Consider the following 113279-nt stretch of genomic DNA (forward strand, 5'->3'; position numbering starts at 1 on the left):
GCGGGCCGCCGCCGACCCGCTGGTCCGTGCGGTGGTGGGGCTGGCGCCGTGGTGCCCGCCGGGTGAACCGGTGATGCACCTGGGGGACACGGCCGTGGTGCTCCTGCACGACGAGGCCGATCGCGTCACCGACGCGCGGGGTTCGTGGGACTACGTACGGCGGGCCCGCGCCCGGGGCGCCCGGGCCGCCGGCATCTCGATGCCGTACGGAGGTCACACGATGCTCCGCCGGGCCCCGGACTGGCACCGGGCCGCGAGGGACACGACGCTTGGCCTCCTCGGCCTGGCCCCGCTCCCGGAAGCCCTGTTCACGGACCGGGTGCCGACCGCGCCGGGCCCGTCCCCGCGGCTTCCGGCGCGGGGCGGGTCGGCGGCCCGGTGACGCGGTGGCCGCGAGCGGACGGCGCTGCGGCCCTTCGCGCCGCCGTCCCCGGGGGCGCGAACGCGAGGAGGCCCACGCCCGGCCGGACCTCGGGGAACGCCCCGGCCCGCCCCCTCGGGGGGCGGGCCGGGTGCCATGGGGAGGACCCCCGTGGGGACTACTCGACCACCAGCGTGACCGGGATGTTGCCGCGAGTGGCCTTGGAGTAGGGGCAGACCTCGTGGGCCTGCTTGACCAGCAGCTCGCCCGTCTCGCCGGCGAGGGACTCGGGCAGCTCGACACGGAGGGTGACGGCCAGGCCGAAGCCCGTGTCGTCCTTGCCGATCGAGGTCTCCGCGGTGACCGACACCTCGCCGGTGTCGACCTTCGCCTGCCGTCCGACCAGGCCGAGGGCGCTGGCGAAGCAGGCGGCGTAGCCGGCGGCGAAGAGCTGCTCGGGGTTGGTGCCCTGGCCGTTGCCACCGAGCGCCGGGGGCATGGCGAGCGCGAGGTCGATCTGGCCGTCGGAGCTGACGGTGCGGCCTTCGCGGCCGTTGGCGGTGGCGACAGCGGTGTACAGCGCGTCCATCGGGGGTTCCTCTCACGGTGGTGACCGTCCAGCCGGTGTTCGGCTGACCTCCAGAAGTAGAGCACACAATTCAGTTGTGCACAACTAAATGACTCGCAAGCCTTGCCCGGGTACACTCGGGTCCATGAGCGAGCAGCCCGCCCCCACCCTCCGCGAAGAGGACTTCCTCCGTCTGGACGGCCAGATCTGCTTCGCGCTCAACTCGGCGAGCAGGGCTTTCAACGGCCTCTACCGCGTCGTCCTCAAGGACCTCGGCCTGACCTACCCCCAGTACCTGGTGATGCTGGTGCTGTGGGAGCACGGCACCACGCCCGTCAAGGAGATCGGAACCCACCTCCGCCTCGACTCGGGCACGCTGTCGCCGCTGATCAAGCGCCTCGAGGTGGCCGGGCTGGTCCACCGGGAGCGCAGCGCCGAGGACGAGCGCTCGGTCCACGTCGGCCTCACCGATGCCGGTACGGCGCTGCGCGCCCGCGCCGTGGAGGTGCCGCGCCGGATCGCGGCCGCGACGGGCTTCGAGCTCGCCGAGATCCGGGACCTCCAGACCCGCCTGCACCGCCTCACCACGGCCCTCGACGCCGCGGTGCCGCAGGCCTGACCGGTCCCCGACCCGCCATCCTGGCGGAAGCGGGCGAAACGCTTCCGGGAGGACGGCGAGCCTCCCGCCCTCGTCCGCGAGGGAGGGGCGGCTGCGGCATGGAGGACATCGCGACCGCCGCGGCCGCCTCCTCATCGGGGCGACGGCGACCGATGCCCGGGGGCAGGCCCGGGCGGGCGCCGGACGGCCACACCCGCGCCACCGCCCAGGACACCCCTAGGGGGTGTCTTGGCGAGCCCGGCGTGATCGGCAAGACACCCCCTAGGCTCGGGACCATGGTGCACGTACTCGGCAGCCGCGTCCTGCTCACCCCCGCCGACCCGGAACGCTCGCGCGCCTTCTACGGCGGCACCCTGGGGCTGGCCGTACACCGGGAGTTCGGCACCGGGCCGGACCGGGGCACGGTCTACTTCCTGGGCGGCGGCTTCCTCGAGGTCTCGGGACGCGCCGAGGCCCCGCCCGCCCCCGGGCTCCGGCTGTGGCTCCAAGTCGCCGACGCGCAGGCGGCGTACGAGGAGCTGCTGGCCCGGGGTGCCGAGGTGCTGCGGCCGCCCGTGCGGGAGCCCTGGGGGCTGATCGAGATGTGGATCGCCGATCCGGACGGGGTGCGGATCGCCCTCGTGGAGGTCCCTGCGGACCACCCGCTGAGGTTCCGCCCCGGGACCGACTGAACCCCGCTCCCCCTTCCGGCCGGACCCGCATGTCCGGTACGCCGTACGGGTTGTTCACCATCCGCGGGCGCCGAGCCCGTCCACCCATCGGGGGGACATCGGGCGCACCCCCTGGACACCGCGTCAACCCCGACCGGCCGCGCGGCCGGTACGGGAGCGGGCACGCAGTACGCGCATAGCAGAGATGAATATGCCGTGGAGGCTTTTTGTAAAGATCAACTCAGTGTGCTGGATTGATCACCGACAGTGCTCCCGGCTGCGCGGAAGGACACCGAATGCGCACGGTTCGCGAATCAATCCTGGACGTTCTACGAGCACGTGGTGTCACCACGGTCTTCGGCAACCCCGGCTCGACCGAGCTGCCGATGCTCAAGCGGTTCCCCGAGGACTTCCGGTACGTGCTCGGCCTCCAGGAGGCGGTCGTCGTCGGCATGGCCGACGGCTTCGCCCTCGCCTCCAGAACCACCTCCCTGGTCAACCTGCACACCGGGCCCGGCACGGGCAACGCGATGGGCGCCATCCTGAACGCCCGCGCGAACCGCACCCCGATGGTCGTCACCGCGGGCCAGCAGGTGCGCGCCATGCTCACCATGGAGGCCCTGCTCTCCAACCCGCAGGCCACACTGCTCCCCCAGCCCGCCGTCAAGTGGGCGTACGAGCCCCCGCGCCCCGCCGATGTCCCGGCGGCGCTGGCCCGCGCCGTGCAGATCGCCGAAACCCCGCCGCACGGGCCGGTGTTCCTCTCCCTCCCGATGGACGACTTCGACGCGGAGCTCACCGAGCAGGAGGATCGGGCCGGCCAGGCCGCCGCCGCCCGCCGGATCACGCACGCCGCCGCACCCGACGCCGCCACGGTCGCGGCGCTCGCCGACCGGATCTCCCGCGCCCGCTCCGCCGTCCTCGTCGTCGGGGACGACGTCGACGCCTCCGGCGCCTGGGACGCCGTCCTCGCACTCGCCGAGCGCACCGGACTGCCCGTCTGGGCCGCGCCCGTCTCCGCCCGCGTGTCCTTCCCGCGCAGCCACCCGCAGTTCCGCGGGGATCTCGCCCCGGCGATCGGGCCTCTCGGCCGACAGCTCGAGGGACACGACCTCGTCGTCGTGGTCGGCGCGCCCGTGTTCCGCTACTACCCCTACGTCCCCGGGGCCCACCTGCCCGAGGGCACCGAGCTCGTGCTCCTGACCCGGGACGCCGAGGAGGCCGCCCGGGCCCCCGTCGGGGACGCGGTCGTCGCGGATCCGGCCCTGGCCGTACGGGCCCTCACGGAGCTGCTCCCGGCCGCCGGTGCGCCCGCAGCGGCGGCGCACGAGCAGGTGCGCTTCCCCGAGGCGGCCGAGGGGACCCTCACTCCGCTCGCCGCCCTGACGGCCATCGCGCAGGGCGCCCCCGAGAACACCCTCTGGGTCAACGAATCACCCTCCAACGTGCCGCAGTTCCACGAGGCCACCCGCATCAGCACCCCCGACTCCTACCTGTTCTCCGCGGGCGGCGGACTCGGCTTCGGGGCCGCCGCGGCCGTCGGCGCGCAGCTCGGCGCGCCCCACCGCCCCGTGATCTGCGTGATCGGCGACGGCTCCGTCCACTACGCCGTGCAGGCCCTGTGGACCGCGGCCGCGTACAAGGTCCCGGTCACGTTCGTCGTCCTCAGCAACGCGAAGTACGCGATCCTCCACTGGTTCGCGCAGCTCGAGCACGCCCAGGGCGCCCCCGGCCTGGACATCCCCGGCATCGACGTCACGGCCGTCGCCGACGGCTACGGGGTGCGCACCCACCGGGCCCAGGGCGCGGGCGAACTCACCAAGCTCGTACGGGACGCGGCCGCCCAGCAGGACGGGCCGGTGCTGATCGACGTGCCCGTGACCACCGAGCTCCCCTCCCTCTGAAGCCCGGCCGCCGCGCCGCCCGGACACCAGCCTCCCCCCACCACTGTCAGAAGGCCCTCATGTCCCCCGAAACCCCACTCCTGTCGCGCCTGCGCACCCTCCTCACCGACCACGCCGACGTCCTGCACACCGACCCGGAGACCCTCGCCGCGCACGCCCGCGACGCCGCGCCGTTCTCCGAGGCCGGCACCCCGGCCGTCGTCGCCTTCCCGCGCACGGCCGAGCAGGTCCGGCACATCATGCGCACCGCGTACGAACTCGGCGTCCCGGTCGTCCCGCAGGGTGCCCGCACCGGCCTCGCGGGCGCCGCGAACGCGATCGACGGCTGCGTCGTCCTGAGCACCGCCCGGATGGACCGCATCCTGGAGATCGACCCCGCCAACCGGCTCGTGCGCTGCGAGCCCGGTGTGGTCACCAAGCGGCTGAACGACGCCGTCGCCGAGCACGGCCTCTCCTACCCGCCCGACCCCGCCTCCTGGGAGCACTGCACCATCGGCGGGAACATCGCGACCGGCGCGGGCGGCATCTGCTGCGTCAAGTACGGGGTCACCGCCGACTACGTCCGCGGGCTGGACCTCGTCCTCGCCGACGGCCGCCGGATGCGCACCGGCCGGGACACGGCGAAGGGGGTCGCCGGCTACGACCTGACACGGCTGCTCGTCGGCTCCGAGGGCACCCTGGCCGTCATCGTCGGCGCCACGCTCGGGCTGTGCCCCGTACGGCCGCCCGCGCTGGCCATGCTGGCGCAGTTCCCGACCCTGACCGCGGCCGGGGACGCAGTCGCCGCGATCACCGCGGCCGGCCACGTCCCGTCCGCACTCGAACTCCTCGACCGGGCCACCTCCCAGGCCGTCGCCGACCACGGGCACCCGATGTTGGCCCCGGGGGCCGCGGCCACGCTCATCATCGAGAGCGACACGGCCGAGCCCGCCCGCGACCTGGCGTCGATGGCCCTCCTGTGCAAGGAGGCGGGGTCCCGGAACGTGGTGACCGCCTCCGGCTCCGAGGAGTCCCGGCAGGTCATCGAGGCACGGCGGCTGGTCACCCCGGCCCTGGGCGCGTTCGCCGCGACCCTCGGCGGCCGGCCGACGGCCTTCATCGAGGACGTGGCCGTGCCCCGCTCCGAACTGGCCAAGTTCATGGGCACGATCGAGGAGATCGCCGCACGGAACCGGCTGCGGATCTTCACCCTCGGCCATGCGGGGGACGGCAATCTGCACCCGACCGTCGTCTTCGACGAATCGGACGCGGACGAGTTCCGCCGCGCCCGGACCGCGTACGACGACATCATGGCCGCGGGCCTGGCCCTCGGCGGCACCAGCACCGGGGAGCACGGCATCGGCACCCTCAAGCGCGAGTGGCTGACCCGCGAGCTCGACCCGGTGAGCCTGGAACTCCAGCGCGGGCTCAAGCGCCTCTTCGACCCGAAGAACCTGCTCAACCCCGGCAAGGTCGTGGAGGCATGACCGAGGCCACGGCCCGCTCCGGGCCCGCCGACGAGAGCGCCGCCGAGACCGCCCGGGCCGCGGACCGGACCGCGGACGCGGCCCCGCTCCCCGTACCCCGGCCCGCCCGGGCCGGGCGCGCCGAGACCGTCCGCTTCGCCGCCACCCACACGCTGCCCGCGTTCGTCCGCGGGGCCTTCCACCTGCGGCCCCGGGTGGTGGCGGCGTACGCGGCCCTCGGCCAGCAGGGCTGGTCGGCCGCGACGCTGCGGGCCATGCGCGCCCGGCACGGCGGGGCGCCGGTGGAGGTGCGCGGCCTGTCCGGGCCGCTGCTGGTCCTGCTCGACCACGCGGACGTACGGCGGTTCTACGAACTGCCCGTGCGCACCCTCGCCATGGACGCGCCCGACAAGTACAAGGGGCTGTCGCTGCTGGAGCCCACGGGCGTCATCTGCTCCCACGGCGACACGCGCGAGGAACGCCGCCGCGTCAACGACGAGGTGCTCGCGGCCGACCGGCCCGTCCACCCCTCGTGCGAAGAGTTCCGGGCCCTCGTCGCACAGGAGGCGACCGCCCTGGTCCAGGGCTCCGAGCTGGACTTCCCGCTGCTGCGGCGCACGGTGGCCCGGCTCGGGCGCCGGATGGTCCTCGGCGACGCGGCCGCGGACGACGAGGAGCTCGCCCGGTGGCTGCTCGTGATCCGCGAGGAGGCCAACTGGATGCGGATGCGCAAGGGCCGGGCCGCGGCCGCCGAGGCGCTCTACCGCAAGGCCGCCGCCCGCGTCGAGGAGTACGCCGCCCGGGCCGAGCCGTACACCCTGGCCGCGCTCGCCCACGGCCATCCGGCCGCCGCGGGACCGGACGCCGCCGCGCTGGACGCGGTGGGCCAGGCCCACCACTGGCTGCTCGCCCTCGACACCGTCGGCCCGACCGTCGCCCGCACCCTGCTGCTGCTCGGCGCGCATCCGGCCGAGCAGGAGGCGCTGCGGGGCGAGGTGGAGGGCGGGGGTGCGGAGCTGCCCCGGCTGCGGGCCTGCGTGGAGGAGACCCTGCGGCTGTTCCCGATCGTGCCGGACCTCGTACGGGTCACCCGGGCCGAGACCGAGTGGCGCGGGGTGCACTACCCGGCGGGGACGGCGGTGCTGGTGCCCGCCCTGTTCCATCAGCGGGATCCGCAACACGTGCCGGCGGCCCACCAGTTCGTGCCCGCCCGGTGGCTGCGGCCCGGGGCGGCGCAGGACATCCGGATGGCTCCGTTCAGCCACGGCGGCGGGCGCTGCCCGGGTGAGCACCTGGGCGTGCTGACGGCCTCGCTGCTGACCGCGGCGGTGCTGCGGGGCCACCGGGTCACCGGCGGCGGGCCCGCGGTGGACCCGTGCCGTCCGCTGCCCGGCCTCCTCGCCTCGGCCGGCATCCGGCTCACCCTCGCCCCGCGCTGAGCACGTGCGGCGGCGCGGGGCCGGCCGGCCGCCGGGCCCGCGCCGCACGTCCGTCCGGTCGACCGGCCGCACATCCGGCCGGCCACCCACCCCACCACGCCCCGGAGGGCACCTGCATGACCGATGCCACCAGCGCCGTCGCCGGGCACGAACCGGAGATCGGCTCCCTGCACCACCTGTGCCGCGTCCTCGCGGAGGCCGCCGAAGCCGTGGGAGAGGCCTCCCGGTACGCCTCCGAACTGGCCCTCGGCACCCGGCTCCCGCGCGCCGGCGGCGGCGCCGCCTGGCGCACCCTGCTGCGGACGATCACCGACCCCGAGGGACTGGGCTGGGCGCCGCGCGGCCGCGGCCTGGCCCGGGTCGGCCGGCTCGCCGGGGTGTTCACCAGCCGGGAGAGCCTCGCGGTCAGTCTGGCGGTGACGGGCCTGAAGGCCCGCATCCGGGCCGCCGCCGTCACCCACCCCGAACTGCTCGCCGACCCGGACACCGCACGCGTGCTGCGGGCCGTCCGGGAGGACCGGCAGCGGGAGGCGGTCCGCGTCTTCCGCTCGATCCTCGCCGCCCGGGGCGCCGAGCGGACCTTCGCCCTGCTGGCCCCCGCGTTCGCCGACGTCCTGGCCTGGAACGCCCTCACCGACGAGAACCCGCTCAACGACGGGGCGGGCTGGGAGATCGCCACCGGCCGCACCCTGACCGGCACCGAGCCGATCCTCGGCGTCAGCGCCCGGGTCTGGGCCTTCCTCGACCGCGGACCGGGCCGGGCCGAACCGCTCGTCCCGTCCCCCGCGCTCGCCGGGCGCCTCGACACCTCGGGCACCATCGCCGGGTACGTCCGCAACATCGGCGCCGTGGGCACCGACGGAACGCTGCTGGTCCAGCAGGTCGTGGGACCCGACGGAGTGCAGCGGTACGTGGTCCACCTGGCCGGCATGTCCGGGGTCAGCGACAAGAGCCCCCAGGACCTGCTGGGCGCCGTCCACGCCGTCGCGCGGCCGGCCACCCCGTACTCCAGGGCCGTCGCCAAGGCGCTGCGCGTGCTGATCCCCTCGGGCTGCGAACTGGCCCTGGTGGGCCACAGCCTGGGCGGGATCACCGCCATGAACCTGGCCGCGGACCGGGACTTCTGCGGGATCCACCAGGTCACGCACGTCGTCGCGATCGGCTCCCCCGTCGACGGCAAACGCCCGGCCGATCCCCGGACGCGGGTGTACTCGCTGGTCAACGAGCACGACGTGGTGCCCGGCCTGGAGGGCCGCTCCTCGGTCTCCGCGTACGCGCTGCCCGAACAGTTCACCGAGTTCACCTGGACCGACGACACGCACGCCTTTCCGCTGTGCCACGCGGCGGAGCGGTACGCGCACAACCTCGAACACGAGGTGCCCGAGGCGAGCGCACACGTCGACGCCGCCCTCGCGCCCTTCCGGGGCCGGGTGACCGACGCGCGCTTCTTCCGTCTGTACGACCGCTGACCGCGGACCGCCGCCCTCCCGCCCCTTCCCCCTGTTCCGCCGACCGCTGAGGAACGCCATGACCGACACCGCCTCCACCGAGCCGAGCACCGCCGCGAACGAAGGGACCCGGGCGGCCCCGGCCCTCCCCGCGCAGGCCGACCACCCCGGCCAGGCCCCCTCGTACGGCCCGCCCGGGCTCCTCGAACGCCTCGGCTCGGCCGCCTTCGCCCGCGTCAACCGCACGCGCGAATGGCACGAACTGCCGCTCCCCCTCGGGCTGCTGAACCTCCGGGTGCTCCGCGACGACCTGCGCCGCAAGAACCTGTACGACACGTACGGCGCGGGCGGCGAGCGCCTGCGGCGTCCCACCCGCGTCCTCGCGCCCTTCCGCTCGTACGACGGCTCGGGCTACGACCCGTACGACGAGGACATGGGCCGGGTCGGCACCCGGCTCGACCGCAACGCCCCGCTGCACCTGGTCTTCCCGGACTCCGAAGAGGAGCTGATGTCGCCGAGCCCGCGCGAGATCAGCAGGCAGCTGCTGGCCCGCAAGGGGTTCGTGCCCGCGCCCACCCTCAACCTGCTGGCCGCCGCCTGGATCCAGTTCGAGAACCACGGCTGGGCCAATCACGGCGACAACGAAGAAGCCGAGCCGTTCACCGTCCCGCTCGCCGAGGACGACGACTGGGCCGAGCGGGGCGGCAGCTGCCCGATGCGCGTGAACCGCACCCGCCCCGACCCGGTCGCGCACACCGCGGCGGACGTGCCCCCCACGTACGAGAACACCGTCACGCACTGGTGGGACGGTTCGCAGATCTACGGGTCCGACGAGGCCCGCTGCCGGGCGCTGCGCACGGGCGAGCACGGGCGGCTGATCGTCGAGGACGGACGGCTTCCGGCCGACCCGCGGCCCGGGAGGTCCTGCCTGGACTGGACGGGCATGAACAGCGACTACTGGGCCGGCCTGTCGCTGCTGCACACGCTCTTCGCCAAGGAGCACAACGCGATCTGCGACTACCTGCGCGCCCACTACCCGACCTGGGGCGACGAGCGGCTCTTCCACACCGCGCGGCTGGTCAACACCGCGCTGATGGCGAAGATCCACACGGTGGAGTGGACGCCGGGCATCCTCGACACCCCGGTGCTGCGCCGCGCGATGGACGCCAACTGGTACGGGGTGCTGCCGCGCTGGGTCAGCCGGACGTACGGGCGCGTCGGCAGGGGCGAGATGCTCAGCGGGATCCTCGGTTCCCCGACGGACCACCACGCCGCGCCGTTCTCGATGACGGAGGAGTTCGTCTCCGCGTACCGGCTGCACCCCCTGATCCCCGACGAGCTGGCCGTGCGGGACCACCGCGGGGGCGCCGTGCGCGCGCGGATCGGCTTCGAGGACATGCAGGGCGCGACCACCCGTACGGCGGTGGACGCGTACGGCATGAGCGACCTCTTCTACAGCTTCGGCACGGCCCATCCCGGGGCCCTCGTGCTGCACAACCACCCGGACGCGCTGCGCAATCTGGCCCGGCTCACCGGCGAGCACACCGACCTGGGGACGGTCGACGTCCTGCGCGACCGCGAGCGCGGGGTCCCCCGCTACAACGCCTACCGGCAGATGCTGCGCAAGCGCCCGGTCAGCTCCTTCGAGGAACTGACCGGCGGGCACCCGGGTGACACTCCGCTGCTGAAGGAGCTGTACGAGGGGCGCCTCGACCGGGTGGACACGCTGGTCGGCAATCTCGCCGAGCCGCGGCCGGCCGGGTTCGGCTTCAGCGACTCGCTGTTCCGGATCTTCATCCTGATGGCGAGCAGGCGGCTGAAGAGCGACCGGTTCTTCACCACCGACTACCGGCCGGAGGTGTACACGGCCGAGGGCCTGGAGTGGGTTGACCGGGGCGGCATGGTCTCCGTCCTGCTGCGCCACCACCCCGAACTGGCCCCGGCCCTGGACGGCGTGACCAATGCCTTCGCCCCGTGGCGGGCGCTGTGACGGCCGTTCCCGCGCCGCGTACGGGGCGGCAGGTGCGGCGGTACGAGCCCGCGGAGGGGCTGCGGGCGCACTCCGCGGCGCTGCTGCGGCAGGCGGAACTGCTGCGGGCGGGAGCCGCGGCGCTGGACTGGAGGGGGCCGCAGGCCGAGGCCTTCCGGTGGCGGGTCGAGGCCCTGGCCGACCGCTGCGCGAAGGCGGCGGACGGCCTGGCCCGCTGCGCGGCGCAGCTGGACGCGGCCGTGCGCCCGCGCTGACGGCGGGGCCCGGATCCGCCCGCGGGCCGGGCCCTCGTGCTCCTCACCGCTCGCGCGCCTCGTCCACCACCCGGCGCACTGCGTCCGCGACCAGCCGGGGCCGCTCGACGGCGATGCCGTGGCCGCTGCCGGTGTCGGTCACGTGCCGGGCGTGGAGGGCGCGCGCGAGGTCGTCCTGGGCGGCGAGCCAGGCCGGCCAGGTCGATCCGCTGTCGCCGACCGCGAGGTCCCACGGTTCGTCGGAGGTCAGCACGGCGGCGGGCAGGGGGTGCGGCATCGGGGGCGCGCCGCGGATCTCCGCCACGGAGGCCTCGTAGTCGGGCACTTCGAGGCCCTTGCCGCGGTCCGTCGTCTCGATCTTGCGCATCCAGTCCGACCACTGGGCCGGTGTCAGGGTGTCGCGCAGGTACGGGGACGCGCCGTCGACGGTGACGAGCCCGGACACCCGGTGGAAGTCGGTGCGCGCGAAGAGCTCGGCGATCATCGCCCCCCAGGAGGCGCCGACGAGTACGAACGGCCCGCGCTCGCCGGCGGCGGACAGCGCCGCCCGCAGGTCCCGCACCCCCTCCCGCGCCGTGGTGGGCTGGGACACCGGGGTCGAGGAGGCCGGCGTTCCGTCGGCCCGGGTGGTCCCCGGGCGGTCGTAGGCGCAGACCCGCGTGAAGGAGGCGACCGTCGGAAGCACCGCCTCCGGACTGGTTTTCAAGCCGGTCGCGGGGGCGGCGGGGTCCACGACATGGGTCCATTCGTCCCCGGCCCCGCCCGCCCCGGAGACGAGCACGACGGTCGGCGACCCCGTTCCCCGGCACTCCAGCCGGATGTGGCGGCCGCCGCCCACGGGCACCGGGCGGGAGGGATCCGGGGAGGCGCCTCCCTGGGCCACGGTCGCCACTTCAGCGGCCGCCGGCGCGGCCGTGGCAGTGGTCGCGGCCGGGCCGCCGCCCGCGGCGAGCACGAGGGCCGCCGCGACGGTGACCGCACCGGCCGGGAACCGGCCTCCTCCGGACACCCGCCCAGTGTCACACCCCGCCGTGACCGGGGCGATCGGGCCCGGCCGCGGAGATCGCCTCGGCGACGAGGCGCCGCAGGTGGTCGTCTGCCAGGGCGTAGACCACGCGGCGGCCCTCCTTGCGGGTGGTCACCAGTCCCGACATCCGCAGCCGGGCGAGGTGCTGGCTGACGGCCGGCCGGGCGGCTCCGACCGCCGCGACCAGGGTGGCGACATCGGCTTCTTCCGAGGCCAGGGCGTGCAGGAGGGCGAGGCGGGTGCGGTCGGCCAGCAGGCCCAGGATCGCGGCCGCGGCCTCGAAGGCCTGGGGGCCGGGCTCTTGCGGGTGCGAACCCTGCGCAGGTGATAGGTGCATGCGTGCGCTCATACGCACACAATAGGCAGGTGGACGCTCGCGTCCACCCCTCCCCTGTCGTCCTCGTCGAAAGCGGGCACGCTGTGAGCCACCACCACGAGCACCACGACGGGCACGACGACGGGCACGACGACGGGCTGCTCCGGGGGCGGCTGCGACCCCGGCTTCCGCAGCGGCTCGGCCGTGTGGCGCACGCCTTCACCCCGCACGGCCACGAGCCGGCGGCCAAGGTCGACCCGGCGATGGAGACCTCCCGGCAGGGCATGCGCACGCTGTGGATGTCCCTGGGCGTCCTGGGCCTCACCACGGCGGTCCAGGCCGGCGTCGTCGCGCTCTCCGGGTCGGTGGCCCTGCTCGGCGACACCGTCCACAACGCCGCCGACGCGCTGACCGCCGTCCCCCTCGGCATCGCGTTCCTCCTCGGGCGGCGCGCGGCCGACAGCCGCTACACGTACGGCTACGGCCGCGCCGAGGACCTGGCCGGCATCGTGGTCGTGCTGACCATCGCGGCCTCCTGCGCCCTCGCCGCGTACCAGGCCGTGGACCGGCTCCTGCACCCCCGCGAGATCGGCCAGCTCTGGGCGGTCGCGGGCGCCGCGGTGGTCGGCTTCCTCGGCAACGAGTGGGTGGCCCGGCAGCGGATCCGCACCGGCCGCCGCATCGGCTCCGCGGCGCTCGTCGCCGACGGACTGCACGCCCGCACGGACGGGTTCACCTCCCTCGCCGTCCTCCTGGGCGCGGGCGGCGCCGCGCTCGGCTGGAAGAGCGCCGACCCGATCGTCGGCCTGCTCATCACCGCGGCCATCCTCGTGGTGGTGCGCGACGCCGCCCGCGAGGTCTGCCGGCGGCTCATGGACTCGGTCGACCCGGCCCTGGTCGACGCCGCACGCGGAGCGCTGCTCGGCGTGCCCGGCGTACGGGCCACCGGACAGGTCCGCATGCGGTGGATCGGGCACGCTCTGCGGGCCGAAGCGGACATCGTCGTCGACGCGCACCTCACGGTGGTGCAGGCGCACGCCCTGGCCGTCGAGGCCGAACACGCCCTGATCCACGCCGTCCCCCGGCTGACCGCGGCCACCGTGCACATCGACCACACCGCCGGCCACGAGGACCCGCACGCCGCCCTGGCCCACCACGCCGGCCGGCCGGGCTGACGGCGGGCGGGAGGCGGACCGACGGCGGGCCGACGGCGGGCCGACGGCGGGCCGGCGGCGGCCGGAGACGGAATCCTGGCGGGCCCTTGATGCCGGAGCCGGAAGCGCGTCAACGGCGTGTATGGAGTGGGCCGTTTCCCGTCAAGGTGGCGTCAGGGACCGGCGCGGGAAGGCCGCGCACGGGGATAGCTTCGCAGTCGCGCCCCGCACTGCCTCCCCGCATTCGGGGCGCCACCAGTCGCCTCTTGCGGTTCCTCAGGGAGGGCCCCATGTGTCTGTTCCGGTACGAAGACGATCCCGAGCCCGAGGAACGGGTCCCGGCCGGACTCCTGTACGTGCCCGTCCGGCCGGGAAGGGGCGCGGAGACGGTGATCCGCCTGTTCCGCACTCCGCTGGGCGCCCGTACGGCCGTCGGCTTCACGCGCACGGACCTGCTGGCCGCCACCCTCGGTGAGGGCCAGCCCTGCATCCGCCTGTCGGAGTCCGTGCTGCGGGAGCTGTGCGCGCCGCTCGGCGCGGATCTGATCACCGTCGACCCGACGCTGTCGGCTCCGGCGGCGGCTCCGGCCCCTCCTGCCGCCGCGGCGGCTCCGTACCGACCGGGCCGGCTCCCGGCCCAGGCCGCCTGAGGGGAGGAGTCCCATGACCACCGTCACCCTGTCCGAGATCGCCGCGGACTCCGCGGACGAGCTGTCCGTCTGGCCCGCCTCGACCACCCGGCTGCCGCACGGGGGCCTCGCCGTCGGCGGGGTCCCGCTGACCGAGATCGCCGACCGCTTCGACACCCCGGCGTACGTGCTGGACGAGGGCGAGGTACGAGCGCGCTGCCGCACCTACCGCGACGCCTTCCCCGACGCCGAAGTGCTCTACGCCGCCAAGGCGTTCCTCTCCCGTGCCATGGTCCACTGGGTCGCCGAGGAGGGCCTCGGGCTCGACGTCTGCTCGGCGGGCGAACTCGAACTCGCCGTCACCGCCGGATTCCCGCCGGAGCGGATCCTCCTGCACGGGAACGCCAAGTCGCCCCGCGACATCGAGACCGCCCTGCGGCTCGGCGTGGGCCGGATCGTCATCGACAGCCCGTCCGAGATCGCCCGCCTCGCCGCGGCCGTCGGCCCGGGCGGACACCAGAAGGTCCTGGTCCGCGTCGTCCCCGGCATCTCGGCCGGCGGCCACGAGAAGATCCGTACCGGTACCGACGGCCAGAAGTTCGGACTGTCCCTCACGGACGGCTCCGCGCAGCACGCCGTCACCCGTCTGCTCGGCCAGCCGCAGCTCGAACTCGTGGGCCTGCACTGCCACATCGGCTCCCAGATCACGGACGTGAAGCCGTACCTGACGGCGGTGCGCCGCGTGGTCGGCCTGATGGCCCGTATCCGCGACGCGCACGGCGTCACGCTCCCCGAGCTCGACATGGGCGGCGGCCACGGCATCGCGTACTGCCCGGGCGAACCCGCGCTCGACCTCACGGCCCTGGCCGGCCGGCTGCGCGCCGAGCTCGTGGAGAGCTGCGCCGGGGCGGGGCTGCCCGTGCCCCGGCTCGCCATCGAGCCGGGCCGGGCGATCGCCGGTCCGGCGGGCGTGGCCCTGTACCGGGTGCTCGCCGTGAAGCGCACCGGAGAGCGGGTGTTCGTGGCCGTGGACGGCGGGATGAGCGACAACCCCCGGCCCGCGCTGTACGGGGTGCGGTACGCGCCCCGCCTGATCGGCCGCCATTCCACCGCCGGGTCCTGTACGGCCACGGTCGTCGGCCGGCACTGCGAGGCCGGGGACGTCCTCGCCGCCGACGTCGAACTCCCCGGCGACGTCCATCCCGGAGACCTCCTGGCCGTGCCGGTGGCGGGCGCCTACCAGCTGTCCATGGCCTCCGGCTACAACATGGTCGGCCGCCCCCCGGTCGTCGCCGTGGACCACGGCGCGGCCCGGCTCCTCGTGCGCCGCGAGACCCTGGACGACTTCCGCCGCCGCGACATCGGCGACTGAGGTCCGCCGGGGGTACCGACCGGCCCGCCGGCCGGCCGGTGCCCCCGGCCCTCGCGGCCCTCGCGCCCCCTTCACCGGCCCGATCGCCGGGAGCGGGCGTCCGGGCCACCATGGGGGGGGAGGTCCGTACCCACGGGGAGCCCGCCCGGGAGGCGCCGATGGTGCACAGCGATGGAGCGGCCGCGGACGTCCTGGTGGCGGGTGCCGGCCCGGTCGGTCTGACGGCCGCCGCCGAGCTGCGGCGGCGCGGGATCTCCTGCCGGATCGTCGACCGGCTCCCGGCGCGGCTGCCGTACGCCAAGGCCGTGGGGATCCAGCCGCGGACCCTGGAGATCTGGGACCACATGGGCTTCGTCCGGGCCGCGCTGGAGGCGGCCGTCCCGATGCGCGGCCAGCTGACGTACGTGAACGGCGTGGAGCAGCCCCGGCTGGACCTGGTGCTGCCGCCCGAGGTGCCGTACCGCTTCGCCGCGCTGCCGCAGTACGAGACCGAGCGGATCATCGAGGAGTTCCTGGAGGGGTTCGGGACGCGCATCGAGCGGGGCACCGAGCTGGTGTCCTTCGTCCAGGACGCCGAGGGGGTGACCAGCCGGCTCACGACTCCCGCCGGGGAGGAGGAAGTCCGCACCCGGTTCCTGGTGGGCTGCGACGGCGCGCACAGCATCGTCCGCAAGGGGCTCGGCCTGGCCTTCGGGGGAGGCGCCTTCCCCGAGGAGTACATGCTCGCCGACGTGGAGGTCGACTGGGACCTGCCGTACGCGTACGGGGTGCGGGCGATGCACCACGACGCCCGGGGCGCCGTCGACGACGTGCTGGTGTGCATCCCTTTGCCGGGCGACCGCCGCTACCGGGTGTCGATGATGGTGCCGCCCGAGCTCTCCGCCGCTCCCCCGCCGGGCGGTGACACCGTCCTGCACGGCCTGGAGGGCGGCCGGGCACCCGAACTCGGGCACGTCCAGGCGGTGCTGGACCGCCTTGCCCCGCAGCCCACGACGGCGTCGGCCATGCGCTGGTCCTCGGTGTTCCGGATCAGCCACCGGCTGGTGGACCGGTACGGGGAGGGGCGCGTCTTCGTGGCCGGGGACGCGGCGCACATCCACCCGCCGACCGGGGCGCAGGGCATGAACACCGGGATCCAGGACGCCTGGAACCTGGCCTGGAAGCTGGCGCTGGCCGTGCGGGGCGCCGGGGCTCCCGGGCTGCTCGCGAGCTACGACGCCGAGCGCCGGCCGGTGGGCGAGGAGGTCGTGGGCCGTACGGTCCGACAGGCCGCCGAGGGCGTCCAGGCCGATCCGGAGGACGCGGACACGCTGATGATGCGCCAGGCCCAGCTGCTGGTCGGCTACCGCGGCAGCCCCCTCGTACGGGCGGCGGGGCCCGAGGACTCCGACGGGCCCGGGCCGCTGCCCGGGGACCGGGCGCCCGACTGCGGCGGGCTCTCCGGGCACATCGCGGCGTATCCGATGCGGCTGTACGACCTGCTGCGCGGCCGCGAGCACATGCTGCTGCTGTACGGGCCCGGCCCGGCGCTGGACGGCCTCGCCGAGCTCACCTCCGCGGTACGGGGCTCCGCGACGGGCCGGGTCGGGGTGTGCGCGATCCTCGCCGAGGCCGAGCCCGGGGCGGCGGCCGACCGGGGTTCGGGGCTGCCCGTGTACCGGGACGGCCGGGGCGAGTTCGCCCGGACGTACGGGGTGCGGGAACCGGCGGCCTTCGTGGTCCGGCCGGACGGCTACCTCGGCGCCAGGCTGTGCCCGCCGACCGTCTCGGGGCTGGCGGCCCACTTCTCGCAGGTGTTCGGGAGCTGAGCGGGCTTCCCGGATCCCCCGGCCGCCGCCTCGGCCACCGTTCCCCCGGCGACCGTTCCCTCGGCCGCCGCCTCACCGGCCGCCGTCTCACCGGCTCCCGTGAACCCCTTGGCGAGCAGCCGGATCGCCAGACCCACCTCCCAGGCGAACACCGGGAGCGCGGCGAGCGTTCCGGCGTCCGAGACCTGCTCGTACAGGCCGAACAGGACGGCGGTCGCCGAGGCGCAGATCAGCGCGCCGCCGACGAGCCCGAGCGCGGCGAGGGGCCGCGGGACGAGCCGTGAGCGGTACATCAGGCAGGCCAGCACGAGGGTGTTCGCGCCGAGGACGAAGTTGGGCCCGAGGAGGAACGTCCGGTCGTGGATGGCCACGAGGGCGTCGGCGGCCGTGACGAGCGAGGCGGCGTCGCCGCCCGGCGCTCCCGCGGATTCCCGGCGCAGCGTCACCACCGACAGCACGCTGATGATGCCCACGACGATGACGGCGGCTTCCAGCAGCCGCCCGCAGACGTAGCCGAGCGCGGCGCCCTCGTTCTGCCTCTTCACCACCGGGTACAGGGCGACGCCGGTGCCGATGACGGCCAGCGCGAGGACGAGCTCGCACAGTGCCCCGAGGAACACCCGGGTGTCGGCGCCGGGGCCCAGGACGTAGCCGGCGTCGTGCAGTACGGGGCCGTACAGCACGAGTCCGCCGATCGCGGCGACCTCGGTGACGAGGAACAACACCCCTGTGACGACCGCGGTCTTTCGGGTCGAACCCATGCGGAACCACTCCCTCTTGAGAGGTGTACGGCGTACACCTGGGCCATACGGTAGGTGTACGCCGTACACTCGTCAAGCCGCGAAACCCACGACGAGGGAGCCGACCGAGATGACCCCCCGACCGGAGGCTGCGCCCAGGGCGCCGCTGAGCAGGGACCGGGTGCTGCGCGCCGCCGTGGAGCTGGCCGACGGCATCGGGATCGACGCGCTGAGCATGCGCCGGCTCGCCCAGGAGCTGGGCGTCGTGCCGATGGCGCTCTACAAGCACGTGGCCAACAAGGAACAGCTCCTGGACGGCATGGTGGAGGCCGTCGTGGGCGAGATCGATCCCCCGGCCCGCGGATCCGACTGGCAGGGCGCGGTCCGCCGCCGGATCCTGTCGGCGCGCGCGGCCCTGCTCGGACACCCCTGGGCGGCCCAGGTGATCCGTTCGCGCAGCGGGCCGACCCCGGCGGTGCTCGCGTACCTGGACTCGGTGATCGGCATGTTCCGCGCCGGGGGCCTCTCCGTCGACCTCACCCACCACGCGATGCACGCGCTCGGGGGCCGGGTCCTCGGCTTCACCCAGGAGGTGTTCGACGCCGCTCCGGAGCCGGATCCCGCGGGGCCGCAGGCGATGCCCGCGGAGGCCGCCGCGGCCTACCCCCACGTCGCGGAACTGGCGATGGCCGCGGTCCACGACGGGGACTCCGTCGTGGGCGGCGGCTGTGACGACCAGTTCGAGTTCGAGTTCGCGCTGGACCTGCTCCTCGACGGCTTCGAACGCCTCAGGCGGCAGGGCTGGTCGTCAGGTGCCCGGCGAGCCGGGGGTGGCCCGATCGCGTAGGCTCGGCCAATGGCCAAGTACTTCGACGTGCACCCCGAGAACCCCCAGCAGCGCACCATCGGCAGTGTCGCTGACAGCATCCGCTCCGGCGCGCTCGTCGCGTACCCGACGGACTCCTGCTACGCGCTGGGCTGCCAGCTCGGCAACCGTGACGGCCTCGCCCGGATCCGGTCCATCCGCAACCTCGACGACCGCCACCACTTCACCCTGGTGTGCCAGGACTTCGCCCAGCTGGGCCAGCTCGTGCAGATCGACAACGACGTGTTCCGCGCGATCAAGGCCTCCACGCCCGGCAGTTACACCTTCATCCTCCCCGCCACGAAGGAAGTGCCGCGCCAGCTGCTGCACCCCAAGAAGAAGACGGTCGGCGTGCGCATCCCCGACCACGCGGTGACGCAGGCCCTGCTCGCCGAGCTGGGCGAGCCGCTGCTGTCCAGCACCCTGCTCCTGCCCGACGAGCCGGAGCCGCTGACGCAGGGCTGGGAGATCAAGGAGCGGCTCGACTACCTGGTGGACATCGTGGTCGACTCGGGCGAGTGCGGGACGGAGCCGACCACCGTCATCGACTTCTCCGGCGGCGAGGCCGAGATCGTCCGGCGCGGGGCGGGCGACGTCACACGGTTCGAGTGACGGGTACCGCCCGCCGCCCGGCCGCCGCGTGACCCGGACCCGGATCCCGGTCAGGCGGCGGGCGGATCGGCCGGCCGGGGCTCGCCCCCGCGGCGCACCAGACCGTACGCCCAGCGCTCGTTCAGGCCGGCGAGGAAGCCGACGCCGCCCCAGAAGAACCAGGCCTTGATCAGGGCCTGGTGGCCGGCCGCGGAGAGCGGGACCGGCCCGCACATGTCCTCGGGGGCGGCCGGCGGGGTGAGCAGGGTCAGGATGCCGCCGTTGATGAGCAGGAAGAGCGAGCTGGCCAGGAACCAGCCGACCACGACCCGGTACCAGCCCTCCTGACGCATCATCCGGGCGAGCTGCACCGGATCCGCGGGGATGTCGGCGGGCTCCGTGCTGCCGGGATCCGGCCGGATCAGCTGGTAGGCGTCGCGCAGCCGGATGATCACGCTGAAGACCGCGCCCATCGCCCCGCCCGCGAAGCAGACCAGGGAGTCCATCAGGATCAGCTCTTCGGGGCAGCCGATGGCCGCGTGGAACAGCGGCGGCAGGAACCGGCCGGCGAGCAGGGCCAGTACGAGCACCACGGGGCTGAGGACGATGCCGAAGGCGAGGCCCGTGTTGAGTCCGCGCCCGCCCGCGAGCGCCGCGTCGGCCGCGAGCCGCCGGGCGGCTCCGTCGGCCTCGGCCCGCAGACGCCCGGTTCCGGCTCCCGGCGCCGCTGCCGTTCCGGATCCCGCTCCGGGCGGACGCCCGGCGGGGCCTGGCGAGGTCTCGCGGATGCCCGCCCGCACGGCCGCCTCCAGGGCGCGGCACACGGCCTCACCCGTACGCCGCTCGAAGGCGCGCTGCGCGGCCGCGTGGAGTCGTTCGACCCGCTCCAGCTGCAGCGGATCCGCCTCCCTCAGACGCTGGAGGCCGGGGGCCTCCTCGGCGAGGCCGAGGGCCTCGGCCGGCGTCCTCGGCTCGACGGGACCCGCGGCGCCGAACAGCCAGGCCCCGATCGCGCCGGTCCGGCCCTTTCGGCCTTCACCCATCAACATCCCCCTTGATCCCAGGGGAAGTTGTACCGTCCCACCCGTCCGGGCGGAACCCCCGGCCCGTGGCCTCGCACGGACCGGGAGCCGCCGGACGGTGTGCGGACGGGCGGATCAGCAGCCGAAGTCGACCTTGCGGAACGAGGCGTAGTGGTCGGAGGTGTAGTAGTCCTCCTCCCACTGCTGTCCGGTGATGATCCGGCGCGCCCCGCGCGTCGGCGAGCCCGGGGTGATGACGGTGTACTCGTGGTAGTAGCCGCTGCCGTGGATCGGCAGCAGCCGCTCGCGGTTCTGGAAGACGACGCCGTCCTGGGAATAGGGGAACGGGCCGCCCTGGTCGATGAGATCGAGGGTGTCGTGCGCCTGCGACGGCAGCGCCGAGTAGCAGATGCGGCCGACCGAGGCCACGGCGGAGACGGAGACGGGGGCGGAGGCGGGAACCGGAGCCGCCGAAGCGGCCGGTCCGGTGAGGAGGGCGCCGGCGACCGCCGCGGCGCCGACGAGGGTCACGAAGCGTGGGGGGATTCTCATGCGGCCCATGATGACGCGCGTAGAGCAGCCGCCGTCAACGCCAACTGCCTTCTGTTTCACACCTGTTCACCGGCCGTGGACAGCCCTTGGCGCGGACGTCGGCGGCTCGTAAGACGGACGCAACCCGGGGGCGGCGGGACGCCGGTGGCAAGATGATCACCAGTCGACCGAGAGAGGTGCCGCACCATGGCCGTCGTCCACCAGACCACGATGACCCCGGACAAGCTGGAGCTGCTCGCTTCCTGGCTTCCCACCCAGCCCTGGTACCTGGACCCCGGCGCGGGGCGCGCCCCGCAGCCGGCCAGGGCCGGAGGCTTCCGGCTCGACGACCCGCAGGGCGAGGTGGGGATCGAGTTCATGGCCGTACGTGACGATGCGGGAGACCGGCCGGTCACCTACCACGTGCCCCTCACCTATCGCGGCGCGCCGCTGGACGGGGCGGAACACGCCCTCGTCGGCACCTCCGAGCACGGCGTGCTGGGGCGCCGCTGGATCTACGACGGGGCCCACGACCCCGTCCTGGTCGAGCGGTTGTACGCGCTCGTGCGCGGCGAGGCGGAGCCGCAGGCGCAGCGCGAGAGCAATACGCCCGACCCGTCCGTCACGGGCTGGTACGGGGGGACCGGCGAGCCGGGCCCGGCGACGGTCCTCGGCGTGTCCGCCGGACCGGAGACGACCGACGTGCTCGTGCAGACCCCGGCCGGGAAGCAGAACCTCCGCGTCCGGCGGATCCTGCGGCCCGCACCGGCAGGGGAGGACACCGCCGAGCAGCCGCTGGGGCACGTCACGGCGGCGTGGACGCTGCCGGACGCCACCTCGGTGCGCGGCCGGTACGCCGTCGTCCGCGCGTAGGCCCCGCCGGGGCCGGGCCGTTCCCGGGCCGGGGCGCGCGGGCGGCGCGCACCGACCGCTGCGCGCATCATGGGAGGTGGGAAAGGCCCCTTTCGTCCGGCAGAGGAGGGCGCGGATGAGTTCCGAGCGCTACGAGCTGGTGTTTTCCGAGGGACCGGACGAGAGCGAGGACGTCGTCGTGGTGACGGCGACCGGCCAGGCCGGGCCCGGCGGCCACCCGGTCTACGCGGACGCGACCGGCATCGTCCGTGCGGAGATCAGCGACCAGGAAGAGGTCCGCATCCTCGCCTCGGGCGGCGGCCAGGACCCGGCCCGCGTGGTCCGGGTCCGCTCCCTGCCCTGAACGCGCCCCGGAACCCGCACCGGGCGGCACCCGCAAGTGCCCGCCCGGCCGCTTCCGTTGCTCCGTCCGAGTTCTCTTGCGTGCCCGTTCGGTCGCACCGCCCGAGCGCATGATCATCATTTAGCCGCGCAATCGTTTTGATGCTCCCAACGGGCCGTGGGCGAGCTGGGAAGGCTGCGTGGCGATGTCATCGACGCACCGGGCACAAAAGGAACAACGGGTACGACGGGCCCTGGGGGCGCCGGGGAGCGTGACGTGGAGCGTGGTGGCCGCCGTCACCGGCGCCGCCCTCGTCGTCGCGGCGGCCCCGGGCCGGGCGCCCGGACAGGAGGCCGCGGGCCGGCCGGCCGGCGGCCCCGACGCCGCGGTGACCCTCCTCGTGGGCCGGGCCCTGGACGTGGGCGACGGCGGCATCGCCGCCCGGTGCGCGCTGGAGGCCTTCCGGGACGGCCTGTGCACCGGCTGGCGGCAGCAGCGGGTGCGGGCCACCTCCCGGGGAGCCGGGTCGGTCCTGCGGGGGCCCGCGTCGCGCGAGGCCGCCGGGGCGGCCCGTACGGTCGTCCTCCCCACCAACTCCGGCGGTCCGCTCGAGATCGCGCTCGCCGAGGCGGGCCGGCTCACCGATGTCACCGTCCACGACGGGCACGGCCGCTACGTGGGCGGCGAACTCGCCCCCAGGAGCCGCCACTGGACCAACACCGAGCCGCTGCGGGCCGGCGAGGTCTACACCGTGCAGGTCGGCGCCCAGGACGCGGCGGGAACACCGGTGGGCGTCACCATGGCCTTCCGGACCTCGCCTCCGCCGGACGAGGGCCGGCTCACCGTGGAGTTCGGGCCGCGGCCGGGCACGTACGGCGCGGGGCAGATCGTGACGGCCGCCCTGAGCCGGCCGGTTCCCGCCGCCGACCGGACCGCCCGGGCCCGCGTGGAGCGGGCGCTCCAGGTCACCTCGGAGCCGGCCGTCGAGGGCGGCTGGCACTGGGTGGACGAGTCGACGCTGCACTACCGGCCGCGGACGTACTGGCCGGCGCACGCCGAGGTGCACGTGACGAGCGGTCTCGACGGGGTCGAGGTCGGCGACCACGACTACGGCGGCCCCTCGGACTCCACCGGATTCACCATCGGGGACCGGATCGAGGCGGTCACCGACGCCGAGGCGCACGAGATGACCGTACGGCGCAACGGCAAGGTCATCCGGACGATCCCGGTCACCACCGGCAAGGCCGGGTTCCGGACCCGCAGCGGCATCAAGGTCGTGCTGCGCAAGGAGTACCAGGTGCGGATGCGCGGGGACTCCGTCGGCATCAAGCGCGGTACGAGCGAGTTCTACGACCTGCCGGTCTTCTACGCGACGCGGGTGACGTGGAGCGGCGAGTACGTGCACGCCGCCCCCTGGTCGGTCGCCTCGCAGGGCGAGGAGAACGTGAGCCACGGCTGTACGGGCATGAGCACGGCGGAAGCCGCCTGGTTCTTCCAGACGGTGCGGGAGGGGGACATCGTGCAGGTGGTCAACAGCGAGGGCGAGCCGATGGCTCCGTTCGAGAACGGCTTCGGAGACTGGAACCTGGACTGGCGGGCCTGGCAGGCGGGCAGCGCCCTCGCCTCCGATGCCCCCGTCCCGGCCGCCGCCCTCCCGGCGGTGTCCCGCCACACCGCGTCCCGGCTGCGCCCGCTGACCTGAGCGGCGCGGCGCGGCCGAGCGCCGTACCCGGCGGATCCGCCGGGTACGGCGCTGGGCGTCGGTCGGTGGCGGGGCGGGCTACTTCGGCCCGGGGCAGACCTGCCAGGCGAGGTGGTAGAGGGTGCTCACGCTCGCGTCCGTGGAGTCCATGGCCATGAAACTCGTCGCGGTCTGCGGATTGGACGTGCCCGCATTCACCCGCAGTTCCGTATTGATGTTGAAGTTGCGTTTCTCCCCGCACGGGGCCCAGACCAGATCGGCATATTCGGTCTTGTCGCTCGCCTGCCAGTTGTCGTTGTGCGGCCCGTTGAACTGATGCGTGCGCTGGGTCGTCTGGGGCATTCCCTGGAAGTAGTAGTTCGCCCGTTCCTGACCCCACGCACCGGGCTGGAGGAATGCGAATCCGCGGTAATCCGCCTGGACGATCGCATAGGTGAATCCCGAGGGAACGTGGACCCGGAGATTGAGCTGGCAGTTCTTCCGGAATGCCGTGGGCGGCGCCCCGGGCCCCACCTGCGCCAGGTAGTCACTGTAGGTGACGGTGAAGGCGGTGTTGTCGGGTGCGACGGCCACCTCGGCGGTGCCCTCGCGGCAGCCGGAGCCGTTCACGGTGGCCAGTTCGATCACGATCTTGTCGGGCGGAGCGGTGATCTGCGGGGTGTGGCCGGCCGCCCCGGCGGAGGTCGCCGCCGTGGCGATCAGCACGGCGGCCGCGCCACCGGTGAGCAGGGTACGAGACAGGGAATGAGACATCGTTGTCACTCCTGATCATCGATCGGTTTGCCTGCGCTCACGCCGCGTCAGGCCGCCGCCGGACATTCCTTCCACTCGAAGTGGTAGACCGTGCTCACGCTGCCGTCCGTCGAGTCCATGCTCATGAAGCTCAGGGCCTGCGGGTTCGAGGTCCCCGCGTAGACCCGCAGTTCGCTGTTGACGTTCAGGTTGCGCTCCTCGCCACAGGGCGCGAAGACCAGGTCCTGGTAGTCGGTCTGGTCGCTCGCCTGCCAGTTGTCGGAGTACGGGCCGCCGAACTGGTGGTTCGTGCGGGCCGTCTGCGGCATGCCCTGGAAGTAGTAGTTCGCGCGCTGCTGGCCGTAGGCCCCGCGCTGGAGGTGCGCGAAGCCGCGGTAGTCGGCGCGGGCGATGGCGTACGTGAACCCCTGCGGTACGTGGACCTGGAGGGCGAGCTGGCAGTTCTTGCGGAACTCGGTGCCGCCCGAGCCGGCGCCCGCCTGGGCCAGGTAGTTGCTGTACGTGACGCTGAACGAGGTGTTGTCGGAGGCGGTGGTGACCCCCGCGGTCCCCTGCGGGCACCCCGAACCGTTGACGCCGACCACGTCGACGGTGATTCTGCCGGGCGGTGTGGACGGGGTGTCGGCCTGTGCGGGAACGGCCAGGGCGCACAACGCCGCGACCGCCGCGCCGACGGTGAATCTGCGGAGCAACATCTTTGTTTCTCCATTCTCCGGTCACCGGAAATCGGTTTCGAATTTGGGCATGCACATGTCACCACAGGGAATCCGCGGTGGGAAGGACGCGAAACGGCCAACCCCTCCGGCCCGCGCCGCCCTGGCCGAATTCGGCACCCACGGAACCGGATGGCCCAAGCACACGAAGGGTGTGCGCGTCAAGATGCGAGGCACGGGAAGCTCGGCCGCGATAGGCTCGTACGAGGCGCAGGAGAGGGATGATGCGGATGTGTCGCTGGCTCGCCTACTCCGGTTCGCCGATGCTGCTCGACGCGGTGCTCTACCAGCCGGAACACTCTCTGATCGATCAGAGCCTCCACGCCAAGATGGGCGTCGAGTCGACGAACGGCGACGGTTTCGGCATCGGCTGGTACAGCGCCGACGGCGGCGGCACTCCGGCGATCTTCCGGGACATCGGACCGGCCTGGAACAACCGCAACCTGCGGGAACTGGCCGCCCACGTCCGCTCGACGCTGTTCTTCGCCCATGTCCGCGCCTCCACCGGTTCGGCCATCCAGCAGACGAACTGCCATCCGTTCCGGCACGGCCGGTGGATGTGGATGCACAACGGCGCGATCACGGACTTCCACCGCCTCCAGCGCGATCTGTGCATGGCCGTGGACCCCGCCCTGTTCCCCTGCATCGAAGGCTCGACCGACTCCGAGGTGATGTTCTACCTGGCCGTCACCTACGGCCTCGACCAGGACCCCCCGGGCGCGGTCGCCCGGATGGCGGGCCTGGTGGAGCGCCTCGGCAAGGAGCACGGCGTCCCCGACCCGATGCAGATGACGGTCGCGGTCAGCGACGGCGAGCGGGTCTGGGCCTTCCGCTACTCCAGCGCGGGCAAGTCGCGTTCGCTCTTCTACAGCAGCAAGGCCGAAACGGTCCGGCACCTGCACCCGGAGCTGCCGTTCCTGCGGGAGGTCTCGGACGCGACGCGGCTGGTCGTCTCCGAACCCCTCGGCGACCTCCCGGGCGTGTGGAACGAACTCCCCGAGGCGAGCTACGCGGTTCTGCCCTCGGCGACCGCGGAGGACTACTTCCCGTTCATCCCCGAACTGCCCTGAGAGCTCCGGAGCCCCGGCGCGCGCCGCCGCGGGCGGGACGGCGGCCCGCTCACGACGGCACGCGGCCGGGGCCCGGCCTCAGCAGATGCGGGGCAGCTGCTCCCCGATCGGCAGGTCGACGACGCGGGTCCCGCCGAGGCCCGTGCGGGCCACCACCAGGCCGGGATGGGCTTCGACCGCCTCGCCGATCACGGTCGCGTGCCGGCCCAGCGGGTGCGCGCGCATCGCGTCGAGGACGGCGTCGGCGTGCTCTCGCGGTACGAACGCGACCAGCTTGCCCTCGTTGGCCACGTAGAAGGGGTCGAGGCCGAGGATCGCGCAGGCGTTGCCGACGGCCTGCGGGACCGGCACCCGGCCCTCGTGGATGACGACCCCGGCACCCGAGGCCGCCGCGATCTCGTTGAGGGCGGCCGCCAGCCCGCCGCGCGTGGGGTCGCGCAGGACGTGCAGGTCGGGGGTGACCGCAAGCATGGCCTGGACGAGCCCGCCCAGCGGCGCGCAGTCGCTCTCGACGTCCACCCCGAATTCGAGGCCCTCTCGGACGCTCATGACGGCCACGCCGTGCAGGCCGATCTCCCCGCTGACGATGACCACGTCACCCGGCACGACGCGCTCCGGGCGCAGGTCCACCCCGTCGGGGATGAGCCCGATGCCGGCGGTGTTGAGGTAGATGCCGTCGCCGTGGCCGGACTCGACCACCTTGGTGTCCCCGGTGGCCACCTCGACACCCGCGGCCCTCGCGGCCGCGCCGAGGTCCTCGGAGACCCTGGCCACCACGGAGAGCTCGACGCCCTCCTCGAGGATGAACCCGCAGGAGAGGTAGGCCGCCCGGGCCCCGCTCATGGCCAGGTCGTTGACCGTGCCGTTGACCGCGAGGTCCCCGATGCTGCCGCCGGGGAAGAACAGCGGCCGCACCACGTACGAGTCGGTCGAGAAGGCGAGGCGCGCCCCGCCCAGGGTGACCGCTGCCGAGTCGCCGAGCCGGGCGAGCACCTCGCCGCCGAAGGCGGGTGCGAAGACGTGCTGGACGAGCTCGGCGGAGAGCGCTCCGCCGCCTCCGTGGCCCATCACCACGCGGGGGCGGTCCCGCAGCGGGGCCGGACACGTCCAGCCGGTGACGTCGAGTACGGCGTCGGACAGGGCTTCAGACAACGGGGCTCGCCTCCAGTGGTGCGTTCCGGGCGGCCGGCGCGAGGTCGAGGCGCCGGTAGAGGTAGTACGCGGCGCACGCGCCCTCGCTGGAGACCATCGTGGCGCCGAGCGGGGTGCGCGGGGTGCAGGTGGTGCCGAACGCCTCGCACTCGTGCGGCTTGATCAGCCCCTGGAGGACCTCGCCGCTGCGGCACTCGGCGGGCTCCTGCGTGGCGATGTCCGTCACCGAGAAGCGGTGCTCGGCGTCGTAGTCCCGGTAACGGGAGGACAGCCGCCAGCCGCTGCGGGGGATGACGCCGATGCCGCGCCAGGCGCGGTCGGTGACCTCGAAGACGTCCTCCAGCATGGCGAGGGCGGCCGGGTTCCCCTCCGGACGGACGGCGCGCGCGTAGGCGTTGTCGACGGCGTGCTCGCCGCGCTCGAGCTGCCGCACGGCCCGGCGTACGCCCTCGAGGATGTCCAGCGGCTCGAAGCCGGTGACCACGATGGGGACCCGGTGGCGCGCGGCCAGCTCCGGGTACTCCCCCATGCCCATCACGCTGCACACGTGCCCGGCGGCGAGGAAGCCCTGGACCCGGCAGCTCGGGGAGGTCATGATCGCCTCGATGGCCGGGGGGACCCGGACGTGGGAGACGAGCAGGCTGAAGTTGGGGATGCCGAGCTTCTTGGCCTGATACACCGTCATGGCGTTGGGCGGCGCGGTGGTCTCGAAGCCGATGCCGAAGAACACCACTTCGCGCGCCGGGTTCTGCCGGGCGATCCGCAGCGCGTCGAGCGGGGAGTACACCACCCGTACGTCTCCGCCCTCGCTGCGGACCTGGAACAGGTCGCGGCCGGATCCGGGGACGCGGAGCATGTCGCCGAACGAGCAGAAGATGACGTCCGGGCGGGAGGCGATCTCCAGAGCCTTGTCGATGACCTCCAGCGGGGTCACGCACACCGGACAGCCCGGGCCGTGGATCAACTCGACCTGTTCGGGCAGGAGCTGGTCGATCCCGTGCCGGATGATGGTGTGGGTCTGCCCCCCGCACACCTCCATCAGCGCCCAGGGGCGGGTGACGGTGGCGTGGATGTCGTCGAGCAGGCGGCGGGCCAGCTCGGGGTCCTGGAATTCCTCGATGTACTTCACTGCTGCCCAGCCTCCTGTACGGCTCCCTCGGCGTCCCCGGCGTGCCCGGCGTGCCGCGGCTGCTCCGCGATGTCGTCGGCGAAGGGCCAGTCCTCCACGCCCGCCTCGGCCGCCGCCCGCTCCCAGGGGTCGCCGAACTCCTCCTGGAGCATGCCGAGCTGCGCGAAGAGTTCGAGGGTCTGGCGGGCCGACTCCTCGTCGAGCCGCTGGAGGGCGAAGCCGACGTGGACGATGGCGTACTCGCCGACCTGGAGGTCCGGGAGGTACTCCAGGCACACCTCCTTGACCACGCCGCCGAAGTCGACGGTCGCCATGCGGGTGCCGTCCTTCTCCCCGATGTCAAGCACTCTGCCGGGTACCGCCAGGCACATGGCCCTCTCCTTGCTGTGGGTGTCGCGGGGCACTGGCCGCCACCATGAGCTGGCCGAGGGCCAGCCCCCCGTCGTTCGGCGGGACGCGGTGGTGGCGCAGAACGGTGAAACCGCGCTCGCGCAGCAGGCGGGCGCAGGCGCTGGAGAGCACGGTGTTGGCGAAGACCCCGCCGCTGAGGGCGACGGTGTCCAGCCCGTGCCGCTCGCGCGCGAGGACGGCCAGCGTGCCCACGAGATCGGCGACGGCCGCGTGGAAGCGGGCGGCGATCAGCGACGTGGGCCCGCCCGCCCGCACGTCGGCCACCACGGCCGCCAGTACGGGGGCCGGGTCGGCCGTGACGGGGGTCTCGCCGCCCGGTCCTCGCGGGCGCAGCGCGAAGGCGTAGCCGCCTTCCGCCGCCGTCCCGCACCCCGCGAGGGCCGCGGATTCCAGCTCGACGGCGGCCTGGGCCTCGTACCCGGCGTGGTGGCAGACACCGGCCAGGGAGGAGACGGCGTCGAAGAGGCGGCCCATGCTGGACGTCGGCACGCAGTGCAGGTTCCGCTCCAACTGCCTTTGCAGCAAGCGTAGTTCCTCGGGCGGGCAGGCTGCCGTGCAGGGCAGGTCCGGGTCCCAGTCGAGCCCGGCGGCGCGCAGATGGGACAGGGCCATCCGGTACGGCCGGTGCACGGCGGCATCGCCGCCCGGCAGCGGGACGTAGGCGAGGTGTGCGAACCGGGTGTACCCCGCGTAGTCCGCGAGCAGCACCTCCCCGCCCCACACCGCCCCGTCGTCGCCGTATCCGGTGCCGTCGAACGCGAAGCCGATCACCCTGCCCGCGCCGTCCCGGCCGTGTTCGGCCATCGCGGACGCGATGTGCGCGTGGTGGTGCTGGACTCCGAGGACCGGGCGACCCGCGGCGCGGGCGCGGACCAGGCGGCCTGAGCGGTAGCCGGGGTGCCGGTCCACGGCGAGCAGCCCGGGCGCGACTCCGGTGATGGACTCCAGCTGCTGCTCCGCGCGTTCGAAGGCGTACTGGGTGGCCAGGTCGTCCATGTCCCCGATGTGCGCCGACAGCCAGGCCTTGCGGCCCTCGCCGAGGCAGAAGGCGTTCTTGAGGTCGCCCCCGGCCGCCAGCGTGGCGGGTACGGACAGCGGGAGCGGGAGGGGCAGCGGCGCGTGGCCGCGGGAGCGGCGCAGGGTCAGCGCTTCGCCGTCGCAGACGCGCACGACGGAGTCGTCGCAGGGGACGTGGATGGGCCGGTCGTGGGTGAGCCAGGCGTCGGCGAGCCGCCCGAGCCGGTCCATGGCCTCGGTGTCGTCGGTGACGATGGGCTCGCCCGACAGGTTGCCGCTGGTCATGACGAGCAGCCGGGGACCGGGCGGGTCGCCGGGCAGGCCGAGCAGCAGGTGGTGCACGGGTGTGTACGGGAGCATCACGCCCAGGTCGGGGCTGCCCGGGGCGACGCCGTCGGCGACGCGCTCCTGCCCGGTGGCTCCCGGGCGGCGGCGCAGCAGGACGATGGGGCGGTCCGGACCGGTGAGCAGGTCCCTTTCGGCCGGGCCGAGCCGGACGAGGTGCTCGATGTCGGCGGGTTCGCGGGCCATCAGGGCGAAGGGCTTGTCCCCGCGTGCCTTGCGGCGCCGCAGCTCGGCCACGGCCCCGGCGTGCGCGGCGTCGCAGGCGAGGTGGTAGCCGCCCAGGCCCTTGACCGCGAGGATCGCCCCGCCGGCCAGCAGCCGGCGGGCCTCGGCCACCGGGTCGGTGCCGGCCGTCTCGCGCGGCGGCGTACCGGCGAGCAGGCGCAGCCGGGGCCCGCAGGCGGGGCAGGCCACCGGCTGGGCGTGGAAGCGCCGGTCGGCGGGATCGGCGTACTCGCGGGCGCAGTCCGGGCACATCGGGAAGCGGGCCATGGTGGTGTGCGCCCGGTCGTACGGCACCCCGGTGACGATGGTGAAGCGGGGACCGCAGTGCGTGCAGGTGATGAAGGGGTGCCGGTGGCGCCGGTCGGCCGGATCGGCCAGCTCCGCCAGGCAGTCGGCGCAGGTGGCCGCGTCCGGGGAGACGAGGGTGCGGGCGGGACCGCCGGAGCGGGAGGCGACGATGGTGAAGCCCGCGCCGCCGGAGACGGGCACCTCGTGGTGGTCGACGGTGTCGACGACCGCCAGGGGCGGGGCCTCGGCCGCGAGCCGCTCGCAGAAGGCCGATACGGCCGCCGGGGCGCCTTCCACCTCGGCGACGACCCCCTCGGGGGTGTTGGTGACGTGTCCGGCGAGGCCGAGTCCGGTCGCGCGGGTGTACACGTACGGCCGGAAGCCCACGCCCTGCACCACTCCGCGCACGACGACCCGGCGGCGCTCCACGGCTTCCATCAGCGGGTCGGCACCACGCCGGAGTGCGGGTGCACGGCCCGTGTGACGGAGCCGGGCCCGTGGTGGCCGGGACCGGTTCCGGGACCCGTACCGCGGTCGTGGCCGGGACCGTGCTCATGGCCGGGGCCGTGGCCGGCGCCGTGGGCGTGGTGGTGCCCGGGTCCGTGGTCGTGGTCGGGCCCGTGGTCGTGGTCGGGCCCGTGGTCGTGACCGGGCCCGTGGTCGTGACCGGGCCCGTGGTCGTGACCGGGCCCGTGGTCGTGGTCGGGGGCTTCCGTGTGGTGATGGTGGTGCGTGGCGGGCTGCCGTGCCATGACGGGCGCGTGCACCGCGCCTCCGGCGCCGACCGCCAGCGCCCGGTCGAGCAGGACGCCCTCGCCCTCGCCCCGGCGGGCCGAGGTCAGCACCACCTCCACCCCCGGGTTGACCTGCTGGACGTGCGCGCGGAAGGCCGCCTCGTCGAACTCCACGGCCTGTGCGATGTCCGTCTTCGTCACGACGACGAGCTGGGCCAGTCCGAACGCGGTCGGGTACTTGAGCGGCTTGTCCTCCCCCTCCGTCACCGAGGCGAGGACGACGCGCAGCGATTCGCCGAGGTCGTACGAGGCGGGGCAGACGAGGTTGCCGACGTTCTCCACGAAGAGCAACCGGGTGTCCTCGGGCAGCCAGCCGTCGAGGTGGCGTCCGAGCATCGCGGCTTCGAGGTGGCAGAGCCCGTCGGTGAGCACCTGCTTGACGGGAACGCCCGACCGGGCCAGCCGCAGCGCGTCGTTCTCGGTGGCGAGGTCGGCGGTGAGGGCCGCGACCGGTACGCCGCGCTCGCGCGCGAGGCCGAGTTCGCGCTCCAGCAGGGCGGTCTTGCCGCTGCCCGGGCTGGACAGCAGGTTGACCACCGTGGTGCCGCGGGCGGTGAGTTCGGTGCGCAGGGCGTGCGCGGCCGAGTCGTTCTTGGCGAGGACCGCCTGCTTCAGGTCGACCACACGGCACATGGTTCAGTGCTCCTCGGAGATCGGTTCGCGGGTGGGGGCCGGGGGCCGGACGCGGTCGGGGCCGTCCTCCCAGTGCACGCTGAGGATCTGCAGCTCGCGCCCGGTGAGGAGTTCGACGTCGGCGGCCTGCCCGCAGCCGGGGCAGACGAGCCGGGGCGGCATACCGACCGCCCAGTCGCCCGTGCAGGAACGGCAGTGGGCGCGGGCGGGGACCGGCTCGGTCACGAGCTCGGCGCCCTCCAGGAGCGTCCCCGCGCAGGCGAGTTCGAAGCAGAAGGCGAGCGCGTCGGGCACCACCCCGGCCAGCTCTCCGACCTGGAGCCGGACCGAGGTGACGGCGGTCGCGCCGCCCGCCGCGGCGGCTTCCTCCACCTGGCCCACCACGGCCATGGCGATCGACATCTCGTGCATGGGACTCCGTCCTGCCGGGCCTCATTAGACCGGCCTGCGCCGTACGGGGCGCTCGGGCACGCCGACGCGGCGACGCCCCGTACGCCATTCGGGCGCCGGGGCGGTCGCACGTCGGGGATCACACGGATCGCGGGTGGCGGGTCGCGGGGCAGGGGCACGGGTCACGGGACACGGGACACGGGTCACATGCGGCGGATCTTCAGATAGCGCTGGATGTCGGGGAGCACCACGCTCAGCGCGCAGGCGAGGACGGCGACGGCCGCGCCGCCGATGATGGCCTTCTTCATGGGTTCTCCTCAGGTGGCGGTGGCGTTGCGCTCTGGGTCGAGCAGTTCCCCGTCCGGGCTCAGGACCAGGTCCAGGACCATCCGTACGGCCTCCGGTACCGCTGCGGCCACCGGGGCGCTCAGGCCGATGCCCTCCTCCAGGGAGCCGGGTTCGCAGCCGACGACCCAGATCCGGCGGGGCGGCGTGCTGCCCGTTCCGGCGCACAGGGTCTCCAGCAGGGCGAGCACCGCGTCGGGGGACATCTGGTGCCCGTCGAGCACCGGGCCCTGCGGGGCGAGGGAGCCGGGCTCGGCGGCCTCGATCAGGTACAGGGTTCCGGGGGCTGCGCCCCGGGCGGTGGCGTCCACCAGGACGAGCGTGTCGTAGCCGTCGAGGAGCTGGTAGGCGAGGTGGACGCCGCGTACGCCGATGTCCACCACCTCGACGTGCCCGGGCAGCCCGTGGCCGGGGTCGGCCAGCCTCCTGGCGGTCTCGACGCCGAAACCGTCGTCGCCGAGGAAGACGTTGCCGATGCCGGCGATCAGGATGCGGCCGCTCACGCGCCCTCCAGGGGGGCGACCTCGTCGGGCTGGAAGTAGAGGAACCGGCCCTGCTCGCGCCGGATGTCGGCGCCCGGGTCCCCTTCGACGGTCACGGCGAGGTGCACCCCGCCGTCCACGTCGTGGAGGACTGCCTCGACCCGGGCGGCGGCGCCCTGCAGGAACAGGTCCTGGGCGTCGGTGCGCCGCAGCCCCGGGCGCAGGATCACGCGGCTGCCGGGGCCCACCGAGGTCCCGTCGATCAGGATCCGGTCGCGGGCCGGGTCGGCGGGGTCGGCGTGGGCCGGGTCCCACCAGGGGGTGTCCGGCTTGAACACGGCGTCCTCGTCGAAGAGTTCGGCGAACGACTCGGGGGTGACCGCGCCGGGGCCGGTGATCTCGCGGAGCGCCCGGACGGCCCCGTGCAGGCGTTCCAGCACCTCGGGCGGCATGGTCTCGGCAAGGTCGATGACGGCGGCCGCGCGGGGGTCGGTGCCGCGGGCCTCGCGCTTCTCCTGGTCGGTCAGGGCCGCCGTGCGCAGGGCGAGGATCTCGTCGATCTCGGTGGCGTCGTACATGGCCCCGATGCTCTCGGGGGCGATGCCGGGGTGGTCCTCCAGGATGATCGGTGAGGAGAGCACCACGTCGCTGCTGCCCGGTTCGCCGGCGAGGACGGGCCAGGTGTGCCGGTTGGCGCAGGTGGAGACGGAGGCCTTGGCCCACTCGGGCGGGTCGGTCATCGAGAGGAAGGACCCGGCGCTGAGACCGAGCAGCAGGTGGGCCGCCACCAGTGAGCGCGGCAGGGCGGCGTCGCGGTCCGCTCCCGCGGTCGCCTCGGGTCCCCCGGCCGCGTCCGCGGACGTGTCCGCCACCGGGGTCCATTCGCTCGTGTTCTCGACCACGGCCGTGAGCTTGAACGCCCGGTAGGGGACGTCCAGTTGCTCGGCTCGCAGCCGCAGCAGCCCGTCGGCCCGCTCGGTGCGCCGGACCAGCCGGCCCACCTCCCGGCCGTCGGCGCCGAGCACGGGCTCGGTCTCCTCGCGCGCGGGCCGGACGAAGGGCAGGCAGACCTCGCCCTCCTCCAGCTCCGCCACGGGAACGGTCATTTCGACCCGCTCCTCGGTTCCCTCGTCCCAGGGGACCAGGACCCGGTCGGGCAGGTGCAGTTCGGGCACGGCCGCGAACGAACCGTCCGCACGCGCCTCTTCGACCGTACGCCGCTGCGCGTGCAGGAAGCGCAGCTCGACGGCGAGGGCGGCCGCGCCCCGGGGTTCCATGACCACCTCGGTGCGCTGGAAGGAGTGCTCTCCGTGCGCGGGTCCCCACGCGGGCGGGACCAGCACGCCGAACTGCCAGCGCAGCCGGTTCTTCGCCGCCGAGGCCCGGTACGGGTAGAGGACGTAGCCCTCGAAGAGGACGGCGTCGGCCACCTGCCGGGCGACGGCGAAGCGTGATGCGGGCAGGGCCGTCGTGGTCATGGCGCGGTCCTCTCGGCGGCCCGCGGCAGTACGGCGCCGGCCCAGGCGGGGTCCGGGGGCGGCGGCTCGGCCGTCGACGCCGCGTCGAGCAGGCTCCGTACGGTCGCCTCCCAGGAGGCGAGCGCGTGGCGGGAGCGGTAGGCGAGCAGGTCCGCCATGGTGTCGCGGGGCAGTCGCAGCCAGCCGCAGCCGGGGAAGTGCTGCTCGATCATCTCGTGCCACACCTCGGCGGGCATCCGGAACGGTGCTTCGCGGTCCCAGGGGACGGGTTCGACCTGGAAGCCCCCGGCGCCGGTGAAGGCCGTGCCGGAGAACAGCATCAGCAGCGGTGCCTCGCCCTCCTCCAGGGCGCTGAGGTAGCGGCCCGAGGCGATGTCCATGTCGTACGAGCACGGCACGACGACATCGGTCTCGGTCTCACCGGTGAAGCTGGGGACCATCACGGAGACCTGGGCGAACTGGAGGGGCTGGAGGGTGTTCCCCCAGCGGGCCCGCTCGCCGAACAGGTCGTGCAGCGCGGCCGCTTCACCCGTGCCGTAGCCGCGCCGGGCCGGCTCGATGCGGATCTGGCAGCGCAGCGCCAGGGCGTGGACGCGTTTGTCCGGGGCGGTGGTGATGCGCAGCCGGAAGACGAGGGTCGGGCCGGCCGCGTACGGGTCGGCGCGCACCCCGGTGCAGGAGAAGCCGAAGTCGGTCACGACCGCGCCTCCCCCGCTCCCGCCGGGACCTTGGCCCGGCGCTCCACCTGGGCGAAGAAGGCGTTCAGCGCGGCGCGGGCCTCGGCCCCGCCGTCGAAGCCCTGCCACAGCAGCCGCATCCGCCCCACCAGCTCGTAGCAGATGTCGATGGGCACGAGGTAGCACTCGGTGCGGCCCTCGGTCCGGCGCAGCAGCAGCGCCTCCACGTCGGGTTCGAGCAGCGCGGCGAGCGCACCGCCGCCGAGCACGTCCTGCCAGGTGGCCGGGTCCAGCTCGCTTTCGGTGGCACCGGCCGGGCTCGGGTAGAGCGCGACCAGCCGGTCGAGGGCGGCGTTGCGGAAGAAGAAGGCGACGCCGACCGGGATCTGGAGCTGCTCCCAGGCGCCGTCGCCGAGCCGGTGGTCCGGGTCCGTGAGGTAGCGGTCGGGGACGGCGCGGAAGCGCCCGGTGGCGGCGCCGGGCCGGTCGAACAGCAGGGCGCATGCGGTGCAGGCGCAGACCAGCGCCCGCCTCTCGACCTCCACGAGGTGGCGGTGGCCGTCCTCGGGGACCGCCACCGCGCACAGCTCGCAGCGCTCGGCGCGGGGCGGCCGGGGCCCGGTGAACCGGCGCAGGCCGCGCGGGCCGCGCAGCCCGGCGGAGCCGGTGCCCGGCTCCGCCGTCTCCCAGGGGTGCGTCGCGCTCACCGGGTCCGCGCCGGGGCCTGCGGGCGGGTGCCGATCTGGAGCAGCGGCAGGGCCGGTTCGGCCGCTTCGAGCTCCACCGAGGTCACCTCGGGCGCGAAGCAGGCCAGGGCGTCCTCGACGCTCCGCGGCACGGTGTCCCCGCCGGAACCGCAGCCGCAGCCGCCGCCCGGCTCGGAGCGCAGGCGCAGCGTGCCGGTGGCCGGGTCGTACCCGACGAGCGATACGGGGTCGGCGACGGAGTCCAGGGCCCGGGCGATCCGGGTGTGCACGTCCTCCGGGTGCAGGTCGTGCAGGGCCAGCAGGCTGGCGACGAGCTCGTCGTCCAGCAGTCCGCCGAGGCGCTCCACGCCGAGCCGCTCAACGATCCGGGCGAGCCCGGCCCCGTAGAAGTCCATGAGCACGCGCACCAGTTCCTCGGCCGCGGCGCAGGCCTCGCGGTCGCCGGAGGCGGCCAGCCGGTCCAGGACCTCGTCCACGCGCCGGCCCGCCTCGCGGGCGTCGGTCGCCTGCGCGCTCATCCGCCGAGTCCGCTCAGGCCGGTGGGCACGTGCATCTGCTTGACCGTCTTGCCGCCGCCGACGTACATGTGCACGCCGCAGGGCAGGCAGGGGTCGAAGCTGCGCACGGCGCGCATGATGTCGATGCCCTTGAAGTTCTCCGGGGAGTTCTCCTCGAAGATCGGGGTGTTCTGGACCGCGTCCTCGTACGGTCCGGGGGTGCCGAAGGTGTCGCGGGTGCTGGCGTTCCACGGGGTCGGCGGGTACGGGTGGTAGTTGGCGATCTTGCCGTCGCGGATCACCATGTGGTGCGAGAGGACACCGCGCACGGCCTCGGTGAAACCGACTCCGATGGACTCGTCCGGGACCTCGAACTTCTCCCAGGTCTGGGTGCGTCCGGCGCGGACCTCGGCCAGGCCCTTCTCGGCGCAGTGCAGCGCGATGGCGGCCGCGTACGCCTGGAAGTACGTGCGGGCGCGGTTGCGCTCCAGCGCGTTGCTCCACTGCGGGATCTTCCACTCGAAGCGCGTCTCGGGCTTGGTCATGGTGCGGGGCAGCGTGATGACCACGCTGTGACCGGTGGCCTGGACGTAGTCGGTGTGCACGAGCCCGGACAGCGCGGTCGACCACAGGCGGGCGATGGGGCCGCCGCCGGTGTCGAGGGCCAGGTGGTCCTTGCCGTCGAACCAGCGCGGGGACATCACCCAGCTGTACTTGTCGTCGAAGTTCCGCTTCTGCGGGGCCGGGATGGTGTGCTGGTTCCACGGGTGGCGGGCGTCGACCGGGTTGCCGAGCGGGTCGTGGGTGACGAACTTCTCCTGGCCCTGCCAGTCGTCGTAGTACGAGCTGCCGAGCAGGATGCGGATGCCGAGGTTGATCTCGGTGAGGTCGTTGGTGACCAGCTTCCCGTCCACCACCACGCCCGGGGTGACGAACATCTTCCGTCCCCAGTCGGTCATGTTGGCGTACGTGAAGTCGCAGTACTCGGGGTCGTTGAGCGCGCCCCAGCAGCCCAGCAGGACGCGCCGGCGGCCGACCTCCTCGTAACCGGGCAGGGCCTCGTAGAAGAAGTCGAACAGGTCGTCGTGGAGCGGGACGACCTTCTTCATGAACTCGCAGTACCGCATGAGGCGGCTCATGTAGTCCGTGAAGAGCTGGACGGAGGCGATGGTGCCGACGCCGCCCGGGTAGAGGGTGGAGGGGTGCACGTGGCGGCCCTCCATCAGGCAGAACATCTCGCGCGTGTACCGGCTGACCTGGAGGGCCTCGCGGTAGAACTCGCCCTCGATGGGGTTGAGCGAGCGCATGATGTCAGCGATGGTGCGGTAGCCGTGGTCGCCGGCGTGCGGGGCCTCGGTGCGCTCGGCGAGTTCGAGGACGCCGGGGTTGGTCTCGCGGACCATCTTCTCGCAGTAGTCGACCCCGACCAGGTTCTCCTGGAAGATGTTGTGGTCGAACATGTACTCCGCCGACTCGCCCAGGTTGATGATCCACTCGGCGAGGTGGGGCGGCTTCACGCCGTACGCCATGTTCTGGGCGTAGACGGAGCAGGTGGCGTGGTTGTCGCCGCAGATCCCGCAGATGCGGCTGGTGATGAAGTGCGCGTCGCGGGGGTCCTTGCCGCGCATGAAGACGCTGTAGCCGCGGAAGACGGACGAGGTGCTGTAACACTCCGCGACGCGCTTCTGCTTGAAGTCGATCTTCGTGTGGATGCCGAGACTGCCCACGATCCGGGTGATCGGATCCCAGGCCATCTCCACCAGGCCGCTGCCGTCACCGGCCGCCTTCGTCTTCGGTGTCATCTTGTCTGCCGTGACCCTTCTTGGAGACGGGAGCTGGGGGTTTGGGGAGGCGCAGCGGTGGGGCGCGGTCCCGGTGGGCCCGCGCCCCACCGGGACCGCGCCGGACGCGGGGACGCGGGCGGCCCGGTCACCAGGGCTTGCGGTAGCCGGTGGTCAACTGCCGTCCGGGATGGCGCCACTTGGGCTCCTGGTCCACCGTGTGCTCGGTGATCGACCTGAGCTTGCGGATGAGGGTGCCGTAGACCCCGCTGGCGGTGGCGGAGACCTTCGCCCCCGGAGGCTCGTCCATGAACGGCATGAACTTGTCGGGGAAGCCCGGCATGGTGCAGGCGATGCAGATGCCGCCGACGTTGGGGCAGCCGCCGATGCCGTTCATCCAGCCGCGCTTGGGCACGTTGCACTTGACGACCGGGCCCCAGCAGCCGAGTTTGACCAGGCACTTGGGCGAGTCGTAGGTCTGCGCGAACTCGCCCTGCTCGTAGTAGCCGGCCCGGTCGCAGCCCTCGTGCACGGTGTTGCCGAACAGCCAGGTGGGGCGCAGCTTGTCGTCCAGCGGGATCATCGGCGCGGAGCCGGCCGCCTGGTAGAGCAGGTAGGTGAGCGTCTCGGAGAAGTTGTCCGGCTGGATCGGGCAGCCGGGGACGCACACGATCGGGATGCCGGCCTTCGAGGTCCAGTCCCAGCCGAGGTAGTCGGGCACGCCCATGGCGCCGGTGGGGTTGCCCTCCATGGCGTGGATGCCGCCGTACGTGGCGCAGGTGCCGATCGCGACCACGGCGAGGGCCTTGGGCGCGAGGCGGTCGATCCACTCGCTGGTGGTGATGGGCTGGCCGGTCTCCGGATCGTCGCCGAATCCGCACCAGTAGCCCTCGGGCTTGATCTTCTCGTTCGGGATCGAGCCTTCGACGACGAGCACGAAGGGGTCGATCTCCCCGCGCTCCCCCTTGAAGAACCATTCGATGAAGGTGTCGGCGCCGCCGACCGGTCCGCACTCGAAGTCGATCAGCGGCCAGTGCACGGCGATCTTGGGCAGTCCCGGGAGGACGCCCATGACGATCTCCTCGATGCTGGGCTGCATCGCTGCCGTCAGGGACACCGAGTCGCCGTCGCAGCTCAGTCCGGCGTTGATCCAGAGGATGTGGATCGGGGGGTCCTCTACCGCCGTGCTCGGCGTTGCTGCATCCATGAGGATCGCTCCTTGGGAGGGGATGCGGGGAGGGTGGGTGGGGCGGGAACGGGGGCGGCTGACGGGCAGGTGCTCCGCGCCGGCCTCACCCTTCTTGCTAGCAGCCGGCGGGGCCCGGCGCCCTGTCTTGTACGGCCGGTCCAGTGACCGGGGGCCGCCGCGAGGGCAGCGGCGCGGTGCGCCGTCCCGGCACGGTCCGCTCCAGGTGGGCCGGGGTGCGGTCCGAGGGCTCCTTGCGCACGAAGGCGCGGCGCAGGGCGTGGTACGGGGCCTGCGGGTCGAAGAAGGTCTCCCGCATCCGCGCCAGCTCCGCCTCCCGGTAGGCGGCGAGCGGCCGGACGCTCTCGTCGGCGTCGCGCCGGGCCTTCTTGCCGGCGATCCGGGACAGGACGGCGGGCGAGTCCGCCAGGCGGACGGCGAGCCGGGACGTCTCGTCCGCGAACTCCTGCGGGGCGCAGTCGATCGTGCGGTCGACCAGTCCGAGCCTGCGGGCGGCTTCGGCGCTGATCGGCAGGGCGTCGGCGGTGAGGCGGTCCGCGACGCCGGTTCCGGTCCGGCGGGGCAGCGTGTAGGTCCAGTACTCGGATCCGTACAGGCCCATGAGCCGGTAGTGCGGGTTGAGGACCACGCCGCCACGGCACCAGACCTCGTCGGCGGCGAGGGCGAGCATGGCCCCGCCGGCGGCCGCGTTGCCGCCCAGGGCGGCCACGACGAACCGGTCGGTGGTGGTCAGCACGGCCTCCACCAGGTCGTCCATGGCGTTGATGTTGGCCCAGGACTCCTCGGCCGGGTCGGCGGCCGCCTCGATGACCCCGAGGTGGATGCCGTTGGAGAAGAAGTCGCGGCCGCCGCCGAGGACGAGGACGGAGACGGGCCGCGTGCAGGCCTCGCGGTAGGCGGCGAGCAGGCGCCGGCACTGCGTGGTGCTCATCGCGCCGCCGGGGAAGGAGAACGTGAGGAAGCCGGCCCCGCCCTGCTCCCGGTAGGTGATGTCGGACCAGGTCCGCGCGTTGCCGTCGGCTTCCGCCTCGGCGTACGGCGGTGCGGGGATCTCGGGGAGCGGTGGCAGCCGGTCGCCGAGGGCGAGGGTGGCGGGGAGCTTGACGGGGGCCGGCCCGCCCGGTTCGCCGGGCAGGCGCCGGGCGCGGAGCTCGGGGATCCACACGGCCCCGTCGGCGGTCGCCCGGCAGATCGCGCCCGCTCGGGTGGCGAGCAGCTCGCCGGGGCGGCCGCGCAGCCGGTCCTCGGGGTGTCCGCCGTGCAGGAACCACTGGCCGCCGAGCAGTTCGTCGAGTACGCCCGGCTGGGAATCGGCGGCGCGCAGCGCGCGGACGACGCTCTGCGTGGAGTCGTTGGCCCAGTCGATGCGGCGCAGCTCCTGGCGCAGGTACGGCCGGGCGCGGCCCGCACCCTGCCGTTCGGGTACGTACGTGCCGCCGGCGTAGCGGTCGACGGCCGTCAGCACCGCGGTCAGGGCGGCGTCGGCGATCTCGCCGCGGTAGGCGTCGCTCTTGCCGACGGGGGGCAGCGGGCAGTCCGCGGTGGCCCAGACGTCGCCCGCGTCCATCTCCTCGCAGGCCTGGAGGACGGTGACGCCCCAGCTGGTCTCGTCCTGCGCGATGGCCCAGTCGAGCGAGGAGGGCCCCCGGTCGCCTACGGGCCCCGGGTGGACGATCAGGCAGGTGTGGGCGGACCAGACCTCGCGCGGAACGGGGGTCTTCAGCATCGGTGCGAGCACGAGGTCCGGCCGGTGACGGTCGACGGCCTCGGCGAGGCAGACGCCGGGCAGGGCGAGCTCGACCGCCACGCTGTGCCCGCGGTCCCTCAGCTCCGCGTGGACGCGCTGGGTGAGACTGTTGAACGCGCTGGCGGCGAGCAGGATGTGCACGTGATCTCCCAAGCGTCCGGCCCCCGGCCATCTGCGGCCGCGGCAGGTACGGCCGCTGGCGATCGTCGGCCACGGGCGCCCGCGGGCCCGTGAGGCCTACGGGGGTGTCACCCGGAAGTGGCCACCCGCAGCCGCCACCTGGTGGAGGCCGTGGCCGTGTGACGGCACCCGCCGCCCGTCGCCGTGTGACGGCACCCGCCGCCCGTCGCCTCCCGATCTTCGGCGGATATTCTTGATCCGCGCCGCGGGCAGCCGCGGCGCCCGGAAGCAGACGAGATGGAGCCCCCGATGGACGTGCAGCACTTCGAGCGGATCACCGCATTCATCGAGGCGCGGCTGACCCCGCTGTTCGACGAGGCCACCGGCAGCGAGCGCGGTTTCGCGATGGACGACACCTCGCGGGCCCTGCGCGCGCTGCGCAACGCCGTGCTGGAGGCCTCGGCGGTCAAGGGGCTCGTCGAGAAGCGGGCCACGGCCGAGCCGGCGCTGCGCCGGGTCATCGACCAGTCGGTGGAGCACCACTGGGACGTGCTGCGCGGCATCGCCCGCCAGTGGGAGGACCACGGCGACTTCCTGCGCGAGTTCAAGCGGCACGCCTGGGAGCTCGACGAGGTCCTGTCCGCTCCGGCCGCGACGGAGGACTGATCCCCGCGCCACCCGCGGCTCCGGCACGGGTCCGCCGTGCCGGAGCGACAATGGGGTGAGACCCACTGCCGCGCCGGCAGGAGACGAAGATGAACGGCTCGGTCCCCATCGGACGTGTCGTCGGCGTGCCGCTGCGGATGCACTGGAGCGTGCCGCTGCTCGTGGTGCTGTTCGCGTACGGGCTCGGGCGCCAGACCCTCCCCGTGTGGACTCCCGGGCGATCGAACGCCGTGTACACCCTCGCCAGCGTGGTGGGGGCCCTGCTGCTGATGGCCAGCCTGCTCCTGCACGAGACCGCGCACGCCGCGACGGCCCGCCGCAGCAAGATCTCCGTCGAGGACGTCACCCTGTGGGCGCTGGGCGGGATGACCCGGATGGGCCGGCCGCAGAGCGCCGGGGCCGCCTTCGCCGTGGCGGTGAGCGGTCCGCTGACCAGCCTGGTCATCGGCGGCGCCGCGGTCGGCGCGGGGATCGCGGTGGACTCCCTGCTCGGCTGGGCGGTGCCCGCCGCCGTCCTGGTCTGGCTGGGCTGGGCGAACCTCTTCCTCGGCGTGTTCAACCTGCTGCCGGCCTCGCCGCTCGACGGCGGACGGGTGCTCCAGGCGCTGCTGTGGTGGCGCACGGGCGACCGGGACCGGGCGGACCGGGCGGCCTCGCGCAGCGGGCAGGTCATGGGCGTACTGCTGGCGGCGCTGGGCTGGGTCTCCTTCCTGCGCGGGTCCTCGGGCGGGCTGTGGCTCGTCGTCATCGGCCTCTTCATCACGTTCGTCGCGGGCGCGGAGCGCCAGCGGGCCGTCCTGCAGACGGGGCTGCGGGGCGTGCGCGTGGCCGAGGCCATGTCGAGCCCGGTGGCGGCCGGCGCCGACTGGCTGAGCGTGCGGCGGTTCATCGAGGAGGTCGCCGTCGCATCCCGGCATTCCGCCCTGCCGCTGCTCGATTTCGACGGCCGCCCGAGCGGGGTGGTGCGCGTACGCGGGCTGGCCCGGATCCCGGACGCTCAGCGGGACGCGCTGCGCGTACGGGACGCGGCGACCCCGCTGGAGCGGTGCGCGGTGGCGGCCCCCGGTGATCTGCTGGGCGAGGCCCTGGACGCGCTGAGGCCGGGTGTCGGGCTGCCGCTGCTGGTGGTGGACGCGGACCGGCTGGTGGGGATCGTCACCGCCAAGGACGTCACCCGGCTCGTGGAGCGTCGGGCGCTGGGCGGGGGCGGGGAGTCCGGATGAGCGGGGCGCGGGAGGGCGCGCGGCGGGACAATGGGGGTGCGATGCCGTACGTAGCCGTGAGCGCCCTGAGCCATGCCGGGCTGGTACGCGACCACAACGAGGACAGCCTCGTCGTCGGTCCGTGGACGCTGTGCGCCGGTGTGACCCGCAACCCGCAGACGTTCGTGTTCCCGCTCGGTGCGCCGCTGGTCGTCGCGGTCGCCGACGGGATCGGCGGACAGCCGGCCGGTGAGGTGGCCAGTGCGCTGGTGGTGCGGCAGCTGGCGGTGCTCGGGCCCTCCCTGGAGGGCGAGGAGTCCGTCCGCGAGGCGCTCGACCTGTGCAACCGGGCGGTGTTCGCGGCGGGTGACAGCGATCCGGAACTGGCCACCATGGGCACGACCGTGGCGGGTGCGGTCGTGCTGGAGGACTCGCTGATCTCGTTCAACGTCGGTGACAGCCGGGTGCTCGACGCCACGGGGCAGGAGCTCCGGCAGGTGAGCGTCGACGACAATCCGCCGCTGGAGCCGGGGCAGCGCACCACGTCCCTGCTGACCCAGGCGCTCGGCGGTGCCCGCCGGTACGGCGGGATCACCCCGCACGTCTCCACGCAGCCGCTGCCGGCCGGAGCCCGCTACCTGGTCTGCTCGGACGGACTGACCGACCCGGTGCCGCCCGGGCGGCTCGACGAGCTGCTGCGGGTGCACGACGACGGCAAGGCGGCCTTCGAGCTGTGGAGGGCCGCCGTCGAGGCGGGCGGCCCGGACAACATCACGCTCGCCCTGGTCAGGATCGGCGACTAGAGACCCTCCGCCGGGTCACCGAGCGTGACCGTACGGGCGCGGGCCCGGAGCGCTACGGCCGTCGGCGCGGCTTTCCGGCCTTGCTGCTCTTGCCGCCCTTGGCGCCGCCCTTCGCCGCGCCCTTCGGCGCGCCCGAGCCGCCGCGCGGGTTCTTGGCGCCCGTCTTCCCGGCCGCGGGCTTGCGCCCGGTGCCCGCCGCGTCGGAGCGCCCCCGCTGCTTCGGCTGCGGCGGGGTCGGGCCTCCGCGGCCGCGGGTGCTGTTGACCGTCCGGCCGCGCACGATCCCGATGAACTCCTCGACCAGGTCGGTGGGTTCGCCGTCGAGCTCGAGGAACGACAGGGCGACCCGGGACTGGGGCGCGTCCGTCACCGTCCGGTACGTGAGGTCCTTGCGGTGGTGCAGGCGGGCCAGGGACTGCGGGACGAGGAGGACGCCGATCCCGGCCGCCACCAGCTCGATCGCGTCCGCGGTGGTCGCGGGGCGTTCGAACGCGGGCTTGCCGGGCAGGTCCTCCCAGTCCAGGGTGTCGTCCAGCGGATGCAGCACGATCTCGTCCGCGAGGTCCCCGGTGGAGACCTCTTCCACGGCCGCCACGAGGTGGTCCTTGGGGACCACGACGACCGTGGTCTCGGTGTAGAGGGGGATCGCGGCCAGGCCCGTACGGTCGATGGGCAGCCGTACGAAGGCGGCGTCGGCCTCGCCGCCCCGCAGGGCGCCGGGGGCTTCGGCGGCGGACACCTGCAGGAGGGTCAGCGGGACGTCCGCCAGGCGCTCGTTCCAGATCCGCACCCACTTGCCGGGCGTCACTCCGGGGACGTACGCGAGCCGGAACGACGCGGACGCCGAGGGAGATGCCGTGGGAGATGCTTCCGAGCCTGTCACCCGGCCAGGTTACCGGCCGTGGTCAGAAGTAGCGCACACGCTCGATACCCTTGACCCCATGACGTCGCACAAGACCACCCAGACCATGAAGCCCGCCACCGCGGCGAAGAAGCTGGGTGTGTACCTCGAAGCCACCCCCGCTGAGTTCCAGGAGGGTGTCGTGACCCGCAGCGAGCTGAACGCGCTGCAGGCCGAGCCGCCCCAGTGGCTGCAGGAACTGCGACGCAACGGCCCGCACCCCCGGCCCGTGGTCGCTTCCAAGCTCGGCGTCTCGATCGCCGGCCTCGCGCGCGGCGGGGTCACCGAGGCCCTCACCACGGAGCAGATCGACACGCTGAAGCAGGAGAACCCGGAGTGGCTCCAGAAGGAGCGGGCCACCCAGGCCGAGGTCCGCAAGGAAGCGGTCCGCATCAAGGAGAAGCACGCCGAGCAGGCGGAGCGCCTTCAGCAGTCCGGCTCCTGACCGGCGCGCGCCGCGGGGCGCGCGGGCGGCGCCCCTGACGGCGAAGTGCCCCAAAGCACCCGTCCCGTCCGCATTTCACCAAAGATCACCGGAATACGGACGGCGCGCCCTGGGCAGACCTGCGGCGTGATCTCGCAACTCCTCGCCCCGTTCAGGCGCGCCCGCACCACCCTCGTCTTCTCCGCCGACTTCGGCTCGACCTCCCGCTGGGTCGCCGGCCGGACCTCGGCCTTCCCGGACAACGGCCCGGTCAATCCGGGCGACAACAAGCTGGACCACCTGGTCGACGACCCCTCCTACAGCCGCGGCGGGACCTTCCGCGCCACCCGGCGGCACGACGGCGACTGGGACTCCGGCCTGCTGACCACCGAAGGAAGCGAAGAGGGCTTCCTGCTGCGCGCGGAGGACGTACTGGAGGCCCGGGTCCGGCTGCCGGAGGCAGTCGGCGCCTGGCCCGCGATCTGGACCTGGCGGGACGGCGGCCAGGAGGTCGACGTCTTCGAGTACCACCCGGACAACCCGGACCTGCTCGAACTCTCCAACCACGTCCGGGGCGGGGGCTCGCACTACTACCACGACCCGGCCATCCGCCCCGGCGCATGGGTCGACCTCAAGGTCAAGTTCGGTACGAGCTCGGTCGTCTGGTGGATCAACGGCGCCCGCGCGTACGCCGATCACAGCGGGGTGGGCCGGCGCTGGCGGGCGTACCTCATCGTGAACCTCTCCGTGTGCGCCGGCCGCTACCACCCGGCTCCCGACCACTCCCTCTCGGAGATGTCGTACGAGGTCTCGGACCTGCGGGTGTACCGCAGTCAGGCCGGGATCACCGCTCGGTGACCTCCGCACCGACGATGACCCCGCCGGACACGGTGTACGTGCCCTCGTACACCCTCGGCGTGCCGTCCGTCTGGACCGCACGGATCAGGACGCGGACCCGGCCGGCGTCCACCGCGTCCGCCGACCCGAGCGAGATGCTCGCCGTCGTGTCGTAGCCCGCCACCCACTTCGCGTAGGAGGTGTGGGCGATGTTCCTGCCGCCGAGTTCCCAGGCGGCCTCGAAGTCCCGGTTCACGAGGTCCTGGTAGTACTCCTCCACCACGTCGCCCGGATCGTCCGGACGGGGCGGGCTCGCCTCCGGCGGAGGCTGGACGGGAGGGGTGTACGCCACGGACGGGGTGACGGCCGGGGTGGGCCGGGCCGCACCGGGGGTGGAGGGCGGGACGACGGCAGACGGCGTGGCGGAACCGCCGTCCGCTCCCGGCGCCAGACCGCTCGTGGCCGCGTCGGCCGTCCGCCCCGCAGGCTCGGGAGCGACGGCGATGAGGACTCCCGCGGTCCCCCCGCCGACGGCCACGAGAACGGCCACCAGCCACGGCAGCCACCGGGGAAGCACCGTGGGGCCCACGCGGACGTAGCCGGGCCCGGCGGGCCGGGAGGGCGGCATGGTCATCTCCTTCGAACCCCCCTCGCTCACAGACCGCGGATGGCCTCTTCGATCGGCTCCGCGAGGGAGACCAGGGCGGTGAACCCCGCCACGGCGCTCAGGAGCGCCCTGGCGAGCATCCTCAGCTTTCCCATCCGCGGGTTCTCGCGGGCGAGCTCCTCACGCGCGTCCTGCGCCGTCTCGATCAGATCGGCGCGGTCGGGGTGATCGGAGCGGCCGAGCGCCTCTATCAGCAGGGAGACCAGGTCCCGGATCTCCCCGGGCGATCGCTGCCGTCCGTCTCCGACGTGTGTCGGACCACTGCTGCGGATCTCGACCTGTGCGTTCCTGCCGCTCGCCACCGCGGAGGAGACGACATTCGAGCCGCCGGTGGCGATGATCCCGTCGTTGTTCCGCATTCGTCTTCCTGCCCCTCATCCCGGTCAGTCCAATTTCACGCGCGGCAGTTTGCCGAGGATCTTCGACGAGATGCCCGAGTTCTCACCCGAGGCGACGGAACTGGCGTGGACGCTCGCTCCGTGGCTCGCGATGATCCCGTGATTGATGATCAGTTCCTGGCGCTGCACCAGCTCGTCCGTATGGATTCCGTGGGCCTCCGCGAACTCGACGATCGCGTTCAGCACCCTCTTCTCGATGGCCTTGAGGACCATGCCGCTGTCCGCTTCCTGGAAGTAGCGCTGGTGGCTCCGGTCGGCGACGTTGCGGCGCACCGCCTGCCGGGCCCCGTAGTCGAAGCGCCGCAGCTGTGTGATCAGCTTGTCCTGGCCCCGGACCCGGAAGTACATCCAGAAATCGGGCGCGAATCCCGCGATCGCGCGCCAGGGCGAGGCCAGCAGCTCGAACACGGTGGGGACCAGGGTTCCCGCCGCGAGTCCGAGCACCTCGAACAGGGGCGGGCTGGGCATGAGGGTGTCGACGACCCGGTAGCCGTCGCGCAGGGGGAAGAGCACGGTCGGGGACGCCTCGACGACGAGACTCGAGTCCGAGCGGACGAAGCGGATGAAGAGGGACGTCACCAGCTCGCCGCCCCAGCCCGTGGAGTGCACCCCGAGGTAGGGCCGGGCCTTCTCCTCGGGCGAGCGCTTGAGCGCGTCCATGGCACCGGGCGTGATGGCGGTGACGGGCCGGCTGAGCGGATCGGAGAGGAAGCGCCTGTCCTCCCGGACCGCCGAGCCGTCGACGAAGAGCCGCTCCTCGATCTCCAGACAGGGCAGGCCCAGCGTGGCGAGCCGTCCGGCGACGTGGGCGTAGAGGTCCACGACGTCGAAGTCCCGCGGCTCGGCCCCCGGCCGGCTCGGGGAGGTGACGTCGAAGGCCAGTGACCACGAGTCGCGCTCGGAGCCGTACCCCGCGAACGGCGAATAGCCGCTGTAGGTGGTGACGTTCCCCTCTGCGTACTCGCCGATCTCGCGCAAGCGCACGGCGACGCCCAGGCTGATCGGCTCGGGAGCGGCCGCGGGGTCGAAGCTGTCCGGGCGCAGGCTCTGCATCGACCGGCCGTACTTGGTGGAGAGCTCGAACGAGAACACCGTCACCCAGGCGAGGAACAGCGTCAGCAGGGCGATCCAGGGCATCCCCACCCACAGCTGGAAGACGAGGAGGAACAGCAGCAGGAAGGCGAGCAGGATGTCCCGGCCGTGTCTGCGGGCGTTCGCGCGGTACGCGTGCCTGAGCACGACCGGCAGATCGCACGCCGGGGCCGCGGCCACACCCAGGTGCGGCTCGGCCGCCACGTCCTTGACCAGGGACCTCGCGTACGCGCGCTCCAGGTACGCGGCCGCGCACAGGTACCTCGTCACGTCCCGGCCGCCACCCCATGCCGGAACCGCGGTGCGGCGCGCGGCGACCGGACCTGTCATGACGCCCCCCGATTTCAAGCCATTCCGCCTTCACGCGCGCACCACGATCCTTGCCAAGCGTGGTCGGGGGCGCTGCAATGCCGATGAAATTTCGATGATGCGCGCGAAACGAGGATGCGAGTGGACGGGGAATCTCCGCAGCGGCTCCGGATCGAGCTGCTCGGTCCGGTCCGGGTCTGGCGAGGAACGACGCCGCTGGACCTGGGACCCGTCCGGCGACAGGCCGTGCTGGCCGCGATGGTCCTGCGGGCGGGCAGCACCATCAGCCACGAGGACCTCCTCGACGGGGTGTGGGGCGCGGCGCCGCCGGGATCCGGCCACCGGGTCCTGCCGAGCTACGTCTACGCGCTGCGCAAGGCCCTCGACCCGCAGGACACGGGGTACGAGGATTCGGTGATCCGCAGCAGCCAGGGCCGGTACGGCATGGCCATGGACCGGATCCGTGTCGACGTGGCCGAGATGGCGGGACGGCTCCGGGACGCGCGGCGCGCGAAGGAGTCCGGTGACCTGGCCGGCGCGATGGCCGGATTCGCCGAGGCGCTCGCGCTGTACCGGGGAGAGCCCCTGGCGGGGCTGCCGGGGCCGCTCGCGCAGGCCGAGCGGCGGCGGCTGGCGGACCGGCGGCGCGCGCTCGAGTCGGAGCGGCTCGAGTGCCTCGTCCTGTCGGGCCGGGCCGGCGAGGCCCTGGACGGCCTGGCCGCGCTGTCCGCCGCCGAGCCGTACGACGAGGCGGTCCTGGCCCTGCACATGCGGGCCCTGTACGCCAACGAGCGCCAGGCCGAAGCGCTGAACGCCTACCAGGGCATGCGCGAGCGGCTGCGCGACGAGCTCGGGGTCAGCCCCGGCGACGCTCTGGGCCAGGTGTACGAAGCGGTGCTGCGCCGCGACGACGAGCTGCTCCTCGGCCCGGAGGCGGCCCGACCCGCCGCCCACTCCCCCGGCGGCCCGGCCGCCGCCCCCGTACCGCCCCGCCCCCGCCTCCCCGTCAACGAATTGCCGGGGGTCACCGGTGTCCTCGTCGGGCGGGAGCGCGAACGGGCGCTGCTGGCCGCTCCCTTCCCGCCCGGCTCCGTGGGGGTCGCGACCGTCGACGGCATCGCCGGGATCGGCAAGACCGCCCTCGTCGTCCGCGCGGCCCGGGAACTGCGCGCCCACTATCCCGACGGGTGCCTCTTCGTCGACCTGCGCGCCCACAGCCCGGGACGGCAGAAGCTCTCGCCACAGCGGGTGCTGCGGCGACTGCTGCGCTCGATCGGCGCGGCCGACAGCGAGGTTCCGGCCGATCTCGACGAACTCACCACCGCCTGGCGTGCGGTGACCGGATCGCTGAGGCTGCTCCTCGTACTGGACGACGCCGTGGGGAGCGCGCAGATCCGGCCGTTGCTCCCCGCCGGGCCGGGCAGCATGGTGATCGTGGCCAGTCGCCAGAGGCTGGCAGGCTTGGACGCCGACCGGCGCATCACGCTGGAGCCCCTGGAGACGGGCGAGGCGCGGGCCCTGCTCGGGCAGCTCGTCGGGGAGGAGCGCACGGCCGGGGAGGAGACGGCCGCGCGCGAGCTGGCAAGGCTGTGCGGAGGGCTGCCGCTGGCGCTGCGCATCGCCGGGACACGGCTGCAGACCCGCCCCGTCTGGACCCTCGCCCACCTGGTGGACCGCATGGCGGACGACGATCACCGGCTCGGTGAGCTCCGTGCGGGGGACCGCAGCCTGGAGGCCGCCTTCCGGCTGTCGTACGACCAGCTCGCCCCCGCTCAGCAGCGGGCGTTCCGCGCCCTGGGCCTGACGCCGACGAGCGAGTTCGACGCCCTCACCCCGGCGGCCATGCTGGGCCTGCCGGCCCGCGACGCCGGGCAGATCCTGGAGGGCCTGGTCGACACGAGCCTGGTGCAGCAGCCCCGGCCGGGCCGCTACCGGCTGCACGACCTGGTACGGGTCCACGCCCGGCGGCTGGCGGAGGCAGCCCCGGCCGAAGCGGGGGCGGCGCGCACCGCCGTGCTCCGCCTCTACGTGGACGCGGGCCGGACCGCCAGCGACTGGGGCTCCGGCGGCTTCCCCACCGGGCCGGCGGGGACGGGAGCCTTCGCGGACCGGGCCGACGCGAGTGCCTGGCTGAACGCCGCCGACGCGGAACTCGCCGACGTCGTCGGCCATGCGGCGGGCCTCGGCGAGGCCGACCACGCCTGCTGGATCGCCGAGGCCCTGACCGACCACTTCATCCGCCGGGGCCGCTACCACGAAGGGCGCACGGCGTTGGAGACCGCCCTCCCCCAGGCGGAGCGGGCCACCGACCGGCGGATGGTGCCCGCTCTGCGCAACTGCCTGGGGATCATCGACATCTACCGGGGCGAGGCCGAACAGGCGCGCGAAACCTTCGCCGAAGCCCTGCGCCTGAGCCGCCAGGGCGGGGACCGGCACGAGGAGGCCCGGGCCCTGAGCGGGATCGGGACGGCGGAGCTGAACGCGGGCCGGCCCGAGCGGGCCATCGCCCCCCTCACCGCGGGGGTCGACCTGGCCCGGCTGCTCGAGGACGACTGGATCGCGGCGATGGCCCTGTGCGTGCTCGGGACCGTCCACCACGTGCGGGGGCGGACCCGAGAGGCGCTCCGCTGCTTCGCCGAGTCCGCCGTCCACGCCGAGGCGAACGGGCGGCCCGCCATGATCAGCAGGGTCCTGAGCTGCGCCGCCGAAGTCCACCTCGGCCTGGGCGAGTTCACCGAGGCCAAAGAGCTCCTGAGCCGGGCGGCGCTCCTCGTCCAGCGGGCCGGCGACATCCCCCTGACCGCGATCACGCTGAGCATGCTGGGCACGGCGGAGATGGGGGCGGGAAACCTGGAGGCGGCCCTGGCCCTCCACCACGACGCCCTCTCCCGGCTCCAGTCGCTGTCCCCGCTGAACGAGCCCCACCAGACCCGTATGGAGATGGCGATCCGCAGCAGGCTGGGCCGCGCCTACTCGGCCGCGGGCCGGGTCCGCGAGGCGGGGCAGCAGTTCCGGACGGTCCTCGCCTTCCCCGGCGCCGGCGCGTACCCCGCGGAGCGCGCGCTCGCGGTCGCCGGTCTCAGGGACTGCGAGGCCACCTAGGGGGTGTCTTGTCGATCACGCCGGGCTCGCGGCGGCGGGCACCGCGCCTCGCCGCGTTGTCCTCGCTCGCCGACACACCACGTCGCCTCCTCCCCCTGCCTTCGGCGGGGGGACCCCCACGTCCGCCTTGCGATCCACGGCACCCACCACCGCTCCCTGACCCGGCCCGATCGACAAGACACCCCCTAGCCGTGGCCCACCGCCGCCTCCAGGCGCTGTTCCAGGCGGCGGAAGTTGCGCTCGCCCACCGCGTGCCACAGCACCCGGGGCGGCAGCGGCAGGTGGCCCATGATCAGGATCTGTTCGCCCGGGTCCGCGTCCTTGAGGAGCATCCCGAGGACGGTGAACAGCCTGCTCTTGGGCACGGCGGCGCTCGCCGCGTCGCCGATCTCGTCCCACTCCGCCTGTGACACCACCCCCGGGACGAGCGGCAGCGCCTCGCGCTCCTCCTGGTCGAAGTGGTCCCCGGCGGCCTTGGCCAGTCGGTCGAACGTGTCGGCCAGCTCCTCCCGGTGGGTGATTCCCCCGGCGGCCGCCCACGCCCCGAGCAGGTCCTTCGCCCGTGCGAGCAGGGCCGACAGCTCGGCGTGCTGGCCCCGCAGCCGCTTCCACAACCCGCCCTGTCCGGGGAGACGTTCGGCCAGCTTCGGCCACAGCAGCCGGTCCTCGCCCTCGTGGTGGTCGTGCAGGGTGTCCAGCAGCAGCTCCAGCCGGTCCGCGACCAGCCTGACCTGGGCGCGGCTGCCGTGGCGCACTCCGCGCACCCGGCCCGCCGCCTCCCCGAACTCGCGCCGGAACATCCGGTGGACCACCACCATGTCGTGCGTGGTGATCGGTTTTCCCTGGTTCTGCATCGAAGTGGACATCGACCGCGACCCCCGCCCTGGTGGGTGTACCGGGCTCCAGCGTGGCGGGCGGCCGGCCGTCCGCGACAGGGGCGCACGGCGGCGCTCCAGCGCCCCCGGGGAGCCCGGTCCCGCGGCCCGGCCTATGCCAGGGTGCGCACCCTCGGGTCGCGGAGCCCGTAGCGGGCGGCGACGATCGCCAGCCTGCCGTCGGATATGCGCCGGGCGAAGTCGGGTTCGGCCGCGAGCAGGTCGCGGGTGCGCCGGGCGTGCGCGTCGATGGTGGCGTCGATCCGGGCCTCGCCCTGCCGGGTGTGGTCGACGGAGGGCCGGATCCGGTCGGCCAGGTACCGGAGGTGCGCGGGCAGCGGCTCACCGCTCCCGTCGGCGTGGACGGCGGCGCCGACCGCCTCGCAGGACTGGTGGCCGAGCACCAGCACCAGCGGGACCTCCAGTTCCAGTACGCCGAACGCGACGCTGCCGAGGACGGCCTCGTCGAGCACCTCGCCGGCCGAGCGCACGGTCAGGAGGTCGCCGAGCCCCTGGTCGAAGACGAGTTCGGGAGGCACGCGGGAGTCGACGCAGCCGAGGACGACCGCGAAGGGCTGCTGGGTCCTGGTCAGACGGAGCCTCAGGAAGGCCGACTCGTGCGGGTGCTCCTGCGCGTACGTCCGCCAGCGCCGGTTGCCCGCGGTCAGCCGGCGCAGCGCCTCCTGCGGGGAGACCGGGCCCGCGGCGGCCTCCGTCTCGGCGGGCGGCGCCGGGGCCGGGGCGGACGAGGCCGGGAAGCCGGCGGTGAGGGGGAGGACGGACCCGACGGCCGCCGAGCCCGTCGCGGCGGCGCGGAGTAGTCGGCGGCCGGGCGACGGGGTGTCCAGTGTCTGCGTGTTCGAATCCATCGCGGGACGGTAACCCCGCCTCCGGGCCCCCTGCCCGGGTGCGGGGCTCAATATCGGAAGTCCGGCCGGGCGGGGCCGGCCCCGCCCCTCGCGCCCGGGGCCGGCCGGCTCGGCCCTCCCGTGCCGGGTCAGCCCGCCCCGCCCTTGCCGTCCAGGGTCGTCCGGCCGAACTGCTCGTCCAGTACGGACAGCCGGCGCCAGTACTCGTCCTCGTCGATCTCGCCGGTCGCGAACCGGCGGCCCAGGATGGCGATCGGAGAGTTCTCGCCGTACGAGCCCCGCATCGCCCACGGTCCGCGCGGGCCGCGTCCGCCGCGCCACACCGTGCGGCGCAGGGCGGTGACGACGCCGAAGACGACGAACGCCCAGATCAGCGGGGCGAAGAGGATCCACGGGCCGGGCCCGTCGTACGCAAGGGTGTTCATCTCGGTTCAGCTCCTCGGAAGGGGTGCGGTTTCCTTGTCGCTTCCGAGACTCGCCCCGGGAGGGTGCCCGGGTCGTCGTACGGCCGGCGGCACCGTGCGTACCGCCACGGGAGTAGCTGCCCGCAGGAGCGGTCTCAGCCCAGCCAGCCGGGCCTGACCAGCCCCGATTCGTAGGCGAGGACCACCAGCTGGGCCCGGTCCCGGGCACCGAGCTTGATCATGGCCCGGCTGACGTGCGTCTTGGCGGTCAGCGGACTGACCACCAGCCTGCGGGCGATCTCCTCGTTCGACAGGCCGAGGCCGACCAGGGCCATCACCTCGCGTTCCCGCTCGGTCAGCCGGTCCAGCCCGGCCGCCGCCTCCGGGGCCTTGGACCGGGCCGCGAACTCCGCGATCAGCCGGCGCGTCACCCCGGGTGAGAGCAGCGCGTCGCCGGCGACCACCGCCCGTACGGCGCGCAGCAGCTCCTCCGGTTCGGTGTCCTTGACCAGGAACCCGCAGGCGCCGGAACGCAGGGCCTCGAAGACGTACTCGTCGAGCTCGAAGGTGGTGAGCATGACCACCTTCACCGCGGCCAGCCCCGGGTCCGAGGTGATCGCGCGGGTGGCGGCGAGGCCGTCGAGCCCCGGCATCCGGATGTCCATCAGGGCCACGTCCGGGCGCAGTTCGCGCGCCAGTCGCACGGCTTCGGCCCCGTCGGCGGCCTCGCCCGACACCTCGATGTCCGGCTGCGCGTCGAGCAGCGCGCGGAAGCCCGCCCGTACCAGCGCCTGGTCGTCGGCGAGCAGTACGCGGATCACGAGTCCTCCTCGGTGTCGAGCGGGATCCGGGCCAGTACCCGGAAGCCGCCGTCCGGCCGGGGGCCGGCCTCGATGGTGCCGCCCTGCGCGGCGGCCCGCTCGCGCATCCCGATCAGGCCGCTGCCGCTGCCGCCGGCGTCGTCGCCGGTGGCGGGTCCGTCGTCGTCAACCTGCAGTTCCAGCGCGCCGAGCGGGCGGCTGATGCGGATCCGGGCGGTCCGCGAGCCCGAGTGGCGCACCACGTTGGTGAGCGCCTCCTGGAGGATCCGGAACGCGGCGAGGTCCGTGGCCGGAGACACTCCCCGGGCCTGGGCCTGCCCCGTCACGGAGACGGTGAGCCCGGCCGCGGCCGCCTGCGCGACCAGTTCCGGGAGCCGGTCGAGCCCGGGGGCGGGGGCGCGCGGGGCCTCGCCGGGGGCGCGCAGGGTGTTCAGCACCTGCCGGACCTCCCCGAGCGCCTCCTTGCTGGCCGCCTTGATGGTGGTGAGCGCCGTACGCGCCTGTTCGGGGTCCGTGTCGAGCAGGGCCAGGCCGACGCCCGCCTGCACGTTGATGACGGAGATGCTGTGGGCCAGTACGTCGTGCAGCTCGCGCGCGATCCGCAGCCGTTCCTCGTCCACCCGGCGCCGCTCGGCGGCCTTGCGCTCGGCCCGGTCGCGGGCCCACTGCTCCCGGCGTACGCGGACCACCTCGGACGCGGCGAGGACGGCGATCGCCCAGGCGGTGATCCCGCCCTCCGTCCCCCAGGGGGCGGGGCCGTCGCCGGGCGGCGGCAGCCAGCGGTACAGCCAGTGGGCGATGAGCAGGTGGCCGGCCCACAGGGCGCCCACCGCGCCCCAGGCGGCATGGCGGTGGCCGGAGACGACGGCGGCGAGGCAGGCCAGGGCGACGCTGATGAAGACGGGGCCGTACGGGAATCCGGCGGCGAGGTAGCCGAGCGTCACGGCGCAGACCCCGTAGAGGACGGGCACCGGGTAGCGGTGGCGCAGCAGGAGCAGGGCGGGCCCGAGGAGCAGCAGGATCCGGCCGGGCACGCCGATGGGCTCGCGGCCCGGCTGCACCTGCTGCGCCCACCCGGTGGCCGCCTGCGTGAACACGGCGACGAGGAGCGAGGACCGCCACGGCAGCCGCCCGCCGCCGGTGCGCTCCGCCCAGTACTCCCACCGCCGCTCCGCCATGCGGCCACGCTAGACGCCCGGGCCCGCCGTCGTCGTCCGCCGGGCGGGGCGATCGGGCGTACTCCCCGCGGAGTACGCGGGCACGCCGCCCCGGTCCCGCGGGGCTACTTCGCGCGCAGGGCGTCGACGGCGATGCGGGCGGTGGTGCCGATCACGGCGTCGGCCGCGGGGAGGGTGGCCGCGGGGTTGGCGGCGCGGGTGAAGACGGCCACGGCGTAGCGGCCGCCGTCGGGGTACTCGATGACGCCGACCTCGTTGCGCACGGTCGGCAGGCTGCCGGTCTTTCCGGCCACGTGGACGTCGTCGAAGGGGAATCCGGCGGCCATCCGGTGCGGCCACACCTGGAGTCCGAGCAGGCGGCGGATGGCGGCCCCGTGTTCGGGGGTGCAGGCCTCGTCGCGCCAGACGGCGGCGAGCAGCCGGGTCATGTCCCGGGGGGTGCTGCGGTTGCTGCGGGCCGGGTCGAGTGCGCGGAGCCGGGCGAGGACCTGCGGGTCGGCCAGGGCCGGGGCGCCGGCCGGGCCGGCGTCCTCCCGGACGCCGGCGAAGAGCGAGCGGAAGGTGTGGACGGCGCGGGTACGGGTCAGGCCGAGCCGGGCCGTGGCCTCGTTGACGCCGTCGAGGCCTATCCGCGCGAGGAGCAGGTCCGCGGCGGCGTTGTCGCTGACGGCCGTCATCAGGTACGCGGCGTCGCGCAGGGACATGCGTACGGGGTCCAGCATGGCGGCGAGTCCGGTGGGGCCGGCCGTGCGGTCGTCCGGCGGGCACTCGACCTGTTCGGTCAGGTCCAGGCGGCCGTCCGCGGCCTGCTGGTGGAGGGCGACGAGCAGGCAGAGCTTGTGCACGCTGGCGGTGACGACCGGGTGGTCCGCGCCGGCGTCGATCTCCGTACCGGAATCGATGTCCACGGCGTGCATCCGGCCGCTGACGCCGGCTTCGGCGAAGGCTGCGCAGATGCGGCGCAGGGGGTGGTTCACAGCCAGTACTCCGCTGCCGGGCGCAGGTGGAGCGGCCGCGCGGGTACGTCGGCGGTCACCGCCGCAGTGTTCCACAGGGTCCGCGTGGTCGCTTCGGCGAAGGCCCCGACGGCGGCGTCGCCGCGGCCCCGGGGCCAGGCGACGCTGTGGCGCCAGGCCAGGGGGGCGCCCGCGAGGGGGCGCCACACGATGTCGGCGTGCGGGCCCGGGGCCTCGGCCGGCCCGCTGTCGCGGGGGGCGAAGGCCACGGCGTTCGCGGAGAGGACGAGCACGCGGACGAAGCCGGGCCCGCTGCCCTGCCGGACGGCGGCGGGGGTGTAGCCGCCGCGGGCGCAGGTGTTCAGTACGTCGTCGTGCAGGGCGGGGGCCTCGGCGCGCGGGAAGAGGACGAGGCCGTATCCGGTGAGGGCGGCGAGCGGCACCTCCTCCAGGGAGGCGGCCGGGGCCTCGCGGGGCAGCAGCACGCCGAGTTCGCGGCGCAGGACCGGCCCGAGTTCCAGGCCCGCGATGTCGCAGGGGTGCCGGACGAGCCCGACGTCGAGCTCGCGGGAGGTGAACCGGGCCAGCTGCTCGGCGGTGGACAGTTCGTGGAGCTCCAGCTCCACACCGGGGTGGTGCTGCCGGAAGGCGGCCAGGATCGCTGCGATCGCCTCGCCGGCGAGATCGGGCGGCAGGGCGGCGCGCAGGAGTCCGCTCTCGCCGTCGCGGATGCGGCGGGCGGTGGCGGCGAGGGCGTCCGCCCGGGCGAGCAGCAGGCGGGCGTCCTCCAGCAGCATCGTGCCGGCCGCGGTGATCGTCACCTGGCGGCTGGTGCGTTCGAAGAGCCGGACGCCGAGCTCGCGCTCCAGGCGCTGGATGCGCTGGGACAGGGGTGGCTGGGCCATGCCGAGCAGCTCGGCGGCACGGCCGAAATGTCTTTCTTCTGCAACAGCGACGAAGCACTGCAGATGCCGGATCAGGTCCACGACCGGCAACGATATCCGAGTTTGATCGATCCGAGATCCATATCGATCTTGGACGGAGGGTGGGCGTCGGTGTTGTGCTCACGGCATGTCCTCGAACCGCTTCTCCCCGTCCCCGCGCCGCACGGCCGCCCGGCGCGCCCCGTACGCCGCCGCCCTGGCCCTCGGCCTCTCGCTGACCGCCGCCGCGCTCACCGGCTGCTCGACGGCCTCAAAGCCGCCCGCCGCGGCCGGGCCCGCCGTGAGCACGAGCGCCTCCGCCGCCCCCGGCGTCGACAGCCGGGAGCGGCTGACCGTGGGCGGCGGCACCCGGGAGTACCTGATGCACCGCCCGGCCGCGGAGGGCGGCGGACCGCGGCCGCTCCTCGTCGCCTTCCACGGGCGCGGAGCCGACGCCGAACAACTGCGCAGGCAGAGCGCCCTGGACAAGGCCGCCGAGGCCCGCGGCATGCTCCTCGTGTACCCGGAGGCGCTGGGCAAGGGCTGGGGCGCCGGCACCGCCGCCACCGCGCAGCGCCCGGATCCGGACGCGGATGTCCGGTTCGCCGAGGCGCTGATCGCCGAACTCGTGCGCACCGGCCGGGCCGATCCGCACCGGGTCTACGTCGCCGGGTTCTCCAACGGCGGCTCCATGGCCCTGCGGATGGCCGCGCAGCGCCCGGACCTGGTCGCGGGCGCGGCTTCGGTCTCCGGTGAACTCCCCACCGGCGCCGCCGCCGTGAAGCCCACCGGCCCGGTGCCCGTCTTGATCGTCTACGGGGCCGAGGACCCCGTACGGCCCCTGGCCGGCCTGCCCACCCCCGGACCGGCCGCCCCCGGGGAGGAGCCCATCACCGCGACCGTGTCCGCGCGGGCCAGTGCGGAGGCGTTCGCCGCCGCGGGCGGGGCCGGCGGACCCGCCGAGGAGGGCAAGCCCGGCTACGACCGCGTCACCTGGCCGGCCGGCCCCGCGGGGGCGGAGGTGCGGCTGCTCGTCATGCACGGGGCCGGCCACACCTGGCCCGGCTCGACCATGCCCCCGCCCGCGGGCTTCGGCCCCGTCAGCACCGCGCTGGACGCGAGCAGCACCCTGCTCGACTTCCTCACCGCGCACAAGCGCTGACGCCGACCCGGCACCACGCCACCGCGCCGGCTCCGCCGCCCGGCATCGCGCATGGCTCCGCGCACCACACCCCGGCTCCCGAGTGTGGTGCGCGGGGCCATGGGCGCGCCCGTCCGCCCTCCCTAGGGTTCAGCCATGACGAGCCAAGTTCCTTTCCTGCAGGAGCGCGTCGCGCTGGTGACCGGCGGCGGCAGCGGCATCGGCCGGGCCTGCGCCATCGCCCTGGCCGAGGCGGGCGCCACCGTGCACGTGGCCGACATCGCCGAGGAGTCGGCCAGGTCCGTCGCCGCACTCGTCGGCGGGCGGGCGCACGTCGTCGACCTCGCCGACCCGGCCGCCATCGAGCGGCTGCCGAGGGCGGTGGACATCCTGGTCAACAGCGCGGGCCTGCAACACGTCGCCCCCATCACGGAGTTCCCGGCCGAGCGGTTCGCCCTGATCCAGCAGGTGATGGTCACCGCGCCGTTCCTGCTGCTGCGGCACGTGCTGCCGCACATGTACGCGGCCGGCTGGGGGCGGGTGGTCAACATCTCCAGCGCCCACGGGCTGCGGGCCAGCGCGTACAAGTCCGCGTACGTGGCGGCCAAGCACGGGCTGGAGGGGCTGAACAAGGTGACCGCGGTCGAGAGCGCCCCGTACGGGGTGACGAGCAACTGCATCAGTCCCGGCTACGTGCGGACGCCCCTGGTCGAGGCGCAGATCGGGCAGCAGGCCGCCGCACACGGCATCGGCCCCGCCGACGTCCTGTCCGAGGTGCTGCTCACCCGGTCCGCGATCAAGCGGCTGATCGAGCCGGAGGAGGTCGCGGCGGCCGCGGTGTGGCTGTGCGGCCCCCACACCGGCTACCTCACCGGAACCTCGCTCCCCCTCGATGGTGGTTGGACGGCCACCTGAATTTAACTACCGACCAGTAGACAGGGGGTTCGATCTTACGGATTCTGGATCCGTACATGTCAATCCAGCCACTGAGGAGCGCCCCCACATGCGCAGCACCCGCGCCCGCGTCCGCCTGCTCGGCACCGCCACCGGCACGGCCGCGGCCACCGTCGTCCTGATGCTGGCCCCCACCGCCGCCCGGGCCGCGTCCGCTCCGGTCCCCGCCCCGGCGGCCGCCCCGGCCTCTGCCACCGCCTCCGCGCCCGGCGGGAACGCGCTGATCCGCGGGGTCGACTACGGCACGTGGAAGCGCGACGTGGCCGCCGTCATGGCCACGGCACGCCCGTACGTCGAGCAGCGCATCGGCCGGTCGCCCGCCGGCGAGAAGCCGGCGATCGTCCTGGACATCGACAACTCCTCGCTGGAGACGGACTTCCACTGGTTCTGGACCTTCCCGACCCCGGCGATCTCCGAGGTCCGCGACCTGACCCGGTACGCCGACGACCACGGTGTGGCCGTCTTCTTCGTCACCGCCCGCCCGGGGATCATCCAGTCCCTCACCGAGCACAACCTCAAGGCGGTCGGCTACCCCGTCACGGGCCTGTACGTCCGGGACCTGCCCGACCTCTTCGACGAGGTCAGCGCGTACAAGACGGGGAAGCGCGCCGAAATCGAGGGCCGCGGCTACACGATCATCGCCAACATCGGCAACAACAACAGCGACCTCGTCGGCGGCCACGCGGAGCGCACCTTCAAGCTGCCGGACTACGACGGCAAGCTCTCCTAGAAGCCTCCGGTGCCGACCGGGCGACCGCGCACGGGCGACCGCGCACGGGCGGGCGGTCGGCACCGGCGCTCCGGCCTCCCGGGGCCGGGCGCCGGCTGCCCCGCCTCAGGACGGACGGACCCCGTCGCACGTGATCCGCAGGTGGCGCGGACCGCGCAGGACCGCGTTCTGCCGGTAGGGCGGCGGGTCCTCGACCAGGCGCGGGTTCTCCAGGCGGCGGGCCAGCTCGGTCAGCGCGAGCTGCGCCTCCAGCCGGGCCAGCGGGGCTCCGAAGCAGCTGTGGATGCCGCTGCCGAGGCCGAGGTGCTGGACGTCCTTGCGGTAGGGGTCGAAGCGGTCCGGGTCCTCGAAGCGGTCCGGGTCCCGGTTGCCGGCGGCGAGGACCAGCCACATCGACGAACCCTTGGGGATCGTGACCCCGCCGACCTCGATGTCCACCAGCGGGGTGCGCTGCGGCAGCAGCTGCACCGGGGGCTCGAACCGCAGCAGTTCCTCCACCAGCGGCACGGCGAGGCCGGGCGTCTCCCGCAGTTGCCGCAGGACGTCCGGGTTGCGCAGCAGGGTCAGCATCCCGTTGGTGATGAGGTTGACCGTCGTCTCGTGGCCCGCGATGAGCAGCAGGGCCGCGGTGCTGAGCAGTTCCATCGTGCTCATGGTCTCGTCCTGGCCGTGTCCGACAGCCAGTTGGGAGAGCATGTCCTCGCCGGGGTTCTTGCGGCGCTCCTCGATGAGCCCGGCCAGGTACATGCCGAGTTCCATCCGGGCGTCGTGGGTCGTCTTCTCCCGTTCCTTCGGGTCCGCGCCCGGGTCGGGGTCCAGGCTCGCGGCCAGGGTGTCGGCCCAGACGTGGAAGCGGGCCTCGTCCTCACGCGGTACGCCGAGCAGCCGGCAGATCATCGTGACGGGGAACGGGTAGGCGAACTGGTCGACCAGGTCGATCCGTTCCGGGTCGCCGAGGTTGTCGATGAGTCCGGTCACGGTGGTCTGCAGGAATCCGCGCATGTCGTCGACGCGGTGCGGGGAGTGCGGCGGCCCGAAGGGGCGGTTGGTCATCCGGCGCAGCCGGTCGTGCTCCGGGGGGTCCAGCTTGAGGAAGCTCGGCGGCAGGGCCGAGGCTCCCTCCTCCTCCGCCCCGGCCAGCGGGTCCCCGGCAGTGGCGGCCAGGTTGCGCGCGTCGGAGCTGAGCCGCGGGTCGTGCAGCAGGCTCTGGATGTGGTGGTACGTGCTGATGACGTACGGGCCGTCCCCGTCGTGGAAGACCGGGGTCTTGCGCAGCTCCGCGTACAGCGGGTACGGGTTCGCGCGGTTCGAGTAGTCGAGGATGTCGCTCAGGATGCCTTGCTTCATGCCGGGTCCTCCGGAGGGCGGGCGGGTCAGTGCCCGGCGGGGGTGAACGTGAGGCGCCGGTCGGCCGGCGAGTATCCGCTGAGGGTGACGGTGGGCCCGTGCGTGGGCACGGAGGGGTCCGGGAAGTCCGCGGGGAGGGGCTTTTGTCCCTCGGTGCGCCGGTCGACCGTGGGGAACGGGGGCGGGAAGGGCGCGGTGGCCTCGATCTGCTGCTGGTAGAACTGCAGCCAGCGCGAGTTGTCGAAGGTGACCGCCCCGATGACGCGGCCCTGGTAGCCGTAGACGCCGGTGAAGCGGCGCTCGGCGCGCGAGCCCTGGGTGATCATGATCTCGGTGCCCATCGAGGGCACTCCGACCGATTTGATGCTCACCCCGAACTGGGAGGACCAGAAGGCCGGCACCCAGATGTGCGGGCGGCGCTCGGTGCTCTCGCTGAGCATGTTGTGGGCCGCGGTCTCCGCCTGCGAGACGGCGTTGCCCCAGTGCTCCAGGGACAGGAACTGGTAGCCGAACAGCGGGTGCGGGGAGCGGGCGACGTCGCCCGCCACGAAGATGTCGTCGGTGACGATGCCGCGGATGTCGAAGGCCCGGCAGCCGGCGTCGCAGGCGATGCCGCGGGGGCCCGCGCCGAGTCCGGAGCCGGTCAGCCAGTCGGTGTTGCGCTGGGCTCCGAGCGAGACGACCACGACGTCGCACTCCAGCGACGTGCCGTCGGAGAAGTGCGCGGCGCGGACCCGTCCGGTGGAGTCACCCTCCAGGGCCGTGACCATGATTCCGGTGCGCAGGTCGACGCCGTTCTCCCGGTGGAGTTCGGCGGCGACCGCGCCGATGACCCCGCCGAGGGCTCCGACCAGGGGCGCGTCGGCACGCTCGGCGACGGTGACCTCGATGCCGCGCTCGCGGCAGGCGGAGGCGATCTCGGAGCCGGTGAACCCGGCGCCGATGACCAGGACCCGGCGCGGGCCGGCGTCGAGCCGCCGGGCCAGGGCCACTCCGTCGTCGCGGGTCCGGAGCACGAACACGCCGTCGAGTTCGCCCTCGGCCTGGTTCGGCCAGGGCCGGGCCCGGACACCGGTGGCGATCAGCAGCCGGTCGTACGGGACCTCGTCCCCGTCGGCGAGTTTGACCCGCCGGGCCGCCATGTCGAGGCCGCTGGCCGCCACCCCGAGGCGCCATTCGGCTTCGATGTCGCGGCGGCGGGGCAGCGCGGTGCCCTCGGCCGTCCCCATGCCCAGCAGCGCCTGCTTGGACAGGGGCGGGCGGTCGTACGGCTCGTGGGGCTCGTCGCCGATCATGGTCAGCGAGCCCTTGAAGCCCTTCTCGCGCATGGTCTCGGCGCCGCGCAGCCCGGCGAGCGAGGCGCCCACGACGACGATCCGGCCGTTCGCTTTGAGCTCGTCCAGGGCGGTGTCAGCCATCGGATGCCTCCTCCCCGGCGGCACCCGGGGCGCCGGGCGCGGTCGCGGCCATGTCCAGCTCGTCCACGAGGATCGCCTGCACGGGGCAGGCGGCGACCGCCTGGGCCATGCGCTCACGGTGGGCGTCCTGCGCCTGCGGGTCGTAGAGCAGGCCTTCGTCTCCGTGCATCGCGAAGACGTCGGGTGCGAGGAACGCGCACTGCGCGTATCCCTGGCACCGGTTGAGATCGACGACAAGCCTCAGCAAGGTCCAGTCCTTTCGTTGGCCCCTCCGGCTTCCCGGCCAGCGTGCGGCCGGGAGAGCGGGACGGCCCGTCCGGCAAGGCCATCGGGGTGACGGCGGGGTGGAGGTGACGCGGCGCGGCCCGGAGGTGATCAGGCGGAGCGGCGTGCGGTGCGCAGGATGTACAGGCTGATGAGCAGCGCCCAGGCCGGGAAGACGAGCTCGCAGTACGGCACGCTGGAGCCCACCACCAGCAGGAGCAGACCGGTCACGGTCCCGATCGCGACCAGGGGTCTGGGCAGGACCCTCAGTTTGCGGCCGAGCGTCGACGTCGCGAGGACGAAGACGGCGGCCATCCGCATCCCGTACGTGGTGAGCAGCGTGTACGCGAAATGGCGGCCGAAGCCGGTGGGGTCCTCGGCGTCGAGGACGGTCCCGGCGGCGGCGACGGCGCCGAAGAGGCAGGCGACGAAGACCAGTCCGCTGCCCAGGAACACGGTCGCGATGAACCGGTCCTCGGCCTCGCCGGTGTGCTCGCGCAGCGCGCCCATGAACCACAGGAAGGCGATGCCCGCGAACGGGACCAGCTCGGTCGCCGTCTGCAGCGCCCCCCGCTCGCCCTGGGCGACCTTCAGGTCTTCGCCGCCGCCCCCTTCGGGCAGGGCGATCCGGGCGAGCACCATCGCCGTCGCGAGCAGGACGGCGAAGACCACCCCCGCCAGCCCCGCGGCCTTGGGTGTGCTCAGGGCTTGTTGCCGGGTCCGCCCCGGTGCCTGTGTCATTCCTCCAGCAAGCCGCCCGCCGGGCCCTCGTGCCAGCGGGAGCGCGCGGTCGGGTGACGCCCGGGGCGGTGCGCGGGAGGACCGCCCCGGGGCGCGAACACCCCCTAGGTGGCCGTGATGAGGATGCTGCCCGGCTCTCCCGCCACCTCCTCCCGCTCGGTGGCCGTGCGGGAGGCGCCCGGGCCGGTGCCGGCCACGATCAGTGAGAGCAGCACCGCCGCGGCCTCGCTCTGCAGGATCCTGGCGGCCTGCACGAGGCGGGTCGGGTCCGGGGCCGGGATGGACAGGGCCAGGCATTCGGCGTTGGGGCCCGAGGTGATGGGGACGGCCGCGCAGACCGTGCCCACGGCGTACTCCTGGAGGTCCAGCAGGGGGGAGCCGGGCCGGCGGCCGTCGAGCTGGCGGAAGAGCTCGTCCTGCCGGGTGATGGTGTGGGCCGTGAACCGCGCCGCCCGGTGCCGGGACAGGTGGTCCTTGCGGCCCTCGGAACCGAGCTGTGCCAGCAGGGCCTTGCCGACCGCCGAGGCGTGGGCGGCTGCCCGGAAGTCGACCCACTCGTCCACGAGCGGGGTGGCCGGACCGTCGGCGTACTGGGTGATGCACACCTCGCCGTCGGTGTAGCGGGCCACGTAGACGGCGGCGCCGACCGCGTCCCGGACCCAGGCGAGGGTCTCCTGCAGGTGTCCGCGGCCGTCGCCTGACGCCGCCTCGGTCAGTAAGAGCGCCCGGCCCGCGATGTACGCGCCGGGGGCGGCCGCGGCCGCCAGGTTCGCCCGTACGAGCTGCTCCATGACCCGGGCCAGCACCAGCTGCGGCAGACGCGTCTCGCGGGCGATCTGGGCGAGACTCACCCCGCCGGAGTACCGGTTGACGATCTCCAGGACGCGCAGCGCCCGGTGGACGGCCTCCATCGCGACCGGAGCCGGCCGCCCTTCGCAGGCTCCGCGTCCGGCGTGTTCCGGCTGCGGCTGCCGGAGCGCTTCGAGTGCCCAGGCGTTCGCCTCGTCCGTCAGGTGCAGGAGGTTCAGCCGTGCGTGCTGGGCGACGGCCACCGCCACGTGCGGTCCGAGGAGGAACACCTCCCCCTGGTCCTGGTCGTCGTTCCAGCTCAGGGCCGTCACGGCTCTCCGCAGCCGGGCGGGCAGCCGGTAGGGGGGCCGCCCGCCGTGCCCTCTCACCGCCGTGAGGGCGGTCAGGTCCTGCGTGCTGATCGGCGGCGAGGTCCAGATGACCGAGGCGCCGAGGGTCTCCTCGAGGTTCCCCGGGACCTCCGGCAGGTGCGGCAGTCCCTCGTCCGGGGGCAGCGCCTCGGCCAGCGCCTTCCAGTGCCGGGCGGTGTCCACCTCGGCGCGTGCCAGGTGGTGGAGGTGCAGGAGGCTCGCGGCGGTCCGCGATCCGGCTCCGGCCGCGTACTGGAACCAGAACTGCGCGCCCTCCATCCGGTCGGCCAGGTGCAGGAGACAGCCGAACAGCAGGGCCGGCTCCGATCCGTGCGGCCAGGTCCCCGCGGCCAGGGCCAGCTCGGCGAAGGGCCGGCTCTCGGCGAGCGACCAGGCCAGGTCGTCCAGCGCCCGCGCGGCCCGTACGTGGCAGGCGGCGTCGAGTACGAGGTCGTCCGCCGGGGTGGGCACGAGCGCGGGCAGCTGCCGGCGGCCGGTGAGGGAGGCCGGTGCCGGGAACCCGCCTCGGCCGGCGGCGCCGGTCGCCGAGCGGGCCCGGTCCGCCGCGATGCGCCGGGCGATGCGCCGACGGGCGGCGTCCTCGTCGTAGCCGGCGTACTCCTCCACCAGCACCTCGGCGTCCTCCAGTGCCGCCGCCAGCCTCTCCCCCGGCTCGGTGTCGTGGTCGGCCGTCATGTCGCTCACTGGCCCTTCTCCTCTCCAGGCGCCCAGTCCGCCCCGAGTTTGTGGGACAGGATTCGGCTCGCGCCTCGAATGTGCGAACGGACCGCCGCGGGGGAGATCCCCATCATCCGGCCGACGGTGCCGTTGTCGTACCCCAGCAGGAAGGCCAGCAACACCACGTCGTAGTGCCGTTCGGGCAGGCACGCGATCGCCGCGTACAGGCCCAGCTTGGCCTCCAGCAGTTCCATCCGGTGCCGGGACGCACGGCGCAGGGCGGCGAACCAGGCGGTCTCGACCATGGCGGCCGGCCGGCCGAGGAGCGCCAGCCTGCGTGCGACGTGTTCGCGCAGCACCGCCCAGGCGAAGCCGTGCAGGCTCGCCTCCTTCAGCGCCTGGCGCCACACCTTCAGCAGGAAGGTGAACACGTCGTCGACGACGTCCTCGGCGTCCTGGCGGGAGCCCAGCTGCAGGTGTGCGTAGCGCAGGTAGGCGCGGTGGTGCTGGGAGTGGAACGCGCTGAACTCCACCGGCAGGACGCCGGCCAGCTCGCTGGAGACCGCCCGGTCCCCGGACGGGTCGAACTCGCCCTCACTCATGCGCTCCTCCAGGGATGCCGGTCGTCGCCGGCACGAGCGGTCGCCGCCCGGGTCCTCGCACCCGGCAGGCGTGGGTGTCTCCTGACGGCGTCGAAAGCGACGAAAGCGACGAGTATCAGCACGGGAGTGAAGGTCTGGAAACGGTTCACGTCGGCGGGAAGCCTTCCGGTGAAGAGAACGGAACGGACATGCCTGTCCCCCACATCCAGCGGCCGGTCGGACCGGCCGCTCCCCCAACACCACCCCATCGGAAAACACGCCCGAATGTGCACGGCTGTCGACGGAAATCTTTCGGGAAATGGCGCATCTGATCCGCTGCGCGCCCCCTTGGCCGCCGCGTACGCCCCTAAAAGGGTCCGGGGGTTCGGGGCCCCGCCCGGCCCCGGACCCCCGGACCGCCTACTCCACCACCAGGTCGGCCCGGCTCCGGCCGGGGGCGATCAGGCGGGCGTTCGCCTCGTCCGAGCGCGCCACCCACTCCTCGGCGTGGGCCGGCTCCTTGCCGTGGCGCACGTGGCGGTCGACCAGCCGCCTGACCCGCAGGGCGTCGTCGGGCGCGAGGAACCAGACCTCGTCGAGGAGCGCCCGCACCGCCGCCCACTCCCCCGCCTCGTGCAGCAGGTAGTTGCCCTCGGTGATCACCAGGCGTACGGCCGGGCCGACGGGGATGCTCCCGGCGACGGGCTCCTCCAACGACCGGTCGAAGGCCGGGGCGTAGACCGCGGCGGCCGCGGGCGTGCGCAGCCGGGTCAACAGCGCCGCGTACCCGGCGGCGTCGAAGGTGTCCGGGGCGCCCTTGCGGTCGGCCCGTCCCAGCCGCTCCAGTTCGGCCTGGGCCAGGTGGAACCCGTCCATCGGTACGACGACGGCCCGTTCGGGCCCGAGGGCCCGCGCGAGGCGGGCGGCGAGGGTGGACTTGCCGGCTCCGGGCGGCCCGGTGATGCCGAGGATCCGGCGCGCGCCCGAGGCCGCGAGCGCGCGGGCCCGCTCCTCCAGTTCGGTGAACTCCATCCCGCCATCCTCCACGAGGGGGTGTCCCGCGGACCGGGCGCGCCCCCGCCTCAGGGAGGCGGCGGCGTGTGCGGGTCGGTGCCCACCCGGGCGACGATCAGGGCGATGTCGTCGTCCGCGGACGCCGGGACCAGTTGCGCGATCAGCGAGTCGCACAAGTGGTCCAGCGAGCGCGGGGGTTCGGTGAGCAGCCGGGTCAGTTCCGCCAGGCGCTCGTCGATGTCGCTGCCCCGGGCCTCGACGAGGCCGTCGGTGTACATGACGAGGAGGCTGCCCGGGGGCAGGGTCAGCTCGGTGGAGGAGTAGATGGTCCCGCCGACCCCCAGCGGAGTTCCGGGCGGCAGGTCGAGAAGGCGGACCGTGCCGTCGGGGGTGACGGTCGCGGGTGGCGGGTGCCCCGCGCGGGTGATGCGGCAGCGGCCGGTCTCCGGGTCGATCACGGCGTACAGGAAGGTGGCGATCATCGGTTCGGCGAGGTCGTCGAGCGTCGCTTCCAGCTGGTGCATCAGGGCCTCGGGGGCGAGGTCGAGCCGGGCGAGGGCGCGCACGCTGGCGGAGAGGCGGCCCATGACCGCCGCGGCCGCGATGCCGTGGCCCATGACGTCGCCGATGAGCAGGGCGGCCTTGCCGCCGGGGAGGTGCAGGACGTCGTACCAGTCGCCGCCGATCTCGTTGACGTCGCTGGCGGGCAGGTAGCGGTGGGCGACCTCGATGCCGGGCGGCGGGGTGATGTGCTGGGGCAGCATGCTGCGCTGGAGGATGACGGCGGTCTCGTGTTCGCGGTGGTAGAGGCGCGCGTTGTCGATGCTGATGGCGGCGCGGGCGGCGAGCTCGCCGGCGAGGGTGACGTCGTCGGGTCCGAACGGCCCGGCGGGGCTGGTGCGGTAGAAGGTCGCGACGCCCAGTACGAGGTCCCGCGCGACCAGCGGCGTCATCATGAACGAGTGCACGCCGACGGGCAGGAGCTGGGCGGGCTTGCTCGTGTGGCGGGCGGCGGAGGCGACGGTCTGCTCGTCCAGGTGCGCGATCACGAAGGGTCTGCGGGCGGCCAGGGCCTGGGTGTAGGGGGCGGCGGCCGGGAAGAGGAGGGTCCTGCCCAGCGGGGCGAGGATGCCGATCACCGCGGAGCCGGTCAGCGGTGCCTTGCCGAGGCGCCGCAGGCCCACGCCCCCGGCGAGCCCCGGGCCGGGCTCGTCACCGCGCGCGAGGGTGTCCAGTACGTCCACGGTGGCGGCGTCGGCGAGCTGCGGTACGGCGAGCTCCGCCAGCTCCTGCGCGGTGCGCTCCAGCTCCAGGCTCGCGCCGATGCGGACGCTGGCCTCGCTCAGCAGCGCGAGCCTGCGGCGGCCGGCTTCGGCCTCGATGTGGTCGCGCTGCTGCTCGGTGATGTCGAGCAGGGATGCGATCACGCCGATCGGCCGGCCGCCCGGGTCCTCGACGCGGACGTACGAGCACGCCCAGACCCGGTCGCGGGCGGGTTCGGCGGGGGTGCGGCCCGAGCGCCGGCGGTCCAGCACCGGCTCCCCGGTGGCGAGGACCTGCCGCATGGCGTCCTCCATGTCCTCCGCGTTCACCTCGGGCAGGACCTGGACGAGGCGCCGTCCGATGTGGGCGGACTCGGGGAGGCCGTTCATGGCCTCCAGGGCCGGGTTGACCTGGAGGAACCGCAGCTGCGTGTCGAGGATGGCGATGCCGACGGGTGAGCGGGCGAAGAGTCCGTCCCAGACCGCCGACGAGCCCCGGATCCGGCGGGCCGCGTGGGCGTCGGCGGCGAAGACCAGCACCGCTGAGGTGCCGTGCCGCCGGCTGGGCACCGGGCAGGCCCAGATCTCCAGCTCCAGGGGGTGCCCGTCCTGGTGCCAGGCGGTCACGGTGCCCATCACCCCGCGTCCGGTGACGGCGGTCTCCCACAGGGCGCGGCCGAGGCTGCGGTCCGCTCCGGGGTGGAGGAGGTCGGCGATGTGGCGGCCGACGATCTGCGGCGGGGCGTAGCCGAGCAGCTCCTGTGCCGCACGGTTCCAGCGGACGATGGTCCCGTCGGCGCCGGTGGCCAGCTGCGCCACGGGCAGGGAGCCGAGCCAGCCTCCGGCGTCCTGTGCGGCGCCGCTGATCAGATCCTCGATGGGCGTCTGCTCGGTCATGGCGCACCTTCCACACCCCCATGGTCGCCCGGCGGGCCCGGGGCCGCCCCCCGGCGCCGCCCCGGGCATCGTCAGGGCCGGGCGAGCACCGCCACCGCGTTGTGGCCTCCGAACCCGAAGGAATTGCTGACGGCGACCTGTGCGGCGTGCTGCCTGGCCGTTCCGGCGACGACGTCGATGTCCGTCCCGGGGGCGGTCCCGGCCAGCCCGGCCGTGGGCGGAACGATTCCCTCGGCCAGCGCCAGGACGGTCAGGACCGCCTCGACGGCCCCCGAGGCCCCGAGCGTGTGCCCGAGGGCGCCCTTGGCCGAGGTGACGGGCGGCCGGTGGGGGAAGACGCGGCGCAGGACGGCGGCCTCGACGGCGTCGTTCTGCCGGGTCGAGGTGCCGTGCGCGTTGACGTGGCCGACGTCCTCGGGGCCGATCCCGGCGTCCGCGAGGGCGGCGCGGACGGCCTGCTCGGCACCGCGCCCCTCGGGATGCGGCGCCACGAGGTGGTGCGCGTCCGTGGAGGCGGCGTGGCCGATCAGGCGGGCGAGGGGCCGGGCCGCCCGGGCGGCGGCGTGCCCGGGGCGCTCCAGGACCAGCGCTCCCGCACCCTCCGCGATGACGAACCCGTCGCGGGTGGCGTCGAAGGGGCGCGATCCGGTGTCCGACAGGGCGCCCAGCTGGGAGAACCCCGTCACCATCAGCCGGGTCACGGCCGCCTCGGCGCCGCAGACGAGGGCGATGTCGCACTGGCCGGTCGCCAGCAGGTCCCGGGCGAGGCCGAGGGCGGTGGTGCCCGAGGCGCAGGCCGTGGAGGTGGCGAGGGCGGGCCCGGTCACCCCGAAGGTCAGTGCGATGTTGGCGCACGTCATGTTGATCAGGTAGCCGGGGAGGAAGTACGGGGAGACGAACTCCGGTCCCTGCTCGGCGAGTCGGGCGAGTGCCTGGTCCTGGGTCCGCAGACCGCCGACGCCGCCGCCGGTGACGACGGCGACCCGGCTGCCGTCCCACTCCCGCGGATCGAGCCCGGCCTGCTCGAGTGCCTGCGCCGCGGCCACCAGGCCGAACCGGTCGACCGGGTCCAGCCGGGCCGCCCCGCGCCGGCGCAGGACCGGGTGGTCCGGCTCGGGCACGCGGCAGCTGAGGGTGACGGGCAGGCCGTGCAGCAGGGGGTCGGGGGCGGCCGTGGCTCGGCCGGCGCGGACCGCCGCCCATGTGGCGTCCCGGTCGCAACCGGCCGCCGTGACCAGGCCGAGCCCGGTCACGACGGCCTCGGGGCGGCTGGTCAACGGCCCGCCAGCCGTTCCTCCACGGATACGGCGAGCTCGGCCAGGGTGGCGGCGCGGAGCTCCTCCTCCTCGACCTTGACGCCGAGCGTCTCGTGAACGGCGATGGCCATCTCGACGATCATGAGGGAATCGATGAGCAGATCGCCCATGGGCGCGCTCCCCCGCACCTCTTCGGAGGGGACTTCGAACTTCTCGACGAGAAGGTCGCTGATGACGTCGAGGACGGATTCCGGCGCGGAAGTGGTCACGGTATCTCTCATTTACGGTGGCAGTTGTCGGCGGAGGCACGGCTTTCACGTGCTCAAATAGGTACCACGGCGGGGAATTTACTCAAAACCCGTCCCCGCAGGGCTTGTTGATGATTCGAAATGCGAGAGTGGGGATCATTCGTGTCGGAAAGCATGACCGATGTGATCGAAGTCGCCGGAGCCGAGCTCAGGAACGTGCAACGGCTGCTCGGCGACGCCGGCGAGGATGCCTGGGACCGGTTCCTGGACTGGCTCGTCGACGACTGGTTCCGGCTCGAAGTGGCCGGGGTGGAGAACATCCCGGCCGAAGGCCCGGCGGTCGTCGTCGCCAACCATTCGGGCGCGTGGGGGCTGGACGGATTCGTTCTCCAGAAGGTGTTCTCGCGCAGCCTGCGACGGCCCCTGCACGTTCCCGCCGCGCCGCTCGTCTTCCGCTTTCCGGTCCTCGGTTCCTACGCCCGGAAGAAGGGCGCCATTCCTCTCGAGCCGACCCTGGGAATGGAACACCTGACCGCCGGGGAACTCGTCGGGGTGTTCCCCGAAGGGGTTTCCGGTCTGGAAAAGCCCTTCCGCAAGCGCTATCAGCTCCGGCCCTTCAGCCACGGATTCGCGGTCACGGCCGTGCGGGCGGGCGCCCCCGTCGTCCCGGTGTCCGTCATCGGCGCCGAGGAGGCCTGCCCCCGCATCGGCCAGATCCCGGCCCTGGCCCGCCTCTTCGGCCTCCCCTACTTCCCGATCACCACGGTCTTCCCGCTGCCCGCGAAGTGGCTCGTCACCATCGGAGAGCCCATCCCCGCGCCGCCGCGCCCCGAGTCCTACGCCGCCCGCGCGGCCGCGGCCCGGCTGCTGTGCGCCGAATCGCACGCCGCCGTACAGGCCTTGGTCGACCGGGAACGGCGCAGGCGCGACACGCCGTTCTGGTAGGCCGCCCGGAGCGGTCGGGCCGGGGGCTCACCCGCCCTCGGCCACCGGCCGCACCTCGGGCCAGACCAGGGTGGTCGACCCCCAGGCCAGCCCCGCGCCGTAGGCCGTGAGCGCCACCCGCAGGCCCGGCTCCAGCCTCCCGGCGGCGGCCGCCTGGGCCAGCAGTACGGGCACCGAGGCCGCCCCGGTGTTCCCGTACGCCTCGATGTGTGACAGCACCTGCTCGGGCGCCAGGCCCAGTTCGGCGGTGAGCCCGTCCAGGATGCGCTGGTTGGCCTGGTGGGCGACCACCAGGTCGAGATCGCCGGGCCGCCACCCGGCCCGCCGCGCCGCCCGCGTCACGGAGTCGCACATCCCGACGACGGCCTGCTTGAGCACGGCGGGCCCGTCCATCCGGAAGTACGGCGAGAACTGCGCCTCCGGAGCGGCCAGTTGTCGCTTCCTGGCCCGTGTGCCGCCACCGGGCACCTCCAGCAGATCCGCCCCCGCGCCGTCGCTCCCCAGGTCGAACGGCCCGAACACGCCGGGGGTGCCCGCCTCGCCCGCGCTCAGCACCACCGCTCCGGCCCCGTCTCCGAAGATGGCCGCCATCAGCCAGTCCCGCGGGTCGAGGAACGCGGTGAACACGTCCGCGGCGACCAGCAGGACCCGGTCGAAGGACCCGGCCGCGATCACCGAGGAGGCCACGCCCAGGCCGTACAGGAACCCGCTGCAGCCCGATGCCATGTCGAACGCGGGAACCGTGCCCAGACCCAGCCGGGCCGCCACCTCCGGTGCCCCGGCCGGAACGAGCCGGTCCGGGGACGTGGTGACCAGGACGACCGCGTCGACCCCGGACGTCCCGGCCGCCGTCAGCGCGTGCCGGCCCGCCCGGACCGCGAGGTCGACGGTGGCCTCCCCGTCCGCGACGCGCCGGTTCGCCACGCCGATGCGGGCGCGGATCCACTCGTCGCCGAGGGGCCGCCCGCCGCACAGCTCGGCGTTGGTGAGGACGCGCGGGGGCACGTACGCGCCGAGCCCGGCGAGGACGGCGGCTCGGCCGGGTCCCGGCGGTGAAGGTGCCGAAGTGCGCATGGATCCGTCCGCCTCAGTCCGTCAGCCGCTTCGCTGCCCGCCGTACGCCGTCGGAGGCCGTGGCGCACCGCTCGGCATGGTCCAGCAGCACCATGCGGAACCGCTCGCCCTCCTCGCCGGTGTTCCAGCCGCCGTCCCCGGCGCAGGCGGCGAGGCTCTGCGCGTGCCGCTCCAGCCGGTCGGCGCTGGCGTGCGCCAGGGCCCCGTACGCCGCCGGGGCGTAGCCGAAGGCCGAGACGGGCACCGCGGTCGGCAGGGTGACCGTCACCCGGCCGTCGGCCGGCCGGGCGGCGAGGTCCTCCAACGCCACCACCAGCGTCTTCGGGTCGAGCGTGTCCGGCAGCCGGTCCGCGGTGAACTCCGGGGCGATCAACAGCGGGCGTACCGTCCCGGTGACGGCGCGCACGACGTGCTCGGCCACGAGCGCGGCGAACCGCGTCGCCGCGCACCCGGTCGGGGCCGCGCACAGCGGCGGCATCCCCCGGTTGCCCGCCGCGGCCGAAGTGCCCGCCGGCGCCCGGTCCGTGTGGTCCTCGCCGTCCAGACCGCGCAGCCAGCCGGGCACGCGCAGGATCTCGGTGCCCGCCCCGACCGCCAGGTCCTGCCAGACGAAGTCCGCGCGTACGGGGTAGACGGCCGCGGCCACCGGAGGCCAGCGGCGCAGGGCTTCGGCGACGGCCGTTTCCGGGGTCGCCGCGGCGCCCACGGCGAGCAGGGCCAGCGCCTGGAGCACGGTCTCGGCGGCGGCCCGGGACACCAGCGCGAGCGCGTGCGCGACGGCGGGGCCCGCGGCCTGCGGACCGCCTTCCCCGCGCCCCGAATCGTGGGCGAGGAGCCGGCCCGTCAGCGAGGCGGGGTCCGGGTCGGCCAGGTACGGCGCCAGCCGGCGCCGCAGGGCTTCGGCCCGGCCCTCGTACGACCTGCTGCCGGCGGCCGCGGTGGCACCCGCGAGCACCTCGCCGAGCAGCGTGTCCTCGACCGCCGCGGCTCCGACCACCACGCGCCGGCTCAGCCGCAGCATGCCGCGCTCCCAGTCTGCCCACTCCAGCGTGCCGTCCCCGCGGCGGGCCGCGATCACCCGGTCCACGTCCTCGGCCGGCAGCGCGTCCAGCTCCGCGGCCGGCACGGCCGCGTCGCGGGGCAGCGGCACGTGCGGCGACAGGCCGTACCGCTGCCCGCCGGCCGTGAGGCCGACCGCGGGCTCGAGCGCCCCCGCCTCGTCCGCCGCCGCGAGCAGGCCGGCGGCGTCGGCGGCGGCCAGCGGCAGGAGGAACGGCCCGAACGGGGTGCGCAGTTGTACCGGTCGGCCCGAGCGGGTGCGCCGCAGGAACGCCAGCAGGCCGCGCGTCACCCCGTCCCGGGTCAGCATGTCCAGCCCGAGGGCGCGGGCCGGGGCGTCCACCCAGGGCAGGCGCTGGGCGACCATGGCCGCGCTGAACACGGCGTTCTCCAGGGGCCAGGCCGCGGCGGGACGTCGCGCCGCGGTGGCCGGGCTGTCGGCAGTGGTCATCGGTCGGTCTCCCTTGTGGTCACTTGGGTCCCGTGAGGTCATTCGGGTCACGTGAGGTCACTTGTCGCGCAGCATGTAGGGCTGATTGCCGACGACTTCGCCGTCGTACGCGCCGATCAGCTTGTTGACCTGGTCCCGGTAGTGCCTGAACTCCCCGCGCAGCGCGTCGGAGTACGCCTGCGGGGCGTGCGACAGCGGGTAGTCGTAGGACTCGTCCAGCCAGGCCAGTTCGACCCAGCTCTCGGGAAGGTCGTGGGGCGAGGCCGGTCCGCGCCCGTCCAGGCCCGGGATCACGTCGTGCTTGTTGACGAGGCTGATCACCCGGGTGGTGTGGTCGGCGGGCCGCTTGCCGTCGATCGGGGAGCCGATCGCGATCACGTGGGTGACCCGGTAGGCGGCGCAGACCTCCACGTCGGACGCGAGGTTCATCGCGGTCATCCCGCCCAGGCTGTGTCCGACGATCATGAGCTCCGAGCCGGTGGGCACCCCGGCGCGCCGCAGCAGCTTCTTCGCGGCGCGGGTGTACGTCGTGTCGGTGCGCAGCAGCCCGTCGAACGCGCCGACCAGGTCCTGCGGGGTGCTGTTGCTGAGCAGGCCGAAGCTGGTGCCGGGCAGCAGGAGTACGTACCGTACGGCGCCGTCGGCGCACTCGACGCGGCGCAGCAGCACGAGGCCGTGGTTGCCGAGGGCGCCGATGTCGCCCACGTAGCTGACGATGTCGTTGCGGGAGCCGGCGAGCACCTTGGCGAGGATCGGGTCCGGGTCGGTGCGCTCGGCGCGGCCGGGCCCGGGGTTGAGGAACTTGAGGACCGAGCTGGGCAGTCCGAGGATCGGGTCGGTGGTCGGCACGCCCCCCGCGAGCGTCACCCACGAGAAGTCGTCGTTGACCGGGTTCTCGTCGAGCAGGCCGAGCAGGGCCAGCAGCTCCATGATCACGGGGCTCACCGTGGTCAGCGCGCGCGTCACGCCGACCAGTTCGATCAGCGCGTACATGGCCCGCGCCGCCTCCAGCCGGTTCCCGGCCACCATCGCGTCGGTGAGACGGCGGGCGGCCGGGGCGTCGAGGCTGGGGTGGTCGGTCGCGGCCGCCTTGATCCGCAGGGCGAAGGCGTCCACCGCCATGGCCACCTTGGCGGGCCGACGGTAGGTCATGTTGCCCGCCATGCGCAGGAGTTCACCGGCCACCCCGCCGTTCGCCCCGAAGCCGAGCCCGGCGGATCCGGTCAGCGCCCGGGCGCAGGAGACGGCCGTGCCGAGGGCCCAGCCGGGGCGCCGCAGCGCCTCCAGTGCGAACCTCCAGCTGAACATCGCGCCGGTCAGCTCCGCGCCGGACTGCTTGGCCGTGAGGGCCGCGTCGGCGAGCAGGACCGAGGCGGCGATCAGGAGTTCGGCGTCGATGCGCTCCGGGGCCGGTGCGGGTGCGGCGGGGGCCGGTACGCGTACGGAAGCGGGCGCGGCCGGGGCCGCACCGGGGGCGTCGGCGCCCGGTTCCCTCCGGCCGGGGAGACGCTGAGCCGTTTCGTCGACCACCTGAGGCGCCACTTTCGTACCTCTCATCCCTGTGAACGGCTTCGCAGCCTTGCCTGCCCGCTGTATGCGGGGGAATCGTGGCACCCCACGTGATCCTTTCCGTGCGTCCGGAGCTCCGTTCACCGGCCCCGCCCCCGCCCGGAACCGGTCCCGGGGCCCTTCCCGGACCAGTGCCCACGGGCCTCGGCGGATCCGGCGGGCGCCCCGCTCACCCGACGAGGTGGGACGGCTCCGGGAGGATGACCTCGCCTCCTCGCTGTTGACGCACGCGGCGTACAGTCGGCTGCCGACGCCGGGACCCGACCGAGAGCAGGGGCAATGACAGGCACCGCACCGACTTCCACCCTCGCCGGCTGGCACCGTGCTCCGTTCTCCGCCGAGGGGCTCGCGTACGACTGCTTCGAGAAGGGCGAAGGGCCGGGCGTGGTGCTCCTGCCGGAGCTGCCCGGCATCACCCCCGAGGTGCTCGGGCTCGCCGAACACCTGGTGGACGAGGGGTTCACCGTCGTGATGCCCTCGCTGTTCGGCACTCCGGGCAAGCCCCTGTCCGTGGCCCGGACGGCGGCCGTACTGGCCCGCGTCTGCGTCTCCGCGGAGTTCCGGGCCTTCGCCACGAACGCGCGGCGGCCGGTCGCCGACTACCTCAGGGCCCTCGCCCGCGACCTCGCGGCCCGTACGCCCGCCGCGGGGGTCGGTGTCATCGGCCTCTGTTTCACGGGGGGTTTCGCCCTGGCCGCCGCGGTGGACGAGGTCGTCCTGGCCCCCGTGATGAGCCAGCCGTCGGCCCCGCTCGCGCTGACCGCCGCCCGGCGTGCGGACGCGGGTGTCTCCGAGGACGAACTGCGGCGCGTCGTCGAGCGCACCCGGAACAACGGCCTCTGCGTCATGGGGCTTCGATTCAGCGAGGACTGGATGGCTCCGGAGGAACGGTTCTCCACCCTGAGCGCCCGCCTCGGGGAAGCCTTCAAGGTCGTCCGGCTCAGCTCGGCCCCCGGCAACGCCGACGGCTTCGGCCGCCAGGCCCATGCGGTGCTGACCCTGGAGGTCCGCGAAACCCCGCAGGACCACCCGGCCTTGAAGGCCCGCGAGGAGGTCACCGCCTTCCTGCACGCGCGCCTGGACGGCTGACGTCGGCCGGGGGACCCCTGCAGCAGAGCCAACAGGTTGAATTCGATCACCCGTCAGCTGCAAACGATCACAGTCGGCCACTCTTCGGGTCATAAGTATGAAGAGATGGTCAAAGTGATCCGCGGTCGCTCCGTCCGCGAGTCTTCGTAGCAAAGGGAGACGGATGCGTCCGTGCACGCTGACGGTGTTCTGCTTCGGTGTCGCCGGCGGGCTCGTGGCCCTGGCACCCGCTGCGGCCATGGCACTCGGCGGCGCCGACGAGGCGCGAGCGCCGGAGCCCGCACCGGCATCGGCCTCCGCCCCGGCACCCGCCGCGACACCGGCCTCCACACCCGCTGCGGCATCCGTGCCGCCCGCCGCACCGGAGCAGGCCGCGGCGGCGGCCGGCCGGGAGGCCGCGCCGCCCGTGGGCCCCTCGGTGGCCGCGGCGGAACCGGCCGGCCAGGATGAAGGCGCCGATCTCTCCGTCTCCGGGACGCTGCACCCGGCCGGTCCCGCCGCACGCGGCAAGGGCGAGGCCGCGGGCGCAGCCGTACGGGAGACCTTCGACTACGCCGTGACGGTCACCAACCACGGCCCGTCCGACGCCCGGCAGGTGACGGTCACCGACCACCTGCCGTCCTCCCTCGAATTCGTCTCCTCCCGTGACGGGTGCACCGCCTCGGGCCGGACCGTGACCTGCGGGACGCTGGCCGTCCTGCCGGTGAACCGCTCGCACACGTGGGTGATCACCGTCCGGCTCGCGGCCGGGTACCGGGGCGACGGATCGGACATCGTCAACGAGGCGGTCGTCGGCGCGCAGACGGCCGACCCGGACGAGGCGAACAACAAGACCTCCCTGACGGGCCTGGACATCCCGCCCAGCGCGCGCATCGCCGATCTGTCCCTGGAGAAGACCGCGCTGCTCGCGGCCGGGCGCAAGGCCGTCAGGCCGGGCGAGAAGTTCGTGTACCTGATCACCGTGCACAACCACGGGCCGGCCACGGCACGGACGGTGCAGGTCAGCGACTTGCTGCCGCCCTCCCTCACCCTGCTCTCCTCGCCCGACGACTGCGCGGTGCCCGAGGGCGAGGACCGGCTGGTGGTGTGCCCCTCACGGGAGCGGCTGGAAGCCGGTGCGAAGGCGGAGTTCCGGATCACCGTCAAGGCGAGGGACAAGGGTGCCGGCCAAGGCGCAAGGGACGGAGCGGACCGGGGCGGCGACGGCGGGCACACCTGCGTCCCGCTCGACAACATCGCCCGCGTCACCTCCGCCACCTTCGACCCCGACCTCGCCGACAACGCCAACAGGCCCGGTACGACCGGCCCGGGCGGCGGGCCCCTGTGCCTGGAGACCGGCAAGGAGGACCACCACGGGCGCAAGCCAGACCACCGCCCGGACGGTCACGGCAACGGGAACGGCAACGGCCGCGAAGAAGGTCGCGAGAGCGGACACGGCAGCGGACACGGCCACGGCCACGAGGAGGGCGGCGGCCACGGCGACGACAACGGTCACGGCGGGCACCTCGCCGACTCCGGCAGCGCGGTCCCGGCCTGGCTGTTGCAGGCTCCCGGCGGCCTGGTCGCCGGCGGAGCCGCCCTGCGCGCGGCCGCCGCCCGCCGCCGCGGGGCCCGGAGCGACGGCGGGCCGGACGAGGGGACGGAGAACGCATCCGCATGAGAACGTCCCGCACCGCCTGGTGGCGGCGGGCCGCCGTCGCACTGCTGTGTTCGGCCGGACTGGTGCTGCCGATCCCGCCGGCGGCGGCGGACGCGGCCTCTTCCGGCCGCGCGAGCGTCAGCGGCCGCACGCCCCGGGCGCTCACCTTCCCCGTGACCGAGACCTTCGACGGCAGCACCACCCTCGGCACCACGATCGGCAGCGCCGCCTCCACCGGCGACGGCTGGATGCGTCTGACCTCGGCCACCGCCGGCCAGGCGGGCACCTGGAAGATGAACGACTCGTTCTCCTCCGGTCTCGGCATCGTGGCCGAGTTCACGTACGCCACCTACGGCGGAACCGCCTTCGAGGGCAAACGCGGTGACGGCATGTCCTTCTACCTCACCGACGGCTCCGCGGCGAACGGGGTCGGCGGCACCGGCGGCGCGCTCGGATACGCCTGCTCGATGGTCGCGGGCACCCTCTGCACGGCCAAGGCCGGCGTACCCGGCGCCTACCTCGGCATCGGGCTGGACGAGTTCGGGAACTTCTCCTCCTCCGGCGTCGGCAACGGCGGGCCCGGCGCGGCGCCGAACAAGATCGTGCTGCGCGGCGGCGGGAACGGTTCCACGGGGTACCGCTACGCCACCGCGGTCGACGGGCCGGGCTCGACCGTGGAGACGGGCACCCGGGCGAAGTTCCGCACCGTACGGGTCGCCCTCCTGCCCAGCGGGACCAAGATGCTGCTGTCGGTCTGGTCGGACAGCGGCCCCGGCACCACCTTGACCAAGCTGATCGGCGACTACGACGTCACCGCCATCACCGATCAGCCGAAACTGCCCGGCACGCTCAAGGTCGGGTTCGCCGCCGGGACCGGCAGCGCGACCAACATCCACGAGATCGGCGATCTGAAGATCAACGTGCCGGTCGACCTCACCGTCGGCAAGGCGGTGAACACCGCCACCGTCCCGGCCGGGGGCGGACCGGTCACGTACACCGTCACCGTCTCCAACGGCACGGCCAACGACGTCACGGGCGCGGCGGTCCGTGACCCGGTCCCCGGCCTGACCGGCGTGACCTGGAAGTGCGCCGCCGGTACGGGCGGCACCTGCGGCCAGGCCTCCGGCAGCGGCGGCAGCCTCGACACCACGGCCGATCTGAAACGCGGCGGGTCGGTCGTCTACACCCTCACCGGTACGGCCCCGGCCCAGCCCACGACCCTGCGCAACACCGCGACGGTGGCCGCCCCCGCCGACCGCACCGACACCAACCCGGCCGACAACACGGCGACCTCGACCGCGACCACGGTGACCGCCCGGGCCGACGTGGTCGCCGCCAAGGAGGCGCTCGGCACCGGGCCCGTCTTCGCGGGCCGGGAGTTCTACTACCGGATCACCGCCACCAACCGGGGGCCCTCCGACACCGCCGCGGTCGACGCCGTCGACGTACTGCCCGAGGCCCTGCAGTTCGTCTTCTCGCCCGCCGACTGCACGGCGACCGGACAGACCGTCACCTGCCCGGCGCGGGCCTCCCTCGCCGCGGGCGCGGACACCGCCTGGGCGATCCGGGTGCGGCTCGACCCCGCCTACCAGGGTGACGGAACCGACCTGCTCAACAAGGCCACCGTGCGCCACGCCGTGTCCGATCCGCAGCCGGCGAACAACACCAGCGCCGGGGCCGGACCGCCGGGCGGGCTCGCGCCGCCGCAGGCCGACCTCGTCACGGTCAAGACGCCGTCCACCACGAAGCCCGTCGCGCCCGGGGAGACGTACGGGTACACGGTGACGGTCACCAACAGGGGGCCCTCCGTCGCCCGCGAGGTCAAGGTCACCGATCCGCTGATCCCGGCCCTCGCCTTCGTCACCTCGGCCGACGGCTGCACGGTCACCGGCACCGGCACCGGCACCGGCACCACCGATCGGACGGTGGGCTGCGGTCCGGCCGCCGCACTGGCTCCCGGGGAGAGCCGGACCTGGCGGTTCACCGTCCGGCTGGACCCGGCCCACACCGGTGACGGCAGCACCGTCCGGAACACCGCGACCGCGACCGCGGCCACGTACGACCCGGACACGCGCGACAACAGCAGCACCGCCGGTGCGCCGGGCGGCACCGTCCGGCCCGCGCAAGCCGACGTGGAACTCGCCAAACAGGCCTCCGCCGGCTGACCCGCGGCCGCTCCCCCACCGACCGACGAGCTTTCCGTACAGGGCTCTGTACGGCCGTCCCCGCTGAGAAGGAAACGATGCAGGATGACAACGAGACCTGGTCGTCGGCCGGCGGCGTGGCTGCTGGCCGCGCTGCTCTGCGCGGCTCCGCAGTTCGGCGGCCCGGCGTCCGCCGCGGCCGCGGTCGCGGCCCGGCCGGCGGAGCCCGTCGAGGTGACCGTGCGCCACGTCAGGGCGCCGGGTGACCTGATCACCTACACCCTGACCGCGACGAACCGCGGGCCCTCCGTCGCCCGGAACGTCAAGGCCACGGACCGGCTGCCCGAGGGGATCACGTTCGTCGACTCGTCCGACGGCTGCACGGAGACCGACCAGACCGTCACCTGCGGCCCCGAGCCCCAGCTGAACGTGGGCCAGAGCAAGAGCTGGACGTTCCACGCCCGGCTCAGCGCGGCGTACGAAGGAGACGGCAGCGATCTCGGCAACAGCGCCACCGGGTCGTCCGACGCCACCGACCCCGCCCCGGACAACAACACGCCCGCGCCCGTCCGGCCGCCGGGGCCGTTCGGCCCCGTCTCGGACCTGTCCACCGTGAAGACCCCGCTGGGCGCGGGACCGACCGTCCCGGGCCAGGAGTTCGAGTACGAGGTCCGCACCACGAACAAGGGCCCGTCCGACGCGCGCAACGTCACGATCACGGACACCCTGCCCGACGGCCTGAGCTACGTCGGTTCCGCCGATCCCTGCCAGGTGGCCACCGGACGGACCGTCACCTGCGGTCCGCGGGCCCGGCTGACCCCCGGTGACTTCGTGGTGTGGACGTTCAAGGTGAAGCTCGACCCCGCCTACTCCGGCGACGGCCGCGATCTGCGCAACACGGCCACCTCGGCCTCCGCTTCGAAGGACCCCGAGCCCGCCGACAACACCTCGCGGCCCGTGCTGCCTCCCGGCGGGGTCACCGTCCCGCAGGCCGACGTGTGGATGGCCAAGCGCCCCGCGACCACCACCCCGATCGCGCCCGGACAGACCTTCGACTACGTGCTGACGGCCACCAACGACGGTCCCTCGCGGGCCGTGGACACCACGGTGACCGACGTGCTGCCGGCGCCGCTCGCCTTCGTCGGCTCGACGGACGGCTGCTCGGCCGACAACGGCACCGTCACCTGCGGTCCGCTGGCCGTGCTCGACCAGGGCTCGCCGAAGAGCTGGCGGTTCACCGTCCGGCTGGACAGCAACTACACCGGCAACGGATCCGACGTCCTCAACACGGCCACCGCGGCGTCGAAGACGAAGGACCCCAGGCCCGAGAACAACACCAGCAGCCCGGCGGGCCTGCCCGGCAGCAAGGTCAACAAGCCGACCGCCGACCTCGCCGTGACCAAGGAGGCGGTGGGCGCCAAGCCGCCCAAGCCCGGCGAGACCTTCGACTACCGCATCAGGGTCACCAACAACGGCCCCTCGGCCGACGCCTACAACGTCAAGCTCACGGACAACCTCCCCGAGGGGCTGGCGTACGTGACCTCCTCGCCGACGGGATGCACGGTCTCGGGGCACATGGTGTCCTGCAAGCGCACCAGCCCCCTGAAGGTCGGCGACTTCACCGAGTACGTCCTGACCGTGCGGGTGGACCCCTCGTACAGCGGGGACGGCAGCGACCTGAAGAACACGTCCCAGGTGACCGCGGACAACATCGACCCCGCGAGCGAGAACGACTCGAGCACGGCGTCCGTCCCCGGCGGCAACGTGGCCGCGCCGTCCGCCGACCTCGCCCTCGCCAAGAAGCCCGTCCAGACAGCGCCGGTGGCGCCGGGCGAGACCTTCGAGTACGCCCTGACCGTCAGCAACACCGGGCCCTCGACGGCCGAGCGGATCACCGTCAGCGACGTGCTGCCGACGGCGCTGAGCTACGTGAGCGGCGACGCCTCCTGCTCCTCCGGCCGTACGGTGACCTGCGGCCCTCTGCCCACCCTCGCCCCCGGGGCCGACGTGACCTGGGTGTTCAGGGTGAAGCTGGACCCGCACTACACGGGCGACGGCTCCGACATCCGCAACACCGCGACCGTGAGGGCGCTGACGGCGGATCCGAACACGGACAACAACACCAGCAGGGCGGCCGGCCCGCCCGGCGGCACCGTCAAGAACCCCACCGCCGACCTGGAGGTGGGCAAGACGACCCCGTAGCGCACCGCACGGGAGCGGCCCCCCTCCCCGGGCCGTCGCGCAGCGCGAAGCCCCCCGGCCTTCCCGGCCGGGGGGCTTCCCTGTGCCATCAGCCCCGAGCGCTCCCACCGTCAGGGTCCCGCGTGGCGCGTGCGATGCCGTCGAGCTCCCGGTCGATCCACGCCCGCTCCGCGGCCTCGCACGGGGACGGGGACGGGGCCGGCGGCGGGGACACGCAGGCCGCGGCGGGTTCCTGGCGGGGGCGGGTGTTGTCCACGACCGCCCAGCCCTTGCCGCCGTCGGGGGCGGCCAGTTCGACGAGGCGGTGATCCAGGTGGCCCGTGATCATCACGGCCATCAGGGACAGGTATTCGCACTGCAGGTCGGGGACGAGATCGGCCTCTCCCGGCACTTCGAGGACGGCCTCCCGGCCGTCGGCGAGCAGCGCACAGGTGATCTGGACGGCGCGGATGAGCACCTCGAACCGCTCGCCGGTCAGGCGCGACCGCAGGACCTCCAGGTAGGGGCCCAGGACATCGGGCTCCTGGCCGTCGCCCGAGTCCGCCGCATGGTGCTCGATCATGTCCCCGCCCTTCCAGGACGGCCGCGTCCTCCCGGAAGTGTAGGGAGTGCCGCGTACCTCCACGGCGCTCTTCGGCCACCGCCGGACGGCACGACCGTCCCATCTTCAACAGGTGTCACGGAGGAGCGAGTTGGCAGACGGCCGTTCCAGCGGTCCCGCGAGTGGCCGGAAGACGCCCATGAGGGCGGACTTATCCGGAATATTCCATTCCGAATGTCTGCGACTATGCCGCACGCACATCCTCGAGGGATATTCCCTGCCCAATAGCAGGGACAATGCAGTATCTCCGCAATTTCTACATTGACAGTGCGCCGCGCCCTGAGGGTTAATTACTTCACGAGTGGCCTGATGTAGTCGTGCGCGGAGGGGTTCCGGTCGGTTCCCGACCGGTTCTTTCCGTCAGCCGCGGCGTGTGCGGACGTAACGACGCCGCGGCAGCGGGGTGCTCTTGAAATTGCACGTGCCATGACGATCGTACATTGAGCGGGTATTGGCGAATCCGACTCTTCCGTGGGGGGATCAATGGCCCGGCTCGACCCATTCCCTGTTCCTGATTTTCATCTTCCGTTCGGGAACTCCAAGCATCCGCTGGCCGCACGGGCCAACGCCGAGGCCACGTCATGGGCGTTGGGCCACGAGCTCGTCACGGATGCCGCCGAGCAGTTCACCGCGATCGGCTGCGGGCACCTCGCGGGCCGCGTGAGCGGTGAGGTGCCGTACGAGACCATCGTGCTCCTCGCCGAGTGGATGGCCTGGTCGTTCGTCCTGGACGATCAGCACGACCACCTCATCCGGACGGGTGAACTTGCCGCCTGGCGGCCCGTCACCGATGCCATCACCGAGTACCTGGACACGGGCCGGACTTCAAGGTCGACATCGCGCCGCAATCCGCTGGTGAAGGGATTCATCGAGCTGTGCGACCGGATCCTGGACGGCATGGCCCCGGGCACGGCGGCCCGATATCGAACACACGTACCGCAGATGCTGGACTCGTTGGACCAGGAGGCGGGCAATCGGGGGGCGGCCAGACGCCCTTCGGTCCAGGACTACGTGCTCATGCGACGGCACAGTTCCCAACTGCTGCCGATGATGGACATGGTGGAGGCCGGACTGGGAATCGACCTGCCGCAGCACGTCCACGACCTTCCCGCATTCCAGGCGGTCGTGGAGAGCGCCGTGGACATCATCTCGTGGGGCAACGACGTGTTCTCCCTGCCGAAGGAGCACGCCTGCGGAGACAACAACAACCTGGTCTCCCTCATCGCCTCCTGGGAGGGGTGTTCGCTTCCGGACGCGGTCCGGTCGGTCGAGGCCCGCATCCAGGTCCGCATAGAGGACTACGTGACGGCGGAACGGCGACTGTTTCAAGTCATCGACTCCCAGGGGGAGATGGACCCGGCGGTGCGTGCGGCGGTCACCCGCTGCGTGCGCAGTTACGAAGACTGGATGATCGGCGCCGATCTGTGGCAGCGTTACGAGTGCACACGGTACAGCGACGAACGGTTCGCGGCCGGGCTGGAGTCCGCATACACCCGCCCGGACCTCGTTTCGGTGGCATGACGGCATGACAGGGAGTCGACCCATGGCCCGTACGGAACAACTCGGCCCTGCGGTCCACGCACCGGCGGCTCCGGGGCGGTTACCGCTCCTGGGGCACGCCATCCCCCTGTGGCGCCGGCCGATCGCCTTCCTCGAGTCGCTGCGCGAGCACGGCGACATCGTGCGGCTCGACATCGGAACCTGGCCCGTGCACGTGCTGACGAGTCCGGACCACGTCCACGCCGTACTGGTCCAGCAGGCCCAGAAGTTCGGGCGCGGCCGGGTCTTCGACCGGCTGCGGCCGATGTTCGGCAACGGCATCGTGACGACGGACGGCGAGTTCCACCGCAAGCAGCGCCGGATGATCCAGCCGGCTTTCCACCGGAGCCACATCGCCGAGTACGCCGAGGTCATGAGCCGGGCGGCGGAGGAGATGACCGCGTCGTGGACGGCGGGCCGGGAGATCTCGATGGTCACCGAGGCACGGCGGTACGCGCTGTCCTCGGTGGCCGAGATGATCTTCTCGGGGGATCTGAGCCGGCCCGCCATCGCCGAGGTGCACCGCTCGCTGCCGATCGTCCTGGAGGGGATGCTGCTGCGGGCGGTCATGCCCAAGTCCCTGGACCGGCTGCCCATCCCGCTGAACCGGCGCTTCGACGCGGCGGCCGCCCGCCTGCGAGGGATCATCGACCAGGTGATCGCGCAGTACGGCGCCGAGGAGGCCGGGGCGGACGACCGCCACGACCTGCTGTCCCTGCTGCTGTCGAGCGTCGACCCGGAGACGGGCACGACGATGAGCCCCGAGCAGGTGCGGGACGAGGTCATCGCCATCCTCTTCTCCGGTACGGAGACCTCGGCGACCACCCTGTCCTGGGTGTTCCACGAGGTGGGCCGGCATCCGGAGGTCGAGAAGCGGCTCCACGAGGAGGTCGACGCGGTCGTGGGCACGCGCCGCGTCCACCCGTCCGACATAGCCCGGCTGCCCTACGCCAACAACGTGTTCCAGGAGGCGCTGCGCCTCCATTCGCCGCTGCTGTTCACCCGGCGGGCACTGGTGCCCCTGACCCTGGGCGGCGTTTCCATCCCGGCCGGCGCGGAACTGGCGTACAGTCCCTACGCGTTGCACCGCGATCCCGCACTGTTCCGCGATCCGACCGTGTTCGATCCGGACCGGTGGGAGGAGAAGCCGGACGAGCAGCCGCGCGCGCACCGGTACATCCCGTTCAGCGCGGGCCAGCACAAGTGCATCGGGGACACGTTCGCCGTGGCGGAGATCCTGACCGCCCTCGCGACGGTGGCGTCGCGATGGCGGCTGGTGCCCGCTCCGGGGGTGGCGGTGCGGGAACTCCCCGCGGGAATGCCCCAGCCCAGCGAGCTTCCGATGATCCCTGTTTCACGCCATTGACGGAATCTGATCGATTCGGTTCCATTCAAGGAGAGTTCAGCGATCACACGCCGTCACGGGCGGCCTAAAGGCAGATGAGGATACAGCGTTGTCCCCTTACGGGTGACGTGATCCCGCAATAATGTGCTTAAGCAGCAAGTTCCCGTCCGCGGGGTCGTACACTCGGCCGCACGCGCTGGAGGGGGCAAGAATGTCACATGTCACGGAACCGCGAGGGTGGGCGACCCAGCCGCTGCTCGAGCGGGAATCCGAGATTCGCGCGATCCACCGCGCGGTGGACGAGCTGTGCGGCACCTCGGAGAACGGTCCGACCGCACGCCGCGGAGGTGTCCTGACCTTCGCGGGATCAGGCGGCATCGGAAAGACCACCCTGCTGGGAGAGGCCCGCCGGCACGCGGCCGAGCGCTCGTGCACCGTACTGTTCGCCCGCGGCGGCGAGCAGGAGAAACAGGTGCCGTTCCACGTGATGCGCCAGCTCATCCAGCCGGCCTTCGCCGCCATGACCGAGGACGAACGGCGTGACGTCCTCGGCACCTGGTACAGCATCGTCGCCCCGGCCCTCGGACTGACCGCGGCCCCGGAAAGCCCGACGGCGCCGGACCCGCAGGGCGTGCGCGACGGCCTGGACTGGGTCGTCACCCACCTGACGGTCCGCAGCGCGCCCGTCGTCCTCATCCTCGACGACGCGCACTGGGCGGACGCCGAGTCCCTGGCCTGGCTGACCGCGTTCGCGGCGCGGGCCGAGGAGCTCGCCATGCTGATCATGGTGGCCTGCCGCCCGGACGAGATCCCCGCGGGCGCCGGCGCACTGCGTGCGCTGATGGGGCGCCAGGGGACCCGTCCGCACGAGCTCGCTCCCCTCACCACCAGCGCGGTGGCGCGCATAGTGCGGGACGCGCTCGGCCAGAGCGCGGACGACGTGTTCTGCCGCGAGTGCTGGGCGATCACCGGCGGAAACCCCTTCGAGGTCGTCGAACTGGCCATGAAGGGCCGCGACCGCGAGCTGAAGCCGCACCAGGACAGCATCCCCGAGCTGCGCGACCTGGCCTCCGCCGTCAAGGGCAGCGGTCTGATCGACCGCCTCGAACAGCTCGGGCCCTCCATCGTCCGGCTCGCCTGGGCGGCCGCGGTCCTCGGCACCGCCGTACCGACCGGCATCGTCGGAAGCGTGGCGGCGCTCGGGGACGCACAGGTCGCCGATGCCATCAACAAGCTGCGCGCCGCGCGCATCCTGACCGTCCTCACCGGCCTGCGCCGCAAGGAGGTCGTCGAGTTCTTCCATCCGCTCGTCGCCACCGCCGTGTACCGGTCGATCCCGCCCGGTGTGCGCGTCGCGATGCACGGCATGGCCGCGCAGGCACTGGTCGACGACGGGCAGGGAGCCGCGGCCGCCGCCCGGCACCTGCTGGAGATGCACCCCGACGGCGACCCCTGGGTCGTGCAGCAGCTGCGCCAGGCGGCGCGCGAGAGCTTCTCCGCGGGCGCGCCCGACGCCGCACGCCGCTATCTGGCCCGGGCGCTGCGCGAGCCCCCGGACGCGGAGGACCGGGCCGAGGTGCTGTTCGAGCTCGGCTCCGCGAACCTCCTGCACGATCCCGCCACCACGATCAACCAGCTCAGGGCCGCGCTGGAGGAGCCCAAGGCCGAGCAGGGCCTGCGGGAGGCGATCACGTACCGGCTGGCCCAGGCGCTCGCCCACACCGGTCAGCTGGCGGAGGCCGCCGGGCTCCTCCAGGAGGAGGCCAAGCGGGCCACCAGCTCCCGTACGCGGCTGCGCATGCAGGCCGAGCAGTTCAAGTGGAACTCGGTCCGGGTCGACGAGGAGAACTCGCCCGCCCGCTCCCGGCTCCTCGCCCAGTTCGCCAAGCGGATCACCGGCCGTGGTCTGGCCGAGCGGCACATCCTGGGCCTGCGGGCCTGGGACGCCGCCATGCGCGGCGAGCCCGCCACGACGGCGCTGGAGTACGCGGAACAGGCGCTCGACGGCGGGATGAGCTGGACCGACCAGGACTTCGGGTTCGAAGTGCCCTCGGTCATCGCGGTCACGCTCATGTACTGCGACCAGCCCGGCCGCGCCGAGGACCTGTTCAACACCGGCATCGTCGAGTTCGAGGGCAAGGGCTGGCGCGGCGCGCACCTGTCGTTCGTGTACACCCTGCTCGGTTACGTCCGCTACCGGCGCGGGCGGCTCGCCGAGGCCGAGGACTTCGTGCGCAACGGCCTGCAGATCGCCGACCGTGTCGGGCAGGGCATCCCGGCGCAGTGGTACGCGATCGGCACGCTCATCGAGACGCTGCTCGCGCGCGGGAACACGGAGGAGGCGCTGCGGGTCGCCCACACCTACAAACTGGGCGAGGGGTTCCCGGCCGCGGTCGTCTATCCCGACCCGCAGGCCGTGTGGGGCAAGCTGCTGCTGGCCCAGGGCCGGATCGACGAGGCGATGCAGAACCTGGCCGCGGCGGGCAAGCGGCTGGATCTGCGCGGCACCCGCAATCCGTCGTGGAGTCCGTGGCAACTGGACCTGGCGCTGGCGCAGGTGTCCCGCGCGCCCGACCAGGCACGTGCCACGGCGGCCGAAGCGGTGGCCCGGGCGCGGGCGTTCGGCACGTCCAGCGTGATCGGCCACGCCCTGCGCGTGTCGGCGGCGGCCACGGATCCCGCACACGCGGCCGTCCTGCTGCAGGAAGCGGTGGGGCACCTCGAACAGTCCCCGGCCGCCTGCGAGCTGGCCCAGGCGCTCGTCGACCACGGTACGGCCCTGCACACCCTGGGTGACCCGCACCGGGCGGCGCAGCAGCTCTACCGGGGCATGGAGACCGTCGCGGCCTGCGGCGCCGACGGCCTCGCGCGCCGCGCCCGCTCCCAGCTGGTGTCGGCGGGCCTGCGCCCGCGCCGGCTGCACACCTTCGAGCAGGACACGCTGACGGTGGCCGAGAGCGCGGCGGCCGAGCATGCCGCGCTCGGTCTGGACAACACGGCGATCGCGGCGAAGATGCACAGCAGCCCGCAGGCGGTCTCCGAACTCCTCTCGGCGGTCTTCACCAAGCTCGGTACCGACCGCCTCGGCCTGCGCCGGGCCCTGGGGAGCTGACGGTCCGGGCGCGGGCTCGGGGCGCTCCGCGCGATCGCCGGACCAGGTGATCCGCCCCCTCTCCCGGCCGGGAGAGGGGGCGGATCGCAGTCCGGTCAGCGGTGGGTGAACTCCGCGGCGCGCTTGTCCAAGAAGGCGCTCATGCCCTCCTTCTGGTCGGCGGTGGCGAACACGGCGTGGAAGAGGCGGCGTTCGAAGCGGACGCCCTCGGCCAGGGTGGTCTCGAAGGCCCGGTTCACGGCCTCCTTGGCCATCATGGCGACGGGGGCGGACATGGCGGCCACCGTTTCGGCGACGGCGAGGGCCTCGGCGAGCAGCTCGTCCGCCGGGACGACGCGGGATACCAGGCCGGCCCGTTCGGCCTCGGCGGCGTCCATGGTCCGCCCGGTCAGGCAGAGTTCCATCGCCTTGGCCTTGCCGACGGCGCGGGTCAGCCGCTGGGAGCCGCCGATGCCGGGGATCACCCCGAGCTTGATCTCGGGTTGCCCGAAGACGGCGGTGTCGGAGGCCAGCAGGATGTCGCAGAGCATGGCCAGCTCGCATCCGCCGCCGAGGGCGTGGACGCGCGGATCCTCCAGGAGGGTGTCGACGGCCTCCTTGCCTCCGTTGACCACGTTGAACACGCCCGGGGGCAGACCGGCCTCCAGGAACAGCTCCGCGAGGCGCAGCGGTACGGACGGATCCCGCTCCGAGGGTTTGAGGACGAAGGCGTTCCCGCAGGCGAGGGCGGGCGCGGCCTTCCACAGCGGGATCATCGCGGGGAAGTTGAAGGGGGTGATCCCGGCGACGACGCCGAGCGGGGAGCGCAGGGAGTGCACGTCGATGCCGGTGCCGGCGTTGTCGGTGAATTCGCCTTTGAGCAGGTGCGGGATCCCGGCGGCGAACTCGACCACCTCCAGTCCGCGTTGGAGGTCGCCGTGGGCGTCGGCGACGGTCTTGCCGTGCTCGGCGGACAGCAGCCGGGCCAGCGCCTCGCGTTCGCCTTCGACGAGCTGGAGGAAGCGCAGCATGACGCGGGCGCGTCGCTGCGGGTTCCACCGGCCCCATTCCCGCTGCGCTTCCTCGGCGTTGGCGACGGCCGCCTCGGTGTCGGCGCGTCCGGCCAGCGGGACCCTGGCCTGGACGGCTCCTGTATTGGGGTCGTACACGTCGGCGTGGAGACCGGAGGTCCCCGTGGTGTGCTTTCCGCCGATGAAGTGGGTGAGTTCACGGACCATGGGAAGCCTGCTCTCGTCAGGTGAGATCCGAGGAGGGCGCGGCGGGCCCGCGCGGCGGCACCGGTCGTGGTGCACGCCGCCGTCGGGCGGCCGCGGGACGGCGAAGGCGGCAGGCGTGCGGCGGATCGCCGATGGCGGGTGCCGACGCGGCTGCGGACGCGGAGGGGGACGCGCTTGCGGGAAGCGGGTGCAGGCGCGGGTGCGGACGCCTTCGGTGAGCTACGAACGCGCGGTCAGGGCCGCGTGCTTCGCGAACTCCGCCGGATCACCAGGGCCGTGGTCACGTACCGGTGCCATGCGTGTCTTCTCCATCCTCGTGGACAACACGGAACACCCCACGGCCGGTATCCTGACTCCCGGATCACCGCGCGCCGCCCGGCCTTCCCGGCGGATCTCTCCGTCAGTGGCCTGACCTGCTGGACAGCACGCTTCCCGGTCACAGTGGCGGGACCGCGCCGGATTCACACCGGCTTCCCTGCACCGCGGGCTCGCTCACGAACATATAGTCGGACGTCCTAGTAAGTCCACCCCCTCCACCGGAAGTCCGGCCGGCTCCACCGCCTCGGGTGAACGCGCGCAGGATCACGTCCCCGCGGCGGGGGCGGCCTGCGCATCGCCCCGGGGCCCCCGGGACCTGATCGTCAGGGCGGCGACCAGGACCGCGAGCAGTACGCTGCCGGCCGCCCACCAGAAGTTCACCGTCTCGGCGCGCAGCAGCTCCTTCTCGATCATGACGGGCAGCACCGATCCGGCGCGCAGGCGGTCCACGTGGACGGAGATCACGGTGCCCAGCACCGCCGCGCCGATCGCCAGGCCCAGCTCCTGGGCCGTGAGGACGGCTGCCGCCGCGCCGCCGGAGCGCTCCGCGGCGACCGCGCCGGTCACGGTGGCGAGGATCGGCACGAAGGCCATGCCGATCCCGAGGCCGATGAGCAGCAGGGCGGGCAGCACCCCGATCGCGTACGAGCTGTCGAAGCCCAGGCGGGTCAGCAGGAGCAGCCCGACGGCGGTGAGCACCAGGCCCCCCAGGATCGGGACGCGGGGTGCGACGCGGGGCAGCAGCCGGGCGGAGACCTGCGTGGAGCCGATCACGATCGCGGCGACCATCGGGAGGAAGGCCGCTGCGGCCATGACCGGGTCGTAGCGCAGGGCGGTCGCGAGGTGGTAGCCGACGACCGGGTACAGGGCGACGGTGCCGGCTCCGGCCAGGAGCATGCCGAGGAGGCCGCCGGCGCGGTCCGGGTCCTTGAAGACGTACGCGGGGAGGAGCGGGCTCGCCGCCGCGGACTGCCACCACAGGAAGCCCACGAGCAGGAGGAGGCCGCCCACGAGCAGGACCAGGGTCAGGGGGGCGGCCCAGCCGCTGTTCTGGGCCTCGTTCAGTCCGTAGAGGAGGGCGGCGACCCCGCCGGAGCCGAGCAGTACGCCCGGCGCGTCGAAGTGGCCGTCCGTGCGGCCCGGGCGCTCGTGCACCAGGGTGAGCGTCCCGATCAGGCCGATCACGGCGATGGGGACGCCGACGAACAGAGACCAGCGCCAGCTCATGGCGGTGAGCAGCCAGCCGCCCTCGGCCATCCCGAGTGCCGTGCCGGAGGCCGTGATCGCGGCGTAGATCCCGAACGCCCTGCCGCGTTCCTTCGGATCGGTGAAGCCGGTGGCCACCAGGGACAGCGCGGACGCCGTGAGCAGCGCGCCGAAGACGCCCTGCAGGACGCGGGCCCAGACGAGCGTGCCGGCGTCCCCGGCCGAGCCGCCGAGCGCGGAGGCGGCCGCGCAGCCGAGCAGGCCGACGATCAGTGTCCGTTTGCGTCCTGCCAGGTCCGCGATGTGCCCGCCGATCAGCAGCACCGCGCCGAAGGCGATGAAATAGACGTTCTCCAGCGTGCGCAGGCCGTCGGAGGACAGGTGCAGGTCGGCCGCGATGGCCGGAAGCGCGACGCTGAGGTTCGCCGCTTGGAGCAGCGCCATCAGCTGTACCAGGGCGATCACCGCCAGGCCCCACCAGCGCCTGGGGTGCGCGGGCGCGAGGTCGGGCAGGGGGCCCGGGGGCGTGTGCTGCGGCCACGGGCCCGGGGGTGCGCCCGGGGGCGGTCCGAATCCCCGGGCGGGATCGAAGGGCGCGGGGGACGTCGGGGCGTAGGCGGGCGGCAGGGGCGGCGGCTGGGCCGGGCGCCGGTCCTGCGGGGCGGGCGCCTGCGCGGGGGCCGGGGCCTGGACCTGGACCTGGACCTGGGGCTCCGGCCGGTGCTGGGCCGGGATCGACGGGGCGAAGTCCAGCAACTCGGCCGCATGGCGACCCAGTTGCGCCAGTACGGCGCCCGGCAGCCACTCCCCCGCCTGATCCGGCCCCGTACGCTCGGCCACCTCCCGGGGGCTCGGACGCCGGGCCGGGTCCTTGTGCAGGCATGCGCGGACGAGCTCGACCAGCGCCTGCGGCACCCCGGTCAGGTCCGCCTCCTCCTCGGCGACCCGGAAGAGGTGGGCGTTCAGGCCGGTGTCCGTGGCGCCGAACAGGAGGCGACCGGTGGCGGCGTAGACGAGGACGGCGCCCAGGCAGAAGACGTCGCTGGCGGGGGTGAGCTCGAGGCCGCGGACCTGCTCGGGCGACATGAAGCCGGGGGAACCGATCAGCATGCCGGTGCGGGTGTGCAGGCTGTGCTCCTCGGCCAGGCTGTCCATGGCCCGGGCGATGCCGAAGTCGATGACGCGGGGGCCGTCGACGGTGACGAGGACGTTGGACGGCTTGAGGTCGCGGTGGATCAGTCCCGCCTCGTGCACGGCCTGGAGGGCGAGGGCGAGGCGGTTGGCGAGGGTGTGGACCGAGTGCTCGGGCAGCGGCCCGAAGTGCTCGGCGACGACGGCGTGCAGGTCGGGGCCGGGGATGTACTGGGTCGCCACCCAGGGGACGGCGGCCTCCGGATCGGCGTCGAGCACGGCCGCGGTACAACTGCCGCCCACCCGCCGAGCGGCCGCCACTTCGCGGGCGAACCGCCTGCGGAACTCGGGGTGGCCGGCGTACTCGGCCTGCACCACTTTCACGGCGACGGTACGACCGCCCTCGGAGCGGCCCAGGTAGACCAGACCCATCCCGCCGGCGCCCAGTCGGGCGATGAGTCGGTACGGTCCGATGCGGGTCGGGTCTTCGGCGATCAGCTGGTCCACGGGGGCAGGATAGGCCAACTGCCCGACAGCGGCCGGGACATCGGGCGGATCGATGCCCGGCCCGCCGGGGCGGAGCCGCGCCGTGCGGGCCATCGCGCCGAGCGGCGCATCCCGCCCGGCGCCCGGGGACCCGGCCGGAGCCCCGCCCCGGCGTTCTCGCCGGGCGGCTCCGCGGCGGCGCGGCGATAATGGGACGCATGAGCACAGGTGCCGGGCGCGGGCGCTACGGCGAGGCGGTGTTCCGGCCCGAGCAGGCGGGCGAGGACGACCGTATCGACCTCGGGGCGCTCACCTACGACGACATGACGCTGGACCGCCTGCGCGCCCTGGGCGCCGGGCCGGGCTGGAGCTGCCTGGACGTGGGCGCCGGGACCGGCACCGTCGCCCGGCGGCTGATCGAGGAGGCCGGGGTGACGCGCGTGCTCGCGGTCGACCGCGACGTCCGCTTCCTCGCCGCCCGCCCGCTGCCGGGGCTCGATCTCCTGGAGGCGGACGCCGTCGCGCCGGATTTCGACCCCGGGGGCCGGTTCCAGCTCGTCCACGCCCGGTTCGTGCTGATGCACCTGCCTTCGTGGCGGCGGATGATCGACCGGCTCTGCGATCTGCTGGCCGACGACGGGGTGCTGGTCCTCAGCGATGCCGTCGACCTGACCGGCCGTAGTGCCCCGCCGAGCCCGTACACCCGGGTCATGGAGGCCATGTGGCAGGGGCTGCGGGACACGATCGGCACCGACATCTCGTGGGTCCCGCAGTACCCACAGCACTTGCGGGACGCGGGACTCGTGTCCGTCGCCGCCGAGATCCGGGTGCCGCCCCTGACCCCGGACAGCCCCATCAGCCGCTTCTGGGTGGGGACTTGGGGCCGGGCCCGGGAGGCGATGGTGGCCACCGGGCTGGTGGACGAGTCGACGATCGAGGAGGCGGTCCGGTACCTCGGCTCGGCGGACTGCGCCGCCCTCTCACCCGGAATGATCACCGCCTGGGGCCGGCGGCCGGCGCCCGCGTGACGGGAGCGGTTCAGGAACGCCCGGTCTCCGCGCCGAGCCGGCCGGGCGCGCCCCGGCGCCGCCGGTCGCTGCGACACCACATGCGGTAGGCGCTGAAGCAGGAGGCCAGGGCGACCGCGACAGCACACCAGAGGCCGACGACGACGAGGATCGTGGCGAGCAGGGACATGTGGCTCACTCCTGTCCGGATGGGTGCGCTGTCCGGGCCGTCCGAAGTCCGGTCCTGGGCCCGCCTCTCGTCATGAAAATACGCGTGAAGGCGGGCAACCGGTCCAGTGCGGCGGGTGGTTGGGCGGAGATGCGGAATACCTCGTCACGTACCCGCGTCAACAGATCCTTCAACACGTCCGACGGCACCGGCTCGTACCGGATTCCCGGCGCACGAAGACGCCGACCTCGCGGCGCGGGTGGGAGCGCCCCCGAAGTCGGCGTCGGCAGCCGGATGCGTGCGTGACGCGGTCCTCAGCGGAACTGCCGGCGCAGCAGTCGCTCAGGGACGTACTCCGGGAAGGGCGACAGCGCGTGGGTGGCGGCGTCGTCGATCAGGTCCTGGATCGGGTTCGATTCGGGCTCCGTCAGGGAGGTGCCCAGCCGGGTCGCCACCTGCTTGCGCAGGGTCGGGAGCAGGGCGTAGAGGCGGTCGCCGGGGCAGGACGTGGAGTTGAAGTCCCGGTGGCCGTAGATCTCCGAGGCCGGCAGGCCGTACTGGGTGCAGATGTGGGCGCACAGGTCGGCGAGCTTCGAGAACTGCGCCGTCGGCGGCTCCTCCGTCATGTACGTGCCCTCGTTCTCGATGCCGATCGAGACCGTGTTCTGCCCGACGCAGTGCGCCGCGCGCACCTGGCGCTTGCCGGTGCGCAGCTCCGCGAGGCTGTTGTGGCGGCCTTCCATCACGAACGCCCCGCGGCTGACCGTGAAGTGCTGCCCGGTGTCGATCCAGCCCTGGGCGTCCATGTGGTACGTCTGGATGGCCCGGGCCAGGGCGTACGCGCGCTGCTGCGAGTAGTCGGTCACGTTCAGCGTCGCCGTGTGGTGGACGATGATCCGCTCGGGGCGGTTGGACAGGACCACCACGGCCTCGGACGCGGCCCGCGCCCCCCAGCCGGCGCAGCTCACGATCTCCGGTGCGGCCGCCGCGGCGGCCGCGGCGTGCGCCCGGCCCGCCGGGAGGACGGAGAGCGCGGAGCCGGCGGCCAGGGCGAACGCGCCCGTGACGACCGCTCGGCGGGTGTGCTGCGCGGAGGAGGTCATGCCGTGCCCTTTCGGTCGGAGGTGCCCATTGAAGGGGCACCGTCCGCCGGAGCACGGATGACACACCGGTGAGCGGCTCCCCGGCGGCGCCACGGGGTGAGCGGGGGCCGCCATCCGGGTGGGGCCCGGGCCGCGTCCTGCGCCCCGGCCGGGCCGTCTCTCACATCCTGGGCCGGGAACACCGCCTTCCGCCCAGCCGCCCAGCCAGCCAGCCAGCCAGCCAGCCGCCCAAGGAGTACGGGATGTCCTTCGACGCCGTCGACCGCTTTCTCATCGCCCTCGACCCGACACACCGCGAGACCGTCGACGGCCTGCCGCGTGCCGAGCAGGAGCGGCTCGCCGCGGCCTGGGAGGAGGAGCTGGAGCGGGACACCGACATCGACACCCTGGACGAGCTGTCACCCCCGGCCGCCGAGAGCGAGGCGGCGCGGCGGGTGATGGAGCGCCGTTCCGAGTAGCCGGGCCCGCGCGTGACGGGCCCCGCCGCCCTTTCCGGCCTCCCCGGGGTCCGCCGGACTCAGACGCGGTCGGCCGCGATGAGCACGTACTGGAACGAGCCGTCCTTGTAGGAGTTGATGAACGCCTCCTCGATGCCGGTGACGAGGGAGGAGGTCGCCCGCAGCTCCCAGTACGGCAGGGTCGCGGGGGTCAGGTCGATGACGGCCTGCGGGACGAGGCGGTTGTCGGCCATGGCGCGCATGTACTCCCGGCGGGAGTGGATGTTGCACTCGAAGTGGGCGTTGATCTGGGAGACCCACTTCGACGGCTGGCCGTAGCGGGGGTTCCAGCAGCCGGTGATGGTCACGTACCGGCCGCCGACGGCCAGGACGCGGGAGTGCTCGGCGAACAGGTCGTGCAGGTCGACGTACATGCTCGACTCGTTGTTCCACGAGCCGGCGGCCTGCCCCGTCTCGAACGGCATGTCGAGCATGTTGCAGACGCGTGCGCGGACCGAGTCCTCGATGCCCAGTTCGCGGGCGCGCTGGTTCGCGAACTCCGCCTGCTTCGCCGACAGGGTGACGCCCTCGACCTTGCACCCGAACCGCTGGTGGGCCATGACGGACGAGCCTCCGCGGCCGCAGCCGGCGTCCACGAGCGTGTCGCCGTGTCCGATGGCGCCCAGGTGGTCGAGGAGGACGTCGGCCTGCGCCGATTCCAGCCGGTGGAGCTCGGCGATCAGCTTCTTCTCGTATGCGCTGTCATCGGTGCTCCCGAGGGCGGCGTGGTCGACGTCACCGATGCCGTAGTGGTGGTGGTACAGGCCGTCCACGTCGCCGAGACGCAGGTTCACCGGCCGGGCCTCGTGGTCCCAGTAGCGGGCGATGTCGCCCTGGTAGGGCGTGGCCGGAGACGGGATGAACGCCGAGGGGGTGGAAACGACGGGGGCAACGGTGAGATCGGTGTCGGTCACTTATAAATCCATCCTTACCAGAAGTCGGGCAGGCTGTAGCGGTAGGTGTTGGTCATGTGCCAGTAGTGGTTGCCGTCGACCCACGCGGCGACGCCGCGCAAGAAGCGCGCCACGTTCGGTGCGGGGCAGGCGGTGGCCAGGTCGGCGGCCGCGGCCTCGAAGGCGTGCATGAGGTCGTTGTGGACCTCGACCGCCTTCAGGTAGGCCTCCTTGACGGAGACGCCCTCGCGTTCGGCGATCACCACGGGCAGGTTCAAGTGCCGGCCGGGGCTGGCGAGTTCCTTGGTGTACGAGTAAAGGTCGTTGACGATGGTGGTGGCGTTCCCGGCCAGCGCGATGACCCGTTGCATGGCGGGCTGGGCGTGCAGGTCCGCGGGCAGTTCGTAGCCGCCGACGGTGTCGGTGATCGTCGGACAGGGGCGGAAGTTGTTGAACTGGCGCATCGCCAGGTACTCCCACACCTGCGGGACGTAGTCCGTCTCGGCCCAGGCCGCCTCGGCGAGGTACCCCAAGTGCAGGCGGGCCATGTCGTGCCGGAACCGGTCGGCCTGGGAGGGGCTGGCCCCCTGGAGGAGGTACTCCATGGCCGAGCGGTAGGCGCGCCGCGGGGCGTCCGAGTGCAGCGACTGCGACCACTGCGGCTGGTATTCGGTCGTGGTGTGGAGGGGGTCGAGCGCGGTGTGCGCCAGCAGCAGGCGTCCGCCGAGGCCGACGGGCGAGCCCCCGTGGTCCTCGCAGTAGCAGTCGTCGACCACGTTCTCGGCGACCATCAGCCGGGTGGCGAGCATCAGGTGGTCGAGGGTGGGGGCGTCGGGATGACAGGCGACCATGTACCGGCCCACGGAGAAGCCGTCGAACTGGTCCTCCCACTCGGGCGGGTAGAGGTCGACCTCGTCCGCCCACGCCTTGATGCGGCGGCTGACCTCCGCCACCCGTACGGGATCGGGCTCCGGTACGGGGTGGTGGTAGAGGCCCGGGATCGGCCGGCCGGCCGCCGGCTCCGTCCCTTCCGCCAGTGCGGACGGCGGCCCCTCGATCCGGGCCGGGTGGAGGCCCGTCGTGCCCAGGCCGCCGGGGCCGCGCAGGATCCGCTCCAGAGCGGGGTTCGGCGCGGCCGCGGGAGCCGGCGGGCCGGCGGGGGCGGGCACGGCGAGCTGCTCGGGCCGGATGCAGCCGACGGCTTCGACTCCGCGTCCGTGGCCGTACGTCCCGAAGGCGGCCGCGGCGGCGGGCAGGCTCGACTGCACTGGGGAGGGCCCGGGATCGGGCATCCGTGACTCCTTGGTGAGGTGGTTGGGCCGTCCCGGTTCCCGGGCGCGGCCCCGGGCGGTCTGCTAGTCGTGCCTGCGGGCGATCTGCACGTTCTCCAGGACGCCGAGCGCGTCGGGCACGAGGATCGCGGCGGAGTAGTAGGTGGAGACCAGGTAGGAGATGATCGACCGCTCGTCGATGCCCATGAACCGCACCGACAGGCCCGGTTCGTACTCCTCCGGCAGACCGGTCTGGCGCAGGCCGATGACGCCCTGGTTTTCCTCGCCGGTACGCATGGCGATGATCGAGCTGGTGTTCTCCTTGCTGATGGGGATCTTGTTGCACGGCAGGATCGGGACCCCGCGCCAGGCCGGTACCTGCTGGCCGCCGAGGTCGACGTGGTCCGGGTAGAGCCCGCGGGCGTTGAACTCGCGCCCGATCGCCGCGATCGTCTTGGGGTGGGCGAGGAAGAGCTTGGTGCCGCGGCGGCGGCAGAGCAGCTCGTCGAGGTCGTCCGGGGTGGGCGGGCCGGAATGGGTCTGGATCCGCTGCTTGAAGGCGGCGTTGTGGAGCAGACCGAACTCCCGGTTGTTGACCAGCTCGTGCTCCTGGCGCTCGCGCAGCGCCTCGATGGTGAGCCGGAGCTGCTCCTCGGTCTGGTTCATCGGCTCGTTGTAGAGGTCGGCCACCCTCGTGTGCACCCGCAGGACGGTCTGCGCGATGGAGAGTTCGTACTCGCGCGGATTGAGCTCGTAGTCGACGAAGGTACCGGGCAGTTCGGGCTCGCCGGTGTGGCCGGCCGACATGGCGATCTCGGCCTCGCCGTGCTTGTTCTGACGCTGGTGCGGCAGCGAGCCGAACTGCTGGACGTGGGCCTGGAGGTGCGGCGCCGAGGACAGTACGGCGGCGAAGTCGGAGCGGGACAGGGTGAGCAGGGTGCCCGCGGTGGCGGCGGTCGCGGTGTAGTCCCAGCCGCCGGCGCCGTCGAGCAGGGCGTTCTCGCCGAACCGGTCGCCGTCCGCGAGCACCGCCACCGCGACCTCGTCGCCGTACTTGCCGACGGAGGTCTGGTTGATCCGGCCGTGGGCGATCAGGTGGATGTCGTTGGCGGGGGTGCCGCGCTCGACGAGCACCTCACCGGCGCGGAAGTCGCGCTGGACGCACCGGGAGGCGAGCGCGGTCAGCACGTCCAGGTCGTCGAAGCCGCGCAGCATGGCGATCTCGCCGAGCTCACGGGGGATCACCCGGACGTGGGCGCCGTCCTGGACGAACTCGATGCGGCCGTCGCCGACGGTGTAGGTCAGCCGGCGGTTCACCCGGTAGGCGCCGCCCTTGGTCTCCACCCAGGGAAGCATCTTCAGCAGCCAGCGGGAGGTGATCTCCTGCATCTGCGGGGCGGACTTGGTGGTGGTGGCGAGGTTGCGGGCAGCCGCCGTGCCCAGGCTGGTCTGCCGGGACGGGTCGAGCTGCGCCTCCGGGCTGGTGTCCACGGTCATCGGGCAGGCGCTCCTTCGTCAGGGCGGTGACCGGCGACGCGCACACGCCACCGGTGAAGGAAGAAGAAAGGGGGGTCGGAATTCCGGGCAATCCGTCCGGATCCGGGAGCACACTAACCGTCAACGCGTTACATCAGTCCCTTCAGCCGTAGGCATTACCTCGATACGGCGATCTTGTACCGCGCGGGGTTTACGGGCCGGTACAGCTGCATTCAAGCCAGCTCGAATGCCCGTTCCCCGTACCGGCTTTGGCCGAGGTCACCGGTCGACGAGGAACATCGCCGCGTCGTCCGCCAGGCGGTGCCGGGTGTGGCGGAGCAGCCCCCTGTGGAGCTCGTTCAGGAACTCCCGCGCCTCGGGCGCCGCCTCCACCGCCTCCATCGCCTCGGGGAGGGCGAAGAAGGCGCCGTCGCCGTCGCGGGCCTCGATGACCCCGTCGGTGTACAGGAGCAGCCGGTCCCCGGGCACGAAGGAGTGGCGGTCCGGCGTCCCGGGGGGCCCGGTGATGAACTCCGCCAGACCGAGCGGCGGCAACGGGCTGGTGGGCATCAGGGCGCGGACCGTTCCGTCGCGCAGCAGCAGCGGGGGCGGGTGACCGCGATTGACCACCTCGACCACGGACCCCTCCGGCACCTGCGCCACCAGCGCCGTGACGAAGCCCTCCACGAGCGCCTCCGGGTCGATCACGCCCGGCACGGCCGCGTCCCGCAACAGCGCCGCCTCGCAGCGGTTGACGACCCCGACCAGATCGTCCTCGTAGTGCGCGGCCTCCCGGAACGCGCCCAGCACGGCCGCCGCCGCCCGGACGGCCGGCACCCCCTTGCCCCGGACGTCCCCCACGATCACCCGGACCCCGTAGCGCGTCTGTACGGCCTCGTACAGATCGCCGCCGATCTGCGCCCCGGTCTCGGCCGCCAGGTACATGCCGGCCACGCGCAGGGGACCGAGCCGCAGCGGTACGGGCCGCAGCACGGCCTCCTGGGCCGCCACGGCGATCCGGCGGACCTGTTCGAGCTCGTCCTCCCGCCGCTTGCGGACGGTGCTGCTCGTCGCGAGGCTCGCCAGCGACACCAGGAACAGGGCCAGGAAGTTGGTGTAGACCTGCTGGCTGCCCCAGGCCCCGTTGTACGTGGCGGTGGTGACGCTCACGGCCACGGCCAGCGCCACCGCCGCCAGGGTCCCCTTCGGGCCCATCGCCACGGCGGCCAGCGCCGGCGTGGCGACCAGGAGGGGGCCGGTGTACAGCACGTGCGCGGGCGTGAACTCGATGGTCAGCACCGCGAGCGCGATCGCGAAGGGCAGACACTCCGCGAGTACGAAGAGGACCTGGTGGTGACCGCCCGCTCCCGGTCGAGGAGGTGGGCGGAAGGGCACCCGCATGGATCCAGCCTGCGCCGCCGGAGGCGCTCGCCGCCACCGTTCACCCGAGCGGGGCCCGTCGGGCGTAGCGCCCGCGGCCCGCGGGCATGTGAGGCGGTGCGGGTGCCGGGGCGCCCGTTCCCCGGTCCCGCCCGACCCGGAGCGGGGCCCAGCCGAGCCTTGGAGCGGTGAGTCCGGATGAGCAGCAGCCCCGAGCGCCGGGTCTCCCGCCGGGAGTTCGACGCGATCTTCACCGCGGTCCGCACCTGGGGCCGCTGGACCCCGGCCGACCGCGGCGCCTGCAACCGGGTCACCCCGGACCACGTGCGGCGGGCCGCCGCCCTGGTCCGGTCCGGTACGGCGGTACCGCTGGGCCTGCCCTGGGACACCCGGCCCGGACCGGACAACCGCAAGCCCGCCCTGCACCACATGACCGACCTCGGCGACGTGGAGGCCCCGGAGCCCGCCACCTACAAGGACTTCCTCGCGGCCGACTACCACGGCAAGGCCGTGAGCCACCTGGACGCGCTGTCACACGTCGCGTACGAGGGGCGACTCTACGAGGGCCGCCCCGCCCGGGAGGCCGTCGACGCCGGGGGCGCCCGCTTCGGCTCGGTGTCGGCGCTCGGGCCCCTGGTCACCAAGGGCGTGCTCCTCGACCTGCCGGCCGTTCTCGGGGCCGACTGGCTGGAGCCCGGGCACGCGGTCCACGCGCAGGACGTCCTGGCCGCGGAGCGGGCCCTGGGCGTGACGGTCGACGAGGGCTGTGCCGTGCTGCTGCGCTCCGGCCGCTTCCGCCGCAGCCGGGAGCTCGGACCGTGGGACTCCGGCGCCGCGAGCGCCGGGTTCCACGTGGACGCCCTGCCGCTGCTGGCCGAGCGCGCCGTGGCGCTGCTCGGCGGCGACGGGGACAGCGACCTGCGCCCCTCACCGGTCGACGGCGTCCACTCCCCCGTGCACGCCCTCGCCGTGGCCGCCATGGGCGTGCCGCTGCTGGACAACCTGGACCTGGAGGCGCTCTCGGCCGCGTGCGCCGAGGCCGGGCGCCACGAGTTCATGCTCGTCGTGGCGCCGCTGGACGTGCCCGGCGGGACGGGTTCCCCCGTCAATCCGGTCGCCATCCTCTGATACGTACAAATAGGTGGGAATATACTCGGATAGCACTTGCTCGGTGTAAGCGCTCCGCCGTGGCGCCTCGCCGCGGCCGGGCGCTCGGTAAGGGGAAGTGATGCGTATGGGGGCCACGGGAGAGCAGATCGGCCCCGCACGCTCCCGTGAGCGGTTCATGGTGGGCGAGCCGATCGCGGACGGGGTTCGGAGCCCGATCCTGAACTCGTGGCAGCGCTGCCGGTCGCTCGGACTCTCGCCGGACGGGACGGACCTTCCGTACCGGGACGATTTCGACCCGGACAGCCGGCTCGTGCACGCGGCCGGGCCCGTCCTCGACGAGCTGGCCTCCCGGTTCGCGGGCAGCCAGATGAACGTCTCCCTCGCCGACGGGAACGGGACGGTGCTCCAGCGCCGCTTCGGAGAACCCGCCCTGGCCCGCACCCTGCCCCCCATCCAGACGGTCCCGGGCTTCGTCTTCGCCGAGCGGTTCGCGGGGACCAACGGCATCGGCCTCGCGCTCGCCGAACGGCATCTCGTGCAGGTCTACGGGGCCGAGCACTTCGCCGAGCGCTCCCAGTCGAACGCCTGCTCCGCGACCCCGATCCGCGACCGGCTGAGCGGGCACATCGTCGGCGTGCTCTGCTTCGGGTACCCGCACGGCTACGAGCACCCGGCGCTGCCCGCCCTGGTCCGCCGGGCCGCGCAGTCCATCGAGCGGCGGCTGATGGAGCAGCATTCGGCGCGGGAGCGCGCGCTGCTGCGCGCGTACCTCGACGCCGGCCACCCGGCCCGCAACGGCGCAGGCCCCGGGGAGGGGCCGGCGATCGGGCTGGAGGAGCTCGGCGACAGCGGGCTGGACCTGCACGACCAGATGATCCTCAAGGAGAAGGCCACCGAGCTCATGTCCTCGACGCAACGCGCCTGCGTCGAGGTGTCCCTGCCGCACGGGCGGGGGGTCACGCTGCTGAGCAGCCCGGTCACGAGCCGCTCCGGGGTGGAGGGCATCGTCGTCGAGGCCGTGTTCACCGGCGAGCCGCCACCGGCGCACCGCCTCTCCGTGTCGACCGGCGCGGGACCACCGCACGGAGCGCCGCACGAAATGCCGCACGGAGCGCGGCACGGGACGCACGCGGCGCCTCCCGGCCCGGCCGGCGCCGACCCGCCCTCCGCCGGCAAGGTCCGGGGCCTGGTGCTGGTGGGCGAACCGGAGGTCGGCAAGTACGCCGTCGCTGCGCGCCGCCGCCTGGAGCTGCTGGCCGAGGCCAGCACCCGGATCGGCACCACGCTGGACGTGACCCGCACCGCGTGGGAACTCGCCGAGATGGCGGTCCCGCGCCTGGCCGACTACGTCACCATCGACGTACCTGAGGCCGTGCTGCGCGGCGAGGAGTCCGCCGACCCCCGGAACGAGCTGCACCGCGCGGTGGTCCACGGCATACGCGAGGACCACCCCTTCTACCCCGTCGGCCGCCGGGTGGAGCCGCACGCCGGCACCCCCCACGTGCGGTGCCTGGACGCCGGGCAGCCGGTGCTGGAGTCCGACCTGCGGGAGGGCATCGGCTGGATCGACCAGGAGCCCGAGCACGCGCGGGAGATCCTCGCCCGCGGTGTGCACTCGCTCATCTGCGTCCCCCTCCTCGCCCGCGGCGTCCTGCTGGGCATCGCCAGCTTCTACCGCTCGCAGGACCCCGCCCCGTTCGGCGAGGACGACAGCTGGCTGGCCCGGGAGCTCGCGGCCCGCGCCGCCCTCTGCATCGACAACGCCCGCCGCTACACCCGCGAGCACACGCTGGCCCTGGCCCTTCAGGAGAGCCTGCTTCCGCACGGCATCCCGGAGCAGGGCGCGGTCGAGGTCGCACACCGCTACCTGCCCGCCGAATCGGGGGTCGGCGGCGACTGGTTCGACGTCATCCCGCTCTCCGGCACCCGCGTCGCCCTCCTCGTGGGGGACGTCGTGGGCCACGGCCTGCACGCCGCCGCCACCATGGGCCGGCTGCGCACGGCCGCCCGCAACTTCGCCGAACTGGAACTCGCCCCCGACGAGCTCCTCACCCACCTGGACAACCTCCTGGTCCGCCTGGACCGGGAGGAGGGCGGCGACAACGACTCCGGCAGCACCGGCATCGTCGGCGCCACCTGCCTCTACGCCGTCTACGACCCCACGACGCGGCTGTGCACCATGGCCCGCGCCGGGCACCCCCCGCCCGCGCTGGTCCACCCGGGCGGCCGGGTGACGTTCCCGGAGCTGCCCGCCGGACCGCCTCTGGGCCTGGGCGGCCTGCCGTTCGAGACGGCGGAGATCCGGCTCCCCGAGGGCAGCACGATGGTCCTCTACACCGACGGACTCGTCGAGGACCGCGAACGCGACATCGACGTGGCCCTCGCCCAGCTGAGCGGCATCCTGGCCCAGCCGGACCGCTCGCCCGAGGACACCTGCCGGGCGGTCATCGACGCCATGGCACCCGAACACCCCGCGGACGACATCGCTCTGCTCGTCGCCCGCACCCGTACCGTGCCCGCGGACCGGATCGCCACGTGGACCGTGTCCGCCGACCCGTCCCTGGTGGCCGGCGTGCGCGCCGCCGCCACCCGCCAGCTCGCCGACTGGGGACTGGACGAGCTGGCGTTCGCCGCCGAGCTGATGCTGAGCGAGCTGGTCACCAACGCGGTCCGGTACGGCACCGAGCCCATCCAGGTACGCCTGGTCCACGACCGCGCGCTGATCTGCGAGGTCTCCGACGGCAGCAACACCGCCCCGCACCTGCGGCGGGCGGCCTCCACGGAGGAGGGCGGCCGCGGCCTGTTCCTCGTCGCACAGCTCGCCCGCGCCTGGGGCACCCGGTACACCGCGCAGGGCAAGGTCATCTGGGCCGAGTGCGCCCTGGACGCGGCCTGACGGCCGACAGGCCTGACAGCCGACATATCGCCCATATCAATACAGCCGGCAGTAGCATCACCGGTGTCCTCATCGCTACAGGCTGTACCTCCCCCAGCACCACCTCCCCAGGCGGCCCCGGAGAAGTCCGTGCATGACACTCCCGCCACTCCCGTCACCCCGACGCACCCGCCCTCGCGCCCCGGCGGAGAAGCCCTCGTCCGGATGCGCGGTCTCGGCAAGCGGTTCGGCGGCACCGTCGCGCTGGACGCGGTCAGCCTCGACGTGTACGGCGGCAGCGTCCTCGCCCTGCTCGGCCCCAACGGCGCCGGGAAGTCCACCCTCATCAAGGTGCTCGCCGGCGTCCACCGCGCCGACGAGGGCGAGGTGACCGTGGCCGGGCACCCGCTCGGCTCCGAAGCCGCCTCGCGCAGCATGTCCTTCATCCACCAGGACCTCGGTCTGGTCGACTGGATGACGGTTGCCGAGAACATCGCCCTGGGCACCGGGTACCCGCGCCGCCACGGCCTGATCTCCTGGCGGCGGACCCGGGAGCGCTGCGCGGAGGCACTGGACACCGTCGCCGGGCACCTGGACGCCGACACCCGGATCGCCGACCTCGCCCCCGCCGAGCGTGCCCTGGTCGCGATCGCCCGCGGGCTGGCGAGGCGCGCCCGGCTCTTCGTCCTCGACGAGCCGACCGCCACCCTCCCCGCAGCGGACTGCGCGCGCCTCTTCGACATCCTGCACGCCCTGCGCGACCGGGGGCACGGCATCCTCTACGTGAGCCACCGGCTCGACGAGGTGTACGAGGTCGCCGACTCCTTCGCCGTCCTGCGGGACGGCAGGCTCGTCAGCCGGGGACCCCTCGCCCCGTACGACCCGGCCCGGCTGGTCCGCGACATCGTGGGCCGCGAACCGACCGGGCACCCGCCCCGGGCAGCGGCGCCGGCGCCGGCCTCCGGGCACCGCCGGCCGCCCGTGCTGCGCCTCGACGGCGTGGGTACCGAACGCACCGGACCCGTCAGCCTGGAGCTGCGCGAGGGCGAGATCCTCGGCCTGGTCGGCCTGACCGGCGCCGGGCACACGCACCTCGGGCGCGCCCTCGCCGGCGCACTGCCGCTGCGCGGCGGGCGGGCGCTGCTCGACGGGCGCCCGTACCGCCCCCGTACGGTCGCCGCCGCCCTCGGCGCCGGGGTCGGCTTCGTCGCCGGCAACCGGCAGGAGGAGGGCTGCGCCGCGGAACTGACGGTCCGGGAGAACTTCCTGGCCAACCCCCGGGCCGCCGGCGTGCCCGCCTGGCACTGGATCGCGCCGCGGCGCGAGCGTGCCGAGGCCGCCGCCCTGATCGAGCGGTACTCCGTACGCCCCCGCGACAGCGAGGTGCCGATCGCCACCCTGTCGGGCGGCAACCAGCAGAAGGTCATGGTCGGCCGCCGGCTCCGGGGGCGGCTGCGCCTGCTGATCCTCGAAGAGCCGACGGCCGGCGTGGACGTGGGTGCCAAGGCGTCGATCCACCGCCTCCTCCAGGAGGTACCGGCAGGCGGGGCGGCGGTGCTGCTCATCTCCACCGATTACGAGGAGATCGCCGGCGTGTGCCACCGCGCGCTGGTGTTCGGGCGCGGGACCGTGGTGGCCGAGCTGGCGGGGGAAGCCCTGAACGTCACGGAACTCACCCGCGCCGCCTCGGCCCTGCCCGCGATCACCGGAAGCGCGGAGGGCCGGTGAGCCCGTCCTCCACCCGCCCCGCCCCCACGGGGCACCGGCACCGGCGCGGGCACGGGCACTTCGTCGGCACGTACGGCCTGCTGGTCCTGACCGTCCTGCTGTTCCTGCTCTTCTCCGTCCTCCTGCCGGACACCTTCCCCACGCTGGACAACGTCTCCTCGATCCTCTCCAGCCAGTCGATCCCGGCCATCCTGGCCCTCGGCGTGACGATCCCCATCGCGAGCGGCAAGTTCGACCTGTCCATCGGCTACGCGCTGGGCCTGGCGCACGTGATGGTGCTGTTCCTCATCGTCGAGAAGGGCTGGCCCTGGCCGCTCGCCTGCCTGACGGTCGTCGCCGGAGGCGCCCTGGTCGGCGCCGTGAACGGGGCCATCGTGGAGTTCGCCCGCATCGACGCCTTCATCGCCACGCTCGGCACCGGCAGCATGATGTACGCCGTCACCGGCTGGATCACCGACGGCGGCCGGATCGTCCCCGGTCCCGACGGGCTCCCGGCCGCGTTCACCGACCTCTACGACGCCCGGTTCCTCGGGCTGCCGGTCCCCGCCTTCTACGTCCTCGGCCTCGTCGTCGTCCTCTGGGTGGTGCTGGAGCGGCTGCCGTTCGGCCGGTACCTGTACGTCATCGGATCCAACCCCCGCGCCGCCGAGATCGTCGGCATCCCCACCCGCCGGTACTGCGTCCACGCCTTCGCCTGCTCAGGCACGGTCGTCGGGTTCGCCGGGGTGCTGCTCGCCGCGCAGCAGCAGATCGGCAACCCGAGCGTGGGCCTGGACTACCTGCTGCCCGCTTTCGTCGGAGCCCTGCTCGGATCCACCGCCATCAAGCCGGGCCGGGCCAACGCCGTCGGCACCCTCGTCGCCGTGACCGTACTGGCGGTCGGGCTCGCCGGGATCGGCCAGCTCGGCGCACAGTTCTGGGCCACCCCGCTGTTCAACGGCGCCACGCTGCTCATCGCGGTCGGGCTGGCCGGCTACTCGGCCCGGCGGCGGCTGCGCACCGACACCGTCGCGACGGCGGAAGCGGGGGTCGGCGGCACCGGCACCGGCACCTCTTAGACAAGCTCGAGCTCAGGAGCACCGTGTACCCGAAGTACCCGAACCGCAGGACCCCGCTCGCGGCCGCCGCCCTGCTGGCGGCGGCCGGCGCCGCCCTCGCCGGCTGCGGGGGCGGCGGCTCCCCGAACGCCACCGGCCCCTCGGCCGCCGGCTGCCCGGGCGTCCTCCGGGAGGCCACGGCGGCCGTCCGGCGGGCCGAGTCCACCGACAGCACGTGGAACGGCCCCACGACCGGCCCGCGGGCGGTTCCCGGCAAGACCCTCGTCTACGTCGCGCAGACCATGACCAACCCGGGCGTCGCGGGGGTCGCCAAGGGCGTCCGGGAGGCCGCGCAGACGATCGGCTGGAACGTCCGGGTGATCGACGGGGAGGGCACCCCGGCCGGCATCCAGGCGGCTCTCGCCCAGGCCGTGACCCTCAGGCCCTCGGGCATCGTCATCGGCGGCTTCGATCCCCGGCTGACCTCGCAGCAGGTGGCGCGGGCCGGGGCGGCGGGCATCCCGCTCATCGGCTGGCACGCGGTCAGCTCCCCGGGCCCGAGCACCGACCCCCCGCTCTTCACCAACGTCACCACGAAGGTGGAGGAGGTGGCGAAGGCCAGCGCGGACTGGGTCATCGCCCGGTCCGAGGGGGCCGCCGGGGTCGTCGTCTTCACCGACGACTCGATCCCCTTCGCCGGTACGAAGTCCAAGCTGATCGAGCAGCGGCTCGCCGCCTGCCCGGGGGTCAGGCTCCTCGCGCACAAGAACATCCCGATCCCGGACGCGAGCCGGCGCACCCCGCAGGAGGTCGCCTCCCTGCTGTCCCGCTTCCGCAAGCAGTGGACGTACTCCGTCGCCATCAACGACCTGTACTTCGACGACGCCGCGCCCGCCTTCCGGGCCGCCGGCAAGCCCGGCGCCGGGCCGCCCTTCAACATCGGCGCCGGCGACGGGGACCCCTCCGCCTTCCGGCGCATCAACAGCGAGCAGTTCCAGGCCGCCACCGTCCCGGAGCCGCTCTCGCAGCAGGGCTGGCAGATCGTCGACGAGTTCAACCGGGCCTTCGCCGGGCAGCCGGCCAGCGGCTACGTGGCCCCCGTCCACATCGCGACGGCCGAGAACAGCGCGGGGGCCACGTCCTGGGACCCCAAGGGCTACCAGGCCGCGTACGAGAAGATCTGGCACGGCTGACCCACCCGTGCTTACGTGGTTGCGCGCGCCTCACGGCCGGTGGGAGCGCCCGCGCAGCCGCTTGTAACCCCGGGGCGGCACCGCCCGTCACACGTGCGCAACAGGGGTTTCCTACGGTGGGCGCCACGGGATCGACCTGCACACGGCCGCGGCGCCCGGGATCCGGGGGGTCGGCCGGTGTACTCCGAGGAGGTCTCCTGTGTCCGAGGCGGAAGCCGTACGCACGGTCTGCTCCTACTGCGGCGTCGGCTGCGGGATCGTGCTGGAGATCGCCCGGGGCGCCGACGGCCGCCGTACGGTGGCCAAGGCGGTCGGCGACAAGCAGCACCCCGCCAACGCCGGACGGCTGTGCACCAAGGGCGCCACCCACGCGGACCTGCTGGCCGCGCCCGGCCGGCTCGGGACCGCCCTGGTCCGCGAGGAGCGGGGCGCCGGGCCGACCCCGGTGGACGTGGACGCGGCGATCACCCGGACGGCCCAGCGGCTGCGCGCGGTCCTCGACGCGCACGGCCCCGACGCGCTGAGCCTGTACGTCTCCGGCCAGATGTCGCTGGAGGCCCAGTACCTCGCCAACAAGCTGGCCAAGGGGTTCCTGCGCACGAACCGGATCGAGTCCAACTCCCGGCTGTGCATGGCGAGCGCCGGCAGCGGCTACAAGCTCTCGCTGGGCGCCGACGGGCCGCCCGGCTCGTACGAGGACTTCGAGCGGGCCGACGCCTTCTTCGTCATCGGCTCGAACATGGCCGACTGCCACCCCGTCCTCTTCCTGAGGATGATGGACCGGGTCAAGTCCGCCGGCGCCAAGCTGATCGTCGTCGACCCGCGCCGCAACGCCACCGCCGACAAGGCCGACCTGTTCCTGCAGATACGCCCGGGCACCGACCTGGCCCTGCTCAACGGGCTGCTGCACCTGCTGGTCGAGGGCGGCTGGACCGACCCGGCCTTCATCGCCGAGCACACCGAGGGCTGGGAGGACATGCCCGCCTTCCTGCGGGACTACCCGCCCGCGAAGGTCGCGGAGATCACCGGCATACCGGAGGCGGACATCCGGCTGGCCGCCCGCTGGATCGGCGAGGCGGGCGAGTGGACGAGCTGCTGGACCATGGGGCTCAACCAGTCCACCCACGGCACCTGGAACACCAACGCCCTGGTCAACCTGCACCTGGCCACCGGGGCGATCTGCCGCCCCGGCAGCGGCCCCTTCTCCCTGACCGGACAGCCCAATGCCATGGGCGGCCGGGAGATGGGCTACATGGGACCGGGCCTGCCCGGCCAGCGATCGGTCCTCGTCGACGCGGACCGGCGCTTCACCGAAGAGCTGTGGGGGCTGCCGGAGGGCACTCTGCGCACGGACGTGGGGCGCGGCACGGTCGAGATGTTCGAGAAGATGGCGGCCGGCGAGATACGGGCGTGCTGGATCATCTGCACCAACCCGGTCGCCTCCGTCGCCAACCGCAGTACGGTCATCAAGGCGCTGGAGACCGCCGAACTCGTCATCACGCAGGACGTGTTCGCCGAGACCGAGACCAACGCCTACGCCGACATCGTGCTCCCGGCCACCCTCTGGGCGGAGGCGGACGGCGTGATGGTCAATTCCGAGCGCAACCTCACCCTGGTCCGCGGGGCCGCCGACCCGCCCGGACAGGCCCTGCCCGACTGGCAGCTGATCGCCCGCGTCGCCTGCGAGATGGGCTTCGCCGAGGCGTTCACGTACAGCGGCCCCGAGGAGGTCTTCGAGGAGCTGCGCAAGGCCTGGAACCCGGCGACCGGCTGGGACCTGCGCGGCGTGTCGTACGAGCGGCTGCGCCGCGGGCCGGTGCAGTGGCCGGCGGCCCCGGGCGGACCGGACCGCAATCCCGTCCGGTACCTCAACGACGGCGTCAGCCAGATCCCGGCCGAGCACCCGGACGGCAGCCGCCCGCGGCTGGTCTTCCCGACCGCCTCCGGGCGGGCCTCCTTCTTCGCCCGGCCGCACCTTCCCGCCGATGAACTGCCCGATGACGACTATCCGTTCGTCCTGAACACCGGACGCCTGCAGCACCAGTGGCACACCCTGACCAAGACGGGCAAGGTCGCCAAGCTGAACAAGCTCGACCCCGGTCCGTTCGTGGAGATCCATCCGGAGGACGCCGCGGCGCTGGGCATCGAGCAGGGCGACGGGGTGGAGGTGGCCTCGCGGCGCGGCCGGGCGGTGCTGCCGGCCGTCGTCACCGACCGGGTGCGGCCCGGGAACTGCTTCGCCCCGTTCCACTGGAACGACCTGTTCGGCGAGTACCTCAGCGTCAACGCCGTCACCAACGACGCCGTCGACCCCGTCTCCTTCCAGCCCGAGTTCAAGGTGTGCGCCGTGACGCTGGCCAGGACGCGGGTTCCGGTTCCGGTGACCGCGCCGGGCGCCGCGGCGGCCTCGGGCGGGACGGGCGGGGCGTCCGGCGGGTCCGGCGGGTCCCCCGACGAGGTGGCCGGCCGGGGCCGTACGGCCACGACGCTGATGCACCCCGTGACCGTACGGCCGGCCACCGCCGTCCCCGCCCTGACCTCCCTCTTCGGGCTGGACGGGCACACACCGCCCGCCCTGTCCGACCGGGAGCGCCAGTACCTCGCCGGATTCCTCGCGGGGCTCGCCTCCACCCCGCCCGGTACGGACGTCCCGCTGCTCCCCCACGGCGCCCCCTTCGAGGACGGGCACTCGCTCTGGGTCGAC

99 protein-coding genes, 2 pseudogenes and 1 riboswitch (2 of these 102 cut by a window edge) are annotated in these 113279 nt (G+C 73.6%); of the genes and pseudogenes, 44 read left to right on the forward strand and 57 right to left on the reverse strand.

Annotation, left to right across the window (positions count from 1 at the left end; genetic code table 11):
- Window positions 1-382, forward strand: the 3' portion of a protein-coding gene (locus tag ACFY1T_RS23180; RefSeq protein ID WP_390789844.1) for an alpha/beta hydrolase. 338 nt of this gene lie to the left of the window's left edge; only the last 382 of its 720 coding nucleotides appear in the window; its start codon lies off the left edge, out of view; the stop codon is at window positions 380-382.
- Between the two features lie 157 nt (window positions 383-539).
- On the opposite strand, the gene ACFY1T_RS23185 is transcribed toward ACFY1T_RS23180, so the two are convergent.
- Window positions 540-950: an organic hydroperoxide resistance protein gene (locus ACFY1T_RS23185; RefSeq protein ID WP_030856703.1), complete on the reverse strand. Its 411-nt coding sequence runs from the start codon at window positions 948-950 to the stop codon at window positions 540-542.
- A gap of 124 nt (window positions 951-1074) precedes the next feature.
- Between ACFY1T_RS23185 and ACFY1T_RS23190 the strand changes: the two genes are divergently transcribed.
- The 8 genes from ACFY1T_RS23190 (at window position 1075) to ACFY1T_RS23225 (ending at window position 10678) form a co-directional block, all read left to right on the forward strand.
- A complete protein-coding gene (locus ACFY1T_RS23190; protein ID WP_390789845.1) occupies window positions 1075-1548 on the forward strand; it encodes a MarR family winged helix-turn-helix transcriptional regulator in 474 nt (157 codons plus the stop codon).
- Window positions 1549-1823: 275 nt separating this feature from the next.
- On the forward strand, window positions 1824-2219 hold the full coding sequence (locus ACFY1T_RS23195) for a VOC family protein (RefSeq protein ID WP_390789846.1): 396 nt from the start codon (window positions 1824-1826) through the stop codon (window positions 2217-2219).
- Window positions 2220-2494: 275 nt separating this feature from the next.
- Entirely contained in the window at window positions 2495-4102 is a 1608-nt protein-coding gene (gene mdlC, locus ACFY1T_RS23200) for a benzoylformate decarboxylase (protein WP_390789847.1), read from the forward strand.
- Between the two features lie 59 nt (window positions 4103-4161).
- Window positions 4162-5568 carry an FAD-binding oxidoreductase gene (locus ACFY1T_RS23205; RefSeq protein WP_390789848.1) on the forward strand — a complete coding sequence of 469 codons (1407 nt, stop codon included), beginning with the start codon at window positions 4162-4164 and terminating at the stop codon, window positions 5566-5568.
- A complete protein-coding gene (locus tag ACFY1T_RS23210; RefSeq protein ID WP_390789849.1) occupies window positions 5565-6986 on the forward strand; it encodes a cytochrome P450 in 1422 nt (473 codons plus the stop codon). The genes ACFY1T_RS23205 and ACFY1T_RS23210 overlap by 4 nt, the downstream gene beginning before the upstream one ends.
- Window positions 6987-7102: 116 nt before the next feature.
- Window positions 7103-8455, forward strand: coding sequence for a hypothetical protein (locus ACFY1T_RS23215; protein WP_390789850.1), 1353 nt, complete (start codon window positions 7103-7105; stop codon window positions 8453-8455).
- A gap of 58 nt (window positions 8456-8513) precedes the next feature.
- Window positions 8514-10424, forward strand: coding sequence for a peroxidase family protein (locus tag ACFY1T_RS23220; protein ID WP_390789851.1), 1911 nt, complete (start codon window positions 8514-8516; stop codon window positions 10422-10424).
- Window positions 10409-10678: a hypothetical protein gene (locus ACFY1T_RS23225; protein ID WP_390789852.1), complete on the forward strand. Its 270-nt coding sequence runs from the start codon at window positions 10409-10411 to the stop codon at window positions 10676-10678. The genes ACFY1T_RS23220 and ACFY1T_RS23225 overlap by 16 nt, the downstream gene beginning before the upstream one ends.
- 43 nt (window positions 10679-10721) lie before the next feature.
- Here the strand turns inward: ACFY1T_RS23225 and ACFY1T_RS23230 are convergent, their stop codons facing one another.
- A complete protein-coding gene (locus ACFY1T_RS23230) occupies window positions 10722-11687 on the reverse strand; it encodes an alpha/beta fold hydrolase (RefSeq protein WP_390789853.1) in 966 nt (321 codons plus the stop codon).
- A 10-nt stretch (window positions 11688-11697) separates the two neighbouring features.
- Window positions 11698-12054, reverse strand: coding sequence for an ArsR/SmtB family transcription factor (locus tag ACFY1T_RS23235; protein ID WP_390789854.1), 357 nt, complete (start codon window positions 12052-12054; stop codon window positions 11698-11700).
- Window positions 12055-12179: 125 nt separating this feature from the next.
- Here ACFY1T_RS23235 and ACFY1T_RS23240 point away from each other — a divergent pair, with 125 nt between their 5' ends.
- From ACFY1T_RS23240 to ACFY1T_RS23255, 4 genes are all read left to right on the forward strand, one after another.
- Window positions 12180-13196, forward strand: a complete 1017-nt coding sequence (locus ACFY1T_RS23240) for a cation diffusion facilitator family transporter (RefSeq protein WP_390789934.1) — start codon at window positions 12180-12182, stop codon at window positions 13194-13196.
- Between the two features lie 269 nt (window positions 13197-13465).
- A complete protein-coding gene (locus ACFY1T_RS23245) occupies window positions 13466-13825 on the forward strand; it encodes an SAV_915 family protein (RefSeq protein WP_390789855.1) in 360 nt (119 codons plus the stop codon).
- Window positions 13826-13838: 13 nt separating this feature from the next.
- Window positions 13839-15176: a diaminopimelate decarboxylase gene (gene lysA, locus ACFY1T_RS23250; protein ID WP_390789856.1), complete on the forward strand. Its 1338-nt coding sequence runs from the start codon at window positions 13839-13841 to the stop codon at window positions 15174-15176.
- Window positions 15177-15334: 158 nt separating this feature from the next.
- Window positions 15335-16984: an FAD-dependent monooxygenase gene (locus tag ACFY1T_RS23255; RefSeq protein WP_390789857.1), complete on the forward strand. Its 1650-nt coding sequence runs from the start codon at window positions 15335-15337 to the stop codon at window positions 16982-16984.
- Here the strand turns inward: ACFY1T_RS23255 and ACFY1T_RS23260 are convergent.
- Entirely contained in the window at window positions 16909-17745 is an 837-nt protein-coding gene (locus tag ACFY1T_RS23260; RefSeq protein WP_390789858.1) for a DUF4386 domain-containing protein, read from the reverse strand. The two genes, ACFY1T_RS23255 and ACFY1T_RS23260, sit on opposite strands and share 76 nt — an antisense overlap.
- Before the next feature lie 109 nt (window positions 17746-17854).
- On the opposite strand from ACFY1T_RS23260, the gene ACFY1T_RS23265 reads away from it, so the two are divergent.
- Together ACFY1T_RS23265 and ACFY1T_RS23270 are read left to right on the forward strand one after the other, a co-directional pair.
- Window positions 17855-18571: a TetR/AcrR family transcriptional regulator C-terminal domain-containing protein gene (locus ACFY1T_RS23265; RefSeq protein ID WP_390789859.1), complete on the forward strand. Its 717-nt coding sequence runs from the start codon at window positions 17855-17857 to the stop codon at window positions 18569-18571.
- A 9-nt stretch (window positions 18572-18580) separates the two neighbouring features.
- Entirely contained in the window at window positions 18581-19201 is a 621-nt protein-coding gene (locus ACFY1T_RS23270; protein WP_390789860.1) for an L-threonylcarbamoyladenylate synthase, read from the forward strand.
- A gap of 50 nt (window positions 19202-19251) precedes the next feature.
- Here the strand turns inward: ACFY1T_RS23270 and ACFY1T_RS23275 are convergent, their stop codons facing one another.
- A complete protein-coding gene (locus tag ACFY1T_RS23275; protein ID WP_390789861.1) occupies window positions 19252-20223 on the reverse strand; it encodes a hypothetical protein in 972 nt (323 codons plus the stop codon).
- Window positions 20224-20337: 114 nt separating this feature from the next.
- Window positions 20338-20754 carry a ribonuclease domain-containing protein gene (locus ACFY1T_RS23280; RefSeq protein WP_390789862.1) on the reverse strand — a complete coding sequence of 139 codons (417 nt, stop codon included), beginning with the start codon at window positions 20752-20754 and terminating at the stop codon, window positions 20338-20340.
- 186 nt (window positions 20755-20940) lie between these two features.
- Between ACFY1T_RS23280 and ACFY1T_RS23285 the strand changes: the two genes are divergently transcribed.
- From ACFY1T_RS23285 to ACFY1T_RS23295, 3 genes are all read left to right on the forward strand, one after another.
- Window positions 20941-21606, forward strand: coding sequence for a 1,4-alpha-glucan branching protein (locus ACFY1T_RS23285; RefSeq protein ID WP_390789863.1), 666 nt, complete (start codon window positions 20941-20943; stop codon window positions 21604-21606).
- A gap of 115 nt (window positions 21607-21721) precedes the next feature.
- Window positions 21722-21949 carry a DUF6296 family protein gene (locus tag ACFY1T_RS23290; protein WP_390789864.1) on the forward strand — a complete coding sequence of 76 codons (228 nt, stop codon included), beginning with the start codon at window positions 21722-21724 and terminating at the stop codon, window positions 21947-21949.
- Between the two features lie 478 nt (window positions 21950-22427).
- Window positions 22428-23630 carry an Ig-like domain-containing protein gene (locus tag ACFY1T_RS23295; protein WP_390789935.1) on the forward strand — a complete coding sequence of 401 codons (1203 nt, stop codon included), beginning with the start codon at window positions 22428-22430 and terminating at the stop codon, window positions 23628-23630.
- A gap of 78 nt (window positions 23631-23708) precedes the next feature.
- Here the strand turns inward: ACFY1T_RS23295 and ACFY1T_RS23300 are convergent, their stop codons facing one another.
- Both ACFY1T_RS23300 and ACFY1T_RS23305 read right to left on the reverse strand, forming a co-directional pair.
- Window positions 23709-24383: a DUF4360 domain-containing protein gene (locus tag ACFY1T_RS23300; RefSeq protein ID WP_372481359.1), complete on the reverse strand. Its 675-nt coding sequence runs from the start codon at window positions 24381-24383 to the stop codon at window positions 23709-23711.
- Between the two features lie 47 nt (window positions 24384-24430).
- Window positions 24431-25078: a DUF4360 domain-containing protein gene (locus ACFY1T_RS23305; RefSeq protein WP_123516287.1), complete on the reverse strand. Its 648-nt coding sequence runs from the start codon at window positions 25076-25078 to the stop codon at window positions 24431-24433.
- A 248-nt stretch (window positions 25079-25326) separates the two neighbouring features.
- On the opposite strand from ACFY1T_RS23305, the gene ACFY1T_RS23310 reads away from it, so the two are divergent.
- Entirely contained in the window at window positions 25327-26166 is an 840-nt protein-coding gene (locus tag ACFY1T_RS23310; RefSeq protein WP_030856660.1) for a class II glutamine amidotransferase, read from the forward strand.
- 78 nt (window positions 26167-26244) lie between these two features.
- Here ACFY1T_RS23310 and hypE read toward each other — a convergent pair whose 3' ends face one another.
- From hypE to ACFY1T_RS23385, 15 genes are all read right to left on the reverse strand, one after another.
- The gene (hypE, locus tag ACFY1T_RS23315; RefSeq protein WP_390789936.1) at window positions 26245-27234 is read right to left on the reverse strand and encodes a hydrogenase expression/formation protein HypE; all 990 of its coding nucleotides are present in this window, start codon (window positions 27232-27234) and stop codon (window positions 26245-26247) included.
- Between the two features lie 76 nt (window positions 27235-27310).
- Window positions 27311-28447, reverse strand: a complete 1137-nt coding sequence (gene hypD, locus ACFY1T_RS23320) for a hydrogenase formation protein HypD (RefSeq protein ID WP_390789865.1) — start codon at window positions 28445-28447, stop codon at window positions 27311-27313.
- Window positions 28444-28818, reverse strand: a complete 375-nt coding sequence (locus ACFY1T_RS23325) for a HypC/HybG/HupF family hydrogenase formation chaperone (RefSeq protein WP_390789866.1) — start codon at window positions 28816-28818, stop codon at window positions 28444-28446. Before ACFY1T_RS23325 ends, hypD begins: the two co-directional genes overlap by 4 nt.
- Entirely contained in the window at window positions 28787-31171 is a 2385-nt protein-coding gene (gene hypF, locus ACFY1T_RS23330; protein ID WP_390789867.1) for a carbamoyltransferase HypF, read from the reverse strand. Before hypF ends, ACFY1T_RS23325 begins: the two co-directional genes overlap by 32 nt.
- Entirely contained in the window at window positions 31171-32160 is a 990-nt protein-coding gene (hypB, locus tag ACFY1T_RS23335) for a hydrogenase nickel incorporation protein HypB (protein ID WP_390789868.1), read from the reverse strand. Before hypB ends, hypF begins: the two co-directional genes overlap by 1 nt.
- Before the next feature lie 3 nt (window positions 32161-32163).
- Entirely contained in the window at window positions 32164-32571 is a 408-nt protein-coding gene (locus ACFY1T_RS23340) for a hydrogenase maturation nickel metallochaperone HypA (protein WP_390789869.1), read from the reverse strand.
- Window positions 32572-32753: 182 nt separating this feature from the next.
- Window positions 32754-32858, reverse strand: coding sequence for a DUF6893 family small protein (locus ACFY1T_RS23345; protein WP_389014722.1), 105 nt, complete (start codon window positions 32856-32858; stop codon window positions 32754-32756).
- A gap of 9 nt (window positions 32859-32867) precedes the next feature.
- Complete coding sequence (locus ACFY1T_RS23350; protein WP_390789870.1) at window positions 32868-33398, reverse strand: hydrogenase maturation protease; 531 nt, start codon at window positions 33396-33398, stop codon at window positions 32868-32870.
- Window positions 33395-34855 (reverse strand): hypothetical protein, encoded by a 1461-nt coding sequence (locus ACFY1T_RS23355; protein ID WP_390789871.1) that lies wholly within the window; start codon window positions 34853-34855, stop codon window positions 33395-33397. Before ACFY1T_RS23355 ends, ACFY1T_RS23350 begins: the two co-directional genes overlap by 4 nt.
- The gene (locus tag ACFY1T_RS23360) at window positions 34852-35553 is read right to left on the reverse strand and encodes a DUF6084 family protein (protein WP_390789872.1); all 702 of its coding nucleotides are present in this window, start codon (window positions 35551-35553) and stop codon (window positions 34852-34854) included. The genes ACFY1T_RS23355 and ACFY1T_RS23360 overlap by 4 nt, the downstream gene beginning before the upstream one ends.
- Window positions 35550-36185, reverse strand: coding sequence for a DUF5947 family protein (locus tag ACFY1T_RS23365; RefSeq protein ID WP_390789937.1), 636 nt, complete (start codon window positions 36183-36185; stop codon window positions 35550-35552). Before ACFY1T_RS23365 ends, ACFY1T_RS23360 begins: the two co-directional genes overlap by 4 nt.
- A gap of 50 nt (window positions 36186-36235) precedes the next feature.
- Window positions 36236-36757 carry a hypothetical protein gene (locus tag ACFY1T_RS23370; RefSeq protein WP_390789873.1) on the reverse strand — a complete coding sequence of 174 codons (522 nt, stop codon included), beginning with the start codon at window positions 36755-36757 and terminating at the stop codon, window positions 36236-36238.
- Window positions 36754-38538 carry a nickel-dependent hydrogenase large subunit gene (locus ACFY1T_RS23375; protein WP_030856636.1) on the reverse strand — a complete coding sequence of 595 codons (1785 nt, stop codon included), beginning with the start codon at window positions 38536-38538 and terminating at the stop codon, window positions 36754-36756. Before ACFY1T_RS23375 ends, ACFY1T_RS23370 begins: the two co-directional genes overlap by 4 nt.
- A 127-nt stretch (window positions 38539-38665) precedes the next feature.
- Window positions 38666-39724, reverse strand: coding sequence for a hydrogenase expression protein HypE (locus ACFY1T_RS23380; protein WP_030856634.1), 1059 nt, complete (start codon window positions 39722-39724; stop codon window positions 38666-38668).
- Window positions 39725-39821: 97 nt separating this feature from the next.
- Window positions 39822-41612, reverse strand: a complete 1791-nt coding sequence (locus ACFY1T_RS23385; protein ID WP_390789874.1) for a hydrogenase maturation protein — start codon at window positions 41610-41612, stop codon at window positions 39822-39824.
- Between the two features lie 288 nt (window positions 41613-41900).
- On the opposite strand from ACFY1T_RS23385, the gene ACFY1T_RS23390 reads away from it, so the two are divergent.
- From ACFY1T_RS23390 to ACFY1T_RS23400, 3 genes are all read left to right on the forward strand, one after another.
- Window positions 41901-42257 (forward strand): hypothetical protein, encoded by a 357-nt coding sequence (locus ACFY1T_RS23390; RefSeq protein ID WP_390789875.1) that lies wholly within the window; start codon window positions 41901-41903, stop codon window positions 42255-42257.
- An 89-nt stretch (window positions 42258-42346) separates the two neighbouring features.
- Window positions 42347-43480: a site-2 protease family protein gene (locus tag ACFY1T_RS23395; RefSeq protein ID WP_390789876.1), complete on the forward strand. Its 1134-nt coding sequence runs from the start codon at window positions 42347-42349 to the stop codon at window positions 43478-43480.
- A 41-nt stretch (window positions 43481-43521) separates the two neighbouring features.
- Entirely contained in the window at window positions 43522-44262 is a 741-nt protein-coding gene (locus tag ACFY1T_RS23400; RefSeq protein WP_390789877.1) for a PP2C family protein-serine/threonine phosphatase, read from the forward strand.
- A 52-nt stretch (window positions 44263-44314) separates the two neighbouring features.
- Here the strand turns inward: ACFY1T_RS23400 and ACFY1T_RS23405 are convergent, their stop codons facing one another.
- The gene (locus ACFY1T_RS23405; RefSeq protein ID WP_390789878.1) at window positions 44315-45145 is read right to left on the reverse strand and encodes a LysR family substrate-binding domain-containing protein; all 831 of its coding nucleotides are present in this window, start codon (window positions 45143-45145) and stop codon (window positions 44315-44317) included.
- Window positions 45146-45203: 58 nt separating this feature from the next.
- Between ACFY1T_RS23405 and ACFY1T_RS23410 the strand changes: the two genes are divergently transcribed.
- Window positions 45204-45608 carry a DUF5997 family protein gene (locus ACFY1T_RS23410; protein ID WP_390789879.1) on the forward strand — a complete coding sequence of 135 codons (405 nt, stop codon included), beginning with the start codon at window positions 45204-45206 and terminating at the stop codon, window positions 45606-45608.
- A 126-nt stretch (window positions 45609-45734) separates the two neighbouring features.
- Complete coding sequence (locus ACFY1T_RS23415) at window positions 45735-46445, forward strand: beta-glucanase (RefSeq protein ID WP_390789880.1); 711 nt, start codon at window positions 45735-45737, stop codon at window positions 46443-46445.
- On the opposite strand, the gene ACFY1T_RS23420 is transcribed toward ACFY1T_RS23415, so the two are convergent.
- The 3 genes from ACFY1T_RS23420 to ACFY1T_RS23430 are packed head-to-tail and all read right to left on the reverse strand — an operon-like array spanning window position 46432 to window position 48851.
- Entirely contained in the window at window positions 46432-47052 is a 621-nt protein-coding gene (locus tag ACFY1T_RS23420; protein ID WP_390789881.1) for a hypothetical protein, read from the reverse strand. The two genes, ACFY1T_RS23415 and ACFY1T_RS23420, sit on opposite strands and share 14 nt — an antisense overlap.
- A 26-nt stretch (window positions 47053-47078) precedes the next feature.
- Window positions 47079-47450: a hypothetical protein gene (locus ACFY1T_RS23425; protein WP_390789882.1), complete on the reverse strand. Its 372-nt coding sequence runs from the start codon at window positions 47448-47450 to the stop codon at window positions 47079-47081.
- A 24-nt stretch (window positions 47451-47474) separates the two neighbouring features.
- Window positions 47475-48851 (reverse strand): zinc ribbon domain-containing protein, encoded by a 1377-nt coding sequence (locus ACFY1T_RS23430; protein ID WP_390789883.1) that lies wholly within the window; start codon window positions 48849-48851, stop codon window positions 47475-47477.
- A 180-nt stretch (window positions 48852-49031) separates the two neighbouring features.
- Between ACFY1T_RS23430 and ACFY1T_RS23435 the strand changes: the two genes are divergently transcribed.
- On the forward strand, window positions 49032-51992 hold the full coding sequence (locus tag ACFY1T_RS23435) for a BTAD domain-containing putative transcriptional regulator (RefSeq protein ID WP_390789884.1): 2961 nt from the start codon (window positions 49032-49034) through the stop codon (window positions 51990-51992).
- Window positions 51993-52177: 185 nt separating this feature from the next.
- Here the strand turns inward: ACFY1T_RS23435 and ACFY1T_RS23440 are convergent, their stop codons facing one another.
- The 7 genes from ACFY1T_RS23440 to ACFY1T_RS23470 form a co-directional block, all read right to left on the reverse strand.
- Window positions 52178-52858, reverse strand: a complete 681-nt coding sequence (locus tag ACFY1T_RS23440) for a hemerythrin domain-containing protein (protein WP_390789885.1) — start codon at window positions 52856-52858, stop codon at window positions 52178-52180.
- Between the two features lie 122 nt (window positions 52859-52980).
- Window positions 52981-53736 (reverse strand): carbonic anhydrase, encoded by a 756-nt coding sequence (locus ACFY1T_RS23445; protein ID WP_390789886.1) that lies wholly within the window; start codon window positions 53734-53736, stop codon window positions 52981-52983.
- A 128-nt stretch (window positions 53737-53864) separates the two neighbouring features.
- Entirely contained in the window at window positions 53865-54161 is a 297-nt protein-coding gene (locus ACFY1T_RS23450; protein ID WP_390789887.1) for an SHOCT domain-containing protein, read from the reverse strand.
- 134 nt (window positions 54162-54295) lie between these two features.
- Window positions 54296-54961 carry a response regulator gene (locus ACFY1T_RS23455; protein ID WP_390789888.1) on the reverse strand — a complete coding sequence of 222 codons (666 nt, stop codon included), beginning with the start codon at window positions 54959-54961 and terminating at the stop codon, window positions 54296-54298.
- Window positions 54958-56139 carry a sensor histidine kinase gene (locus ACFY1T_RS23460; protein ID WP_390789889.1) on the reverse strand — a complete coding sequence of 394 codons (1182 nt, stop codon included), beginning with the start codon at window positions 56137-56139 and terminating at the stop codon, window positions 54958-54960. Before ACFY1T_RS23460 ends, ACFY1T_RS23455 begins: the two co-directional genes overlap by 4 nt.
- A gap of 104 nt (window positions 56140-56243) precedes the next feature.
- Entirely contained in the window at window positions 56244-57056 is an 813-nt protein-coding gene (locus tag ACFY1T_RS23465) for a serine hydrolase (RefSeq protein WP_390789938.1), read from the reverse strand.
- 56 nt (window positions 57057-57112) lie between these two features.
- Complete coding sequence (locus ACFY1T_RS23470; protein WP_390789890.1) at window positions 57113-58081, reverse strand: LysR family transcriptional regulator; 969 nt, start codon at window positions 58079-58081, stop codon at window positions 57113-57115.
- Between the two features lie 85 nt (window positions 58082-58166).
- Between ACFY1T_RS23470 and ACFY1T_RS23475 the strand changes: the two genes are divergently transcribed.
- The 3 genes from ACFY1T_RS23475 to ACFY1T_RS23485 all read left to right on the forward strand — a co-directional run bounded on the left by ACFY1T_RS23475 (window position 58167) and on the right by ACFY1T_RS23485 (window position 60843).
- Entirely contained in the window at window positions 58167-59180 is a 1014-nt protein-coding gene (locus ACFY1T_RS23475) for an alpha/beta hydrolase family esterase (protein ID WP_390789891.1), read from the forward strand.
- Between the two features lie 135 nt (window positions 59181-59315).
- The gene (locus ACFY1T_RS23480) at window positions 59316-60074 is read left to right on the forward strand and encodes a 3-hydroxybutyrate dehydrogenase (RefSeq protein WP_390789892.1); all 759 of its coding nucleotides are present in this window, start codon (window positions 59316-59318) and stop codon (window positions 60072-60074) included.
- Window positions 60075-60162: 88 nt separating this feature from the next.
- Window positions 60163-60843: an HAD family acid phosphatase gene (locus ACFY1T_RS23485; RefSeq protein ID WP_390789893.1), complete on the forward strand. Its 681-nt coding sequence runs from the start codon at window positions 60163-60165 to the stop codon at window positions 60841-60843.
- A gap of 105 nt (window positions 60844-60948) precedes the next feature.
- Here the strand turns inward: ACFY1T_RS23485 and ACFY1T_RS23490 are convergent, their stop codons facing one another.
- The 10 genes from ACFY1T_RS23490 to ACFY1T_RS23535 all read right to left on the reverse strand — a co-directional run bounded on the left by ACFY1T_RS23490 (window position 60949) and on the right by ACFY1T_RS23535 (window position 71730).
- Window positions 60949-62190 carry a cytochrome P450 gene (locus tag ACFY1T_RS23490; protein ID WP_390789894.1) on the reverse strand — a complete coding sequence of 414 codons (1242 nt, stop codon included), beginning with the start codon at window positions 62188-62190 and terminating at the stop codon, window positions 60949-60951.
- A gap of 26 nt (window positions 62191-62216) precedes the next feature.
- Window positions 62217-63608, reverse strand: a complete 1392-nt coding sequence (locus ACFY1T_RS23495; RefSeq protein ID WP_390789895.1) for an NAD(P)/FAD-dependent oxidoreductase — start codon at window positions 63606-63608, stop codon at window positions 62217-62219.
- Window positions 63601-63852, reverse strand: coding sequence for a ferredoxin (locus tag ACFY1T_RS23500; protein ID WP_390789939.1), 252 nt, complete (start codon window positions 63850-63852; stop codon window positions 63601-63603). The genes ACFY1T_RS23495 and ACFY1T_RS23500 overlap by 8 nt, the downstream gene beginning before the upstream one ends.
- 131 nt (window positions 63853-63983) lie before the next feature.
- Window positions 63984-64613: a hypothetical protein gene (locus ACFY1T_RS23505; RefSeq protein WP_390789896.1), complete on the reverse strand. Its 630-nt coding sequence runs from the start codon at window positions 64611-64613 to the stop codon at window positions 63984-63986.
- Between the two features lie 104 nt (window positions 64614-64717).
- Window positions 64718-65524 carry an IclR family transcriptional regulator C-terminal domain-containing protein gene (locus tag ACFY1T_RS23510; protein WP_390789940.1) on the reverse strand — a complete coding sequence of 269 codons (807 nt, stop codon included), beginning with the start codon at window positions 65522-65524 and terminating at the stop codon, window positions 64718-64720.
- A 950-nt stretch (window positions 65525-66474) separates the two neighbouring features.
- Window positions 66475-67053, reverse strand: coding sequence for an RNA polymerase sigma factor (locus ACFY1T_RS23515; RefSeq protein ID WP_234435147.1), 579 nt, complete (start codon window positions 67051-67053; stop codon window positions 66475-66477).
- 399 nt (window positions 67054-67452) lie between these two features.
- Window positions 67453-68064: a nucleoside/nucleotide kinase family protein gene (locus ACFY1T_RS23520; protein ID WP_390789897.1), complete on the reverse strand. Its 612-nt coding sequence runs from the start codon at window positions 68062-68064 to the stop codon at window positions 67453-67455.
- A 50-nt stretch (window positions 68065-68114) separates the two neighbouring features.
- The gene (locus tag ACFY1T_RS23525) at window positions 68115-70205 is read right to left on the reverse strand and encodes a SpoIIE family protein phosphatase (protein WP_390789898.1); all 2091 of its coding nucleotides are present in this window, start codon (window positions 70203-70205) and stop codon (window positions 68115-68117) included.
- A 71-nt stretch (window positions 70206-70276) separates the two neighbouring features.
- A complete protein-coding gene (locus ACFY1T_RS23530) occupies window positions 70277-71482 on the reverse strand; it encodes a beta-ketoacyl-[acyl-carrier-protein] synthase family protein (RefSeq protein WP_390789899.1) in 1206 nt (401 codons plus the stop codon).
- Window positions 71479-71730: an acyl carrier protein gene (locus ACFY1T_RS23535; protein ID WP_390789900.1), complete on the reverse strand. Its 252-nt coding sequence runs from the start codon at window positions 71728-71730 to the stop codon at window positions 71479-71481. The genes ACFY1T_RS23530 and ACFY1T_RS23535 overlap by 4 nt, the downstream gene beginning before the upstream one ends.
- Window positions 71731-71871: 141 nt before the next feature.
- On the opposite strand from ACFY1T_RS23535, the gene ACFY1T_RS23540 reads away from it, so the two are divergent.
- On the forward strand, window positions 71872-72654 hold the full coding sequence (locus tag ACFY1T_RS23540) for a lysophospholipid acyltransferase family protein (RefSeq protein WP_390789901.1): 783 nt from the start codon (window positions 71872-71874) through the stop codon (window positions 72652-72654).
- 27 nt (window positions 72655-72681) lie between these two features.
- Here ACFY1T_RS23540 and ACFY1T_RS23545 read toward each other — a convergent pair whose 3' ends face one another.
- From ACFY1T_RS23545 to ACFY1T_RS23555, 3 genes are read right to left on the reverse strand one after another with little or no spacing between them, the layout of a single operon-like run.
- Window positions 72682-73728, reverse strand: a complete 1047-nt coding sequence (locus ACFY1T_RS23545) for a beta-ketoacyl-ACP synthase 3 (RefSeq protein ID WP_390789902.1) — start codon at window positions 73726-73728, stop codon at window positions 72682-72684.
- A 13-nt stretch (window positions 73729-73741) separates the two neighbouring features.
- On the reverse strand, window positions 73742-75238 hold the full coding sequence (locus ACFY1T_RS23550) for a hypothetical protein (protein ID WP_390789903.1): 1497 nt from the start codon (window positions 75236-75238) through the stop codon (window positions 73742-73744).
- 57 nt (window positions 75239-75295) lie between these two features.
- The gene (locus ACFY1T_RS23555) at window positions 75296-76780 is read right to left on the reverse strand and encodes a hypothetical protein (protein ID WP_390789904.1); all 1485 of its coding nucleotides are present in this window, start codon (window positions 76778-76780) and stop codon (window positions 75296-75298) included.
- A 306-nt stretch (window positions 76781-77086) separates the two neighbouring features.
- Here ACFY1T_RS23555 and ACFY1T_RS23560 point away from each other — a divergent pair, with 306 nt between their 5' ends.
- From ACFY1T_RS23560 to ACFY1T_RS23575, 4 genes are all read left to right on the forward strand, one after another.
- A complete protein-coding gene (locus ACFY1T_RS23560) occupies window positions 77087-77896 on the forward strand; it encodes a dienelactone hydrolase family protein (RefSeq protein ID WP_390789905.1) in 810 nt (269 codons plus the stop codon).
- Between the two features lie 163 nt (window positions 77897-78059).
- The gene (locus tag ACFY1T_RS23565; RefSeq protein WP_390789906.1) at window positions 78060-79556 is read left to right on the forward strand and encodes a hypothetical protein; all 1497 of its coding nucleotides are present in this window, start codon (window positions 78060-78062) and stop codon (window positions 79554-79556) included.
- Window positions 79553-81700: a hypothetical protein gene (locus ACFY1T_RS23570; protein WP_390789907.1), complete on the forward strand. Its 2148-nt coding sequence runs from the start codon at window positions 79553-79555 to the stop codon at window positions 81698-81700. Before ACFY1T_RS23565 ends, ACFY1T_RS23570 begins: the two co-directional genes overlap by 4 nt.
- An 84-nt stretch (window positions 81701-81784) precedes the next feature.
- Window positions 81785-83881 (forward strand): DUF11 domain-containing protein, encoded by a 2097-nt coding sequence (locus ACFY1T_RS23575; RefSeq protein WP_390789908.1) that lies wholly within the window; start codon window positions 81785-81787, stop codon window positions 83879-83881.
- An 88-nt stretch (window positions 83882-83969) separates the two neighbouring features.
- Here ACFY1T_RS23575 and ACFY1T_RS23580 read toward each other — a convergent pair whose 3' ends face one another.
- Window positions 83970-84443 carry a hypothetical protein gene (locus ACFY1T_RS23580; protein WP_390789909.1) on the reverse strand — a complete coding sequence of 158 codons (474 nt, stop codon included), beginning with the start codon at window positions 84441-84443 and terminating at the stop codon, window positions 83970-83972.
- A 627-nt stretch (window positions 84444-85070) separates the two neighbouring features.
- On the opposite strand from ACFY1T_RS23580, the gene ACFY1T_RS23585 reads away from it, so the two are divergent.
- The 3 genes from ACFY1T_RS23585 (at window position 85071) to ACFY1T_RS23595 (ending at window position 90478) form a co-directional block, all read left to right on the forward strand.
- Window positions 85071-86003, forward strand: coding sequence for a terpene synthase family protein (locus ACFY1T_RS23585; protein ID WP_390789910.1), 933 nt, complete (start codon window positions 85071-85073; stop codon window positions 86001-86003).
- Window positions 86004-86025: 22 nt separating this feature from the next.
- Window positions 86026-87387 carry a cytochrome P450 gene (locus ACFY1T_RS23590; protein ID WP_390789911.1) on the forward strand — a complete coding sequence of 454 codons (1362 nt, stop codon included), beginning with the start codon at window positions 86026-86028 and terminating at the stop codon, window positions 87385-87387.
- A gap of 190 nt (window positions 87388-87577) precedes the next feature.
- On the forward strand, window positions 87578-90478 hold the full coding sequence (locus ACFY1T_RS23595; protein WP_390789912.1) for an ATP-binding protein: 2901 nt from the start codon (window positions 87578-87580) through the stop codon (window positions 90476-90478).
- A gap of 95 nt (window positions 90479-90573) precedes the next feature.
- Here ACFY1T_RS23595 and ACFY1T_RS23600 read toward each other — a convergent pair.
- The 3 genes and pseudogenes from ACFY1T_RS23600 to ACFY1T_RS23610 all read right to left on the reverse strand — a co-directional run.
- Window positions 90574-91038 (reverse strand): annotated as a pseudogene (locus tag ACFY1T_RS23600) (enoyl-CoA hydratase-related protein); the annotation flags it as partial.
- Window positions 91023-91695 (reverse strand): annotated as a pseudogene (locus ACFY1T_RS23605) (aldehyde dehydrogenase family protein); the annotation flags it as partial. The pseudogenes ACFY1T_RS23605 and ACFY1T_RS23600, both read right to left, overlap by 16 nt.
- 343 nt (window positions 91696-92038) lie before the next feature.
- A riboswitch (cobalamin riboswitch) is annotated at window positions 92039-92171 on the reverse strand.
- A 106-nt stretch (window positions 92172-92277) separates the two neighbouring features.
- Window positions 92278-94857: an MDR family MFS transporter gene (locus ACFY1T_RS23610; protein WP_390789913.1), complete on the reverse strand. Its 2580-nt coding sequence runs from the start codon at window positions 94855-94857 to the stop codon at window positions 92278-92280.
- 188 nt (window positions 94858-95045) lie between these two features.
- Here ACFY1T_RS23610 and ACFY1T_RS23615 point away from each other — a divergent pair, with 188 nt between their 5' ends.
- The gene (locus tag ACFY1T_RS23615; RefSeq protein ID WP_390789914.1) at window positions 95046-95864 is read left to right on the forward strand and encodes a class I SAM-dependent methyltransferase; all 819 of its coding nucleotides are present in this window, start codon (window positions 95046-95048) and stop codon (window positions 95862-95864) included.
- A gap of 10 nt (window positions 95865-95874) precedes the next feature.
- On the opposite strand, the gene ACFY1T_RS23620 is transcribed toward ACFY1T_RS23615, so the two are convergent.
- Window positions 95875-96033, reverse strand: coding sequence for a hypothetical protein (locus ACFY1T_RS23620; RefSeq protein WP_390789915.1), 159 nt, complete (start codon window positions 96031-96033; stop codon window positions 95875-95877).
- A 293-nt stretch (window positions 96034-96326) separates the two neighbouring features.
- Window positions 96327-97115: a peptidoglycan recognition family protein gene (locus tag ACFY1T_RS23625; RefSeq protein ID WP_390789916.1), complete on the reverse strand. Its 789-nt coding sequence runs from the start codon at window positions 97113-97115 to the stop codon at window positions 96327-96329.
- Window positions 97116-97357: 242 nt separating this feature from the next.
- On the opposite strand from ACFY1T_RS23625, the gene ACFY1T_RS23630 reads away from it, so the two are divergent.
- The gene (locus ACFY1T_RS23630) at window positions 97358-97573 is read left to right on the forward strand and encodes a hypothetical protein (RefSeq protein WP_390789917.1); all 216 of its coding nucleotides are present in this window, start codon (window positions 97358-97360) and stop codon (window positions 97571-97573) included.
- A gap of 59 nt (window positions 97574-97632) precedes the next feature.
- Here ACFY1T_RS23630 and ACFY1T_RS23635 read toward each other — a convergent pair whose 3' ends face one another.
- From ACFY1T_RS23635 to ACFY1T_RS23650, 4 genes are all read right to left on the reverse strand, one after another.
- Window positions 97633-98526: a geranyl diphosphate 2-C-methyltransferase gene (locus tag ACFY1T_RS23635; protein ID WP_390789918.1), complete on the reverse strand. Its 894-nt coding sequence runs from the start codon at window positions 98524-98526 to the stop codon at window positions 97633-97635.
- Between the two features lie 14 nt (window positions 98527-98540).
- On the reverse strand, window positions 98541-99797 hold the full coding sequence (locus ACFY1T_RS23640; protein WP_390789919.1) for a family 2 encapsulin nanocompartment cargo protein terpene cyclase: 1257 nt from the start codon (window positions 99795-99797) through the stop codon (window positions 98541-98543).
- Between the two features lie 63 nt (window positions 99798-99860).
- The gene (locus tag ACFY1T_RS23645) at window positions 99861-101273 is read right to left on the reverse strand and encodes a family 2B encapsulin nanocompartment shell protein (protein WP_390789920.1); all 1413 of its coding nucleotides are present in this window, start codon (window positions 101271-101273) and stop codon (window positions 99861-99863) included.
- Between the two features lie 258 nt (window positions 101274-101531).
- Window positions 101532-102653 carry a PP2C family protein-serine/threonine phosphatase gene (locus ACFY1T_RS23650; RefSeq protein ID WP_390789921.1) on the reverse strand — a complete coding sequence of 374 codons (1122 nt, stop codon included), beginning with the start codon at window positions 102651-102653 and terminating at the stop codon, window positions 101532-101534.
- A gap of 177 nt (window positions 102654-102830) precedes the next feature.
- Here ACFY1T_RS23650 and ACFY1T_RS23655 point away from each other — a divergent pair, with 177 nt between their 5' ends.
- The 6 genes from ACFY1T_RS23655 to ACFY1T_RS23680 all read left to right on the forward strand — a co-directional run.
- The gene (locus ACFY1T_RS23655) at window positions 102831-103760 is read left to right on the forward strand and encodes a cyclase family protein (protein WP_390789922.1); all 930 of its coding nucleotides are present in this window, start codon (window positions 102831-102833) and stop codon (window positions 103758-103760) included.
- Window positions 103761-103866: 106 nt separating this feature from the next.
- The gene (locus ACFY1T_RS23660; protein ID WP_390789923.1) at window positions 103867-106638 is read left to right on the forward strand and encodes a SpoIIE family protein phosphatase; all 2772 of its coding nucleotides are present in this window, start codon (window positions 103867-103869) and stop codon (window positions 106636-106638) included.
- A 204-nt stretch (window positions 106639-106842) separates the two neighbouring features.
- Window positions 106843-108345 (forward strand): sugar ABC transporter ATP-binding protein, encoded by a 1503-nt coding sequence (locus tag ACFY1T_RS23665; protein WP_390789941.1) that lies wholly within the window; start codon window positions 106843-106845, stop codon window positions 108343-108345.
- Window positions 108342-109403, forward strand: coding sequence for an ABC transporter permease (locus ACFY1T_RS23670; RefSeq protein ID WP_390789924.1), 1062 nt, complete (start codon window positions 108342-108344; stop codon window positions 109401-109403). The genes ACFY1T_RS23665 and ACFY1T_RS23670 overlap by 4 nt, the downstream gene beginning before the upstream one ends.
- A gap of 23 nt (window positions 109404-109426) precedes the next feature.
- A complete protein-coding gene (locus tag ACFY1T_RS23675) occupies window positions 109427-110575 on the forward strand; it encodes a substrate-binding domain-containing protein (RefSeq protein WP_390789925.1) in 1149 nt (382 codons plus the stop codon).
- A 199-nt stretch (window positions 110576-110774) separates the two neighbouring features.
- Window positions 110775-113279: the 5' portion of a molybdopterin-dependent oxidoreductase gene (locus ACFY1T_RS23680; protein WP_390789926.1), read on the forward strand. Its footprint extends 1770 nt past the window's final position; only the first 2505 of its 4275 coding nucleotides appear in the window; the start codon lies at window positions 110775-110777; the stop codon falls past the right edge of the window.

The sequence above is a fragment of the Streptomyces sp. NPDC001194 genome, from assembly GCF_042896985.1.
In the GTDB taxonomy this organism is placed as follows: Bacteria; Actinomycetota; Actinomycetes; order Streptomycetales; family Streptomycetaceae; genus Streptomyces.

Bases quoted from the DNA above. Each gene is read 5' to 3' on its own strand.
- ACFY1T_RS23185 (WP_030856703.1), bottom strand. From the start codon at position 950: ATGGACGCGCTGTACACCGCTGTCGCCACCGCCAACGGCCGCGAAGGC.
- ACFY1T_RS23190 (WP_390789845.1), top strand. From the start codon at position 1,075: ATGAGCGAGCAGCCCGCCCCCACCCTCCGCGAAGAGGACTTCCTCCGT.
- ACFY1T_RS23195 (WP_390789846.1), top strand. From the start codon at position 1,824: ATGGTGCACGTACTCGGCAGCCGCGTCCTGCTCACCCCCGCCGACCCG.
- mdlC (WP_390789847.1), top strand. From the start codon at position 2,495: ATGCGCACGGTTCGCGAATCAATCCTGGACGTTCTACGAGCACGTGGT.
- ACFY1T_RS23205 (WP_390789848.1), top strand. From the start codon at position 4,162: ATGTCCCCCGAAACCCCACTCCTGTCGCGCCTGCGCACCCTCCTCACC.
- ACFY1T_RS23210 (WP_390789849.1), top strand. From the start codon at position 5,565: ATGACCGAGGCCACGGCCCGCTCCGGGCCCGCCGACGAGAGCGCCGCC.
- ACFY1T_RS23215 (WP_390789850.1), top strand. From the start codon at position 7,103: ATGACCGATGCCACCAGCGCCGTCGCCGGGCACGAACCGGAGATCGGC.
- ACFY1T_RS23220 (WP_390789851.1), top strand. From the start codon at position 8,514: ATGACCGACACCGCCTCCACCGAGCCGAGCACCGCCGCGAACGAAGGG.
- ACFY1T_RS23235 (WP_390789854.1), bottom strand. From the start codon at position 12,054: ATGAGCGCACGCATGCACCTATCACCTGCGCAGGGTTCGCACCCGCAA.
- ACFY1T_RS23245 (WP_390789855.1), top strand. From the start codon at position 13,466: ATGTGTCTGTTCCGGTACGAAGACGATCCCGAGCCCGAGGAACGGGTC.
- lysA (WP_390789856.1), top strand. From the start codon at position 13,839: ATGACCACCGTCACCCTGTCCGAGATCGCCGCGGACTCCGCGGACGAG.
- ACFY1T_RS23255 (WP_390789857.1), top strand. From the start codon at position 15,335: ATGGTGCACAGCGATGGAGCGGCCGCGGACGTCCTGGTGGCGGGTGCC.
- ACFY1T_RS23260 (WP_390789858.1), bottom strand. From the start codon at position 17,745: ATGGGTTCGACCCGAAAGACCGCGGTCGTCACAGGGGTGTTGTTCCTC.
- ACFY1T_RS23265 (WP_390789859.1), top strand. From the start codon at position 17,855: ATGACCCCCCGACCGGAGGCTGCGCCCAGGGCGCCGCTGAGCAGGGAC.
- ACFY1T_RS23270 (WP_390789860.1), top strand. From the start codon at position 18,581: ATGGCCAAGTACTTCGACGTGCACCCCGAGAACCCCCAGCAGCGCACC.
- ACFY1T_RS23275 (WP_390789861.1), bottom strand. From the start codon at position 20,223: ATGGGTGAAGGCCGAAAGGGCCGGACCGGCGCGATCGGGGCCTGGCTG.
- ACFY1T_RS23280 (WP_390789862.1), bottom strand. From the start codon at position 20,754: ATGAGAATCCCCCCACGCTTCGTGACCCTCGTCGGCGCCGCGGCGGTC.
- ACFY1T_RS23285 (WP_390789863.1), top strand. From the start codon at position 20,941: ATGGCCGTCGTCCACCAGACCACGATGACCCCGGACAAGCTGGAGCTG.
- ACFY1T_RS23290 (WP_390789864.1), top strand. From the start codon at position 21,722: ATGAGTTCCGAGCGCTACGAGCTGGTGTTTTCCGAGGGACCGGACGAG.
- ACFY1T_RS23300 (WP_372481359.1), bottom strand. From the start codon at position 24,383: ATGTCTCATTCCCTGTCTCGTACCCTGCTCACCGGTGGCGCGGCCGCC.
- ACFY1T_RS23305 (WP_123516287.1), bottom strand. From the start codon at position 25,078: ATGTTGCTCCGCAGATTCACCGTCGGCGCGGCGGTCGCGGCGTTGTGC.
- ACFY1T_RS23310 (WP_030856660.1), top strand. From the start codon at position 25,327: ATGTGTCGCTGGCTCGCCTACTCCGGTTCGCCGATGCTGCTCGACGCG.
- hypE (WP_390789936.1), bottom strand. From the start codon at position 27,234: ATGGGCCACGGAGGCGGCGGAGCGCTCTCCGCCGAGCTCGTCCAGCAC.
- ACFY1T_RS23325 (WP_390789866.1), bottom strand. From the start codon at position 28,818: ATGTGCCTGGCGGTACCCGGCAGAGTGCTTGACATCGGGGAGAAGGAC.
- hypF (WP_390789867.1), bottom strand. From the start codon at position 31,171: ATGGAAGCCGTGGAGCGCCGCCGGGTCGTCGTGCGCGGAGTGGTGCAG.
- hypB (WP_390789868.1), bottom strand. From the start codon at position 32,160: ATGTGCCGTGTGGTCGACCTGAAGCAGGCGGTCCTCGCCAAGAACGAC.
- ACFY1T_RS23340 (WP_390789869.1), bottom strand. From the start codon at position 32,571: ATGCACGAGATGTCGATCGCCATGGCCGTGGTGGGCCAGGTGGAGGAA.
- ACFY1T_RS23345 (WP_389014722.1), bottom strand. From the start codon at position 32,858: ATGAAGAAGGCCATCATCGGCGGCGCGGCCGTCGCCGTCCTCGCCTGC.
- ACFY1T_RS23355 (WP_390789871.1), bottom strand. From the start codon at position 34,855: ATGACCACGACGGCCCTGCCCGCATCACGCTTCGCCGTCGCCCGGCAG.
- ACFY1T_RS23370 (WP_390789873.1), bottom strand. From the start codon at position 36,757: ATGAGCGCGCAGGCGACCGACGCCCGCGAGGCGGGCCGGCGCGTGGAC.
- ACFY1T_RS23375 (WP_030856636.1), bottom strand. From the start codon at position 38,538: ATGACACCGAAGACGAAGGCGGCCGGTGACGGCAGCGGCCTGGTGGAG.
- ACFY1T_RS23380 (WP_030856634.1), bottom strand. From the start codon at position 39,724: ATGGATGCAGCAACGCCGAGCACGGCGGTAGAGGACCCCCCGATCCAC.
- ACFY1T_RS23390 (WP_390789875.1), top strand. From the start codon at position 41,901: ATGGACGTGCAGCACTTCGAGCGGATCACCGCATTCATCGAGGCGCGG.
- ACFY1T_RS23395 (WP_390789876.1), top strand. From the start codon at position 42,347: ATGAACGGCTCGGTCCCCATCGGACGTGTCGTCGGCGTGCCGCTGCGG.
- ACFY1T_RS23400 (WP_390789877.1), top strand. From the start codon at position 43,522: ATGCCGTACGTAGCCGTGAGCGCCCTGAGCCATGCCGGGCTGGTACGC.
- ACFY1T_RS23410 (WP_390789879.1), top strand. From the start codon at position 45,204: ATGACGTCGCACAAGACCACCCAGACCATGAAGCCCGCCACCGCGGCG.
- ACFY1T_RS23420 (WP_390789881.1), bottom strand. From the start codon at position 47,052: ATGCCGCCCTCCCGGCCCGCCGGGCCCGGCTACGTCCGCGTGGGCCCC.
- ACFY1T_RS23425 (WP_390789882.1), bottom strand. From the start codon at position 47,450: ATGCGGAACAACGACGGGATCATCGCCACCGGCGGCTCGAATGTCGTC.
- ACFY1T_RS23440 (WP_390789885.1), bottom strand. From the start codon at position 52,858: ATGTCCACTTCGATGCAGAACCAGGGAAAACCGATCACCACGCACGAC.
- ACFY1T_RS23445 (WP_390789886.1), bottom strand. From the start codon at position 53,736: ATGGATTCGAACACGCAGACACTGGACACCCCGTCGCCCGGCCGCCGA.
- ACFY1T_RS23450 (WP_390789887.1), bottom strand. From the start codon at position 54,161: ATGAACACCCTTGCGTACGACGGGCCCGGCCCGTGGATCCTCTTCGCC.
- ACFY1T_RS23460 (WP_390789889.1), bottom strand. From the start codon at position 56,139: ATGGCGGAGCGGCGGTGGGAGTACTGGGCGGAGCGCACCGGCGGCGGG.
- ACFY1T_RS23465 (WP_390789938.1), bottom strand. From the start codon at position 57,056: ATGCACGCCGTGGACATCGATTCCGGTACGGAGATCGACGCCGGCGCG.
- ACFY1T_RS23475 (WP_390789891.1), top strand. From the start codon at position 58,167: ATGTCCTCGAACCGCTTCTCCCCGTCCCCGCGCCGCACGGCCGCCCGG.
- ACFY1T_RS23480 (WP_390789892.1), top strand. From the start codon at position 59,316: ATGACGAGCCAAGTTCCTTTCCTGCAGGAGCGCGTCGCGCTGGTGACC.
- ACFY1T_RS23485 (WP_390789893.1), top strand. From the start codon at position 60,163: ATGCGCAGCACCCGCGCCCGCGTCCGCCTGCTCGGCACCGCCACCGGC.
- ACFY1T_RS23490 (WP_390789894.1), bottom strand. From the start codon at position 62,190: ATGAAGCAAGGCATCCTGAGCGACATCCTCGACTACTCGAACCGCGCG.
- ACFY1T_RS23495 (WP_390789895.1), bottom strand. From the start codon at position 63,608: ATGGCTGACACCGCCCTGGACGAGCTCAAAGCGAACGGCCGGATCGTC.
- ACFY1T_RS23505 (WP_390789896.1), bottom strand. From the start codon at position 64,613: ATGACACAGGCACCGGGGCGGACCCGGCAACAAGCCCTGAGCACACCC.
- ACFY1T_RS23510 (WP_390789940.1), bottom strand. From the start codon at position 65,524: ATGGAGGCCGTCCACCGGGCGCTGCGCGTCCTGGAGATCGTCAACCGG.
- ACFY1T_RS23515 (WP_234435147.1), bottom strand. From the start codon at position 67,053: ATGAGTGAGGGCGAGTTCGACCCGTCCGGGGACCGGGCGGTCTCCAGC.
- ACFY1T_RS23520 (WP_390789897.1), bottom strand. From the start codon at position 68,064: ATGGAGTTCACCGAACTGGAGGAGCGGGCCCGCGCGCTCGCGGCCTCG.
- ACFY1T_RS23525 (WP_390789898.1), bottom strand. From the start codon at position 70,205: ATGACCGAGCAGACGCCCATCGAGGATCTGATCAGCGGCGCCGCACAG.
- ACFY1T_RS23545 (WP_390789902.1), bottom strand. From the start codon at position 73,728: ATGCGCACTTCGGCACCTTCACCGCCGGGACCCGGCCGAGCCGCCGTC.
- ACFY1T_RS23550 (WP_390789903.1), bottom strand. From the start codon at position 75,238: ATGACCACTGCCGACAGCCCGGCCACCGCGGCGCGACGTCCCGCCGCG.
- ACFY1T_RS23560 (WP_390789905.1), top strand. From the start codon at position 77,087: ATGACAGGCACCGCACCGACTTCCACCCTCGCCGGCTGGCACCGTGCT.
- ACFY1T_RS23565 (WP_390789906.1), top strand. From the start codon at position 78,060: ATGCGTCCGTGCACGCTGACGGTGTTCTGCTTCGGTGTCGCCGGCGGG.
- ACFY1T_RS23570 (WP_390789907.1), top strand. From the start codon at position 79,553: ATGAGAACGTCCCGCACCGCCTGGTGGCGGCGGGCCGCCGTCGCACTG.
- ACFY1T_RS23575 (WP_390789908.1), top strand. From the start codon at position 81,785: ATGACAACGAGACCTGGTCGTCGGCCGGCGGCGTGGCTGCTGGCCGCG.
- ACFY1T_RS23580 (WP_390789909.1), bottom strand. From the start codon at position 84,443: ATGATCGAGCACCATGCGGCGGACTCGGGCGACGGCCAGGAGCCCGAT.
- ACFY1T_RS23590 (WP_390789911.1), top strand. From the start codon at position 86,026: ATGGCCCGTACGGAACAACTCGGCCCTGCGGTCCACGCACCGGCGGCT.
- ACFY1T_RS23595 (WP_390789912.1), top strand. From the start codon at position 87,578: ATGTCACATGTCACGGAACCGCGAGGGTGGGCGACCCAGCCGCTGCTC.
- ACFY1T_RS23615 (WP_390789914.1), top strand. From the start codon at position 95,046: ATGGGACGCATGAGCACAGGTGCCGGGCGCGGGCGCTACGGCGAGGCG.
- ACFY1T_RS23620 (WP_390789915.1), bottom strand. From the start codon at position 96,033: ATGTCCCTGCTCGCCACGATCCTCGTCGTCGTCGGCCTCTGGTGTGCT.
- ACFY1T_RS23625 (WP_390789916.1), bottom strand. From the start codon at position 97,115: ATGACCTCCTCCGCGCAGCACACCCGCCGAGCGGTCGTCACGGGCGCG.
- ACFY1T_RS23630 (WP_390789917.1), top strand. From the start codon at position 97,358: ATGTCCTTCGACGCCGTCGACCGCTTTCTCATCGCCCTCGACCCGACA.
- ACFY1T_RS23640 (WP_390789919.1), bottom strand. From the start codon at position 99,797: ATGCCCGATCCCGGGCCCTCCCCAGTGCAGTCGAGCCTGCCCGCCGCC.
- ACFY1T_RS23645 (WP_390789920.1), bottom strand. From the start codon at position 101,273: ATGACCGTGGACACCAGCCCGGAGGCGCAGCTCGACCCGTCCCGGCAG.
- ACFY1T_RS23650 (WP_390789921.1), bottom strand. From the start codon at position 102,653: ATGCGGGTGCCCTTCCGCCCACCTCCTCGACCGGGAGCGGGCGGTCAC.
- ACFY1T_RS23655 (WP_390789922.1), top strand. From the start codon at position 102,831: ATGAGCAGCAGCCCCGAGCGCCGGGTCTCCCGCCGGGAGTTCGACGCG.
- ACFY1T_RS23660 (WP_390789923.1), top strand. From the start codon at position 103,867: ATGGGGGCCACGGGAGAGCAGATCGGCCCCGCACGCTCCCGTGAGCGG.
- ACFY1T_RS23665 (WP_390789941.1), top strand. From the start codon at position 106,843: ATGCGCGGTCTCGGCAAGCGGTTCGGCGGCACCGTCGCGCTGGACGCG.